The sequence below is a fragment of the Planctomycetota bacterium genome, from assembly GCA_039819165.1.
Classification (GTDB): domain Bacteria; phylum Planctomycetota; class Phycisphaerae; order Phycisphaerales; family UBA1924; genus JAHCJI01.
Genome location: JBCBSM010000001.1, coordinates 1956351 through 2069408 on the forward strand (window position 1 = coordinate 1956351; position 113058 = coordinate 2069408).

The 113058-nt window shown below is 70.9% G+C and carries 114 protein-coding genes (2 of these 114 running past the window's edge); 70 read left to right on the forward strand and 44 right to left on the reverse strand.

The window, feature by feature from the left end; all coding sequences use genetic code 11:
• Positions 1–684, reverse strand: the 5' portion of a protein-coding gene (locus AAFX79_08510) for an alkene reductase (protein ID MEO1008594.1). The gene continues 477 nt to the left of window position 1, outside the view; the window shows 684 of its 1161 coding nt (coding positions 1–684); it begins with the start codon at positions 682–684; its stop codon lies beyond the left edge, outside the window.
• A gap of 35 nt (positions 685–719) precedes the next feature.
• Between AAFX79_08510 and serS the strand changes: the two genes are divergently transcribed.
• From serS to AAFX79_08565, 11 genes are all read left to right on the forward strand, one after another.
• Entirely contained in the window at positions 720–2198 is a 1479-nt protein-coding gene (serS, locus tag AAFX79_08515; protein ID MEO1008595.1) for a serine--tRNA ligase, read from the forward strand.
• Between the two features lies 1 nt (position 2199).
• A complete protein-coding gene (locus AAFX79_08520; protein MEO1008596.1) occupies positions 2200–3480 on the forward strand; it encodes an amino acid permease in 1281 nt (426 codons plus the stop codon).
• Between the two features lie 166 nt (positions 3481–3646).
• On the forward strand, positions 3647–6040 hold the full coding sequence (mbhE, locus tag AAFX79_08525; protein ID MEO1008597.1) for a hydrogen gas-evolving membrane-bound hydrogenase subunit E: 2394 nt from the start codon (positions 3647–3649) through the stop codon (positions 6038–6040).
• Positions 6037–6453, forward strand: coding sequence for a Na+/H+ antiporter subunit B (locus AAFX79_08530; GenBank protein ID MEO1008598.1), 417 nt, complete (start codon positions 6037–6039; stop codon positions 6451–6453). Before mbhE ends, AAFX79_08530 begins: the two co-directional genes overlap by 4 nt.
• Complete coding sequence (locus AAFX79_08535) at positions 6453–6800, forward strand: Na+/H+ antiporter subunit C (GenBank protein MEO1008599.1); 348 nt, start codon at positions 6453–6455, stop codon at positions 6798–6800. Before AAFX79_08530 ends, AAFX79_08535 begins: the two co-directional genes overlap by 1 nt.
• Positions 6797–8479 carry a proton-conducting transporter membrane subunit gene (locus tag AAFX79_08540; protein ID MEO1008600.1) on the forward strand — a complete coding sequence of 561 codons (1683 nt, stop codon included), beginning with the start codon at positions 6797–6799 and terminating at the stop codon, positions 8477–8479. Before AAFX79_08535 ends, AAFX79_08540 begins: the two co-directional genes overlap by 4 nt.
• A 49-nt stretch (positions 8480–8528) precedes the next feature.
• On the forward strand, positions 8529–8975 hold the full coding sequence (locus AAFX79_08545) for a Na+/H+ antiporter subunit E (GenBank protein MEO1008601.1): 447 nt from the start codon (positions 8529–8531) through the stop codon (positions 8973–8975).
• The gene (locus tag AAFX79_08550) at positions 8972–9283 is read left to right on the forward strand and encodes a monovalent cation/H+ antiporter complex subunit F (protein ID MEO1008602.1); all 312 of its coding nucleotides are present in this window, start codon (positions 8972–8974) and stop codon (positions 9281–9283) included. Before AAFX79_08545 ends, AAFX79_08550 begins: the two co-directional genes overlap by 4 nt.
• The gene (mnhG, locus tag AAFX79_08555; protein MEO1008603.1) at positions 9280–9795 is read left to right on the forward strand and encodes a monovalent cation/H(+) antiporter subunit G; all 516 of its coding nucleotides are present in this window, start codon (positions 9280–9282) and stop codon (positions 9793–9795) included. Before AAFX79_08550 ends, mnhG begins: the two co-directional genes overlap by 4 nt.
• Before the next feature lie 17 nt (positions 9796–9812).
• Positions 9813–10343, forward strand: coding sequence for a 5-(carboxyamino)imidazole ribonucleotide mutase (gene purE / locus AAFX79_08560; protein MEO1008604.1), 531 nt, complete (start codon positions 9813–9815; stop codon positions 10341–10343).
• Positions 10340–11452 carry a 5-(carboxyamino)imidazole ribonucleotide synthase gene (locus tag AAFX79_08565; protein ID MEO1008605.1) on the forward strand — a complete coding sequence of 371 codons (1113 nt, stop codon included), beginning with the start codon at positions 10340–10342 and terminating at the stop codon, positions 11450–11452. Before purE ends, AAFX79_08565 begins: the two co-directional genes overlap by 4 nt.
• Positions 11453–11479: 27 nt before the next feature.
• Here AAFX79_08565 and AAFX79_08570 read toward each other — a convergent pair whose 3' ends face one another.
• Positions 11480–11935, reverse strand: a complete 456-nt coding sequence (locus AAFX79_08570; protein MEO1008606.1) for a hypothetical protein — start codon at positions 11933–11935, stop codon at positions 11480–11482.
• On the reverse strand, positions 11935–12450 hold the full coding sequence (gene nrdR, locus AAFX79_08575) for a transcriptional regulator NrdR (protein ID MEO1008607.1): 516 nt from the start codon (positions 12448–12450) through the stop codon (positions 11935–11937). Before nrdR ends, AAFX79_08570 begins: the two co-directional genes overlap by 1 nt.
• Positions 12451–12757: 307 nt before the next feature.
• Between nrdR and thrS the strand changes: the two genes are divergently transcribed.
• Positions 12758–14854, forward strand: coding sequence for a threonine--tRNA ligase (thrS, locus tag AAFX79_08580; protein MEO1008608.1), 2097 nt, complete (start codon positions 12758–12760; stop codon positions 14852–14854).
• A 3-nt stretch (positions 14855–14857) separates the two neighbouring features.
• On the opposite strand, the gene AAFX79_08585 is transcribed toward thrS, so the two are convergent.
• Complete coding sequence (locus AAFX79_08585; protein MEO1008609.1) at positions 14858–15310, reverse strand: hypothetical protein; 453 nt, start codon at positions 15308–15310, stop codon at positions 14858–14860.
• A gap of 202 nt (positions 15311–15512) precedes the next feature.
• Between AAFX79_08585 and ispF the strand changes: the two genes are divergently transcribed.
• Entirely contained in the window at positions 15513–16061 is a 549-nt protein-coding gene (gene ispF / locus AAFX79_08590; protein MEO1008610.1) for a 2-C-methyl-D-erythritol 2,4-cyclodiphosphate synthase, read from the forward strand.
• An 85-nt stretch (positions 16062–16146) separates the two neighbouring features.
• Here ispF and AAFX79_08595 read toward each other — a convergent pair whose 3' ends face one another.
• The gene (locus tag AAFX79_08595; protein ID MEO1008611.1) at positions 16147–16509 is read right to left on the reverse strand and encodes an HU family DNA-binding protein; all 363 of its coding nucleotides are present in this window, start codon (positions 16507–16509) and stop codon (positions 16147–16149) included.
• A gap of 158 nt (positions 16510–16667) precedes the next feature.
• On the opposite strand from AAFX79_08595, the gene AAFX79_08600 reads away from it, so the two are divergent.
• The 3 genes from AAFX79_08600 (at position 16668) to AAFX79_08610 (ending at position 19181) form a co-directional block, all read left to right on the forward strand.
• Positions 16668–17060: an ATP-dependent Clp protease adaptor ClpS gene (locus AAFX79_08600; GenBank protein MEO1008612.1), complete on the forward strand. Its 393-nt coding sequence runs from the start codon at positions 16668–16670 to the stop codon at positions 17058–17060.
• The gene (locus AAFX79_08605) at positions 17035–18033 is read left to right on the forward strand and encodes an NAD(P)-dependent oxidoreductase (GenBank protein MEO1008613.1); all 999 of its coding nucleotides are present in this window, start codon (positions 17035–17037) and stop codon (positions 18031–18033) included. Before AAFX79_08600 ends, AAFX79_08605 begins: the two co-directional genes overlap by 26 nt.
• A 77-nt stretch (positions 18034–18110) precedes the next feature.
• Positions 18111–19181 (forward strand): hypothetical protein, encoded by a 1071-nt coding sequence (locus AAFX79_08610; GenBank protein MEO1008614.1) that lies wholly within the window; start codon positions 18111–18113, stop codon positions 19179–19181.
• A gap of 326 nt (positions 19182–19507) precedes the next feature.
• On the opposite strand, the gene AAFX79_08615 is transcribed toward AAFX79_08610, so the two are convergent.
• Positions 19508–19927, reverse strand: a complete 420-nt coding sequence (locus AAFX79_08615) for a hypothetical protein (protein MEO1008615.1) — start codon at positions 19925–19927, stop codon at positions 19508–19510.
• Positions 19928–20031: 104 nt separating this feature from the next.
• Here AAFX79_08615 and AAFX79_08620 point away from each other — a divergent pair, with 104 nt between their 5' ends.
• A complete protein-coding gene (locus tag AAFX79_08620; GenBank protein ID MEO1008616.1) occupies positions 20032–21084 on the forward strand; it encodes a hypothetical protein in 1053 nt (350 codons plus the stop codon).
• A gap of 46 nt (positions 21085–21130) precedes the next feature.
• Here AAFX79_08620 and AAFX79_08625 read toward each other — a convergent pair whose 3' ends face one another.
• Positions 21131–21400: a hypothetical protein gene (locus AAFX79_08625; GenBank protein ID MEO1008617.1), complete on the reverse strand. Its 270-nt coding sequence runs from the start codon at positions 21398–21400 to the stop codon at positions 21131–21133.
• Between the two features lie 282 nt (positions 21401–21682).
• Between AAFX79_08625 and AAFX79_08630 the strand changes: the two genes are divergently transcribed.
• The 6 genes from AAFX79_08630 (at position 21683) to AAFX79_08655 (ending at position 27417) form a co-directional block, all read left to right on the forward strand.
• Complete coding sequence (locus tag AAFX79_08630; GenBank protein MEO1008618.1) at positions 21683–21892, forward strand: hypothetical protein; 210 nt, start codon at positions 21683–21685, stop codon at positions 21890–21892.
• A gap of 55 nt (positions 21893–21947) precedes the next feature.
• On the forward strand, positions 21948–22406 hold the full coding sequence (locus tag AAFX79_08635) for a hypothetical protein (GenBank protein MEO1008619.1): 459 nt from the start codon (positions 21948–21950) through the stop codon (positions 22404–22406).
• A gap of 6 nt (positions 22407–22412) precedes the next feature.
• The gene (locus AAFX79_08640; protein MEO1008620.1) at positions 22413–22874 is read left to right on the forward strand and encodes a hypothetical protein; all 462 of its coding nucleotides are present in this window, start codon (positions 22413–22415) and stop codon (positions 22872–22874) included.
• A 118-nt stretch (positions 22875–22992) separates the two neighbouring features.
• A complete protein-coding gene (locus tag AAFX79_08645) occupies positions 22993–25701 on the forward strand; it encodes an AAA family ATPase (protein ID MEO1008621.1) in 2709 nt (902 codons plus the stop codon).
• 88 nt (positions 25702–25789) lie between these two features.
• Positions 25790–26191, forward strand: coding sequence for a hypothetical protein (locus AAFX79_08650; protein ID MEO1008622.1), 402 nt, complete (start codon positions 25790–25792; stop codon positions 26189–26191).
• Between the two features lie 74 nt (positions 26192–26265).
• Positions 26266–27417, forward strand: coding sequence for a pyridoxal phosphate-dependent aminotransferase (locus AAFX79_08655; protein ID MEO1008623.1), 1152 nt, complete (start codon positions 26266–26268; stop codon positions 27415–27417).
• On the opposite strand, the gene AAFX79_08660 is transcribed toward AAFX79_08655, so the two are convergent.
• Both AAFX79_08660 and AAFX79_08665 read right to left on the reverse strand, forming a co-directional pair.
• Positions 27414–28259 (reverse strand): alpha/beta fold hydrolase, encoded by an 846-nt coding sequence (locus AAFX79_08660; GenBank protein ID MEO1008624.1) that lies wholly within the window; start codon positions 28257–28259, stop codon positions 27414–27416. The genes AAFX79_08655 and AAFX79_08660 overlap by 4 nt on opposite strands.
• Positions 28260–28332: 73 nt before the next feature.
• The gene (locus AAFX79_08665) at positions 28333–30225 is read right to left on the reverse strand and encodes a hypothetical protein (protein MEO1008625.1); all 1893 of its coding nucleotides are present in this window, start codon (positions 30223–30225) and stop codon (positions 28333–28335) included.
• Between the two features lie 147 nt (positions 30226–30372).
• Between AAFX79_08665 and AAFX79_08670 the strand changes: the two genes are divergently transcribed.
• Entirely contained in the window at positions 30373–31485 is a 1113-nt protein-coding gene (locus AAFX79_08670) for an endonuclease/exonuclease/phosphatase family protein (GenBank protein MEO1008626.1), read from the forward strand.
• On the opposite strand, the gene AAFX79_08675 is transcribed toward AAFX79_08670, so the two are convergent.
• Positions 31436–31681, reverse strand: coding sequence for a hypothetical protein (locus tag AAFX79_08675; protein MEO1008627.1), 246 nt, complete (start codon positions 31679–31681; stop codon positions 31436–31438). The two genes, AAFX79_08670 and AAFX79_08675, sit on opposite strands and share 50 nt — an antisense overlap.
• A gap of 111 nt (positions 31682–31792) precedes the next feature.
• Entirely contained in the window at positions 31793–32494 is a 702-nt protein-coding gene (plsY, locus tag AAFX79_08680) for a glycerol-3-phosphate 1-O-acyltransferase PlsY (protein MEO1008628.1), read from the reverse strand.
• A gap of 182 nt (positions 32495–32676) precedes the next feature.
• On the opposite strand from plsY, the gene AAFX79_08685 reads away from it, so the two are divergent.
• On the forward strand, positions 32677–33384 hold the full coding sequence (locus AAFX79_08685) for a GC-type dockerin domain-anchored protein (GenBank protein MEO1008629.1): 708 nt from the start codon (positions 32677–32679) through the stop codon (positions 33382–33384).
• Between the two features lie 15 nt (positions 33385–33399).
• Positions 33400–33996, forward strand: a complete 597-nt coding sequence (locus AAFX79_08690; protein ID MEO1008630.1) for a NeuD/PglB/VioB family sugar acetyltransferase — start codon at positions 33400–33402, stop codon at positions 33994–33996.
• On the opposite strand, the gene AAFX79_08695 is transcribed toward AAFX79_08690, so the two are convergent.
• From AAFX79_08695 to AAFX79_08710, 4 genes are read right to left on the reverse strand one after another with little or no spacing between them, the layout of a single operon-like run.
• Positions 33993–34409: a PEGA domain-containing protein gene (locus AAFX79_08695; protein MEO1008631.1), complete on the reverse strand. Its 417-nt coding sequence runs from the start codon at positions 34407–34409 to the stop codon at positions 33993–33995. The genes AAFX79_08690 and AAFX79_08695 overlap by 4 nt on opposite strands.
• A complete protein-coding gene (lptB, locus tag AAFX79_08700) occupies positions 34406–35206 on the reverse strand; it encodes an LPS export ABC transporter ATP-binding protein (GenBank protein MEO1008632.1) in 801 nt (266 codons plus the stop codon). The genes AAFX79_08695 and lptB overlap by 4 nt, the downstream gene beginning before the upstream one ends.
• Positions 35207–35224: 18 nt before the next feature.
• Positions 35225–36154 carry a sulfotransferase gene (locus tag AAFX79_08705; GenBank protein ID MEO1008633.1) on the reverse strand — a complete coding sequence of 310 codons (930 nt, stop codon included), beginning with the start codon at positions 36152–36154 and terminating at the stop codon, positions 35225–35227.
• A 48-nt stretch (positions 36155–36202) separates the two neighbouring features.
• Positions 36203–36613: a DUF4870 domain-containing protein gene (locus tag AAFX79_08710; GenBank protein ID MEO1008634.1), complete on the reverse strand. Its 411-nt coding sequence runs from the start codon at positions 36611–36613 to the stop codon at positions 36203–36205.
• A gap of 235 nt (positions 36614–36848) precedes the next feature.
• Here AAFX79_08710 and AAFX79_08715 point away from each other — a divergent pair, with 235 nt between their 5' ends.
• Positions 36849–37202, forward strand: coding sequence for a PilZ domain-containing protein (locus tag AAFX79_08715; GenBank protein MEO1008635.1), 354 nt, complete (start codon positions 36849–36851; stop codon positions 37200–37202).
• 68 nt (positions 37203–37270) lie between these two features.
• On the opposite strand, the gene sucD is transcribed toward AAFX79_08715, so the two are convergent.
• A complete protein-coding gene (gene sucD / locus AAFX79_08720; protein MEO1008636.1) occupies positions 37271–38278 on the reverse strand; it encodes a succinate--CoA ligase subunit alpha in 1008 nt (335 codons plus the stop codon).
• A gap of 148 nt (positions 38279–38426) precedes the next feature.
• On the opposite strand from sucD, the gene AAFX79_08725 reads away from it, so the two are divergent.
• Positions 38427–39719: a hypothetical protein gene (locus AAFX79_08725; GenBank protein ID MEO1008637.1), complete on the forward strand. Its 1293-nt coding sequence runs from the start codon at positions 38427–38429 to the stop codon at positions 39717–39719.
• An 18-nt stretch (positions 39720–39737) separates the two neighbouring features.
• On the opposite strand, the gene AAFX79_08730 is transcribed toward AAFX79_08725, so the two are convergent.
• Together AAFX79_08730 and AAFX79_08735 are read right to left on the reverse strand one after the other, a co-directional pair.
• Positions 39738–40691, reverse strand: a complete 954-nt coding sequence (locus tag AAFX79_08730; GenBank protein MEO1008638.1) for a fatty acid desaturase — start codon at positions 40689–40691, stop codon at positions 39738–39740.
• Between the two features lie 54 nt (positions 40692–40745).
• Positions 40746–41126: an RNA-binding protein gene (locus tag AAFX79_08735; protein ID MEO1008639.1), complete on the reverse strand. Its 381-nt coding sequence runs from the start codon at positions 41124–41126 to the stop codon at positions 40746–40748.
• Between the two features lie 217 nt (positions 41127–41343).
• On the opposite strand from AAFX79_08735, the gene AAFX79_08740 reads away from it, so the two are divergent.
• The 4 genes from AAFX79_08740 (at position 41344) to AAFX79_08755 (ending at position 43947) form a co-directional block, all read left to right on the forward strand.
• Positions 41344–42465 (forward strand): AAA family ATPase, encoded by a 1122-nt coding sequence (locus AAFX79_08740; protein MEO1008640.1) that lies wholly within the window; start codon positions 41344–41346, stop codon positions 42463–42465.
• 15 nt (positions 42466–42480) lie between these two features.
• On the forward strand, positions 42481–42867 hold the full coding sequence (locus tag AAFX79_08745; GenBank protein MEO1008641.1) for a hypothetical protein: 387 nt from the start codon (positions 42481–42483) through the stop codon (positions 42865–42867).
• A complete protein-coding gene (locus AAFX79_08750) occupies positions 42864–43298 on the forward strand; it encodes a globin (GenBank protein MEO1008642.1) in 435 nt (144 codons plus the stop codon). The genes AAFX79_08745 and AAFX79_08750 overlap by 4 nt, the downstream gene beginning before the upstream one ends.
• 61 nt (positions 43299–43359) lie before the next feature.
• Positions 43360–43947 carry a flavodoxin family protein gene (locus AAFX79_08755; protein MEO1008643.1) on the forward strand — a complete coding sequence of 196 codons (588 nt, stop codon included), beginning with the start codon at positions 43360–43362 and terminating at the stop codon, positions 43945–43947.
• Here AAFX79_08755 and rsmA read toward each other — a convergent pair.
• The 5 genes from rsmA to AAFX79_08780 all read right to left on the reverse strand — a co-directional run bounded on the left by rsmA (position 43899) and on the right by AAFX79_08780 (position 48768).
• Entirely contained in the window at positions 43899–44774 is an 876-nt protein-coding gene (gene rsmA, locus AAFX79_08760) for a 16S rRNA (adenine(1518)-N(6)/adenine(1519)-N(6))-dimethyltransferase RsmA (GenBank protein ID MEO1008644.1), read from the reverse strand. The genes AAFX79_08755 and rsmA overlap by 49 nt on opposite strands.
• The gene (locus AAFX79_08765) at positions 44768–45652 is read right to left on the reverse strand and encodes an HAD hydrolase family protein (protein MEO1008645.1); all 885 of its coding nucleotides are present in this window, start codon (positions 45650–45652) and stop codon (positions 44768–44770) included. Before AAFX79_08765 ends, rsmA begins: the two co-directional genes overlap by 7 nt.
• A gap of 28 nt (positions 45653–45680) precedes the next feature.
• The gene (locus AAFX79_08770; protein ID MEO1008646.1) at positions 45681–46316 is read right to left on the reverse strand and encodes a GC-type dockerin domain-anchored protein; all 636 of its coding nucleotides are present in this window, start codon (positions 46314–46316) and stop codon (positions 45681–45683) included.
• Positions 46317–46473: 157 nt separating this feature from the next.
• Positions 46474–47154, reverse strand: coding sequence for a GC-type dockerin domain-anchored protein (locus AAFX79_08775; protein ID MEO1008647.1), 681 nt, complete (start codon positions 47152–47154; stop codon positions 46474–46476).
• Between the two features lie 147 nt (positions 47155–47301).
• Positions 47302–48768 (reverse strand): hypothetical protein, encoded by a 1467-nt coding sequence (locus AAFX79_08780; protein MEO1008648.1) that lies wholly within the window; start codon positions 48766–48768, stop codon positions 47302–47304.
• Between the two features lie 64 nt (positions 48769–48832).
• Here AAFX79_08780 and AAFX79_08785 point away from each other — a divergent pair, with 64 nt between their 5' ends.
• The 3 genes from AAFX79_08785 (at position 48833) to AAFX79_08795 (ending at position 50468) form a co-directional block, all read left to right on the forward strand.
• Positions 48833–49261 carry a hypothetical protein gene (locus AAFX79_08785; protein ID MEO1008649.1) on the forward strand — a complete coding sequence of 143 codons (429 nt, stop codon included), beginning with the start codon at positions 48833–48835 and terminating at the stop codon, positions 49259–49261.
• A 110-nt stretch (positions 49262–49371) separates the two neighbouring features.
• On the forward strand, positions 49372–49704 hold the full coding sequence (locus tag AAFX79_08790; GenBank protein MEO1008650.1) for a hypothetical protein: 333 nt from the start codon (positions 49372–49374) through the stop codon (positions 49702–49704).
• Positions 49701–50468, forward strand: coding sequence for a hypothetical protein (locus tag AAFX79_08795; GenBank protein MEO1008651.1), 768 nt, complete (start codon positions 49701–49703; stop codon positions 50466–50468). The genes AAFX79_08790 and AAFX79_08795 overlap by 4 nt, the downstream gene beginning before the upstream one ends.
• A gap of 17 nt (positions 50469–50485) precedes the next feature.
• Here the strand turns inward: AAFX79_08795 and AAFX79_08800 are convergent, their stop codons facing one another.
• On the reverse strand, positions 50486–51877 hold the full coding sequence (locus AAFX79_08800) for an excinuclease ABC subunit UvrC (GenBank protein ID MEO1008652.1): 1392 nt from the start codon (positions 51875–51877) through the stop codon (positions 50486–50488).
• 24 nt (positions 51878–51901) lie between these two features.
• Positions 51902–52399, reverse strand: a complete 498-nt coding sequence (locus tag AAFX79_08805; protein MEO1008653.1) for a hypothetical protein — start codon at positions 52397–52399, stop codon at positions 51902–51904.
• 107 nt (positions 52400–52506) lie between these two features.
• Between AAFX79_08805 and AAFX79_08810 the strand changes: the two genes are divergently transcribed.
• On the forward strand, positions 52507–53277 hold the full coding sequence (locus AAFX79_08810) for a hypothetical protein (protein ID MEO1008654.1): 771 nt from the start codon (positions 52507–52509) through the stop codon (positions 53275–53277).
• A 19-nt stretch (positions 53278–53296) separates the two neighbouring features.
• Here the strand turns inward: AAFX79_08810 and AAFX79_08815 are convergent, their stop codons facing one another.
• Both AAFX79_08815 and AAFX79_08820 read right to left on the reverse strand, forming a co-directional pair.
• Complete coding sequence (locus tag AAFX79_08815; GenBank protein MEO1008655.1) at positions 53297–54265, reverse strand: type II secretion system protein; 969 nt, start codon at positions 54263–54265, stop codon at positions 53297–53299.
• Between the two features lie 122 nt (positions 54266–54387).
• Positions 54388–55281, reverse strand: a complete 894-nt coding sequence (locus AAFX79_08820; GenBank protein ID MEO1008656.1) for a S24 family peptidase — start codon at positions 55279–55281, stop codon at positions 54388–54390.
• A gap of 217 nt (positions 55282–55498) precedes the next feature.
• Between AAFX79_08820 and AAFX79_08825 the strand changes: the two genes are divergently transcribed.
• The 4 genes from AAFX79_08825 to AAFX79_08840 are packed head-to-tail and all read left to right on the forward strand — an operon-like array spanning position 55499 to position 58807.
• Positions 55499–55927: a sigma factor-like helix-turn-helix DNA-binding protein gene (locus tag AAFX79_08825; GenBank protein ID MEO1008657.1), complete on the forward strand. Its 429-nt coding sequence runs from the start codon at positions 55499–55501 to the stop codon at positions 55925–55927.
• Positions 55924–56661: a hypothetical protein gene (locus AAFX79_08830; GenBank protein ID MEO1008658.1), complete on the forward strand. Its 738-nt coding sequence runs from the start codon at positions 55924–55926 to the stop codon at positions 56659–56661. Before AAFX79_08825 ends, AAFX79_08830 begins: the two co-directional genes overlap by 4 nt.
• Positions 56592–57302 carry a GNAT family N-acetyltransferase gene (locus AAFX79_08835; protein MEO1008659.1) on the forward strand — a complete coding sequence of 237 codons (711 nt, stop codon included), beginning with the start codon at positions 56592–56594 and terminating at the stop codon, positions 57300–57302. The genes AAFX79_08830 and AAFX79_08835 overlap by 70 nt, the downstream gene beginning before the upstream one ends.
• Complete coding sequence (locus tag AAFX79_08840; protein ID MEO1008660.1) at positions 57299–58807, forward strand: hypothetical protein; 1509 nt, start codon at positions 57299–57301, stop codon at positions 58805–58807. Before AAFX79_08835 ends, AAFX79_08840 begins: the two co-directional genes overlap by 4 nt.
• A 224-nt stretch (positions 58808–59031) precedes the next feature.
• On the opposite strand, the gene AAFX79_08845 is transcribed toward AAFX79_08840, so the two are convergent.
• A complete protein-coding gene (locus tag AAFX79_08845; protein MEO1008661.1) occupies positions 59032–60312 on the reverse strand; it encodes a GC-type dockerin domain-anchored protein in 1281 nt (426 codons plus the stop codon).
• Positions 60313–60660: 348 nt separating this feature from the next.
• Between AAFX79_08845 and AAFX79_08850 the strand changes: the two genes are divergently transcribed.
• Both AAFX79_08850 and AAFX79_08855 read left to right on the forward strand, forming a co-directional pair.
• Complete coding sequence (locus tag AAFX79_08850) at positions 60661–61530, forward strand: prepilin-type N-terminal cleavage/methylation domain-containing protein (GenBank protein ID MEO1008662.1); 870 nt, start codon at positions 60661–60663, stop codon at positions 61528–61530.
• A gap of 111 nt (positions 61531–61641) precedes the next feature.
• A complete protein-coding gene (locus tag AAFX79_08855; protein MEO1008663.1) occupies positions 61642–62511 on the forward strand; it encodes a prepilin-type N-terminal cleavage/methylation domain-containing protein in 870 nt (289 codons plus the stop codon).
• A 31-nt stretch (positions 62512–62542) separates the two neighbouring features.
• Here AAFX79_08855 and AAFX79_08860 read toward each other — a convergent pair whose 3' ends face one another.
• The gene (locus AAFX79_08860) at positions 62543–63106 is read right to left on the reverse strand and encodes a DUF899 family protein (protein MEO1008664.1); all 564 of its coding nucleotides are present in this window, start codon (positions 63104–63106) and stop codon (positions 62543–62545) included.
• A gap of 99 nt (positions 63107–63205) precedes the next feature.
• Here AAFX79_08860 and AAFX79_08865 point away from each other — a divergent pair, with 99 nt between their 5' ends.
• The 13 genes from AAFX79_08865 (at position 63206) to egtD (ending at position 79474) form a co-directional block, all read left to right on the forward strand.
• Entirely contained in the window at positions 63206–64246 is a 1041-nt protein-coding gene (locus AAFX79_08865) for a DUF58 domain-containing protein (protein ID MEO1008665.1), read from the forward strand.
• 196 nt (positions 64247–64442) lie between these two features.
• Positions 64443–66752 carry a BatA domain-containing protein gene (locus AAFX79_08870; GenBank protein MEO1008666.1) on the forward strand — a complete coding sequence of 770 codons (2310 nt, stop codon included), beginning with the start codon at positions 64443–64445 and terminating at the stop codon, positions 66750–66752.
• Entirely contained in the window at positions 66749–69160 is a 2412-nt protein-coding gene (locus tag AAFX79_08875; GenBank protein MEO1008667.1) for a hypothetical protein, read from the forward strand. Before AAFX79_08870 ends, AAFX79_08875 begins: the two co-directional genes overlap by 4 nt.
• 12 nt (positions 69161–69172) lie before the next feature.
• A complete protein-coding gene (locus AAFX79_08880; protein ID MEO1008668.1) occupies positions 69173–70411 on the forward strand; it encodes a prenyltransferase/squalene oxidase repeat-containing protein in 1239 nt (412 codons plus the stop codon).
• 207 nt (positions 70412–70618) lie between these two features.
• Positions 70619–71449, forward strand: coding sequence for a prepilin-type N-terminal cleavage/methylation domain-containing protein (locus AAFX79_08885; GenBank protein ID MEO1008669.1), 831 nt, complete (start codon positions 70619–70621; stop codon positions 71447–71449).
• A gap of 25 nt (positions 71450–71474) precedes the next feature.
• Entirely contained in the window at positions 71475–72251 is a 777-nt protein-coding gene (locus tag AAFX79_08890) for a GC-type dockerin domain-anchored protein (GenBank protein ID MEO1008670.1), read from the forward strand.
• Between the two features lie 81 nt (positions 72252–72332).
• Positions 72333–73106, forward strand: coding sequence for a GC-type dockerin domain-anchored protein (locus tag AAFX79_08895; GenBank protein MEO1008671.1), 774 nt, complete (start codon positions 72333–72335; stop codon positions 73104–73106).
• A gap of 123 nt (positions 73107–73229) precedes the next feature.
• Entirely contained in the window at positions 73230–73892 is a 663-nt protein-coding gene (locus AAFX79_08900; protein MEO1008672.1) for a PEP-CTERM sorting domain-containing protein, read from the forward strand.
• A 60-nt stretch (positions 73893–73952) separates the two neighbouring features.
• Positions 73953–74690, forward strand: coding sequence for an amino acid racemase (locus tag AAFX79_08905; GenBank protein ID MEO1008673.1), 738 nt, complete (start codon positions 73953–73955; stop codon positions 74688–74690).
• A gap of 31 nt (positions 74691–74721) precedes the next feature.
• The gene (locus AAFX79_08910; protein MEO1008674.1) at positions 74722–75465 is read left to right on the forward strand and encodes an ATP-binding cassette domain-containing protein; all 744 of its coding nucleotides are present in this window, start codon (positions 74722–74724) and stop codon (positions 75463–75465) included.
• Positions 75465–77000, forward strand: a complete 1536-nt coding sequence (locus tag AAFX79_08915; GenBank protein ID MEO1008675.1) for a glycine betaine ABC transporter substrate-binding protein — start codon at positions 75465–75467, stop codon at positions 76998–77000. The genes AAFX79_08910 and AAFX79_08915 overlap by 1 nt, the downstream gene beginning before the upstream one ends.
• A gap of 123 nt (positions 77001–77123) precedes the next feature.
• On the forward strand, positions 77124–78425 hold the full coding sequence (egtB, locus tag AAFX79_08920; protein MEO1008676.1) for an ergothioneine biosynthesis protein EgtB: 1302 nt from the start codon (positions 77124–77126) through the stop codon (positions 78423–78425).
• Positions 78422–79474 (forward strand): L-histidine N(alpha)-methyltransferase, encoded by a 1053-nt coding sequence (gene egtD, locus AAFX79_08925; protein ID MEO1008677.1) that lies wholly within the window; start codon positions 78422–78424, stop codon positions 79472–79474. The genes egtB and egtD overlap by 4 nt, the downstream gene beginning before the upstream one ends.
• A 119-nt stretch (positions 79475–79593) precedes the next feature.
• Here the strand turns inward: egtD and AAFX79_08930 are convergent, their stop codons facing one another.
• Together AAFX79_08930 and AAFX79_08935 are read right to left on the reverse strand one after the other, a co-directional pair.
• Positions 79594–80226 carry an ATP-dependent Clp protease proteolytic subunit gene (locus tag AAFX79_08930; protein MEO1008678.1) on the reverse strand — a complete coding sequence of 211 codons (633 nt, stop codon included), beginning with the start codon at positions 80224–80226 and terminating at the stop codon, positions 79594–79596.
• Between the two features lie 73 nt (positions 80227–80299).
• Positions 80300–80887 (reverse strand): ATP-dependent Clp protease proteolytic subunit, encoded by a 588-nt coding sequence (locus tag AAFX79_08935; GenBank protein ID MEO1008679.1) that lies wholly within the window; start codon positions 80885–80887, stop codon positions 80300–80302.
• A 466-nt stretch (positions 80888–81353) separates the two neighbouring features.
• Between AAFX79_08935 and AAFX79_08940 the strand changes: the two genes are divergently transcribed.
• The 9 genes from AAFX79_08940 (at position 81354) to AAFX79_08980 (ending at position 91800) form a co-directional block, all read left to right on the forward strand.
• The gene (locus AAFX79_08940) at positions 81354–82130 is read left to right on the forward strand and encodes a metallophosphoesterase family protein (GenBank protein MEO1008680.1); all 777 of its coding nucleotides are present in this window, start codon (positions 81354–81356) and stop codon (positions 82128–82130) included.
• Between the two features lie 24 nt (positions 82131–82154).
• Positions 82155–84458: a membrane protein insertase YidC gene (gene yidC / locus AAFX79_08945; protein MEO1008681.1), complete on the forward strand. Its 2304-nt coding sequence runs from the start codon at positions 82155–82157 to the stop codon at positions 84456–84458.
• 12 nt (positions 84459–84470) lie between these two features.
• The gene (locus AAFX79_08950; GenBank protein ID MEO1008682.1) at positions 84471–85802 is read left to right on the forward strand and encodes a GTPase; all 1332 of its coding nucleotides are present in this window, start codon (positions 84471–84473) and stop codon (positions 85800–85802) included.
• A gap of 115 nt (positions 85803–85917) precedes the next feature.
• Positions 85918–86328: an ATP-dependent Clp protease adaptor ClpS gene (locus AAFX79_08955; GenBank protein ID MEO1008683.1), complete on the forward strand. Its 411-nt coding sequence runs from the start codon at positions 85918–85920 to the stop codon at positions 86326–86328.
• 249 nt (positions 86329–86577) lie between these two features.
• Positions 86578–87063 (forward strand): hypothetical protein, encoded by a 486-nt coding sequence (locus AAFX79_08960; GenBank protein ID MEO1008684.1) that lies wholly within the window; start codon positions 86578–86580, stop codon positions 87061–87063.
• 185 nt (positions 87064–87248) lie between these two features.
• Positions 87249–88592 (forward strand): FtsW/RodA/SpoVE family cell cycle protein, encoded by a 1344-nt coding sequence (locus tag AAFX79_08965; protein ID MEO1008685.1) that lies wholly within the window; start codon positions 87249–87251, stop codon positions 88590–88592.
• Entirely contained in the window at positions 88589–89722 is a 1134-nt protein-coding gene (locus tag AAFX79_08970; protein MEO1008686.1) for a UDP-N-acetylglucosamine--N-acetylmuramyl-(pentapeptide) pyrophosphoryl-undecaprenol N-acetylglucosamine transferase, read from the forward strand. The genes AAFX79_08965 and AAFX79_08970 overlap by 4 nt, the downstream gene beginning before the upstream one ends.
• A gap of 41 nt (positions 89723–89763) precedes the next feature.
• The gene (locus tag AAFX79_08975; GenBank protein MEO1008687.1) at positions 89764–90438 is read left to right on the forward strand and encodes a hypothetical protein; all 675 of its coding nucleotides are present in this window, start codon (positions 89764–89766) and stop codon (positions 90436–90438) included.
• A gap of 6 nt (positions 90439–90444) precedes the next feature.
• The gene (locus tag AAFX79_08980; GenBank protein ID MEO1008688.1) at positions 90445–91800 is read left to right on the forward strand and encodes a GGDEF domain-containing protein; all 1356 of its coding nucleotides are present in this window, start codon (positions 90445–90447) and stop codon (positions 91798–91800) included.
• 98 nt (positions 91801–91898) lie between these two features.
• Here AAFX79_08980 and AAFX79_08985 read toward each other — a convergent pair whose 3' ends face one another.
• Positions 91899–92879, reverse strand: coding sequence for a GC-type dockerin domain-anchored protein (locus tag AAFX79_08985; GenBank protein ID MEO1008689.1), 981 nt, complete (start codon positions 92877–92879; stop codon positions 91899–91901).
• Between the two features lie 212 nt (positions 92880–93091).
• On the opposite strand from AAFX79_08985, the gene lpdA reads away from it, so the two are divergent.
• From lpdA to AAFX79_09005, 4 genes are all read left to right on the forward strand, one after another.
• Complete coding sequence (gene lpdA, locus AAFX79_08990) at positions 93092–94636, forward strand: dihydrolipoyl dehydrogenase (GenBank protein ID MEO1008690.1); 1545 nt, start codon at positions 93092–93094, stop codon at positions 94634–94636.
• Positions 94637–94747: 111 nt separating this feature from the next.
• Positions 94748–95872 (forward strand): GC-type dockerin domain-anchored protein, encoded by a 1125-nt coding sequence (locus tag AAFX79_08995; GenBank protein MEO1008691.1) that lies wholly within the window; start codon positions 94748–94750, stop codon positions 95870–95872.
• 78 nt (positions 95873–95950) lie between these two features.
• Positions 95951–96754, forward strand: coding sequence for a GC-type dockerin domain-anchored protein (locus tag AAFX79_09000; GenBank protein ID MEO1008692.1), 804 nt, complete (start codon positions 95951–95953; stop codon positions 96752–96754).
• Between the two features lie 177 nt (positions 96755–96931).
• Entirely contained in the window at positions 96932–98203 is a 1272-nt protein-coding gene (locus AAFX79_09005) for a GC-type dockerin domain-anchored protein (protein ID MEO1008693.1), read from the forward strand.
• A 91-nt stretch (positions 98204–98294) separates the two neighbouring features.
• Here AAFX79_09005 and AAFX79_09010 read toward each other — a convergent pair whose 3' ends face one another.
• Together AAFX79_09010 and AAFX79_09015 are read right to left on the reverse strand one after the other, a co-directional pair.
• Positions 98295–99872: a glycine--tRNA ligase gene (locus AAFX79_09010; protein MEO1008694.1), complete on the reverse strand. Its 1578-nt coding sequence runs from the start codon at positions 99870–99872 to the stop codon at positions 98295–98297.
• Positions 99873–100017: 145 nt separating this feature from the next.
• The gene (locus AAFX79_09015; GenBank protein ID MEO1008695.1) at positions 100018–100644 is read right to left on the reverse strand and encodes a hypothetical protein; all 627 of its coding nucleotides are present in this window, start codon (positions 100642–100644) and stop codon (positions 100018–100020) included.
• A 445-nt stretch (positions 100645–101089) separates the two neighbouring features.
• On the opposite strand from AAFX79_09015, the gene AAFX79_09020 reads away from it, so the two are divergent.
• The gene (locus AAFX79_09020; protein ID MEO1008696.1) at positions 101090–103102 is read left to right on the forward strand and encodes a GC-type dockerin domain-anchored protein; all 2013 of its coding nucleotides are present in this window, start codon (positions 101090–101092) and stop codon (positions 103100–103102) included.
• Positions 103103–103228: 126 nt separating this feature from the next.
• On the opposite strand, the gene AAFX79_09025 is transcribed toward AAFX79_09020, so the two are convergent.
• The 10 genes from AAFX79_09025 to AAFX79_09070 all read right to left on the reverse strand — a co-directional run bounded on the left by AAFX79_09025 (position 103229) and on the right by AAFX79_09070 (position 111647).
• On the reverse strand, positions 103229–104578 hold the full coding sequence (locus tag AAFX79_09025) for a beta-ketoacyl-[acyl-carrier-protein] synthase family protein (GenBank protein MEO1008697.1): 1350 nt from the start codon (positions 104576–104578) through the stop codon (positions 103229–103231).
• A 34-nt stretch (positions 104579–104612) separates the two neighbouring features.
• Positions 104613–104933: a hypothetical protein gene (locus AAFX79_09030; GenBank protein ID MEO1008698.1), complete on the reverse strand. Its 321-nt coding sequence runs from the start codon at positions 104931–104933 to the stop codon at positions 104613–104615.
• Between the two features lie 3 nt (positions 104934–104936).
• Complete coding sequence (locus tag AAFX79_09035) at positions 104937–105320, reverse strand: hypothetical protein (protein ID MEO1008699.1); 384 nt, start codon at positions 105318–105320, stop codon at positions 104937–104939.
• Positions 105321–105332: 12 nt separating this feature from the next.
• On the reverse strand, positions 105333–105758 hold the full coding sequence (locus tag AAFX79_09040; GenBank protein ID MEO1008700.1) for a hypothetical protein: 426 nt from the start codon (positions 105756–105758) through the stop codon (positions 105333–105335).
• Positions 105759–105789: 31 nt separating this feature from the next.
• Positions 105790–106425 carry a hypothetical protein gene (locus tag AAFX79_09045; protein MEO1008701.1) on the reverse strand — a complete coding sequence of 212 codons (636 nt, stop codon included), beginning with the start codon at positions 106423–106425 and terminating at the stop codon, positions 105790–105792.
• Positions 106426–106574: 149 nt separating this feature from the next.
• On the reverse strand, positions 106575–107753 hold the full coding sequence (locus AAFX79_09050; GenBank protein ID MEO1008702.1) for a DUF5309 family protein: 1179 nt from the start codon (positions 107751–107753) through the stop codon (positions 106575–106577).
• A gap of 74 nt (positions 107754–107827) precedes the next feature.
• The gene (locus AAFX79_09055) at positions 107828–108334 is read right to left on the reverse strand and encodes a hypothetical protein (protein MEO1008703.1); all 507 of its coding nucleotides are present in this window, start codon (positions 108332–108334) and stop codon (positions 107828–107830) included.
• Positions 108335–108462: 128 nt separating this feature from the next.
• Entirely contained in the window at positions 108463–109908 is a 1446-nt protein-coding gene (locus AAFX79_09060; protein ID MEO1008704.1) for a phage portal protein, read from the reverse strand.
• Positions 109909–110256: 348 nt separating this feature from the next.
• Entirely contained in the window at positions 110257–111228 is a 972-nt protein-coding gene (locus AAFX79_09065) for a cation diffusion facilitator family transporter (GenBank protein ID MEO1008705.1), read from the reverse strand.
• Between the two features lie 155 nt (positions 111229–111383).
• Complete coding sequence (locus AAFX79_09070; protein ID MEO1008706.1) at positions 111384–111647, reverse strand: hypothetical protein; 264 nt, start codon at positions 111645–111647, stop codon at positions 111384–111386.
• Between the two features lie 107 nt (positions 111648–111754).
• Between AAFX79_09070 and der the strand changes: the two genes are divergently transcribed.
• Positions 111755–113058, forward strand: partial view of a ribosome biogenesis GTPase Der gene (der, locus tag AAFX79_09075; GenBank protein ID MEO1008707.1) — the 5' portion only. Its footprint extends 331 nt past the window's final position; the window shows 1304 of its 1635 coding nt (coding positions 1–1304); its start codon is at positions 111755–111757; its stop codon lies off the right edge, out of view.

Genomic DNA, 113058 nt, shown 5'->3' on the forward strand with positions numbered 1-113058 from the left:
GAATCGCGCGCGGCGCTCGAGGTCGCCGCCGTAGCGATCGGTCCGGGTGTTGGTCGCGGCGCGGATGAACTGGTCGAGCAGGTAGCCATTAGCGCCGTGGATCTCGACGCCGTCGAAGCCGGCGTCCTTGGCCCGCTGGGCGCCGTCGCGGAACTGGTCGACCACGCCCGGGACCTCGTCGGTGGCCAGGGCGCGGGGCTCGGAGACGTCCACCATGCCGCTTTCGCTATCGATGTAGGTCTTGCTCTGGGCGCGGATGGCCGACGGCGCGACCGGCTGCCCCCCGCCGGGCTGCAGCGCCGTGTGGCTGATGCGGCCGACGTGCCAGAGCTGGAGCACGATCAGCCCGCCCTCGGCGTGGACGGCGTCCGTAACCCGCCGCCAGCCCTCGACCTGCTCGTCGCTGTGGATGCCGGGGGTGAAGGCATAGCCCTTGCCCTGCGGGCTGACCTGCGTGGCCTCGCTGACGATCAGGCCCGCCCCGGTCCCGGGGTTGGCCCGCTGGCGGTAGTACTCGGCGTTGAGCTCCCAGGGCACGTCGCCCGGCTGCTTGCTGCGGCTGCGAGTCAGCGGCGCCATCCAGACGCGGTGCGCGGTGCGCAGCTCGCCGGCCTGGATGGGCTCGAACAGGGGTGCAAGGTCCTGGGTGGAGGTCGCGGACGCGTCGGTGGGTGCAGTAGCCATAAGGCTGGATTGTTGCCGCGTACGATGCCCAACCCATGATCGACCTGAAGCAGCTACGGGAAACGCCAGATCTCTACCGCGACGGCGCCCGCCGCAAGGGCTCGCCGGTGGACGTCGACCGCGTGCTCGAACTCGACGAAAAGAAGCGGCAGCTGCAGACCCAGCAGGAGCAGCTCCAGGCCGAGCAGAACAAGCTCGCGAAGGAGATGGGCCCGCAGATGGGCAAGCTGGGCAAGCGGATCAAGGCCGCCGTGGGCGCCGAGCAGGCCCGCCTCCAGGAGGAGATGGACAACCTCAAGGCCGGCCCGGCGAAGCTCAAGGCCGACATCGAGCGGCTGGACGCCGAGATCGAGGAGATCGAGCCCGAGCTGCGGGCGCTGCTGCTGGCCATCCCCCAGCCACCCGACCCCGACGTCCCCAACGGCGCCAGCAGCGACGACAACATCGAGAAGAACCGCTGGAGCCCGAGCTGGTTCGATCCCGCCAAGCCCTTCGCCCAGCAGCGGGGCTTTTCGCCCAAGAGCCACATCGAGCTCGGCGAGCTGCACGACCTCTTCGACGTCGAGCGGGGCGTCAAGATCGCCGGCTCGAGGAGCTACGTGCTCACCGGCGACGGCATGCGGCTGCACCAGGCCGTGCTCCGCTACGCCTTCGACCAGATCACACGGCAGGGGTTCCGCCCCATGTCGGTGCCCGTCGTCGTCCGCGAGGAGGCCATGGTCGGCACCGGGTTCTTCCCGGGCGGCATCGACCAGACCTACGAGGTCGGCATCCACGAGCGCGGCGACGGCGGCGCGGCCTGGGAGGGCGACGGCTACCTCGCCGGCACGGGCGAAGTGGGCCTCATGGGCCTGCACATGAACGAGATCCTCGACGAGGACGACCTGCCGCTGCGGTACTGCACGCTCTCACCGTGCTTCCGCCGCGAGGCCGGCGCCGCCGGCAAGGACACCGCCGGCCTCTACCGCGTGCACTACTTCGAGAAGGTCGAGCAGGTGGTCATCTGCAAGGCCGACGAGAAGGAGAGCCGCGACTGGCACCGCAAGATGATCACCTACGTCGCCAACATCCTGCAAGCCCTCGAGCTGCCCTACCGCCTGCTGCAGTGCTGCGCGGGCGACCTGGGCCAGAAGAACGCCGACATGATCGACGTGGAGTGCTGGATGCCCAGCCGCGGCGACGCCGGGGCGGACGGCTCGCCGCTGGGCGCGTGGGGCGAGACGCACAGCGCCAGCCGGCTCTACGACTTCCAGTGCCGCCGGCTCAACCTCCGCTACCGACCTGGCGGCGCCAACGGCAAGGGGCCCACGACCTTCTGCCACTCGCTGAACAACACGGTGCTCGCCAGCCCCCGCTTCCTCATCCCGCTGCTAGAAATGCACCAGCAGGCCGACGGCAGCATCAAGATCCCCGAACCCCTCCGCCCCTACATGAACGGCCAGGAATTCATCGGCCAGCGGGCCGCCGACAGGGCCCCCGAGGACGCGGCCCAGCCCGTCGGCAGCGGCGGCTAGCGTGACGCAAGCACCCCTGCGCCGGGAGCTCTCGCTGCCCGGCGCGATGGGCGTGGGCCTCGGATCGATCCTGGGGACCGGCGCGTTCGTCGCGCTGGGACTCGCCGCCGGGCTGGCCGGGCCCTGGGTGCTGCTGGCGATCGTGCTCGCCGGCGCACTCGCGATGTGCAACGGACTGAGCAGCGCCCAGCTCGCCGCCGTGCATCCGGTTAGCGGCGGCACCTACACGTACGGCTACCGCTTCCTGTCGCCGCTCGCGGGCTTCGCCGCGGGCTGGCTGTTCCTGATCGCCAAGGCCGCCTCGTGCGCGGCGGCGGCGCTGGCCTTCGGCGGGCTGATCGCGTGGGTCGCCGGCATCCCGGGCGAGGGCGAGGCCATCGTGCTCGCGGGGCTCGGATCGCTCGTGCTCATCACCGCCGCCGCGCTGGCGGGCCTGAGGCGGTCCTCGGCCATCAACATCGCGCTCGTGGCCGTCACCGTGGCCTCGCTGCTGCTGCTCGTGGCTGCGAGCAGTCCCGCCATCGTCCGCAACGGCGCGTCGCTGCCCTGGGCGGACTTCGACGCGCCGGGCGTGCTCGAGGCCGCCGCGCTGTGCTTCGTGGCCTTCACGGGCTACGGCCGCATCGCGACGATGGGCGAGGAGGTCCGCAAGCCGCGGCGGACCATCCCGGTCGCGATCGTCGGGACGCTGGCGTGCGCGCTGGCGTTGTACATGCTGGTCGCGCTCGCCGGCGTGAGCGTGCTGGGATCCGCAGCCTTCGCCAGCCGCGCGGAGAACGACGCGGCCCCGCTCCTGGGCGTCGCCGACGCGCTGGGGAGCCCCCCGATCTCGGGTGTGCTGGTCGCCGGCGGCGCCACCGCGCTGCTGGCGGTGCAGCTCAACCTCGTGCTCGGACTCTCCCGCGTGGTGCTCGCCGCGGGCCGGGAGGGCGACCTGCCGGGGCCGCTCGCCGGCGTGCGGCGCGGGGTTCCCGTCGCGGCCGTGCTCGTGGTCGCGGGCGCGGTGGCCATCGCGATCGTGCCCGGCCGCCTCGCGATGGCCTGGTCGCTCAGCGCCGTGGCCGTGCTGCTCTATTACGCGCTCACCAACGCCGCCGCGCTGCGGGTGGTCGAGGGCAGGTTCGTGCCGCGGTGGATCTCTGCACTGGGCCTGCTGGCGTGTATCGGCCTGGCGGCCTTCGTCGATCCGCTCAGCTGGCTCTGGGCCGGCGGCCTGCTCGCGGCGGGCCTCGCGGTGCGCCTCGCGTGCCGGGCGTGGCCTCGGGCCCGCGGCACACCGTGACGGAATCCGCACGCGGCGCCGGCGGGGCTCAAGCGGGCGATCCCGCCGCCCGATGCCGATCGTGCGGGCTGGAACGATCGTTCGGATACCATCCCGCGCGTTATCGACCCCGCCCCTGGGCACGGGCGCTACGCCCGATGCGCGGGCGGCCCGCGGGAGCCTGCACGTGGTACTCGGCTCGGTCATCGCGATTTTCACGCTGGCGGTGCTCGCGCCGTCGCTGCATCGCGTGCTGGGGCGGGCCACCGGCTACCTGCTCGCCCTCGCGCCCGCCACGGCGTGCGTCTACTTCCTGACGCAGCTCGCTTCGGCCGGGGATGGCGAGATCGCCCGCACCGCCTGGACGTGGGCGGCCGACCTGGGCATCGAGCTGTCCTTCCGCGTCGACGCCCTCAGCACGCTCTTCGCGCTGCTCGTCACGGGCGTGGGCACCTGCATCGTGCTCTACGCCAACAGCTACCTGGAGGGGGACGAGCGGCGCGGCCGCTTCTTCGCCTTCCTGATGGGCTTCATGGGCGCGATGCTGGGGCTGGTGCTCGCCGACGACCTCATCCTGCTGTTCGTCTTCTGGGAGCTGACGAGCGTCACCAGCTACCTGCTCATCGGCTTCGACCACCACCGGGCCAGCGCCCGCAAGAGCGCGCTCCAGGCGCTGATCGTGACCGGGCTGGGCGGGCTGGCGATGCTCGCGGGCCTCGTGCTGCTGGGCCAGATCGCCGGCACGATGTCGGTCTCGGGCGTGATCGAGAACGCCGAGGCGATCGGCGGCAGCCCGCTGTCGCTGGCGGCGATGATCCTGGTCCTGGCCGGCGCCTTCACCAAGAGCGCGCAGTTCCCCTTCCACTTCTGGCTGCCCAACGCCATGGAGGCACCCTCGCCCGTGAGTGCGTACCTGCACTCCTCGACGATGGTCAAGGCGGGCGTCTACCTCGTCGCCAGGCTCAACCCCGCCTTCGCCGACCAGCCCGCATGGCAGTGGGCGCTGGCGGGCTTCGGCGGCGCGACGATGCTGCTGGGGGCCTACCTGGCCACCCGCAACACCGGCTACAAGAAGGTCCTGGCGTACACCACCGTCAGCTCGCTGGGCATCATGATCATGCTGGTGGGCCTGGGCCAGCCACAGGCGGCGGCGGCGTACATCCTGGCGCACGCGCTGTTCAAGGGCACCCTCTTCCTCGTCGCGGGTATCGTGACCCACGAGACCGGCGAGAAGGACACCGAGAAGACCGGCGGGCTGTTCCGCCTCATGCCCGTGACGGCAATCGCCGCGATCGTCGCCGGACTATCGATGGCCGGCCTCCCGCCGCTGCTGGGCTTCGTGGGCAAGGAACTGCTGCTCAAGGGCAGCCTGCACGCTCACGGCGGTCCGCACGACGTCCCCTGGCTCTGGCCGACGATCGCGACCATCGCCGGCGCCTTCATGGGCGTCGCCGGGCTGCAGACGGGCCTGCGGCCGTTCTTCCTGAAGAAGACCGCCGAGGACGACTACCCCAAGCCCCCGCACGAGGCGCCCCCGCCGATGCTCATCGGCCCGGTGCTACTGGCGGGGCTGACGCTCGTCGGCGGGCTCGTGCCGGCCTTGTTCGCGGTGCCGCTCATCAACGGCAGCGCAGGCGTGATCGCCGACGCGCACCACGAGCCCGAGCTCGCGAGCCTGAGCGCCATCGAGCTGGCCACCAAGCCGAGCCTCGCGCTGCTGCTCAGCGGCGTCGCGCTCGCCGCGGGCGTGGCCCTCTTCGCGGCGCGGCGCATCTGGCGGCGGGCCACCGCCCCGGCGCACGTCGTGCTGGACCACGTCTCGGGCGATCGCATCTACGACCTGCTCTTCGGCGGCACCCTGAAGCTCTCCGAGGTGCAGACACGCGTGCTGCAGAACGGCAAGCTGCGGCGGTACGTGCAGGTCACGCTGGCCACGGCGCTGGCGCTCGCGGGCGGCATGCTGGTCGCCTTCGTCGATCTGGGCGCCACGCTGGAGCAAGCCCTGCCGACCATCCGCGAGCTGACGCTCACCGAGTTCATCCTCGAGAGCGTGCTGGTGTCCTTGATCATCGTGGCGGCCATCGCGGCCACGCGGTTCCGCAGCCGGCTGGCGACGATCGCCACCCTGGGCGTCGTGGGCTACAGCGTGGCGCTCATCTTCGTGCTGTTCGGCGCGCCCGACGTCGCGATGACCCAGTTCGCCATCGAGACGCTCACGGTCATCATCTTCGTGCTGGTGGTCTACCACCTGCCCAGATTCGCGGTGTACACCAAGAAGCCCGGCAAGATCGTCGACGCGACGCTCGCCTCGCTCTTCGGCCTGCTGATGGCGACCTTCGTGGTCGTGGCCCACCAGATCGAGGCGCCCGACGGCGTCTCGTGGTACTTCAACGCCAACGCCATGCCGGGCGAGGACGGCGGCCACGCCGCCTACGGCCGCAACCTGGTCAACGTCATCCTCGTGGACTTCCGCGCCCTGGACACGCTGGGCGAGATCGCGGTGCTGGGCCTCGCCGCCGTCGGCGTCTACACGCTGCTGCGGCTGCGGCCGCCCGACCTGGCGAAGGGAGGCCGATCGTGAACTCGGTCATCCTCCGCACCGCGACGCGCTTCATGCTGCCGCTGCTGGTGCTCTTCTCGATCGTCGTGCTCCTCCGGGGGCACAACCTGCCCGGCGGCGGCTTCGTCGGCGGCCTGCTCGCGACGTCGGCATTCGTGCTCTACGGCATGGCCTTCGGCGTGGACTCGGTCTATCGCCTGCTGCGGATCCCGCTGACGGGCTACATCGCCGCAGGCCTGGGCCTGGCGATCGCCAGCGGCCTGCCGGGCCTGCTCGGCGGCGAGCCCTTCCTCTACGGCCAGTGGACCAGCGTCACCCTCGGGGGCATCGGAGAGCTGAAGATCGGCACGCCGCTGTTCTTCGACATCGGCGTCTATCTCACGGTGCTCGGCGTGTGCCTCATGATGCTTCTAACCCTGGCGGAGGAGAGCTGATGGAGCTGCTGCTGGCCATCGCGGTGGGCGTCTGCTACGCCACGGGCATCTACATGATCCTGCGGCGGAGCTTCGTGAAGCTGATCATCGGCCTCTCGCTGATCGGCCACGGCGCCAACCTGCTCATCTTCGCCTCGGGCGGCCTCGTGCGGGGCAAGCCGCCGATCATCCCGGGCGACCAGGACGAGCTGCCCCCGGGCTTCAGCGATCCGCTGCCGCCCGCGCTGATCCTGACCGCCATCGTCATCAGCTTCGCCATCCTCGCGTTCACCATCGTGCTGGTGAAGCGCACGTACCAGGCCATCGGCACCGACGACCTCGATGCCATGCGGACGACCGACCGATGAACTTCGCCGTCATTGCGCCCATCCTGGTGCCGCTGACCACGACGGTGCTCTGCATCGCCGCGTGGAAGGACCGCGCCCTGCAGCGCTGGGTCAGCCTCTCGGGCGCCCTGAGCCTGCTGGCGTCCTCCATCGGGCTGATGGTCGCCACCAGCGACGGCGAGATCCTGACCACCTACGCCGCCGGCTGGGCCGCCCCCTTCGGCATCACCCTGGTCGCCGACACCTTCAGCGGGCTCATGGTGCTGCTCAACGGCGTGATCGCCGTCGCCATCATCCTCTTCAGCATGGGCGCCATCGATCGCCAGCGGGAGAGCTTCGGCTACCACCCGCTCGTGCACGCCGTGCTCGCCGCCGTCTCGGGCGCCTTCCTGACCGGCGACATCTTCAACATGTACGTCTGGTTCGAGATCATGCTGCTGGCCTCCTTCGTGCTGCTGACGCTCGGCGGCGAGCGGGGGCAGCTCGAGGGCGCCATCAAGTATGTCACCCTCAACCTGCTCTCCAGCGGCATCTTCCTGGCGGCCATCGGCTTGCTCTACGGCATGACCGGTACGCTCAACATGGCCCACCTGTCCATCGCGCTCGACGCCGTCGATCGCCCGGGCATCACCACCGCCCTGTCGATGCTCTTCCTGGTCGCGTTCGGCATCAAGGCGGCGGTCTTCCCGCTGTTCTTCTGGCTGCCCGCGTCGTACCACACGCCGCCGGTGGCGATCACCGCGCTCTTCGCGGGCCTGCTGACCAAGGTGGGCGTGTATTCCATCACGCGGACCTTCACGCTCATGTTCGACCAGCACCTGGACGCCACCGCAACCGTGCTGCTGTGGATCAGCGGGCTGACGATGGTCACCGGCGTCTTCGGCGCAACGTGCCAGTTCGAGATCCGCCGCATCCTGGCCTTCCACAGCGTCAGCCAGATCGGCTACATGCTGATGGGCGTCGCGGTCGCGCTGCTGGCGATCGCCAACGCCGAGCCCGACGCCCAGGCCGCCACCGCCGTCGCCGCCATGGCGCTCGCGGGCACCACCATGTTCCTGCTGCACCACGGCATCGTCAAGGGCAACCTCTTCCTCGTCAGCGGGCTCATCCAGCGGCTGGCGGGCACAACCGAGCTCAAGCAGCTCGGCGGGCTGGTCAAGACCCGGCCCTGGACCGGCGTGCTCTTCCTGGTGCCCGCGCTCTCGCTGGCGGGCATCCCCGTCTCGACGGGCTTCTGGGGCAAGTTCGTGCTCGTCAAGAGCGGCCTCGGCGCCGGAGCCTTCGCCCTCGTCGGCGCGTCGCTGTTCGTCGGCGTGCTCACGCTGTACTCGATGACCAAGATCTGGGCCGAGGCGTTCTGGAAGGACGCCCCCGAGGACATGCCCGAGCCGCCCGGCATCCGCGGGCGGGGTGACCGGGCCCGCATCGCCCTGATCGTGGCGCCCATCGCCGTGCTCGCCGTCGCCACGGTCGCGCTCGGCGTGTTCGTGCAGCCGCTGTACCGCGTGGCCGAGCAGGCCGGCCGCCAGCTGCTCGATCGCGAAGGCTACCAGCGGGCCGTGCTGGGCGAGTACTACGAGCCCGCGATCAACGGCGCGCTCGGCACGCTCGAAGTGCGGCAGGCGTCCACGAATTCCGGAGCGAGCGATCTCGACGCCGACGAGATCGACGAGCAGCACGCAGGCCAGTCCGACGAATAAGCACCCCTCGGGAGATCATGCCATAGGCCTCTTCGTCACCAATCTGATCCTGGCGCTCATCTGGGCGATGGCCATCGGGCCCTTCACCCCCGAGAACTTCCTCATCGGGTTCGTGCTGGCCTTCGTGACGCTGCGGCTGTGCACCCTCCGCGACGGCCGCAGCCCCTACTTCGGAAAGGTCTTCCGCACCATCTCGTTCTGCTTCTACGTGCTCGTCGAGCTGGTGATCGCCAACCTCAAGATGGCGTACTACACCGTGCAACCGCTGCGGAACCTCCGCCCCGGCATCCTGGCCATCCCGCTCGAGGAGATGAGCGAGACCGAGGTGACCATCCTGGCCAACCTCATCACGCTCACCCCCGGCACGCTGAGCCTGGACGTCTCGGCCGACAATCGCACGCTCTTCGTACACTTCATGCACGTCGAGGATCCCGACGAGATGCGGCGCGACATCAAGCAGGGCTTCGAGCGCCGCCTGCTGGAGGTCACCCGATGACGCCCCCCGCGATCACCACCGCCGTCCAGGACGGCCCGGACATCATCGAGACCGTGCTCGTCGCGGTGCTGGTGATGCTCGCGATCGCGATGATCGGCTGCCTCGCGCGGCTGCTGCGCGGGCCGACGCTACCTGATCGCGTCGTCGCCCTGGACCTCATGGGCATGTTCGCCGTCGGCGTCATCGCCATCTTCTCGATGCTCATCGGCCAGCCCATGCTGCTGGGGGTGTGCCTCATCATGGGGCTGATCCTCTTCCTGGGCACCGCCGCCTTCGCGCTGTACCTCGAGCGGAGGGCCAGGCCATGACGGCATGGGAGACCCTCACCGCCGTCGCCACCTGGCTCAACCATGCGCTCACCGCGGGCCTGGTGATCGTCGGCGGCCTGTTCAGCCTGCTCGCCGCCGTCGGCCTGCTCCGCATGCCCGACGTCTACACCCGCATGCAGGCGGCCACCAAGGCCGGCACGCTGGGCGTGGGCTGCATCATCCTGGCCGTCGCGACCCACTTCCTGACGCTGGGCGTGGTGCTCGAGTCCATCCTCGTCATCGGCATGCTCTTCATCACCGCGCCCGTCGCCAGCCACCTCATCGCACGGGCCGCCTACTTCGTCGACGACGAGATGTGGGACGGCACCGCCTACGACGAGATGCGCGGCTGCTACGACGCCACCACCCACGTGCTGCACTCGACCAACCGAGAAGAACGGGACGCCGGCCAGGACGCAGCCGACACGCCCGGTGACCCCACGGTCCGCATGCCCGAGGCGGCCCGCGAGCCCGGGCGCGACACCCCTCCACCGTCGCAGGCCGCCGGATAGCGGGCTATTCTCGCGGCATGGCCCGCCCCGCGCGCCAGCCCGATGCACGCACGCCGCTCGTCGGCGTCATCATGGGCTCCACCAGCGACTGGGAGACCATGCGGCACGCCGTCGACGTGCTGCGGTCCCTCGGCGTGCCCCACGAGGCCCGCGTCGTGTCGGCCCACCGCACGCCCGACCTGCTCTTCGAGTACGCGAGCACCGCCCGCGAGCGCGGCATCCGCGTCATCGTCGCCGGCGCGGGCGGGGCGGCCCACCTGCCGGGCATGTGCGCCAGCAAGACGGCGCTGCCCGTGCTCGGCGTGCCCGTGCAGAGCCGCGCACTCAACGGCATCGATTCGCTGCTGTCCATCGCCCAGATGCCCGCGGGCGTGCCCGTGGGCACGCTGGCGATCGGCGTCGCGGGCGCCAAGAACGCCGGCCTGCTCGCCGCCCAGATCCTGGCGATCGGCGACGAGGCAATCGCCCGCGCCATCAACGACCATCGTGCCGCGCAGGCCGAGGCCGTCCTCGACGCCGAGCTGCCCGAGCCGGACGCCGGCGCATGACCCGAGTGCATCGCCTGGGCGTGCTGGGCGGCGGCCAGCTGGCCCGCATGCTCGCCCTCGCCGCCGCTCCGCTGGGCATCCGCGTCCGCGCCCTGGACCCCGACCCCGACGCCTGCGCGGGCGACGCCTGCGAGCTGGCATGCGGCGGCTTCGACGACGAGGATGCCCTCCTCCGCTTCGCGAGCGGCCTGGATGCCGCGACCTACGAATTCGAGAACGTGCCCGCCAGCGCCGTCGAGTTCCTCGCCGATCGCCTGTCAATCCGCCCCGGCGCCGCCAGCCTCCACGCCTCGCAGGATCGCGCCCGCGAGAAGGCGGTGCTCGCCGACGCCGGGTTCGACGTCGCGCCGTGGGCCTGCGTCGACGACCAGGCCTCGCTGCACGACGCCGTGCGGGACATCGGCGCGCCGGCCATCCTCAAGACCCGCACCGGCGGCTACGACGGCAAGGGCCAGGCCCGCATCGCCCACGCTGGTGACGCTTCCGACGCCTGGGCGTCCATCGGCCGCCGCCCGGCGATCGCCGAGGCCCGCATCAACTTCGAGCGCGAGCTATCGCTCGTGGCCGTCCGCAGCGAATCCCAGTTCGCAGCCTACCCGCTCGTGGAGAACGCACACCGCGGCGGCATCCTCCGCGTCACCCGCGCACCCGCGTGCGACGCCGACCATCTGCAGCGCGGCGCCAAGGCCCAGGCCCGCGCGCTCATGGATGCGCTGGGCCACGTCGGCGTGCTGGCGATCGAGTTCTTCGAGGTCGGCGGCCGGTTGGTTGCCAACGAGTTTGCGCCCCGCGTGCACAACAGCGGCCACTGGACCATCGACGCCGCCGCCACCAGCCAGTTCGAGAACCACGTGCGCGCCGTCGCGGGCCTCCCGCTCGGGCCGACCACGCCGCTCGGGCCCGCCGTCATGCTCAATTGTATCGGCCGCATGCCCGACGCCGCCGCCGTGCTCACCCATCCGGATGCGGCGCTGCACGACTACCGCAAGCGGCCCCGGCCCGGCCGCAAGGTCGGGCACGTCACGGTGCGGGGCGAGCACGACCCAGCCGAACTCGTGCGAGCATTCGGCATCGATCTCACCGGCAATGACGAGCGCGTTGGCGGGTAGCAAGCCCGATCGGCTTGCCGGGGCGAGTCAGCCGTCGCGGCCGAGCAGCACGTAGAAGGTCCAGCCGCCCTCGCCATCGGCGACGGCGCGGTGCGCCCGCACGGTGCCGCCGGGCATCGCCGCCGCGGCCTCGCGCATCGCCGCCGCCCGGGCGGCGCGGACGTCACCCGCACGGCCCCGAAACGCCCGGAAATCCACGCCGTCGCGCGTGAACGGACCGCTCGTCCACCAGCTCGGAGCCGCCTCCTCGTCGCCCGCCGCAGCCCGCGGGCCGTCCTGCGGCACCGAGTCGGGTGCGGCCGCACCCCGGGACGCGGGCTGCGTCGGCGGCGCGAGCTCCGCCACGGGATCCGGAGCCGGCCCGCCGGGCGCGAGCGCGGTCCCCCCTGCGCCGCCAGTTCCGCCGCAGCCCGCGAGCCACGCCGGCCCCGTGCACGCCATGGCGGCCGCGGCAATCCCGATCGTGGTGATGCGCGTGCGCATCAGGATCCGCTCCGTTGCTCCGCCGCTCCGTCGAAGAGCGGCTGCTGGTCCTTCACCGCTCGCGGCCGCGTTCGGAGCTGATCCAGCTCGCGCTGCAGCTCGTCGACGTTGGCGAATCGGTGATACTCGCTCGCGAAGCGTATGTACGCCACCTCGTCGACCTCGCGGAGCTTGGCCATCACCCGCTGGCCGATCGCCTCGGATTCGACCTCCCGCTCGAACTCGGTCTGCAGCTCTTCCTCGACCTCGCCGGCGATCCGCAGCTTGACCTGCTCGGGTACGGGCCGCTTGCCGCAGGCCGCCTGGATGCCCCGCAGCACGTTCTCGGGGTCGAACGGCGCCCGCGTGCCGTCCCGCTTGACGACCACCAGCCGCTGCTGCTCGACCCGCTCGTAGGTCGTGAACCGCTTGTCGCAGCGATCGCACACCCGGCGGCGACGGATCACCCGGCCGCCCTCGGCGGGCCTCGAATCGATGACTCGGTCGTCGTTGCCGCCGCAGTAGGGGCAGATCACGGGGCTGGGGCTCCATGGGCCACTAGATCTTGGGGATGCTAGCACCGGTCCCGATCGCCCGTGTGGATCGCGATCGAGGATCGCGGCGCCGCCGGCCGATATACTGCACCGATGCCCGCCCGAACCACGACGACGACCATCGCGACGACTACGACGGAGAACCGCCCGAGCGGCTAGGTCGGCGTGCATCGCGAGGATGTGCTTACCGTGCCCGGCCGCTCAGGCCGGGCTTTTGTTTGCCCCGATTTGTCTGCCAGAGAAACCCGGACTCGCCCGCCGAGCCCACGCCCCACACGGACCCCACGCCATGGCCGACCCCATCAAGATCACCCTGCCCGACGGCTCCGTGCGCGAGTTCGAGGCCCCCACCACCCCGCTCGCGGTGGCCGAGTCCATCGGCTCGCGCCTCGCCAAGGCCGCCGTGGGCGCCCGGATCGACGGCGAACTCGCGGACGTGACCGCGACCATCAACTCCGACTGCGAGCTGGCCATCCTCACCGAGAAGACCCGCGAGGGCGAGCCCGACGCCGACGCGCTCTACCTGCTGCGGCACAGCACCGCGCACGTGATGGCCGAGGCGATCCAGCGCATCGTGCCCGAGGCCCAGCTCGTCTACGGCCCACCGCTCGACAACGGCTTCTACTACGACATCGCCTTCCCCGAGGACCGCCCGCTCCGCGAGGGCGACTTCGAGGCCATCGAGGCGGAGATGGCCAAGATCGTCAAGGAGGACCGGCCGTTCACCCGCTACGAGCTGGAGTACAGCGAGGGGCTCACAAAGCTCCAAAGCGAGGGCAGCAAGTACAAGATCGACAACGCCCACCGCGCACACGAAGCCGGGTCGCTGCAGCTCTCGTTCTACGCCACCGGCGAGCCGGGGAAGAACTGGGAAGACCTCTGCCGCGGCCCGCACGTGCCCAGCACCGGGCGCATCGGCGCGTTCAAGGTCATGTCTCTCGCCAGCAGCTACTGGCACGGCGACGAGAACAGCGACCGCCTGACCCGCGTCTACGGCACCAGCTTCTTCAGCAAGAAGGACCTCGCCGACTACCTCAACCGCCTCGAGGAAGCCAAGAAGCGCGACCACCGCGTGCTGGGCAAGCAGCTCGATCTGTTCCACATCGACGACGCGGTCGGCCAGGGCCTCGTGCTCTGGACCCCACGGGGTTCGATCTTGCGGAAGGAGCTCCAGGACTTCATCTCGGGCGAACTCACCAAGCAGGGTTACGCCGAGGTCTTCACGCCGCACATCGGTAAGCTGGACCTGTACAAGACCAGCGGCCACTTCCCGTACTACCAGGACAGCCAGTTCCCTCCCATCATCAGCCGTGATCACATGGCCTCGCTGGTCGGCGACAACAAGTCGTGTGAGGACCTGTCGAGCCTGTTGAAGGTTGGCAACGTCGACGGATTCATGCTTAGCCCCATGAACTGCCCGCATCACGTCAAGATCTACGCAGCCAAGCCTCGGAGCTATCGGGAACTGCCGTACCGCATCGCCGAGTTTGGCACGGTCTACCGCTGGGAACAGTCGGGCGAACTCAATGGCATGACCCGCGTGCGCGGCTTCACCCAGGACGACGCGCACCTGTTCTGCACCCCCGAGCAGGTCGACGAGGAGGTCAGAGGCTGCCTCGAGTTGGTCAAGATCATCTTCGGGGCGCTCGACATGCACGACTACCGCGTGCGCGTCGGCCTTCGAGATCCCGACAGCGGCAAGTACACCGGCGACCCCGAAAACTGGGACAAGGCCGAGGAGGCCTGCCGCCAGGCCGCGCAATCACTCGGCGTGCCCTTCACCGAGGAGCCGGGCGAGGCCGCGTTCTACGGGCCCAAGATCGACTTCGTCGTGCGCGACGTCATCGGCCGCGAGTGGCAGCTGGGCACCGTGCAGGTCGACTACAGCCTGCCCGAGCGATTCGACCTGACCTATATCGGGGCGGACAACCAGCCCCATCGGCCCATCATGATCCACCGAGCGCCCTTTGGCAGCCTCGAGCGATTCGTCGGCGTGCTCATCGAGCACTTCGGCGGCGCCTTCCCGCTCTGGCTCAGCCCCGAGCAGGTCCGCGTGCTGCCCATCAGCGAGAAGAGCAACGACTACGCGACCCGGATGCTCGATGCGCTGCGCGCAGCCAAGATCCGCGCCACCATGGACGACTCGGGCGACCGCGTGCAGGCCAAGATCAAGCACGCCGCCGACGAGCGCATCCCCTACATGGCCGTCGTCGGACCGCGGGATGCGGAGAACGGCGTCGTGTCCATCCGGGCCCGCGGCGTGCAGAAGGACCTGGGCGCGCTGCCGCTGGCGGAGTTCGTCGAGGCGCTCGTCGCCGAGCGCGAGAGCAAGGGCGAGAGCTCGGTGAGGGATCGCTTCGAGGTCGCGGAGCCAGCGGGTGTCTAGGCCTCAGCCACCGTCGCTCGAACCACCCTCATCGACCGCCGGCTCGTCCTGAGCCTCCGGCTCGGGCAGCGGCTGCAGGTCGCCCCGCGGCGCCCGCTCGCGTGGGTACTCGGGGGCCTCGCGGAGGGTCATGTCGAGCCGGGCGGTGCCGTTGGGCGGCGTGGCCATCGAGCCGCGCTCGGTGTCGCCGCCGGGGTAGCGGACCTTCCACTCCATCTCCATGGGGTAGGTCAGGTTGTCGCTGTCGCCGCTGTTGAAGTCGATGGTGATGGTGCTGCCCACCGGCAGGTCGAAGGCCCACAGCTCCGAGCCGTCCCGCGTATCGACTAGCGAGAAGGACTTGGGGCTCCACGTCGTGCTCTCGTAGGTCTCGCGGTTGTACGAGGCGCAGCCGGCAACGCCGAGCATCAACGCGGCGCACAGGCCGAGCAGGATCGTGTTCGTGCGGATCGTCATCGTCGTGGCCTCCCAGGGGCATCTCTCGGCGTGGGGGCGTCGCGGCTCCCCGGCGTCGCTTCCGACCTACGCCCGGGCGGCCGCGGGGTTCTGGCAGGCGAACGCATTCGCCCATCGCCCAAACCCGCGCCCAGCCCCCTTATCGTCCGCTGCGCCCACGCGGCTGACCCCAGACCGCCCGCGACACTTCCGGCGAGCACGCATGACCCAAACAACACCCGGATTTATGGCCGACGACCCGCCCTTCCGCGTGGGCCACGGCTACGACCTGCACCGCCTGGAGCCGCGACCGCCCGAGGGCCGGGGCAAGCCGCTCGTCGTCGCGGGCGTGCCCATCCCCCTGGATGCCGGCCGGGAGATCGGCCCAGTCGCCCACTCCGACGGCGACGCCCTGCTCCACGCCGCCACCGACGCCCTGCTGTCCGCCGCCGGCCTGCCCGACATCGGCCAGCTCTTCCCCAACGACGACCCGGCCAATCGGGACCGCGCGTCGGCCGACTTCCTCGACGAGGCGGTCCGGCTCGTCGGGTCGGCGGGCTGGCGGATCGCCAACCTAGACGCGACGGTGCTGCTCCAATCCCCCAAATTGGGTGTGCACAAGCCGGCGCTGCGGGCCGCCCTTGCCGATCGGCTGGGCCTGCCGCACGCCCGCGTCAACATCAAGGGCAAGAGCGGCGAGCACATCGGGCCGGTGGGCGAGGGCCGCGCCATCGAGGTGCACTGCGTCGTGCTGCTCTACCGCGAGACCTAGGAATCAACGCGCGGAACGAATACGCCAATTCGTCCGCGATACCGAACAATCAGCGGCGTTGCGACAGCCAGGATCCGCGGCTCGATCAGCCCGCCGCCGAATTCTCGGCGTGCTCGGGGGCGGCGGCCGACTTGGGCTCGACGATGCCCTCCAGCCGGCCGCTCTCCTTCATCGCCTCGAGCAGGTGGTCCCGCAGCGCAGGAGCGGGACGGAACACGCAGGTGGCCGACGGCGGGATGACCATCGGCTCGCGGGTCGAGGGGTTAATGCCGTGGCGGGCCTGCCGCTCGCGCCGCAGGAAGGTGCCGAACCCCGAGAGGGTGACGCGGCCCTCGCTGCGGACGCCCTCGACCAGCGAGGCGAGCACCGCATCAATCATGCGCGCGGATTCGATCTTGCTGACGCCGAGCTTGGAAGCCACCCGGTCCACCAGGATGCTCTTGTTCATGGCAGGCTCCGACCTTGCTCTGCCCCGGACAACACACACGGCATTGCTAGTAGGTACTCGTTCGTCGTCTATCGGCGCGACCGCCCGCCCTCGCTATAGAAGACGCGCCCAGCGACGCGCGAGAACGGCGATCGCCGCCCCGCGCGTACCATCTATGGATGACCGAGACCCCCACGATCACCCGCGAACCAGTCCGCAACCCGGCCCGGCCCGGCACCCGCAACAGCGAGACCGACCGCCAGCCGCTGACGCCCTGGAACGTGGTCCTGCTCGACGACCAGGACCACACCTACGACTACGTCATCGACATGCTCGGGCGTATCTTCGGATACGACATACCCACCGGCTTTCGCCTCGCGACGCAGGTCGATACCCGCGGCCGCGCCGTCGTCGCCACGCTCCACCGCGAGCTGGCCGAGCTCCGCGTGCAGCAGATCCGCGGCTTCGGCGCCGACCCGCACCTCGCGCGGAGCAACGGCCCGATGTACGCGGTGATCGAGCCCGGCGAGGGCGGCTCGGCCGACGATGGGCCCGACGACCACGATTACTAGCCGATCCGAGGCCCGCACCATGCCCGGCCCGCTGGTCATCCAGACCGAGGAACTCGAGCCCGAGGCCCAGGCCTGGCTCCGCCGCCACGCCACCCTTGAGATCTGCCCGCACGACGACCCCCGCCTGCCCACCCTGCTGGCCGACGCGCAGGGCCTCGTCGTGCGGACCTACACCCAGGTCGGCCCCCGCTTGCTCGACTCGGCACCCGCCTTGCGAGTCGTGGGCCGCGCGGGGGTCGCGCTCGAGAACATCGACGTCCCCGCCTGCCGCGCGCGGGGCGTCGAGGTCGTGCACACGCCCGAGGCCAACACGCAGGCCGTCGTCGAGTTCACGCTCGCGATGCTCCTCGACGCCCGACGCCCACGCGTCTTCCTCGACGAGCCGCTGGTCGGCGACGCCTGGCACAGGGCCCGCCGCGACCTGCAGGCCGACGACCACGTCGCCGACCTGCCCGTGGGCATCCTGGGCTTCGGCCGCATCGGCCGCCGCGTCGGCCGAGCACTGGCCGCGCTCGGCTGCAGCGTGCTGTACCACGACCTCGCCGACGTCCCCGAGTCCGACCGCTACGGCTGCGCGCCCGCCACGCTCGACGACCTCGTCGACCACGCCCGCGTGCTGAGCATCCACGTGGACTTCCGCGAGAGCAACCGGCACATGATCGACGCCGGCTTCCTCGCGCGGCTCCGCGAAGACGCGATCCTGATCAACACCGCGCGGGGGCTCGTCGTCGAGCCCTTCGCGCTCGCCGCCTGGCTCCGCGCCCACCCCGGGGCCCAGGCCCTGCTCGACGTGCACGACCCCCACGAGCCCATCGGGCCCGACTACCCGCTGCTGGGCGTGCCCAACGCCCACCTCGCCCCGCATATCGCCGCGGCCACCAAGCCCGCGCGGCTCAACATGAGCTGGGTGGTCCGCGACGTGGTGGCGGTGCTGGAGGGACGCGAGCCGGCGCACCGGGCGCCGGAGTACTAGCACAGATCAGGCTCGTCGTGCGTGCATTGCGGCAGTGATTCGACGAGCTTATATCCACGTTTCAGAGGAGGCCGGCGGTGACGGCACCCTTTTGGTTGATCGCACTCGTCGCCACCGCAGGGCTTGCTGGCAGCCCCTCCGCCGTGCGTCCGACCGGCGCGGGGCTCACCGAACACCTCGACGGGATGCCGCACGTCGTGCTGCAACTCCGCGGCGCCGTCGACGACGATGTAACGGCGCTCGGCGTGCGAGCAGTCCTGACGCACGCACGCGGATCAGATGTCGAGCACGTCATCCTCGTGATGGACTCACCCGGCGGGCTGCTGGCATCCGGCAAGGCGATTGGCGAGCAACTCCGTGAGTTCGAATCCAGCTTCACGTACCACGCCGTCGTCGAGGAAACGCTCGGCGACTGCACATGGATCGTCGCCGAATGTGATCACATCTGGACGCCGCGAGATGGCCGCATCGGCGCCGCCCTCCCATACAGGCGGGATGCGCTAAGCGGTGATGCGGCCGAGGATGCCAAGCTGAACGCAGTCACCGCGGCACAACTCGCCACGGCGGCCGATCGGAAGGGACACCCTGGCCCGGTCTTTCGCGCCATGATGCAATTGGAAGCCGAACTCTGGACCTGGACGCGGCCCGATGGGATCCGTGCGTTCTCCGGCCGGCGGCCGACGCCGGACGAACCAGCAAAGAACACACGGCAGATCGATACGAAGGAGACAATCGTCTCGTTCTCGGGTGACGTGCTGGTCAATCTCGGCCTCGCTGGCGAGACCACCAAGAACGAGATCTCCGGCCTCCTTCGGTCCGAGGCATTCCGCTCGACGGGCTCGTTGCGCGCCGGAAGCGGCCGAGGAGCAAACCGTCGCATGGACGACGCGCGTCCGCAGGCACGCGTCCAAGGCTCGCCAGACGCGAGAGGCGGCCGAGCAGTCCGACCCGAGGGGGCTCAATCTGGTGCATGTCCAGGGGTCGATGCGCTTGACGTCCGAGAGCCAGCGTGCCTGGCGAGAGCGCACCGACGAGGCCATCCGCCACTGGCGTGCATATCTGTCGCTCCCCAAGGAAGTCGACAAGGCAGAGCAGCGGTATCTCCTCGCAGTCGCTTCGTACAACGGGCGCATCGAGGGTCTTTATGAATCACTACTCTGGACCGCATCGCCTCGGATGCTCACTGCCGAAGACCTCGTCCGCAAGAGCACTATGGACGCCGATTGGAAGACCGCACAGGACGCAATAGCCCGCCTCCAGAAGCGTCGACATCGGCACTGGCTCATTGATCCAGGCTAACGCTACCGGTCGGCCGCACGACGCCGATCCCATTGTGACTCCACTCTCGCTCCACGCCGTTGGAGCGAGAACTCGAGCGCTCTGCCGGTGGCGACCCGCCACCACCGCGCGACAGCCTTTGGTGTGCTGAACCCCGCGGCTTCAGTGACACGCTCGGCCGGGTAGTCGGAGCCAGCTACTCCGCGCTCCACACCACCTTGCCCTCCGCGTCGTAGAACCGCGCCACGGGGTTGCCCGAGCGCATCACGCCAAAGAAGGCGCGGCTGTTGCCCTTGTCGTCGGCGAACCCGATCCGCAGCGCCTCATTGCTAAAGCCCAGCCAGGCTCGGGTGTGGCCGTCCTCGTCCGACAGGGTCAGGCCCGGCCCCGCCGACCCGAGGGCCAGACGCATCCGGACCGTGCCGACGGTGTCGTGCAGCACGATGGTCGGCCCGTCCTTGTCGGCCTCGAGCACCGCGCGGGCCTCGCCGTCGGCATCGACGAGCCGCACGCGGCGGGTCGACACGCCCTCGGCCATGGCGGCCTTGAGGTCCTCGATCTCGCTCTCCAGCCGCTCGATGCGTTCCGCGGCGCTGCGATCCTGCGATGCGGTCATGGCCCTGCCCTCCGGTGCGTTCGTGGCTCTACGCTCAACCATAGAGGACACTCGGCCGCACGCGCCAGGCCTAGCGACCGACGCAGAAAGAAGGAGACTCAGTGATGCCGCCGGCGAGAACCGCACAACTCCAGAGAAGGGCCCTGGCCCGCACCGACGCCGTCGCCGCGCTCGCGCTCGTCCTTCTCGCGGGGGCGCTGTTGCTGCCCGCCGGCGCGGGTGCGCGGGATCACGCCGCCCGCACCGCGACGGCGGGCAACATCGCCGGCGTGGCCCGCGCGATCACGCAGATGGCCACCGACGAGGGGCTCTATCCGCTCGCCTACGCCTACGGCGGCGATGCATCCTCGGCCGCGTGGGATCCGGGCGAGCAGCGGGGCGGGCACCCAACCCCGGCGTATGGCTACGTGCACTTCTCGGGCATGCTGCTCGATCGGGGCTACGCGGCCGACGAGTCGCTCTTCGCGTCGCCCGGTGCTCTTCGGGGCGGCGCACCCCGCGCCAACCCGGGCGGCGACCCCGCAGACTGGGAGCCGGGCCAGGTCGACGAGCTGGGGCGGACCATGCCGGGCGGCGGGCCGACGGACCGCCAGGCCCGCCGGCTGGCGTTCACGGCCAACGGCGCGATCATGCCGCAACCCAGGCTCGCGCCGTCGGGCACCGAGCGGCACTTCGAGCAAGTGGCGCTACCCCGGCGCGGCGGGGGATCGAACGCCTTCACCACGCGCGTGCCGACCGAGGTCGTCCGCGACCCCGCCCGCACCGCATTGCTCACCGAGTGGCTGGCGACGGCCGACGACGGCTGGTTCACGCTGTCGCGCGGCCTAACCATCAAGAGCCACCGCCCCATCGAGCCGTTCCAGGGGATGACCGCCGGCCGCTCGCCCGAACGCGAGCCGGTGGCGGGCTCGGGTGCGCGCTTCGTCTATCCGCGGACGGACGAGATCTTCGGAGACGGGGGCTCGTTCCGCGGCGTGCTCACCGGCACCGGCAGCACCGACCTCAACGCCATGGGACGGCAACACGCCGGCGGCCGCACCCACCTGGCGATGGCCGACGGCTCGGTGCTGCTCCGAACGCCGCTCGAGAGCGTCGCGCAGCGGCTGTGGGGCGAGGAGTTCTACAGCATCACGGGCAACGACCGCGTACGGCCGTAGCTCTGGGAAACGCTGGTTATCAATATCATCGTGGGAACGACGCGGCCTACCGCGGGATGGGCTCGCGGGTCAGGCGGCTGGGCCGATCGAGGTAGAAGAATCGGTTGAAGTCCTGGGCCAGCATCCGCCAGTTCTCGTTGTTGGCGAGGGCCGACTGGTTGCGGACGTCCGTGGGCCGCTGGTAGAGCGTTGCCAGCTCGGGCGTCAGGTTGCTGCGATACGTGTTCGCCTTGGTGCACCCAGTCAGGACGGCGGCCGTGGAGGCCAGCAGGGCGACCGGGACGACGAGACGGCGGGCGGTACGGCTGCGGTGCATCGCGACTTCCTCTGGCTGGCGGGCCCTGCCGACGCACGCAACGCCGGGCTGCTGTTGTACGGAGGCGGCGACGCCCGGTCAAGCCCTAGGGCCGCCCCTCCGGTGGGCATCGGTTCGCGGACCGGGCCGCATCGGTTGCCAGCCGGCCCGGTGCGCAATCCCCGCCCATAACCAGAGATCGTCCGGGCCGATAGGACGCTGTCTGGTACATCGGCGGCCGCGGGGGTGATCCGCGACGCCGCGGAGGTCAATCGCTCCGCGGCATCGGCCGATGTTCCAACCATGACGACCCCAGGACTCGGCAGCGTGGATACGTCCAGCTCGATCGGCATCGCGGTGGCGAGCAAGCAACTCGACGCCACCCGCGAGCAGGGACAGGCCATCAACAACCTGCTCGAGGACGCCGCCCGGGTCGCCGACGCAAGCCGCGGCGCCGTGACGGCCACGCCCGGCCCGACCGAGAGCGGCCAGACGCTCGACGTCCTGGCCTAGGGGCCACCGGCCTCCACACCCGACACGCCGGCCCACGCCCTCCCAAGATGGGGGCATGGATGCTGCGCCCCCCGTGCCCGACGAGCTGCTCGTGGGCTACGTCCGCGCGCGGGACGTGCCGTGCCCGACCTGCGGCTACAACCTCCGCGATCTCGCCACGCCCACGTGCCCCGAGTGCGGCGAGGGCCTCGTGCTCCGCCTGGGCGCCACCACGCCGCGGACGGCCCTGCTCGTGGCCGGCCTCGCGCCCATCCTCATGAGCGCCGGCTTCTGCGGCATCCTGCTGCTGTACCTGGGCTTCCTGGCGGCCTTCCGCGGCGGGCCGGGGCTGGGCCCCGCCGAGGTGGTGCCGCTGGTGCTCGGGCTCGTGGCGTTGCTGCCCGTCGCCCGCGTATGGGCCCGCCGCTGGCACGGCCTGAGGCGGGCGCCGCTCGTCCGCCGCTGGGGGCTGCTGGCGATGATCTGGGCGTGGTCGATCGCACCGCCGCTGGTGTTCCTCTCGATCGTAAACTGAGGCGGCATGACCGACGACGACGGACCGGGCGAGTTGCTGCGCACCTACCTGCGCGACCGCGACCTGCCGTGCCCGACCTGCCGCTACAACCTGCGGGACCTCCGCGGGTCCACCTGCCCCGAGTGCGGCGACGAACTGGAGCTGCGGCTGTCGAGCGCACGGCCGAGGCTGGGCTTCTTCATCGGCGTGCTGCTGCCCCTCGCCATGGGCTTGGGCTTCTATGGGCTCGTCGGGACGATCGTGGTCTTCTTCCTGCTCGTCGAGGGGTTCGGTGAACCCGGGCTGGCCGCCGCAATGCTCGGTGGATTCGCGCTGGTCTTCGGCATGCTCGTGCTCGTGTGGTGCCGGCGATGGCACCGCGCACGGCTCTGGACTGCCGGTCGACGTGCCGGCCTGCTCGCGTGGGCCTGGCTCGGCCTTGCGCTCTCGCTGCTGCTTTTCTACCTCCTCGCGGCGTGGCTGGGCTAGCCCTGCCACTCCGGCAGCACCCCCCGCCCATCTGGCGGACTCGCTCCTCGCAAGGCCCTCCCAGGCCCCGCCAGGGCGGCTTTCTCGTTCGGCGCGCGGCTTGCCTTCCCTTCCCGCAATGACTCCCGACAAGCTCACCACCACCGCCCAGCAGACCCTCGCCGCCGCCCAGGGTGCCGCCATGGCCGCGGGCCATCCGGAGGTCGGCGGCCTGCACGTGCTCGCCGCCCTGCTGGAGGACCAGAACGGCCCGGCCGCCTCCGTGCTGGCCCGGGCCGGCGTCCGGGCCGACCGCGTGCTCCAGGTCGCCCAGGCCGAACTCAAGAGCCTGCCGTCGACCTCGTCGGCTGCGGGGCAGAGCGGCCGCGAGATCATGGCGCTGCTCCAGAAGGCCGACGCCGCCGCCAAGGCCATGGGCGATAGCTACATCGCCAGCGAGCACCTGCTGCTGGCCTGCGCGCAGGAGGGCAAGTCGAAGGACGTGCTCTCGACGCTCGGCGTCACCGAGAAGGCCGTCACCGAGGCCATCGGCGAGATCCGCACCGCCAGCGGCGTGACCAACGTCACCGACCAGAACGCCGAGACCACCTACGAGGCGCTCAAGAAGTACGCCATCGACCTCACCGAGAAGGCCCAGCAGGGCAAGCTCGATCCGGTCATCGGCCGCGACGAGGAGATCCGCCGCACCATGCAGGTGCTCAGCCGGCGGACCAAGAACAACCCCGTGCTCATCGGCGAGCCGGGCGTGGGCAAGACCGCCATCGCCGAGGGGTTGGCGCTGCGGATCATCAACGGCGATTGCCCCGAGGGCATGCGCGACAAGAGGATCATGGCCCTCGACGTCGGCCAGCTGCTCGCCGGAGCCAAGTACCGCGGCGAATTCGAGGAGCGCCTCAAGGCCGTGCTGCGCGAGGTGACCGCCAGCGAGGGCGCCGTCATCCTCTTCATCGACGAGCTGCACACCATCATCGGCGCCGGCGCCGCCGAGGGCGCCGTGAGCGCCGGCAACCTCCTCAAGCCCGCGCTCGCCCGCGGCGAGCTGCGGTGCATCGGCGCGACGACCCTGGACGAGTACCGCAAGCACGTCGAGAAGGACCCCGCCTTCGAGCGCCGCTTCCAGCCCATCTACGTCGGCGAGCCCAGCGTCGAGGAGACCGTCGCCATCCTCCGCGGCCTGAAGGAGCGCTACGAGGCGCACCACGGCGTCCGCATCCAGGACGGCGCGATCCTCGCGGCGGCCCAGCTCGGCCACCGCTACATCGCCGATCGCTTCCTGCCCGACAAGGCCATCGACCTCATCGACGAGGCCGCCAGCCGCCTGCGGATCGAGAACGACAGCATGCCGCTCGAGCTCGACGAGCTGCGACGCCGCCTCATGCAGCTGGAGATCGAACGCGAGGCCCTCAAGCTCGAGGAGTCGACCGACGCCTCCAACAAGGAACTCGGCCGCATCGAACAGGAGCTGGCGGAGCTCCAGGAGAAGAACCGCCACCTCACCAGCGAGTGGGAGGCCGAGAAGGCCGAGCTCGACCAGGTGAAGTCGATCAAGGAGCAGATCGACGCCAAGCGGGTCGAGCTGGAGCAGGCGCAGCGCCGCGGCGACTTCGAGACCGCCGCCCGGCTGCAGCACGCCGACATCCGCGAGCTGGAGTCCGAACTCGAGCGCGCCGATGCCGCCCTCCGCGCCAAGGCCAAGCAGGGCGAGCTGCTGGTCAAGGAGGAAGTCGACGCCGAGCAGGTCGCCGAGATCGTCGGCCGCTGGACGGGCATCCCCGTCGCCCGCCTGGTCGAGAGCGAGCGGGACAAGCTGACCCGGATGGAGGAGCACCTCCGCGAGCGGGTGATCGGCCAGGACGACGCGCTGCGGCTGGTCGCCGACGCCGTCCGCCGCAGCCGCGCGGGCCTGGGCGACCCCGATCGGCCCATCGGCAGCTTCCTGTTCCTGGGCCCCACGGGCGTGGGCAAGACCGAGACGTGCAAGGCGCTCGCCCGGTTCCTCTTCGACACCGAAGAAGCGCTCGTCCGCGTGGACATGAGCGAGTACATGGAGAAGCACGCCGTCAGCCGGCTGATCGGCGCGCCCCCCGGCTACGTGGGCTACGACGAGGGCGGCGCGCTCACCGAGGCCGTCCGCCGCCGGCCGTACTGCGTCATCCTGATGGACGAGGTCGAGAAGGCCCACCCCGACGTATTCAACGTGCTGCTGCAGCTGCTCGACGACGGCCGCCTGACCGACGGCCAGGGCCGCACCGTCGACTTCCGCAACACGCTGGTCGTGATGACGAGCAACCTGGGCAGCCAGAAGATCCAGCAGATGACCGAGGACGGCGCCGAGGACTGGGAGATCGAGGCCGCCGTCCGCGACCTGATCCGCCACGGCCCGGGCGTCGACGTCGCGGGCAAGGGCCTCAAGCCCGACGGCGAGAGCGGCGAGCTGAAGGCCCGCTTCGACCTCGACATGCGCGGGCCGTTCTTCCGCCCCGAGCTGCTCAACCGCATCGACGAGGTCGCCGTCTTCCACCAGCTCAAGAAGGACCAGCTCGGCGCGATCGCCGAGATCCAGCTCCAGCGGCTCCGCGGGCGGCTGGCCGACCGCGGCATGACCCTGGAGCTGACGCCCGCCGCCGCCGCCCAGCTCGCCGCCGAGGGCTGGGACCCCGCCTACGGCGCCCGCCCGCTGAAGCGGACCATCCAGCAACGCATCGAGAACCCATTGGCCAGCCGCATCCTGGCGGGCGAGTTCGGCGCGGGCGACGCGATCCACGTCGACGTGCAGGGGACGACGTTCGTGTTTGAGCGCGTGGGACAGGTGGCCCACGCGACATAGCTTCTTGCCATGCGCAGCAGCGGTGGGAGCTCAGTAGGATCTCCGAAGCACGCCACCATGTGGCAACAGCAACCAGGAGATCCACGCTGTGACCAACAAGCCAAGTCCGACTGCAACGTGCATCGCAGGGCTCGTGGCAGGAGTCCTGCTGGCGAGAATGCCCTCTGCTTGGTCTGATCAAGAGCAGCTCCCGGCGGAGCAGCCAGAAACGTCACCCGTGAGGCTTGAAGGGCACATCGATCGCGCTAACGGCGAGCAGGTGCTGCGCACGCTGCACACGAATCTGCCGGGTACGTTCCGCGACGGAATGACCTTCTCGCTGCCACGCAACATGCCAACACCCCACGGTTGGCAAGTTCGGCAAGCGGTGGTACTCGACGTCGTTGGCGAGTGGGTCATCATCCAGGCAAGCAGTGGTAGTGGCGGAGCAAGCCTCAAGCCGATGTGGTTCCGCCCCGCCTCGCATCCCTATCTCTACGAAGCAAAGTAACGATCAGCCAGTCCGGTCCCTCGCCACCCCTGTGGCGCTGCATCTGTTCATCGCTGCGCGTTCTACCATCCCCCATGGCCACCCTGACCCCGCCCCGCTTCGAGCGCAACGGCATCGTTGAGCTCATGGAGATCGACCGGCCGTTCAACCTGTCGGAGTCGACGTCGCAGGACTTGGACCTGGGTGACGTGCTCACGCCCGAGGAGATCGCCGGCCTTGCGGGCGTCACGCTGGGCTACGGCACGCTCGAGGGCCTGCCCGAGCTGCGGGCCGAGCTCGCGGGCGAGCGGGGCATCGACCCCGACTGCGTGCTGACCACGCAGGGGGCGGTGCTCGCGCTCTTCCTGTCGGCCATGGAGCTGTGCCGCGGCGGCGACAACGTCGTGGTGCTGCGGCCGACCTTCCCGGCCACCATGGACACGCTGCGGGCCGCGGGCGGCGCCATCCGCGAGGTGCCGCTGCGCTTCGCCGACGGCTATCGGCTCGGCGTCGAGCGCGTGCTGGATGCGGTGGACGGGCGCACGCGGCTGGTCACGCTGGCGTCGCCGCAGAACCCCAGCGGCGTGGCGTTTTCTCGCGACGAACTCGAAGCGCTCGCCACCGCGCTGCACCGGGCCGCACCCGATGCGTGGCTGCTGGTCGACGAGACCTACCGCGAGGCGAGCGTGTCGGGCGCCATCGAGCCCAGCGTGGCGGACCTCGCGACGCGGGGACTGCCGGTGATGACCTGTGGATCGATCTCCAAGGCCTACGGCACACCCGGGCTGCGGCTTGGGTGGATGACCGTGCCCGACGCCGACCTCTACGAGCGGCTCCGCATCGCCAAGATGAATACCGTGATCACCGAATCGGTGCTGTGCGAGACGCTCGCCCTCCGCGTGCTGGAGCGGCGCGAGCCCATCCTCGCCCGCCAGCGCGACGTCCTGTCGGCCGGCCTCGCGACAATCGAACGGTGGCTGCCGACGGTCGAGGGCCTGCTCTCGTGGGTGAGGCCCGACGCCGGCGCACTCTGCTGCATGCGACTCGATCCCGACGCCATCAACGACGACGCGGTGCGGCGCTTCTACGACCGCCAGGCCGAGTTCGACCTGCAGGTCTCCCGCGGCGCCTGGTTCGGCGACGAGTCCCGGGTCCTCCGCGTCGGCTTCGGCCACCCAAAGCCCGAGGTGCTGCGGCCGGCCCTCGACGCGCTCGCGTCCCTGGCGCGCAGCGTCGCGAGTTCTTAATCGCCGGCCAGCTCGATCGCCCGCTCGATAGCACTTCGGACCACCGCCGGCTGCGTCCACAGGATGAAGTGGTCGCCCTTCTCGATCGTCATGGTCTCGACGGCGGCCGCATTCGTGAACGCCCGCTGCATGTACGCCACGTTGGCGTAGGGCACCAGGCCGTCCTTGGTGCCGTGCACGATGACGACCGGGCAGCGGACGCGATCCAGCACGCCGGCGAGCAGTTCGGTCTGCTCGCGGGCGTCGAAGATCTCGGCGTTGCTGTTCCGCAGCGAGCGCGGCAGCAGCGGGCGGACCATCGCGCCGGCGTAGTTGAACCAGCGCGGATCCTCCAATTCGGGGTCGAGCGAGCCGGCGATGATCACGATGGCAGCGACGCGATCGGGATAGTCCGCCGCGGCGCGGGCCACGATCGGCCCGCCGAGCGAATGGCCCACCAGCACCGGCCAGCGACCGTCGCGCTGCACCAGCAGCGGCTCGATCGCCGCGGCCTGCCGCTCGAAGGAGCACAGCGCGGGCCCGCCGGTCTGGCCAAAGCCCGGACGATCGATGCTGATGGCCTCGGCGCCGTCGATGGGGTAGCGCACGTAGTCCGCGAAGGCGCCGGCGTCGCCCGGCGTGCCGTGCACGTACACGATCCGCCGCGATGCCTCGTCACCGCCGCGGACGTAGGACACGTCCAGATCGTCGCCGGTCCGCAGCGTGGCCCGCGGCAGGTCGGTCGTGCGGACGTTGGCGTCGCCGAAGGGCGAGCACGCCTGCAGCGGCGCGAGCAGCACGAAACCAGCGACGCCGTAGCGGCGGTGCCTCGGGGCCCGCGGATGCTGCATTGGGCTGCTCATGCGGCGACAGAACTCCAGGTTCGGGCGGACTATTCCGCCGGGCTACGTGCGCATCGCAGCCCCGTGCGCCGTGCTACCGCGGCTCGAGGATCCTCTCCAGCAGGTCGGGCCTCGACCCATCCCGCACCATCGTGAGGAAGCGCGGTCCGCCGTCGTACTCGATGGCGATCGATTCGTATCGGTCGTCGCGCTGGATCATGACCTCCAGCGTGCCAGTCACGATCGCCGCATCGAGCGCGTCCGCCAGCCGCTGGCGGCCGAAGACGTAGCCGCCCACGCCCAGCACCCGCACGCCCGGCGCGAGCCCCGCGTTGTCGGCCGGCGACCCCAGCACCACCGATCGCACCGTGCCGTTGGCGGTAAACGATGCGCCCAGCGACTCGCGCGCGTCCAGCGGATCGGTCCGGCCGAAGCCGCTCCGCGGCGGCTTGGTCGCGTATCCAACCTTGTAGCCGAGCGCCCGGGCCAGCGTCAGCGGTCCGCGGCCCCCCGCGTTGTCGATGCGTTCCGCGAAGAACCCCGCCCAGTCGTGCGCGAAGACGTGGCCGAGGGCGGCAACAACGTTGGCGCGGCCGAATGGATGAGGATCGTCGGTGGGCTCGTCGGCGTGGAAGAACGCCCGCACGAAGTCGTCCAGCGACCGCTCGCCATGCGTCCCTGCTCGGATGATCGCGTCGGCTTCCATCCAGACGGCGGCGCCCTCGTAGTAGTAATCCTGGCTGCGGCGGAGCTCGCCCCAGTTGGCGCTGGCGGCGCGGAGCGTCCACGACGCGGAGCAGGTATCGACCAGAGGCCGCCAGTCCCGGCCCTCCCGCAGCTTGAAGTCCCGCAGTCGATCCTGGATGACCCATCGGTACTCGTCGGGCGTTGCCATGCCGCTGCGGTACTCGAGCACCTCGCCGAGGTACTGCGTCAGGCCCTCGTAGACCCACAGCAGCTCGGTGCCCTTGGGCGTGTGCAGGTCGCCCGTCGCCATGCCCGTCGGCCGGCGGTACTTGCCGCACCACGCGTGCACGTACTCGTGCGGGATGAGCATGCGGTCCCAGCCGGCCAGGTCCCGCGGGCTCTCGAGGGCGCCCAGCGGGATGACGTTCATCGTCGACCGCAGGTGCTCCAGGCCGTTGCGGCCCAGCTGGTTGGTCGTCGCGACCAAGATGTCCATGGACGGGAACGGAAAGCCGCCGAACAAGCGGGCGGCTTGCGTCACCATGCGGCGGTAGTTATCCAGCACGCGCTCGTCGATGTCGATCGCGCCGGGGCTCTCGCTGAACACGTGCAGCCGGTGCGGAGGCGCATCGACGCCGTCCTCGTTCAGGTCGTACACCCGGTGGTGCCGGCCGACCATGATGGGCGTGTCCACGAGCCGCCGCAGCGAGACGGTGTCGTAGGTGGTGCCGGGCGCATCGGAGGGCACGGGCTCGAGCGCACAGCCGGCGCTCCAGCCCGCGGGCAGCGTGAGCCTCAACCGGACGTCGAACTCGTCGGACCGTGCGCCGCCCGGATACAGCAGCACGGTGTTGGGGCTGATAAGCCCGATGTCGGCGGCGCCGTAGCTGTCGAGACCCCGCGAATTGGCGTTGGGCTGGTTGGTGATGTAGCGGAACCGCGCCCGCACCATCGCCACGTCGGCGCCCGCCGCCACGTGGAACTGGTAGACGTCGCCCGGCTCGCGACGCCAGCGCAGCGGATTGCCCCGGCCGTCCTCGAACCACAGGCCCGCCAGGTTCTGGATGGGCCCGCCCGGAGCGTGCGATCCCGGCACCCACTTCGGATACCGCAGGTGGATCTCGCCGCGGTCGTTCCGCAGCGCAGCAGCATCGAAGGTCTGCTCGGCGTGCAGCAGCCGCCTCGGCAGGTCGGTCGCGTCGATGTGCAGCCGGCTGTCGGCCTGGGCGAACGCGACCGGCGTGCAGCATAGCACGGCCACGATCCAGAGCAGCCGGCCGATTGGGCGCATCCAACGCATCGCTCGCTCCTTCGGCGTCGGCCGGTCGGGCCGCACCGCCGGCCAACGCTATCCGGTGTCGACGCTCCCGAGCCATCGGCCCGATAAGGATCGCAATCCAGCGCCGCCGGCCGAACCCCGTTCCCGGGCACGCTGTAGGAGCTGGCCATGCCCCACGAGCACCCCGCCAAGCAGCGCCCCGGCAGCATCGCGGCCACGCTGGGCGTGCTGGCGTGGTGGGCGGTCCTGGCCGCAGCACTCTGGACGTTGCTCGGCTGGGTCGTCCGTACAGATCCGACGGACGCCGATGGGATCGAGTCGACGATCGTCTTCGCGGCCCTGCTCTCGGAGACCTTCGCCTTCCACCTGGGCCTGGGCGTGACCGGCGTAGCCGCCGTCGCGCTCGCGCTGGGGCGGTGCCGCACGGCGACCGCGGCGGTGGTGCTGGCAGCCACGCACCTGGCGCCCGCGGCGTGGCTCTGGGTGCGGCCCACGCCCGCGCCCGCGGGCGGCCCGACGCTCACCGTGCTCAGCGCCAACATCCAGGCCGGCAACGCCGACGCCGAACGCCTGCTCGAGTTCGTCGACCGGACGAGCCCCGACGTCGTCGTCGTGCAGGAGATCGACCCCGCCATCCATCGAGGCCTGCTCGATGGCCTCGCCAGCCGATTCGAGACCGGCCACGCGGCGCTCATCGCGAGTCCCTACTTCAGCCAGGCGACCTACACCAACCTGCCGATGCGCGCGCCCCCGAGCGAACTTATGATCGGCTCACGATTCCCCGTGCCGCAGATCGATCTTGAAATCGAATTCGAGGGCCGGCTCATCCGCGTGCTGAACGTCCACGCGTATCCACCGCGGCGGCTGCGGCTGGTGGCCGACCAGCGACGATCCATCCCCGAATTCGCGGCCTGGGCTCGGAGCGCGATGGCGGACGCCGACGCGACCATCCTCGCGGGCGACTTCAACGCGCCCTTCAACACCGGCCACCTCCGCGAGCTCCGCGCCGCGGGCTTCCGCGAAGCACACGACGAGGCCGGCCGGGGCCGCGGCTCGACGTGGCCGCACCGCGGAGTGCTCCGGTATACGCCGGGCATCCGCCTCGACAACATCATGTTCGCGGGTGCGCTGCGATGCGTGGAATCGCGGGTGCTCGGCGACGTCGGCTCGGACCACCGGCCGATCCTGGCAACCTTCGAGATCGTGCCGGACGACGCGTCCTCGCCCTCGCTCAGGCCGCTCGCGGACCGTCGTCGTCGTCGTCGAGGTCGAAGCGGCTGAGCAAATCCTTGAGGTTCGCCAGCCGGCGCTCGGCGTGGTCGAGCGCCGCGGTCGCGGCCTGCACCGCATCGACTGGCGGCTCCCCATCGACCGCCAGCCTCAACGCGGGCGGCGCGTCGGCCGGCGGAGCCGGCGGAATCGGCGACCCCTGGGGTGCGTTCGGACCAGCTTCATTAGTTCCCACCAGCGAGAGCATGGTGTTTCAATCGACGTTCTAAACCCCGAACATCGCCGCCGCGGGGAGAATCTCGATGCCGCGGCGGGCCGGATCGCCCCTACAACCCGGCAGCGGAACCCGGTCCAACGCTTATTCGGCCGAACCCTCGGCGGGCGTTGGTCCGCCCGCGGGCGGCGGATCCCCGACCCGGGGCTCGACGCCGGCGGCGATCCGGACCAGGTTGCCCCGGTGCCGCGCGACGACGAAGGCGGCCAGCACCGACGTCACCGCGAGGTAGGGCGCCCAGCCCGTCGACGGCTCATCGGTCGCAATCGCGAGCATGAGCAGCGTGCATATCGGAACGCTGACCGCCGCCAGCACCGACGCCAGCCCGACGTAGCGCGACAGCCTCAGCGTGACCAGCCACACCACCAGGGCGCCGGCGACCGCAGCAGACAGCAGCCAGAAGATGCCAAGCAGCCCGCCCAGGCCCGTTGCGACGCCCTTGCCCCCGCGGAAGCCCAGCCAGGGCGAGGCGCAATGCCCCAGCACGCAGGCCACCGGCGTCGCCAGCCAGAGCCAGGCCGCGATGGCGGGCGCATCGGGGCGGCCCAGCGTGCCCAGCGCCACGCCCGTCCCCAGCGTGGGCAGCAGGCCCTTGGCGACATCGAGCGCGAAGCACAGCGTTCCCGGACCTCGGCCGACGACGCGGCGGACGTTGGTCGCCCCGATGTTGCCCGAGCCGGTCCGCAGGATGTCCACGCCGTTGGCCCGCGCAATCAGGTAGCCGAAGGGGATCGAGCCCACGCCGTAGCCCGCAACGGCCCCCGCGATGCCCCATGCCGCGTCCACGGGCCAGCGTAGTAGAGGCACGCCCCCGCCGGAGCCGAACAGGCCGCGACTGGGGGCCAGGGACCCGCCCGATCGCGGCACCGGCCTGCCCATCGGGCTTGGAGATCGACGCGGCCTGGTGTAGCCTTTCCATCGGGAGCGGCGGTCCCGCCGGATCCCCAATCGCACGAGGAGCACGAGAGATGGACACCCCACGCCGCCGCATCGCCGCCGCCCTGCTCGCCGCCGCTCCGCTTGGCGCAGCGGCGGTGGCGTCGGCCGACGACGAGATCACGATCGACCTAGCGGGCATCGTCATCGAGGACGGCGCCACCGTCACCCGCGACAGCGCCCCGATGATGATCGACGCCGCGATCCGCTACGGATATGAGATCGACGCGCTGGTCCGCGGCCGGGGGCTGGGGCTGGGCTCGCTCTACCCCGACCCCACGCCGCTGGGCGACGTGCTGGACGACTTCCAGCCCGGCGCCTCGGACCTGCTGGTCGGCGAGGTCGACAACCCCGCCGGCACGCTGCCCTTCGACGTCATCGACGAAGAGTTCATGGGCGAGGGCGACATCATCGGCATTACGGCGCGGTTCGAGGCCCGCATCGTGGCGGGCATCCGGGCCGACGGCGTGGGATTCTTCAGCTTCGAGGACATCGTGATCTCGCCGGCGATCCTCATCGGCTCGCTCGAGGTCGTCTCGGGCACCGCCACCATCCGCGTGGTCGATGTCCCCTGCCGCGCCGACTTCGACGGCGACGGTGAGCTGACCATCTTCGACTTCCTGGCGTTCCAGAACGCCTTCGCCATGGGCGATCCGGCGGCCGACTTCGACGGCGATGGCTCGCTGACGATCTTCGACTTCCTCGCCTTCCAGAACGAATTCGCCATCGGCTGCCCGTGAGCCGATAGCACCTGCATGCAGCACGGCCTGCTGCTCATCGGAGGCGGAGGCCACGCCCGCGTGGTCGCCGACGCCGCGCGCGCCGCGGGCGTCGAACTGCGGGGCTTCGCCGACGACGATCTCGAGGCCCGCGTGCCCGGGCTCGCCCACCTCGGCCCCCTCGCGGCGCATCACGATGCCGCCGGCCCCTGGATCCTCTGCATCGGCGACGTGGCGACCCGGGCCCGCGTGCTCGACCGGCTGGGCGCTGGAGCACGGGCGGTCGTCCACCCGTCGGCGGTCGTGAGCCCGAGCGCCGACATCGAGGCCGGCGCCTTCGTCGGGCCCGGCGCGATCGTCAACGCCGACGCCCGCGTGGGCCCGCACGCCATAGTCAACACCGCCGCGGTCATCGAGCACGACGCCGTGGTTGCCGCCAACGCCCACGTCGGGCCCCGAGCCGTGCTGTGCGGCGGGATCCGCGTCGGCCGCGACACCCTCATCGGCGCCGGAGCGGTCCTGCCGCCCGGCGTGCAGGTGGGCGATGGCGCCGTGGTCGCGGCGGGCGCGGTCGCCATCCGCGACGTGCCGCCGTCGGCCCGCGTCGCGGGCGTGCCGGCGCGGCCGATCTAGCCGCCCGACTCCGTCCGCTCGCGCAGCTCGCCCGCCCGCTCGATGAGCGCATCGCGGGCCTCGGGCGCATCGCCGGTGGACGCCGCGGGCTCGAGCTCGAAATGCCAGTCGATCCGCGTCTCGATGGGAAAGGGCAGCAGCACGACGTCAATGGGCGGGTACTCGTACCACGGGGCCGCCGCCCACGGGTTGGCCGCCAGCGGCTCGTAGCCCTCACGCCGCAGCCGCACGTCGTACTGCCCGTAGTAGCGGAAGCCCACCTCCAGAGGCGTGCGGCCGACCTCGTCGCCGTTGAGCGACACCAGCGCACCGCTCGGCTCGCTCGTGATCGACAGCGTTCGGCTGCCGCACCCCGCGAGCGAGACACCCGCGATGCCTACAGCGACGAAGGCACGGCCCCGCGCCGGCCTCACCGTGTGCGCTCCGCCACGGACGTCGTCCGCGGTCGCTTCGTCTTCGTGGGCTTCGGGTCGGTCCGCTGGAATTCGTCGCCACGGAACAGCGTGCCCAGGTACACGCGGCGGACCAGCTCGTTGTTGACCAGCGCGTGCGGCGTGCCCTCGGCGAAGACCTTGCCCTCGTCGAGGATGTACGCGCGATCGCACACCTGCAGCGTCTGCTGCACGTTGTGGTCGGTGATGAGGCACGCGATGCCCGTCTCGCGCAGCCGCAGGATCTCCTTCTGCAGGTCGCCCACGGCGATGGGGTCGACGCCGCTGAAGGGCTCGTCGAGCAGGATGAGCCTGGGGTTGGTCACCATCGCGCGGGCGATCTCGAGCTTCCGCCGCTCGCCGCCCGAGCACGTCCGCGCCTTCTCCTTGGCCTTCTTGGTCAGGTCGAAGCGATCGAGCAGCTCGGCGGCCCGCTTGCGACGCTCGGGCCGGGGCATCTTGAGCGTCTCGAGGATGGCCAGCAGGTTCTCCTCGCAGGTCAGCCGCTGGAAGACGCTGGGCTCCTGGCTCAGGTAGCCCATGCCCAGCCGCGCGCGGCGGAACATCGGCAGCGGCGTGACGTCCTGCCCGTCGAAGGCCACCGTGCCCTCGTCGGCCGCGATCATCCCGATGGTCATCCGGAAGCTGGTGGTCTTGCCCGCGCCGTTCCGCCCCAGCAATCCCACGATCTCGGCCTTGTCCACCGAGAACGACACGCCGCGGACGACCTCCCGGCCGTTATAGGTCTTGTGCAGGTTGGTGGTCTCGAGCAGCGCCACGCCCGGGAGTCTATCAGATCATCGCGCCGGGTGCGATGGGTCGCCTCCGGTGTTCCGCCGCAATTCGTCGGCCGTCGCCCGAAGGTCCCACCGCGGCGCTCCGCCGCCGAGCAGCCCCGCCAGCCGATCCTGCTCGGGCTCGTAGGCCTCGATCATCCGGGAGAGCGTCGCCGGAGAGGGCGGCGCAGGCCGCGGCGGCGGAGCGGGGCTCGACCCGCGGCGGAGCAGCCGCCGGACCCCCTCGGGCACCAGCGGACGCACCAGCCGGCGGTACGCCGCCGACCGCGCCACCACCCCGCCCAATCCCGACGCCACGCGGAGCTCGGCCGTGCGATGGTGCACCTTCGCCCCGCGAGCCCCCTCTGCGGCATCCGCCGCCGCCGCACCCGGCGCCCCGGCACCCATGCCGAGGAACGCCAGCACCCGATCCAGGTGCTCGGCCCGCGCCGCCACGAAGTCCTCGAAGCGCAGCACGAGCACCCGATCGGGACCGAAGGCCGCCAGCCAGGGCTCGAGCTGGTACGCGTACCGGCCGCCGTCGAGGAAGTACGCGTTGCGCCGAAACTCGCGATCGAAGTCGCCCGAGCAGTCCCCCATCGCCAGGTCGTAGTGATGGTGGCTGATGGCCCGGTGGATCGGATTGCGTACCAGGTACAGCACTCGCGCGTGCGAAGGGCACACGGCCAGCGCCCGCGTCGGCACGTCGCCGAAGTGCGGACGCATCGCGTAGCTCACCGTGGCATCGCCGATGCGGACGCCGTCGCGCACCCGCCCGATCCGATCGTGCATCGCACGGCGGCCCGAGTCGGTCCCGACATCCTCGCGGAGCAGGTGGCCCGGCTCCTTGCCGTTGGGAAAGGCGATGTTCGGGTGCGCCCGCAGGTCCTCGTAGAGCGAGGTCGTGCCCGCCTTCATCGCCCCGATGAGCAGCACGTCCGGCGCACGCATGCACCCAGCATACCCGCCGAACCCCGCGGCGCTGCGTGCATCGGCCGGCTAGTCGTGCTCGGGCTCGTTGAAGAAGCGGATGCACATGGGGTAGCGGTAGTACCGCCCCTTGCCCGCCGCGACCGCCGCCAGGATGGTGCACACCAGCCCGAAGATCATCAACGCAGGGAGGAACACGACTAGGCCGACGAGGAACGTGAGGGCGCCGACGATGATCGATCCCACAACCGCATAGATCAGGTAGGAGATCGAGAAGTTCAGCATCTCGCGGGCGTGGTCCGCGACGAATGGCGAGTCCTTCTTCGACGTGTTGAGCACGATGGCCGACCAGACGATGCCGATCACCGGGCCGGCCTGCGTGATGGCGGCCCCGATCAGCGGCACCAGGTGCACCCACATCGCCCACTGGCGATCGGACTCATCCCCGGACAGATCCGTCGCCGCGTCTTCGCGTCCCACGTACATCGCTCCCACGGCCACCGCCATCGTGCACCCCCAACGCGGGCCTCGCCCTCCTCCGCGGAGCCGCACCCGTCTCTGCATCCTTCCGTTTCCACGCCGTGGCGTTTCGTGCGCCCGCAGAATCCAAACGCATTACGAACGCCCTTCCGGGCCGTCGCCGCATCGGACGTTTGGGTCGACATTCACGGCCGAGGCTCGATTGCACCGCCCCAGCGGCCGAATCAAGGGTGTCATGGCCGCCTCCCGCACGCAGAACACCCGGGGCCGCCCACGGTTCCCGCTAGACATGGCCGTCAGCCTCGTCGAGTTCGACGAGCGGGGCATGTACGCGCGGACGTTCAACGGCCGCATCAAGGACCTCAGCCAGGGCGGGCTGGGCATCTGCGTGGCGGGCATGGTCCACGTCGGCCGCTTCCTGCTCGTCGAAGGCGAGCTCAAGGGCACGCGCAACCAGTTCTTCGGCCGCGTGGTCCGCAACGACTATGTCGCGTCGGCGGGCCACATCGTCGGCATCGCGATGGAGCCGCTGCCTAAGGACGGTCCGGTCCACCTCTGGCTCTCGCAGCGCGAAGAGTCGGCGGCGTAGGCCGTCCCGCGGCCGCCAGTCGACTTCCATGGAAGAAACGCCCCGCGTCGAGCCGCGAGGAACGCTCGCTACACCGCCGCCAGCTCCAATCCCAGCGCGCGGGCCATCGCGCGGCCCATGTCGGCCGGGCTCTCGGCCACCTCGACGCCGGCGTCGCGGAGCGCCGCGATCTTGCTGTCGGCCGTGCCCTCGCCGCCGCTGATGATCGCGCCGGCGTGGCCCATCCGCTTGCCGGGAGGAGCCGTGCGGCCCGCGATGAACCCGGCGACGGGCTTGGTGACGTGCTCGCGGATGAAGCGGGCGGCGTCCTCCTCGTCGGTGCCGCCGATCTCGCCGATCAGCAGGATGCCGTGGGTGTCCGGGTCATCCTGGAACAGCCGCAGCGCCTCGACGTGCCCCAGCCCGCGGACCGGATCGCCGCCGATGCCGATGCAGGTGCTCTGCGCCATGCCGTTCTGGCTGCACTGCCAGACGGCCTCGTAGGTGAGCGTGCCGCTGCGGCTGACGATGCCGACGGCCTTGCCGGTGGTGCACTGCTCGTCGCTGATGTGGGTGTGGATGTAGCCGGGCATGATGCCGATCTTGCAGCCCGCGTTGGTGTAGGCGTCGCTGGCGCTCTCGCCGCCGCCGGTCTTCGGGCCCGGCGTGATGATGCCCGGGCAGTTGGGCCCGATGAGCGTGAACAGATCCTCGCAGGGGTTCACGTCGGCCCCCCGGGCGGCGAGATTCCGCTCGTCGAGCACCGACCGCACGCGGACCATGTCGTGCACGGGCACGCCCTCGGTGATGCAGCAGATGAGCCGCAGACCCGCGTCGGCGGCCTCGAGGATCGCATCGCCCGCGAAGGCCGGCGGCACGAAGATCATCGTCGCCTCGGCCCCGGTGGCCTGCGCCGCCTGCTCGACGGTGTCGAAGATGGGCAGCCCATTGGCGTCCTTGGTGCCGCCCTTGCCGGGCGTGACCCCACCCACGAGCTTGGTGCCGTAGTGCAGGCAGCCCTTGGTGTGGATGGCCCCGAACGAGCCGGTGATGCCCTGGCAGATGACCCTGGTTTCGGCGTTGACGAGGACGGCCATGGGGTTGCCTCCGTGCTGGCGTGGTTGCCCGGAGCGTAGGTTCGGGCGCCGACGGGAGCCGGCCGGGCGGGTGCAGGCCCGGACGGCTTCGGAACGGCCCGGCGACCGGCCGTGTACTCCCCGTAGGCCCGATGGCCAGGAGACAAGCATGAATGACCCCAAGGTCCGGGCCGCCCTCGCGTTGGTCGTGGCGCTCGGCGTTGCCGGCCCGATGCGTGCCGGGACCGCCAACCCCGCCGCGCCACCGGCCGCCCAGGAGTCCACGGCGGACGAGGACATCACACGGAAGATGATGGCGCTCGCCATCAGCGGGGAGACGGCGGCCCTCTTCGAACGGCTGATGCACTTCGATGATCCGCAGCGGGAAGCCGGCAGGGCGTTATACCGGGACTACATGGACGAGTACCGCACTTCGGTTCGGCGGGCGATGGAAGCCCTTCAAGCGATGAACCTGGACCTCGCAGGCGGCGGCGATCGGGACCCCGCCGCCTTCCGCACGGGCATCCAGACGCTCACGGACTTCGTGGACGCCACCGCGGCTCTGGGTGATCGATACGTGGCCGACCTGGGCGACCTGGCGATGGACGCGCGCCAAGAGGCGGCCCACGCGCGGGTCGTGCGGGCACGAACGCGGACCTACGCCCTCGCGCTCGCCCGCACCGACGGCCACGGCACGTTCGTCGATCTCGTTGCGCTGGCCGCCGGACTCGAGCCGCCGCTCGATCTGGACTCGACCACCGATCCGGCCGCCGAGACGCTCCGCGAGTACGAGCTGCGGCTGGCCCCCGACGCCGAGCGCATGCGAGCGATCATGCTCGCCATCATCCGCTTGCAGCTCGCCTCGCTCGCCGAGATGGGCGTCGACATGAACCCGGAGGGCGAGGCCATTCAGGAGCTCGAAGAGCGTGCCGACGCTCTCCTGGAGCGGCTCACCGACATCGGCACCGGCATGGAGGCGACCACGGAGCGCTTCCGGCGGCGGGTGGAGGGCACGCTGCGCCCCGAACGCCGCCGGGCGTGGAACCTCGCGTACAACCGCACGCTCTGGCCCGAGATCTACGGCCCCGGCGAATTCGAGGCCGTCTACGAAGCGGCGCTCGCGCTGCCCGATCTGGCCGCCGATCAGCGCGAGGCAATCGACACGATCCGCGACAAGCACGAGCGCGAGGCCGCCCCCATCAACGACCGCTGGTCGGCCGGGCAACGCGAACTGGACGAGCTCGATTGGGCCGCCTTCGAGGATCCAAACGAGTTCGTGGCCCATCGCACCAAGGCCGTCGAGCGGATTACGGGGGCGCGCGGCGATCGACGCGCGCTCGACGCGCGGCTCGCCGAGCGCATCCGCGAGCTGCTCACGCCCGAGCAGCGCGAGGCGATGCCCGAAGCCGACGCTGGTTTCGACGAAGAAGCGGTGCTGCGGGCGCTCGGGGGAGGGGGCTAAGCCGGCCCCGTGCGGCGGCTAGGCCGCCTTCGCCCGCATCCGCTCGGGGCTGGGCACCTTCACGTCCCAGACCAGGCCCACGCGTTCGAGCACACGGATGACGATCCAGCTGCTATCGAACTGCCACCACTTCAGCCCGTGGCGGGCGCTCGTGGGGAACGCGTGGTGGTTGTTGTGCCAGCCCTCGCCCAGGGCCAGCACGCCGACGATGGCGTTGTTGCGGCTCTCGTCGTGGCTCTCGAAGGGCCGGTTGCCCCAGAGGTGGCAGATGGAGTTCACGCTCCAGGTGATGTGGTGCACCATCGCCACGCGGATCAGCCCGCCCCACACGAAGCCCATCAGGGCGCCCCACCAGCTCATGGTGAACAGGCCGACCGCCAGCGCGGGCAGCGCGAGCGAGAGCAGCGCCCACACCGGGAACAGGCGGCTGATCCAGCGCACCAGCGGGTCCTTCTCCAGATCGACCACGTAGCGGCCGAGGTCCTTGCGGCGGGGCGAGAGCACCCAGCCACAGTGGGCCATCCAGAACCCCTTGATGGTGCCCCAGACGCCCGACCCGTGCCCGTGGGGCGAGTGCGGGTCGTGCTCGTGGTCGCTGTGCTGGTGGTGGCAGCGGTGGAAGGCAACCCAGTTGAGGATCGGCCCCTCGGTCGCCATCGAGCCCAGGATCCCGAGGATCGCCGTCATCACCCGGCCCGTGCGGAACGACTTGTGCGTCAGCAGCCGGTGGTAGCCGATGGTGACGCCGAAGCCCGTTGCTAGATAGAACACGAAGCCCACCGCCAGCTCGACCCAGCCGATGCCCGCGCCCCAGGCGTAGGCCACCGCCCACACGAAGGCGCACAGCGGCGCGAGGATCAGCACGAGGTTGAGGATCCGAAGACCCAGCGGCAGCGGGCCGTAGTGCACGGGCTTCTCGGCCGCGACGCGAGCGCGCGGTGCGGGCGTGCGGTGGCCGATCTGGTCGGCCATCGGCGAAGGGACTGTGGTCATGCTGTTCCTTTGGTGGGAATCCGGTCCTGGATCTTAATCGCGGCCCCAGCCGCCACCGCCGCCGCCACGGCCACCGCCGCGTCCGCCGCCGAAGCCGCCACCACCGCCGCCGCCGCGACCGCCGCCGAAGCCGCCGCGGCCACCACCGCCACCGCCACCGCCGCCGCCGTGGGCGGGCGGACGGGCCTCGTTCACGTTGAGCGGCCGGCCGCCGTAGTCCTTGCCGTTGAGCGCCTCGATGGCGGCGTTGGCGGCCTGATCATCGGACATCTCCACGAAGCCGAAGCCGCGGGGGCGGCCGGTCTCGCGGTCCATGATGATGGCGACGCTGGCCACGTCGCCGAAGGGCGCGAACAGGTCGCGCAGATCGTCTTCCGTCGTCGAGTACGGAAAGTTTCCTACGTAAATCTTCACCAACCAGACTCCTGCCCTGAATCGCGAATCCGAGAGTGACTTACAGGGCGAGTCGCGGTCGGACCGACGGTGGGCTGCACCGAGGGCGCGTTCGGCCCTGAGAGAGCCCAAAAACAGTAGCCCGGGGCCGGGGGCGATCAACCGCCCGCGGGCCGGCCCGCCGACCGGTATACTCGCGCGTCGACCGGGCATGCAGCGGGCCCGGGAAGGGAGCCCCGTGCGAGCCATCGTCACCGGCCAGATCGGCCTGGACAAGAAGGCCTACCTCGCCGACGTCGCCCGATTCGCCGGCGAACAGGGCGAACCCATCTCGCTCTACAACGTCGGCGACTCGATGTACGCCGAGGCCCCCGACGTCCGGCCCGGCCGCATCCTGGATCTGCCCCTGAGCAGGCTGCATTCGCTCCGCCGGGCGGCCTTCAAGGACGTCATCGCCGACAGCCAGGGGCAGGCCAACATCCTGGTAAACACCCACGCCACCTTCCGCTGGCGGCACGGGCTGTTCAGCGCCTTCGACTTCGACCAGATCACCAAGCTCAAGCCCGACCTGTTCGTCTGCCTGGTGGACAACATCGAGATGGTGCACCACCGGCTGCACCGCGAGCACGAGATCGACGCCACCATGAAGGACTGCATGGTCTGGCGCGAAGAAGAGCTGCTGGCCACCGAGCTGATGAGCCAGGCCGTCCCCGGCAGCGACTTCTGCATCGTCAGCCGGGGCCGGCACGCCAGCACCGTCCGCACGATGTTCCGCCTGGCCTGCCGCCCCGAGATGCGGAAGGTCTACCCCAGCTTCCCGATGAGCCACGTCGTGGACATGCCCGACGTGCTGGCCGAGATCGACCACTTCCGCGCGCAGCTGGCCGAGCAGTTCATCACCTTCGACCCCGGCGACGTCGACGAGAAGCTGCTGCTCGAGCGGGCCCTCGAGGCCGCCCGCGACGGCCACGAGTTCTTCGACCACGCCCCCCACTCCTTCGGCGGGGGCGCCGACGCCGAGCCCCTCCGATGCCGCACCCGCGAGGTGCTCGACATCGCCGGCGACATCGACGGCCAGATCTACATGCGGGACTTCAAGCTCATCGACCAGAGCGACATGATCGTCAGCTACATCCCCGAGCTGGCCGGCGGCATCCCGGGCCTGTCCAGCGGCGTCGAGCGCGAGCTGCACCACGCCTTCGAGCACACCAAGGAGGTCTACGTGGTCTGGCGGCCGTCGCGCACCCCCAGCCCCTTCATCACCGAGACCGCCACCAAGATCTTCTCCACGGTGGACGAGGCGCTGCGGCACTTCGAGGAAGCCGGCATGTTCGCGCAGACCAACCTCTTCGGCCACTAGATCGGCCGCGACGCAATGCCCACGCCCACCGCCCGGGAGATCATCGCGATGCGCTGGCGGGTCCGCGTCGCGCTGCGCGGCGTTGCGGTGCTGCTGCTCGTCGCGGCGATGGTCATCGCGGCCCTGCGGATCCCCACGTACAACAAGGAGGCCGCCTGGGCCGCCGCCGGCTACGCCCGCCCGCCGGAGCTCACCAGTTGGACCTGGTTCGGCGTGCCCCTCGCCGCGGCAGCCATGGCCGTCGCACTCCTGCTCCTCGCCCGCTTCGCCATCGCGGTGCTCGTGCCCGTACCGAAGCCCGGCTGCCCGGGCTGCGGCTACGACCTCAGCAACCCGACCAGCGAGCGGTGCCCCGAGTGCGGGCTGGTGATCGGCGCACTCCCGCCCAACGATTCCGCGTGAGCGACAACGACCAGCCGCAGACCCTCTACCAGATCCTCGGCGCCGGCGGCTTCGACCGGCTCACGCGCGGCTTCTACGAGGCCGTCCCGACCGACGACATCCTCGGGCCCATGTACCGCGGCTACCTCGCCCGCATGCACGACGTGGACGAGGATAACGACCAGGCCATGACGCTCCACTTCGAGGAGGCACGCCTCCGCTTGCGCGACTTCCTGATCCAGCGCTTCGGCGGACCAGCGACGTACAGCGACCAGCGCGGCCACCCCCGCCTCCGCATGCGGCACATGCCGTTCCGGATCGATCACGCCGCCGCCGAGCGCTGGCTCGAGCTGATGTTCGCCTCGCTCGACGACATGGGCCTGGAACCCAACCCCTACCGCGAGCTGCGGGTGTACTTCACGCAGACGGCGCTGTTCATGGTCAATCGCTAGACGCCGACCGCCGGGCAATCGTGCGGCTATGTTTGTGCCCCACCCGCACCGGAGGCCCGGCATGACCCTCGTCGCCATCGTGTACCACAGCGGCTTCGGCCACACCAGGAAGCAGGCCGAGGCCGTTGCCGAGGGCGTGTGGTCCGCCGGCGCCGACGCCGCGATGCACGCCGTCGAGGAGTTCCCCGCGCCCGAGAACAACCAGTACGCAGGGCCGTGGGACGTGCTCGCAAGGGCCGACGCGATCGTCTTCGGGTGCCCAACCTACATGGGCACGATCAGCGCGGGCCTCAAGCGATTCATGGACGACAGCAGCGTCGTGTGGTTCCAGCAGGGCTGGAAGGACAAACTGGCCGGCGGCTTCACCAACAGCAGCGGCCTGAGCGGCGACAAGCTCAACACGCTCGTCAGCCTTGTCGTCTTCGCCGCCCAGCACGGCATGAACTGGGTCACCCTCGGCATGATGCCGCCGTCCGACGACGCGGGCCAGACCCCCGACACGCCCAACCGGATGGGCGGCTTCCTGGGCGCCTTCGCGCAGTCGGGAAACGTCTCGCCCGAGGAGGCCCCGCCGCCGGGCGACCTCGAGACCGCCCGCCACTACGGCTCGCGCATCGCGTCGCTGGCCGCCCGCATGGCCGACAGCTGACGCGCCAGCGCCGCAAGAGCGTCGACGGCGATCTCCTCGGCCCGCATGCCCGGCGCGACGCCCTCCGGCGGGTCCGCATCGCCCAGCAACTCGCGCAGTGGTGCGGCGATCCGCTTGCGGCGCTGCCGGAACAGCGCACCGCACGCCTCGCTCAGCACCGCGAGATCGCACGGCGGCTCGGGCCGCCGCCGCAGCAGCACCATGGCGCTATCCACCCCGGGGCGGGGCCAGAAGCACGCCGGCGGCAGGTGCGCGATGCGTTCGGCCTCGCACGCCGCCTGCGCGATCACGGATAAGGGGCCAAAGTCCCGCGTGCCGGGCGAGGCCAGCAACCGATCGACGACCTCCTTCTGCACCGTCACCGCCATCGCGCCGCACGCCGGCCGATGCAGCAGCAGCGTCGAGAGCAGCGGCGTTGCGCAGCCGTAGGGCAGGTTTGCGACGAGCGCGAACGGTCGATCGCCGAGTCGTTCCGCGACCTCCGTGTTGAGCGCCCGCTTGCCCCGGAGCGCATCGCCGTGCACCAGCGCGAATCCCTCGCGATCCGCGAAGCGCTCCCGCAGCAGCACGGCGAGGCCGTCGTCCAGCTCGCAGGCGAGCACGCTCGCCCCCGCATCGAGCAGCGCCTCGGTCAGCGTGCCCGTACCGGGGCCGACCTCGAGCACGAGCGTCCCCGGCGTCACGCCCGCGGCCCGCACGAGCTTGGCGATCAGGTTGTGGTCCACCAGGAAGTTCTGGCCCAGCGATCGCTTGGGCGCCAGCCCGCGCTCGGCCAGCAGGCCCTTGATCTCGGCGAGCGTCTGCGGCACGCGGAGCCCCGCTACCACGCGCCCGCGAGTATGCGCTCGATGGCTCGTGCCACGCCGTGATCGGCGCAGGATTCGGTCACGCGGTCGGCCGCGGCGCGGACCTCGGCCGGCGCCTCGCCCATCGCTACGCCCAGGGCCGCCCCTTGCAGCATCGGGATGTCGTTGACCTGGTCGCCGATGGCGGCGATGCGCGCTGGCTCGACGCCGACGCGGACGCCCAGCCGCTGCAGCGCCGACCACTTGTCGGCCTCGACCGGGAAGACCTCGAGCACGTGCGGCGGCTCGTCGTCCTCGGGCACGTGCGTGCTCAGCGGAAAGGCGTGCACCATCGCGAGCCCCGCCAGCTCGTCGGCCAGCCGCTCGGTCAGCCGCGCGACCTCGCGCGCCGTCCCGGAGGCCACCGCGCGGACGCTCGGCAGGTCGTGCCGGGGCCCCTCGCGGCTGATGATGTACTCGACGTCGGAGGCCTTCTTGTCCATCCAGAGTTGCAGGACCGGGTGCAATTCGGCGTCCCCGTCGAGCACCACGACGTAGTCGTAGCCCGCGTGGTCGCGGTCCTTCTGGATGAGCAGCGCGAGGTCGTGGCCGCGGGCGATGTCCGCCACGCGATCGATGAGCGTCGCATCGAGCCCGGCGGCGTCGAGCGTCCGGCGATCCCGGCCGCAGGCGATCTGCGCCCCGCCCGAGACCACCACGGGCTCGGTCTGCTCGATGGCGTCGAGCACGGCGTAGCACTCGCTCAGCACGCGGCCGGTGCAGATGGTCACGCCCAGGCCCGCCTCGCGAGCGGCGCGGATGGCTTCGACGTTCTCGGCCGATACCGCCCCCGCGCGGCCCACGAGCGTGCCGTCGAGGTCGATGGCGATCAGGTCGTATCGGTGCGATGGATCGGGCACGCCGGATTGTTGGCGCGGCGACCCCCGCCTACGGGCAGCCGGAGTCGAACGCGGTCTGGAAGGCGAGAAAGTCGAAGATCGTCAGCTCGCCATCGAAGTCGAGGTCCGCCACAAGGTTGCCGGCGTCGAACAGCGTCTGGAATTCCAGGAAGTCGAACAGGTCCAGCGAGCCATCGAGATCCAGGTCGGCCACGCAGTCCACGGGGTCGACGCGCACCGAGACGCCGCCGATGTTGTCGCTGCACAGGCTGTCGCCGATGCCAATGAGCAGATCCACCCCCGCGTACTTGCGGAAGAGGATGATCCGCGGCCGGAGCAGAGCCAGCGCGGGCGTCATAGCGACCTCGCCGCGCGCCACGAACCGGCCGGTCCCGCGGCCATCGGCGGTCGTCACCGCGTGGTTGGTGGCCCAGCCGGTGGAACACCCGTAGCCCCCGGCGTCGCAGCCGCTCACGCTTCCACCCCACGGGTTCCAGGCCTGGAACACGTCGTCGATGGGCAGCGTGCGGTAGAGCCCCTGCGGCAGATCGATCACCCGGACGGGCCGCGCCGGGGGCACGAAGCAGTCCGATCGCGCATCGAGGTGGTACACGTCCTGCGCGCACGCCAGGGCGCACGGGGCGATCGAGACGGACAGCGCAACGCGTGCGGATCGAGCGAGCATCTGGTTCTCCCTGTGCTGGGCGACCCGCGCGCAATGGGCGCACCGCAACCGCGGGGAACGCGCCTTCCTCCCAGGAGCGAGAGAAACGCGGACGACTCACGCGCCGGCCCGCGAACGCACGCCAACGCGAACCCGATCTCGAATACCCCGATCCCCGCTAACGCAGGCCGACCGTCGCGAACTCCGCGTCGCCCTGCTCGGCCGCGACCGGCGGCGAGCAGCCCTGCGCGAACAGGGCCTGGAAGGCGTTGAAGTCGGTCACGGTGAACTCGCCATCGCAGTCGAGATCGGCGATGGCGTTGGATTCCTCGAAGAGGTTCTGGAACTCGAGGAAATCGAAGAAGTTCAGCTCGCCATCGAGGTTGAAGTCGGGCGGGCACGCCGCCAGCTCGATCCGCACGGCAACCGTGCCGACGTTATCGGCGCAGTGGCTGTCGCCCACGCCCAGGAAGAGCGTCTCGGAATCGCAGCGACGGAAGAGCACCCTGCGCGGCTCCTGCAGCGCGAGCGCGGGCGTGGCCGCGATGGCGCCGAAGTCGACGCGTGTGGCCACCGGGTTGCCGCTCTCGGCCGACACGGCGTGGCCGGTCAGCCAGCCCATGGTGCAATTCAGTCCGTCGCCGTCGCAGCCGTCGACCGAGCCGCCCCAGGCGTTCCACGCATCGAAGGCATCGCCAACCGCCACGGTCTGGTAGAGCCCCGGCGGCAGGTCGAGCTCGATGCTGGGCACCTCGGGCGGGACGAAGCACTGCTGCAAGGAATCCAGCACGAAGACGCCCTGGGCCGACGCCGAGCAGGCGAGCGACCCCAGAGCTACGAGCGGTACGCGAGCGTTCATGCCATCGCCTCCCCGTCCTCCGCATTGCTCCGCCGACGTACTCTACACGAGCACCATGGGCGGATGCAACGCGAAAGCGCCGCGGGTGGGCGCCGCATCGGGCAAGATGGGCAGGCTTATGAAGCGGGGTTGGCGAACGGGGCCGCTCTAGAAGGGCAGCTGCACGCCGGCCTGGATCTTGTGGGCCTCGTAGTTGTCCCCGAAGTCGCCCTCGTAGGCCAGGCGGAAGTTGAACCCGTTGGCGGTCCGCAGCCCGATGCCGGTGCTCGGGCTCAGGTAGTTGTCGACGGCGGCGTCATCGATGAAATCCGAGTAGCTCAGGCCGGCAAAGACGTAGGCGTTGTCGCCGATGCCGTACGTCGCCTTGCCGCCCACGCGGACGAAGTCCTGCGACAGGTCGGGATCGAACTCGAACTCGTCGATCTGCAGCGTGATGGACTCGAAGTGGGTGAAGCTGCCCGAACCGCTGAAGATCCAGTCGCCGACCTCGTAGCTCGCCAGCGCGGTGCCGCCCACGCCCCAGAACAGGCCGCCCGAGATCAGCTCGAACGACCCCGAGCCGACGATCAGCGCGCCCGGCGTGATCTGGAAGGTGAAGCCCTTGCCGTCGTGCTGCTGGATCAGCCGGATCGGGATGTCGAGGTGCGCGCCGGCGAGGAAGACGTCGGCGTCCTCGACGTTGTAGTACGACAGCGGGAAGGACGCGGCCACGCCCCAGAAGCGGTTGAAGCGGTACTCGTAGCTCGAGGCGACCTGGATGAACTCGCTGTCGATGCCGTCGGCATCCGCGATGCCACCGATGGCGTCCAGCCGCACGCGCAGCCCGCGGTCCGAGCCCGGCTGGAACCACTGGACCTGCGCGGTGCCGGTCTGGGCGGCGTCGAGTTCCTGGTCGCCCTGCGCACCGCTCTGGCCGCCGCCCTGCGCCCCGTCCTGGCGGGTGCCGGCCTCGTTGAGCCCGAAGCCGCTGGCCGACCCGGTGGATCGCATCCCGCCACCCTGCTGCTCGGCCTGGCCGGCCTGCCGGCTCCATCCCGACGCGCGAAACGCGCCGGGCATCACGGGCTCGACGACCTCGCCCCGCATAATCCGCCGCTCGAGCCGCGTCAGGTCCTGGTGCTGGCCGAAGCGGCGGAACTTGTACGAGCCCATCTGCGCCGTGGTCGACTGCGGGTTGCCGTCGGTCACCGCCACGAGCGACAGCTCGTTGATCTCGTTGAGGAAGTCCGACACGACGTCCCCGCCGTTCTGCTCCAGGAAGTCGATGATCTGGTCCTCGACGTCCTGGTCGGCCGTCGCGGTGAACACAAGCGGCGGCTCGTCGCGGCCGACGAAGTCGAGCGTTGCGGTGTTGCCGTCGGAGCTGAGCGTGAACGTGATCGCATCGTCCACGCCGGCGTACCGCAGCGACGCGGAGAAGGCCTCGCCCTCGAAGCTCGCGAAGGCGCCCTCGGTATCGAGCAGGCCCTGGACCAGGTCGGGCACGCTCGATCCACCAACGACCATGTCGGCCACGCTCGGATCAACGGCATCGACCGAGACCTCGAAGAGGCTCTGCGCCGAGGCCGCCCCGCAGACGCCCAGGATCGCCAGTATTCCCGCTTCTCGCCGCATCTTTGGACTCTCCAGCGTGGCCGGGCTTTTGAATAAGCGTTCGCCCCGCTGGCTTTATCTCGGCATGAACACCACCACGCTGCACAAGTTCGCCGTCCTCTCCTCGCTCGCACTCCTCTTCGCCGCCGCCGCACCGGCCCGGGCCAACGACGGGGTCGTCCAGGCCACGTCCGGAAAGGTCGTCACCGTCGACCACGGCAAGAAGGTCCTCATCCTGCCGGGCCACAAGAAGGACGTGAAGTTCGGCCACAAGGGATTCGTCGGCAACCGGGGCTTCTTCAACCGGGGCTTCCGCAGCCGCAGCTTCAACCGCGGATTCCGCAGCCGCAGCTTCAATCGGGGCTTCCGTTCGAACCGAGGCTTCCGCAGCCGCAGCTTCAACCGGGGCTTCCGCAGCCGCGGGTTCCGCTCGAGCCGGGGCTTCCGCTCCAGCCGCGGCTTCCGGGGTGGCTTCCGCCGCGGCTTCGCCGGCCGGCGTGGCTTCCGCCGGTAGCCGACCCGCCGGGGCCCAACCCTCCCCAGGCCCCGCCGATCACGGCCAACCACCTCCCCTCCTCCCCAAAACTCGCCCCTCCCCGCTCGGTCCGGACGTACCTTCACGGCATGTCGGACCGAGCGGACATGTCTCGCACGCCGGAAATGGTCGAGGCGCTGCACCCCGAGGGAAAGTCGCCCACCCGCGTCAACAAGGCCAGCTACGACGCCTACCGCGGCGCCATCCTCGATTGCCTGAAGCCCCACCCCGACGGCCGCACGCTGGCCGACCTCGAGATCGACCTGCTCGACGCCGTCCCCGAACAGTTCCACAGCCCCAGCGGTGGTTGCATGTGGTGGCTGATGACCGTGAAGCTGGACCTGGAGGCACGGGGCCTGGTCGAGCGGGTGCCCGGGGCTAAGCCCCAGCGGCTGCGGCTGCGGCTGCGGCGGGACGCATGACACGCCGACGCGCGGCCCGGCGGCTGCGGGGGATGGCACCGATCATCCTGATCTGGATCGCCGGCGGCGTGCTGTGCACCATTGCGTCGTCCTGGGCGCTGCAGTGGGTGCAGTTCCACCAGAATCAGGACGATCGGCGGACGCGCCGGACGCAGACCTTCTTTGAATCCATGGAAGCCGGCACCCGCGTCTACGAACGCTACCGCACGCCGGCGCCCGATCCGGACAGCGGCGATCTCGTCCCGGCGGGCCTGCTCGATTGGCTCACCCTCGAGCGCTACCCGGGGTGGCAAGAGTCGTTCCTGGAGAGCTACCTCATCGAGCCGCACGCCCGGTACGTCGTCAAGGAATCGCTGCTTATCCACGAGTCGGGATGGCCGACGCACGCGATGGCGGTGGCCCAGCAGCGCACGGCCTTCCACGAGAATCTCATCAGGCGCCGCCTCCCGGTCCCCCTCGGCGGCGTGCGGACGAGTCCGAGGCACTCCATCTCGACGGGCATCGAGATCCACGCCGGCTCATCCCGCGCCCTAGATCTCGTTGCCTTCGACCGCTTCGCCCTCCCCCTCATGCCGATCTGGCCCGGCTTCGCGATCAACACCGCCTTCTACGCCGCCGTGCTCGCCACGATGTGGTACGGCCAGCGGCCGATCCGAATCCTCCGCTGGAATCTCCGCGGCCGCTGCCTCGGCTGCGGCTACGACGTGCGGAATCTAGCGACGTGCCCCGAGTGCGGGCGCCCTCCGTCCGAGCCGCGTGCATGAGCACGCGGCTCGCTTGATCACTCCCCCACCACCTTCTTCCGCCGCAGCACGTGGTGGTAGTGCTGCGCGAAGCGGTGGGCCTCGTCGCGGATCTGCTGGCACAGCCTCAGCCCGAGATTCTCGCGGCCGAGACGGATCGGCTCGCTCCTCTCCTGCACATAGATCAGCTCCTCCTTCTTCGCGAGGCTTATCACCATCGGCGGCCGCACGTCCATGTCCCGCAGCGCCTCCATGGCGGCGTGCAGCTGGCCCAGGCCGCCGTCGATCAGGATGACGTCGGGATACAGCTCCTGGCCGCTGCCGGCCTCGCGGTAGCGACGGCTGACCACCTCGCGGATGCTCGAGTAGTCGTCGTTGTCGGCGGTCTGGATCTTGTAGCGGCGGTACTCGCTCTTGAACGGCTTGCCGTCGACGAAGCAGACCTTGCTGCCGACGGTCTCGCTGCCGCCGAGGTGGGCGATGTCGATGCCCTCGATCACGCGGGGCGGCTCGCCGAGGCCGAGCGTGCGCTGCAGGCTCCGCAGGCCCTTCTCGGGGTCGATGTAGCCGATCTCGGTCTCGGGCTGCCAGCCGTCCTTGCGGGTGCTGCGCTCCTCGAGCTTCTCGATGGAGACGATCTGGTCGCGCAGCTCGGCGGCCCGCTCGTACTGGAGGTTCGCGCTCGCGTCCTCCATCTCGGTGCGCAGCTCGCGGAGCATCTGGCTCCGCTTGCTGGTCATGAAGCGCACGAAGCGATCGATCTGGCCCGCGTACGCCTCCTTCTGCACCTTGTCGGCGCACGGCGCCGTGCACTGGCCGATGCTGTACAGGAGGCACGGGCGGAAGTAGCGGTTCTTCGGATCGCCCTCGACGATGTCCAGCTTGCAGTCGCGGAACTTGAACACCCGCTGGGCTACCTGCACGGCCTCCCGCAGCGCGCCCGCGTTGACGAACGGCCCGAAGACCCTGGCACCCTTGGCATACTCGGCCGTCGTGCCGTCGGGCCGCATGCCACCCGGGTTGCGCGTGACGAACACCCGCGGGAAGTCCTCGCGCTGGGTGACGACCAGGTACGGGAACGTCTTGTCGTCGGTGAGCCGGACGTTGAAGCGCGGCCGCGTGTCCTTGATGAGCCGGTTCTCGGCGAGCAGCGCCTCGAACTCGGTCTCGCACTCGAGGATCTCGAAGTCGTCGACGACGTCGAGCATCGGCGCCTTGGCGGGGCCGAGGTCCGCACTAGGCACGAAGTAGCTCGACACCCGGTCGGGTAGCACGCGGGCCTTGCCAACATAAATGACGATGCCCCGGGCGTCCTTCATCAGGTAGACGCCGGGCACCTTGGGCAGCCCGCGGGCCCGCGCGAGCAGCCGCGCGAGGCGGTCCTCTCTGGACTCGGTTCCGGATTCGGGCGTCGAAGCGGGGTCGCTCACGGGAGGAGCCTAGAGAACGCCGCCCTACCGCGGCCCGCCCCGGGGGGAAGCGCCGCCGGTGCCGGCTGGGCTCGATCCGGATTGGTCGCGGGCGAGCCCGGCCTGCTGCTGCTGGATCATCAGCGCGGGCGAGGTCGTGCCCCGCTCCATGGCCTCGGCCTTCTGCGCGGCGGCGCGCAGCTCGGCATCGCGGGCGAACTCCGACGCGCTCGCCCCGCCGCCGCCCAGCCCGAAGGCCCACACCACCGCGACGGCCGCCACGAGCACGAGCGCCGCCCCCGCACCGAATGCGTAGAGGGCAAACCTCGGGTTGCCGGCTTGTTCCTCCAGCCGCTCGCGGGCCTCGCTGACGCGCTCGCTGAGTCGGGGGCGATCGGGGTCGCGCTCGGGCAGCAGCCGGAAGCTCCGCGTGGCGATGCGGTCCTTCAGGCGGCCGGACGCCTCCTTGGCGGCATCGAGCGTGCCGTCGATCTTCCGGCCCATGCCGGCGAGGCTGTCCTCGAAGCCCGAGTTTCCGGACATGCCTGCACGCCCTCCTGGACCATTCTATCGGCCCGCACGCCGATCACAAAGGGATTCGTGCCAGGGGTTTGCTGGTTGCGGCGAGGCGGGCACGCTTGGATTGGGGGATGGCCGAGCCACCCGAGATCGCCGATCCCGCGCCGCCGGGGTTGCAGTGCGTGGGGTGCCGCTACGACGTCGGCGGCCTGCCCATGCGCGGGCGGTGCCCCGAGTGCGGAAGGCCGGTGGCGGGATCGCTCGCGACGGCCTCGCTCACCGATGCCCACCCGTTTTACGCCCGCAAGTTCCGCGAGTACGGCAACCTCGTGCTCGCGGGCGACCTCATCCTGCTGGCGTCCTTCGGGCTCTTCGGCGTGCTCATCGCCGCGTACCCAGACCCATTACGATCGCCCGGCATCGCCGACGTGGGCTTCTTCGTGGCGCCCGGGCTGCTCGTGCCCGCCGCGGTGCTGTTCTGCATCGCGGGCTTCAAGCCGCGGGAGGGCCGCTGGCAGGAGCACGACCTACCCGGCTACGAGCGCAGGCTCTCGGTCACCGCGGCCACCTGGCTGTGCATCATCGGCCTGCCTGCGGCGGTCTTCGCCGCATTGTTCTCGCCGTTTCTCGGTCTTGCGATCCTGCTCGCCGCGGGGGCCTTCTTCTACGCCTCGACGCTCCGCATGTGCCACTCCATCACGGCTCGCTGCGGTCGACCGGCACGGCTTGGTCCATCCGCAAAGCGGACCCTCGTCGGCGCGGTGATCGGCGGCTCCGTGCTGCTGATTTTCGCGGCGACGACATCGAACGCAGCTGCCATCCTCGCCGCCGCGGGGGCGCTCCTGGTATCCGCGCACGCCGCGTCGGCAGCCCGAGCGGCGCACGCTATCAAATCGGTCTGAGCCGGGCGGCCGAGACCCCCTACGGCAGCAGATCCCGCCCCCGCGCGCCCCCCGCCGTCGCCCAGAAGAACAGCGGGTTGACGCCGTCGGCGCCGGTCTCGCCGCCCATGAACGCATCGTCGATGCGCGGCCGGTGCGGCGCGAACAGCGGCATGAGGTCGCTCGGGCCGATGCGGCCGCCGGGCAGGTACTCGCCGCCCTCGGCCGCCTCGTCGTGCAGCCGATCCATGTCCACGCGGCGGACGCTGCCGTCGGCGGTAGCGGCGTGCGGCTTGGCGCGCGGGTTCACCCAGCTGGGCGCGATCTGCTCCCGCCGCGCCGTGCCCGCCGAGATCACCGTCCGCTGCTTCTGCGCAAAGTCGGCCCGCTCCCACGCCATCACCTTGGCCTCGGGCGACGCCACGCTGTCGATGCCGATGGTCGCCAGCCCGCTCGGCGTCATCGGCTCGCGGGCGCCGCGGCGGAAGCGGTCCGGCCGGGTCCACAGCGTGGGCGAGAGGTAGAAGCTCGTGGGCCACAGCACCTGGCCGTCGCGGCTGGACGGCCTCGTCCGCAGCTGGTTGAGCTGGTCCAGCGCCGCGCGGTCGGCGGGCGAATACTGCACCTCATCGAAGCGCGTGCCGCCCCGCCAGTCGGCCAGCCACGAGTACCAGTAGCACGCGAAGAACTCGGTGTTCCACTGCGGCGGGGTGTACGGCCCGAATCGCCAGTACGGCTCGTCCTGCGTGGGGTGCAGCGCGTCGTACCACTCGCTGCCCCGCACGCGGCGCTCCCGCGGATCCTCCCGCGGGTCGAAGGGGTTGGGGAAGGACCGCTGCTCGTTGTCGTAGAGGAACAGCATCTGCGTCATCGACCGCAGGTTGGCCACCCCCACCGTCGACCGGGCCGTCAGCCGCGCGCCGGCCAGCGCCGGGATCAGGATGCCCATCAGGATTGCGATGATCGAGATGACCACGAGCAGCTCGATGAGCGTGAATCCGCGTCGCATGGCTCCCCCGGATGCGGGGCCGCGCTCGCGTGCACGCGGCGCCGCCCGACCATCCAGCATACAGGCACGGCCGCCGCCGTGTTGCGGGCATGGGCCGCATCGCGGGCCTCGCGGTTAGTCCATCAGCCGATCCCCCGCGTCAGGCTCACCGCCGGGTACAGCCCCGCGACCCGCTCCCGGGGCTCGACCCGTGGGGCGTAGCGGCTGTTGAGCGGCTGCAGCCGGATGAGCTCCTCGCCGCCGCCACCCCGCTCGAAGTAGACCCGCTTGAAGGTCGTCTCGTGGTCCGGTTCGAGCCTCGCGAAGCAGTCCATGCCGTCCTTGACGTCGCGGGCCGGGCTGAAGATGACCACGTCGCCCTCCACATACTGCGGCTCCATGCTGTCGCCGGTGATGCGGGCCGCAAAGGCGTCGGGGTCGGCCAGGTCGGGCGACTGCACGTACGCGTCCGCCACGCGGGCGGGGTAGCCTAGATCGGTGAACTCGCTGGCCTCCCCCGCGGGCACGAGGTTGATCAGCGGCACCACGCCGGGCAGCAATGCACGAACGGGTGCGCCGCCCTCGGCGTCGGCCGCGGCCCCTCCGCCGGCCGGCCCGAGCCGCTCGACCAGCCGCTGCAAGGCGCCGCTCTGGTAGGCATCGTCGAGCCCGCCGGGGCCCGCAGACTGCAGCAGCGAGGCGAGCTGGCGGGCGGCCTCGGCCTGGCGACGCCGCTCGGCCAGCTCCTCGCGCAGCTCGATGGGCGTCGCCTCCATCGCCGCCACCGCCGACAGCGTGCCCGCCGCCAGCTCGAGCGCCGCCTCCAGCCGCGCCATGAGCTTGGGGCCCGGCGCCCCGCGCATGCCCCGCTCGAGCAGCGAGAGGTAGCCCTTGGTGCAGCGGGCCCGCTCGGCGGTCTCGCGCAAACTCAGCCCCATCCGTAAACGGCGATCGCGGACGATCGTGCCGAACGCCGGCGGCTGCCGATCGATCCTGGTTGCGATCTCGTCGTCCTGCCGGGCCTGCCGTGCGGTCATGCGTAGGCACCTATCCCACGAAGAGGGGAGCCAATCGAGGCCGAGCACCATGCCCCGCGCACGACGACCCCCGCGGTGCGCCATTGGGTGGCTATACCATACATTAGCCTTGCAATTGTTTTCAAGCTAGTCGACAATATGGCCGCCAATCGAGCATGTCAGTAAACGATGGGCCCCTCGTAGGGTCCGCCACCCGACATCGAACAGGAGTACGTCCGTGGCCACGAGGACCGAAGATCCCACCCTCGACCTGCGGCGGAAGCGCCGCCGCGCACTGGTCGCCCAGATCGTCGATGCCAGCGAGCATCTGCCCGAGCAGGAACGCCAGCTGCTCCTGGCCGTCTACGGCCGGGGCATGCGGGTCAGCGAGGTCGCGGTCATGCTGGGCGTGCCCGAGCGACGCCTCCGCCGCCGCGTGCGGGCGCTGCTCAAGCGGGTGACCGATCCGGCCTTCGCCGCCGTCGTCCGCCACGGATCGAGCTGGCCTCGGCAGCTCCACGCCGTCGCGCGGCTGGCGGTCATCGAGGGCCTGCCCATGCGGGTCATCGCCAGCCGGCTGGGCCTGAGCTACCACCAGGTCCGCCAGCACTGCGCGACGATGCACACGCTGGTCGCGGCCCTGCCGGGCCGGGAGACGGCGGCGTGATCGACCGCGCGACCAGGGCGGCCGCCCTCTTCGGCCTGCCGATGCACCACCAGCACGATCCCGTGCGGTGGTCGGCGCTCCGCATGGCCTGCGCCGCCGCCCGCGCCCTGCACGCCGACGCGGCGCCCGGGCGGATCCTCATGCTCGCCGGCCCCAGCGGCGGCGGCAAGTCGACCGCGCTCGCGCTGCTCGGCCGTCGGCTGGCGCGGCAGCGGCGCGCCGTCGTCCGGCCGCCCGCGCACCTGCCCCGCCGCCGACCGGCCATCGACGCCGTCGGCGACAGCTTCGAGCGGGCGCTGGGCGTGCTCGCCGCCGCGGGCCTCGCCGAGGCGGCGCTTCTGGCGCGGCCCGCGGGCGCGCTCAGCGACGGCCAGCGGGCGCGGCTGCGGATCGCCGCCGGCATGGACCGCTGCACGCCCGGCGCCGCCCTGCTCATCGACGAGTTCGCCGCCGAGCTCGATCGCGCCACCGCCTGCTCGCTGGCCTGCGCCCTGGCACGGTGGGCCCGACGCGAGGTGATCACGCTCGTGGTGGCCACGACGCGGGACGACCTGCTCGAGTCGCTCGGGCCCGACGTGCTGGCCATCCTGCCGCTGCCCGGCGAGACGTCCGAGCCCCCCGCGATCCTCCGACGCGCCCGGCTTCGCCCCCGCGGAGCACCGCCGTGGCATGCGACGCGCTGCAACGACGATTCGCCGCCCTCGACGACCACCGACCACGCGATCACGCGATAGCGATCGAAACCGGCGACGCCGCCGACCTGCGGGCCCTCGCGCGCTTCCACTACGCCGCCCGCAGGCCCGGGCCGATCGCCCGCGTGCTGCGCGCCGCCGACGCCGATGGCGAGCTCGCCGGCGTGCTGGTCGCGAGCATGCCGACGCTCAACGACCGCTGGCGGTCGATCGCCTGGCCCGGCGAGTACGACCACGCCGACCAGCGCACGCGGGCGGAGGCGATCAACGCCGATCTGCGGCTGATCTCCCGCGTCATCGTCGACCCGCGGTACCGCGGGCGGGGCGTCGCGGTGCGGCTCGTGCGGGCGTACCTGGCCGACCCCTGCACGCGGCGGACCGAGGCAATCGCCGCCATGGCGCACGCGTGCCCCTTCTTCGCGCGCGCGGGCATGCGTCCGATCCCACTCGAACCAAGCCAAGCGGATCGGCGGCTCGCGCGGGTACTCGGACGCCGGGGCGTCGACGCCGAATCGCTCGCGGTCGGCGGCATTGACGATCCGCGTCTGCACGTCGCACTCGGGGCGTGGGCCCGGGCTCGGCGTCTCGCGGAGCGCTCGCCCGAGCGGCTGGCGATGCGCGCGTACGCGGCGCTGGCGTACCCGCCCATCGCCTTCGTGCACGATGCGGGAGCCCGCCCGTGACGCCGCTGCCGCCCCGGCCCGAGACCGTGGAGCAACTGGCGGGGGTCGTGCGCGACCTGCTGGGCGTGCGGCCCGCGTCGGTCCCGCTGATCAAGGGGCACTCTGCGCCGATGGACTACCTCGCGCACGCGTTCTTCGCCGACCATGCGCCGCACGCGATTGGCCTCGCACCGGACGACGCGGTCGACGGCGTGGTGTGGGCCAATCGCGGCGGGGGCAAGACCTTCCTGGGCGCGGCCGCCACGCTGCTGGACATGCTCTACAAGCCCGGCATCGAGATCCGCATCCTGGGCGGCTCGCTCGAGCAGGCGCAGCGGATGCACGCGCACCTGCGCGGCTTCCTGGCGATCCCCCAGCTCGCCGCACTGGTCGATGGCCGGGTCACCGATCGCCGCGTCGCGCTCGCCAACGGCTCGAGGCTCGAACTGCTCGCACAGTCGCAGGCGTCGGTCCGCGGCACCCGCGTGCAGAAGCTCCGCTGCGACGAGGTCGAGCTGTTCGATCCGGCGGTGTGGGAGGCTGCGCAGCTCACGACGCGGTCGCGGACGGTCGAGACCGACGACGGCCCGCTGCACGTCCGCGGCACGATCGAGGCGCTCAGCACGATGCACCGCGCCCACGGACTCATGCGCGACCTGATCGATCAGGCATCCAACGGCTCGCGGCGGCTGTTCAAGTGGGGGGTGGTCGACGTGCTCGACGCCTGCGGACCCGAGCACGCGTGCCGGCGGGACGACGGCTCGACCTGCCCGCTGTGGAACGAGTGCGGCGGCCTTGCAAAGACGCGCGACGCCCGGGGCGAGCCGGCGGGGCACCTGAGCGTGGCCGACGCGATCGCGCTCAAGGGCCGCGTGTCGCTCTCGACATGGTCGGCCGAGATGGCGTGCAACCGCCCCAAGCTCGACGACCTGGTGCTGCCCGAGTTCGACGCGAGCGAGCACGTGCGTCCGCTGCCGGCCGACGCCACCGACGAGGACGCGGGCTGGACGTGGGTGCTGGGGATGGACTTTGGCTATCGCTCGCCCACGGTGGTGCTGTGGGCTGCGGTGTCGCCCGAGGACACCGTGCACGTGGCGGACGAGCGGATCGCCAGCCGGCGGCTGCTGGGCGAGCACGTCGACGCCATCCTCGACGCGCCATGGCCCGCGGCGGCGTGGATCGGCATCGACCCCGCGGGCTGGCAGGGCAACGCCCAGACCGGGCTGAGCGACGCCCAGCAGCTCGGCCGAGCGGGGCTGACGGTGCGCTCGCGGCGGATGCCCGTGCGGCGGGGGCTCGATCTGCTCCGCACCCGGCTGCGGCCCGCGGACGGCCCGCCCACGCTGTTCATCGATCCCGCATGCACGCAGCTGATCGAGTCGCTCGAGCGGTACCACTACGACGAGCAGCGGCCGCTGAGCGAGGAGCCGGCCAAGGACGGCCCGGACCACGCCGTGGATGCACTGCGGTACCTGGTGACCAACCTCGATCGGCCGGGCACGCTGAACGCGGGGAGCTATCTATAGAGCTCGACCCGCCCGGATTCGGGAGTGCAGCCCGGCCTCGACCGTCGGCCTTGCGAGACCGGCGAGACTGGCGAGGCCGGGACGATCGATCTTCCGGAGTGGGGCGCAAGAAAAGAAGCGGCGTGCGCTTCCGCGCACGCCGCCGTCGTTACGTGTCGGCATGTCGGCTCGCGGTGCGCCGCCGGGTCCTCCCCCCGCCGCCGGCGCGAGCCCGGGATGGCCGGTTACGGGCAGCCGGCGTCGAAGAGGTTCTGGAACTCGAGGAAGTCGAAGATCGTCAGCTCGCCGTCGCCGTCGAAGTCGGCGGCCAGGTCGCCGGCGTCGAAGAGGTTCTGGAAGCCCAGGAAGTCGAAGATGGTCAGCTCGCCGTCGCCGTCGATGTCCGGCAGGCAGACCACCGCGTCGACGTCGACGAAGAAGATGCCGTCGAGATCCTCGAAGGCCTGGTCGCGGACGAAGAAGATGCGGCTGCCGTCGGGCGACCAGCGGATGTCGCGGTAGCCACCGTCGACGTCGACGAAGAAGGGCAGGTCGGGGGTCAGATCCCGCAGGCCCGTGCCGTCGATGTTGACCACGAAGAGCGAGTCGATGCTCTCGGTGACCAGGTCGCCGCCGAAGGCCACCATGGTGCCATCGGGGGAAATGGCGAACGAATCGATGTCCTGGCCGGGCGAGGTCAGGGGCACGATGTTGGTGGGCGCTCCGCCGTCGACGATGTCGAAGGTCATCAGGTTCTCGGGGCCGTCGAAGTCGAACTCGGCGGTGAAGACCACGGTGCGGTCATCGGGGGCCAGCTCGAGGTCGACGATCTGGAAGAAATCGGGCACGTCGGTGGGGGTGACGAGCGTGGGGTCGAAGGTCGAGCCGTCGGTCGGCAGGATGCCGAACTCCATGGGCTGGGGGCCACCGTCCTGCTGGCTGCCGTAGATGAGCGTGAGGCCATCGGAGGTGACGTCGAACTGGAACTGGTCGACGTCGACGTCGATGGGGGTGAGCTGGAAGAAGTCCAGGCTGCCGTCGGTCAGGGCGTTCCAGACGCCGTCGATGGCCTCGTCGTTGGTGTAGATCAGCTCGGTGCCGCCGAGGATCAGCTCGCCGTCGCCGGCGATGCCGGTGTTGTCGGTGATCTGGGTCTGGGCGCCGCCGCCGACGGGCACGCGGAACCAGTCGTTGCTGGGGTTGCCCAGGGTCTGGTCGCCGCGGAAGAAGACGACGCCGTCGCCGACGATGGGCGCGTCATCGACGTCGTTGTGCAGCAGCGGGTCGCTCAGCAGGGTGACGGCGCCGCCGGTGACCGGCACGCTGTAGAGCATGTCGAAGGTCTCGGGGCCCAGGCCGTCGTCGACCTCGCCGACGAAGAAGATGGTCAGGCCGTCGGCCGACAGCTCGAAGGAGTCGACGCCGCCGCCCGAGATGGGCGGATCGAACACGATCTCGGTGCCCTCCTGGGCGAGGGCGGTGCCGGCGGCCAGGGCCAGCGTCAGGGCTGCGCTACGGATCATCATGGTCATCTCCTCGTGTGGGTGCTCGGGGATGGCGTACCGATTACGCGAGACGCGGACGCCTGCCATCGACGTTCGCGCAACCCGCCGCCGCTGGCGGATTTGCTCGACCTACGCGGGATATCTCTGCTCTCGCACTCGCGAGGACAACATTAGACGGCGGGCCCTGCGCATCGGCTTTGGACGATGCAAAGAGATGTTTAAGATTGCGCGAAGGGCTGCGTGGTTGCCCGCATCGGCGGTAGACGATCGACGCTTCCCAACTATGCTTGCGTCACGACGCTGTAGAGCCAGCCCCGCCGGTGGCAAGGGGCCGACCGTACACCAACCATGAGACACGCAGGAGGCGACATGCAGAGCCGCGGGGAACGTGCATTCACGCTCATCGAATTGCTCGTGGTCATCGCGATCATCGCGCTGCTCCTCGGCATCCTGCTGCCGTCGCTGGGCGGTGCGCGCGAGGCCGCCAAGAAGGTGCAGTGCCAGAGCCAGATGAAGCAGATCTACACCGCTTGGTTCGGCTACGCCACCGACAACGACGAGTACCACCACGGAAGCCGCCAGAACTTCTCCTCACGCATGGTGCAGCTCGACTCGGATCGAAACTATCTGCTGCCCTACTACGAGGACTGGGATGCCTCGCTGCCGCTCGGCCGGGGGAGCTACTGGGGCGCCCTGTACGACAGCTACCTCGGCGTCGACATCAAGCGCGAGTTCTTCGAGCGCGAGGTGGGCATCGGCAATCGCACGCTGCTGCCCGGCTGGGAAGTCTGGGCGTGCCCCGCCGCCCGTGAGATCGATCAGTACACCCCGGCGGGCCGGGACCAGCCGGGCCAGTTCGAGTTCGCCACCATGTGCTTCAACGGCGTGTTCCTGGATCGTGCGCAGCCCCGCAGCGGCAGCGCCTTCTTCAAGCCGGGCAACGACTACAACGCCGGGCGGCCCAAGCGCATCACCACCGTGCAGTACCCCAGCAACACCATCGTCTTCCAGGACGGCTACGAGCAGATGCTCGACGGCAACGGCGACACGCTCAACGACCTGCGGCAGCACGGCGACCGGGAGAACGCCGAGTACTTCCGCCACGGCGGGGGCTGCAACACCTGCTGGCTCGACGGCAGCATCCGAGAGATCGCCCAGGCCGAGATGGACGACACCCTCCCTTGGTACCGCGGCCAGTACGAGCCCGAGGACACCCGGGGCGGCGGCCGACCCCGGTAAGCCCCGGCCCGCGGCTCCGCCAGCTCGATCGCACCAATCGCACGGTTTCACGCAACATCTGCCCGCCCGCTCGATGCGTCGGGCGGGTCCTGCATCAGAACGGGAGCACGCATGCCGAGCCGCAAGACTGCAACGAGCCGCGCGTTCACGCTCATCGAGCTCCTGGTCGTCATCGCGATCATCGCGCTGCTGATTGGCATCCTGCTGCCGTCCCTTGGTGGCGCGCGCGAAGCCGCCAAGAAGGTGCAGTGCCAGAGCCAGATGAAGCAGATCTACACCGCTTGGTTCGGCTACGCCACCGACAACGACGAGTACCACCACGGAAGCCGCCAGAACTTCTCCTCACGCATGATCGAGCGTGGCCGGCCCAGCCGCAACGTGCTGCTGCCCTACTACGAGGACTGGGACCCCACCCTGCCGGGCGGCGAGGGGACCTACTGGGGGGCGCTCTACGACGATTACCTCGGCGTCCAGACTAACGAGCGGTTCTTCGACCCCGAGGTGGGCATCGGCGCCCGCACGCAGCTCTCGGGCTGGGACGTCTGGGCCTGCCCATCCGCCGACTTGATCGACCGCTACACCCGTGCGGGGCGCGGCTCGGAGGGCAACTTCGACTTCGCGACCTTCTGCTTTAATGGCGTCTTCCGCGACACGCTGGGCGCCAGCGATAGCGCGTTCTTCAAGACCGGCGGATACAACAATCCACGGCCCAAGCGGATCACGACGGTCCAGTACCCGAGCACGACCATCGTCTTCCAGGACGGCTACGAGCAGATGCTCGACGGCAACGGCGACACGCTCAACGATCTCTTCCAGCACGGCGACAAGGAGAACGCCGAGTACTTCCGCCACGGCGGGGGCTGCAACACCTGCTGGCTCGACGGCAGCATCCGAGAGATCGTGCAGGCCGAGATCGACGACACGCTGCCGTGGTACCGCGGCGAGTTCGAGCCCGAGCGCCGCGGCGGCCGGCCCCGCTAATGGCGCCGAGCGCCGCGCCGCGGCACTCGCCCTAGCGGGGCTCCCAGCCCTTCGCGCCACCCTCGAGTAGGTCGAACAGCGGCCATATGGCGCAGAAGTCGTCACCCGGGCCGAAGTAGGCCGACCCGCTCCGCGTGATCGAGCCGTCCTCGTTCTTGTGGAAGGCCGACACACCCGGCAGGTAGCCACGCTCGCTCTTGAAGCCCATGTCCTCGGCGAAGGTGTTGCCCGCGACCGAGACCATGCGGTAGGGCCAGCCCCGCCGCTGGGCGACCTCGGCCTGCACGTCGGGCGCGTCGGGACTGGAGAGGGCGATCGATGCTCGCTCGGTGATCTTGGGGTGCAGGCTCGCGAGGCCGTCGGCCCACAGGCTGCAGTAGCTGCACGAGCGGCCCATGTTGTGGATGACCAGCAGGTCGTCGTGCCCGCCGAAGAGCTCGGAGAGCGTCACCTCGCCCTCGCCGGTCCCGAACGCGTAGTCCCGGGGCACGTCGGAGCCGTGGGCCTGGTGGACGGCGGCCTGGAGTTCGGCCCTCGCATCGGCGACCTTCTGGAACAGGCCCTGGATCGTGTCGATCGATTGCTGCTCGGCCATGGCACGCCTCCTGTGGGGATGTTCCCAATCGTTTGCCGGTAGTCGCGCCGGGACCACAACGGCGGATCCGCTGGGCCGCCGCATCGGTAGGATGCCCCCGTGGCGGACGCCCAGCCCACCCCGACCGAGGCCCAAGCGGCCGCCGATCGATCGACGGATCGGGCGGCGGACCGCGCCGTCGACGCCACGCTCTACCTGCACCCCTCGACGCTGTCCCGCCTGGGCACGCTGGAGCTGCGGGCCAAGATGATCGTCGAGGGCGTCATGAGTGGCGCCCACCGCAGCCCCTACCAGGGCATCAGCGTCGAATTCGCCCAGCACCGCCAGTACGTCGCCGGCGACGACCTCCGCCACCTCGATTGGAAGGTCTACGGCCGCAGCGACAAGCTCTACCTCAAGCAGTACCAGCAGGAGACCAACCTCGACCTGGTGGTGCTGGTCGATGCCTCGGGCTCGATGGCCTACGGCTCGCGGCTGTTCTCCGACGCGGCGGCGTCGGGCGAGTCCACGGGCCCGACCGGCAGCACCATCTGGCGGAAGTACGACCACGCCACGGCGCTGGCGGCGGCGTTGTCGTACATCACGCTGCAGCAGGGCGACCGCGTGGGGCTGTTCACCTTCGCGGATTCGGTGCTGACCGCCGTCGCACGATCGAGCAGCCAGGGCAGCTGGCGGCGGATCGTGCAGGCGCTGTCACAGACGCCCGTCGACCGGCCGACCGAGCTGGGCCGCGTGGTCGACCAGGTGCTGGGCAAGCTCAACAACCGCTGCCTCCTGGTGGTCATCAGCGACTTCTTCGCCGACCTCGAGACGCTCCGGGCGGCGTGCGCCCGGGTGAAGCACCGCGGACACGACCTGATCGCCTTCCAGGTGCTCGACCGCGAGGAGACCGAGTTCGACTTCAAGGACGCCGCGCCCTTCGACGGCCTGGAGGGCGAGGAGCGGCTGCGGATCGATCCGCGGGCGATCCGCAGCGCCTACCTCGAGGCGCTCGGCCAGCACAACGCCGCCGTCGAGAAGGGCGTCCGCCGCGTGGGCTTCGACTATCACAGCCTGGGCACGCACGACTGGCTCGGTCCTCCGCTGGCCCACTTCGTGGCCCGCCGGCAGGCGCTGCTGAAGCGGAGCAAGCTCGGGTGAGGGGGGCCATGGGCAAGGGGGAACGGGCAATGGGGGGGAGGATGCCGGCGGCATCTGTGCGATTCTCATTGCCTGGTCCCGCGGCACCCATGGGCGTGCGTTGGCCGCGTGCTCACGCCCGCGGCTCGTATGGACCGTGCCCCTCCGCCCTATTGCCCGTTCCCCCTTGCCCATGGCCCTGCCGCGGAGCGGCGGCATGACCATCCTCAACCCGCTCATCCTGGGCTTCGGGCTCGCGGCCGTTGCGATCCCGATCCTGATCCACCTGCTGATGCGGCGGCGGCGCAAGCCCGTGCAGTGGGCCGCGATGCGCTTCTTGCTCGAGGCGATCCGCAAGCGACGCCGGCGGCTCCAGCTGGAACGCTGGCTGCTGCTGGCCACGCGCTGCCTCGCGCTGGCGCTGCTCGCCTTCGCCCTCGGGCGGCCGCTGCTGGGCGCGGCGGGGCTGCTGGGCGGGGGGCCGGTGACGCTCTACTTGCTGGTGGACAACTCGATCGCCGGCGACGCGCGGGACGCCGCCGGCACCGCCGCCCTGGAGCGGCACAAGGCGGCCGCCCTCGACCTGCTGCGGTCGCTGCGGAGCGGCCGGGGCGATCGCGTGGCGATCATCCCCTTGGCCGGCCCGCTCGGCGCCGACGCCACTGCCGCCGAGCGGGGCTCGGGCCTGCCCGCATCGGCGGACTTCGGCGCGGTGCAGTCGCTGGTGGAGGCGGTGCCACAGACCGAGGCCGCCGCCGACGCCGAGGGCGCGCTGCGGCTGGTGGCCGCCGACATCGCCCGCGAGGAGGCCGAGGGGCTGCCGCGGGGCCGGCGGGTCGTCGCGCTGCTGGCCGACGCGGCGGCCGGCGTGTACGACGTGTCGACCGCGACCGAGCCCATCGATGCTGGCGGGATCGCGCTGCTCGCCAGCTGGCGTCCGTCCGCCGACGCCGCACCGGGCAACACCGGCATCGCGGCCATCGAGCCCATCCGCCCGGTCGTCGTCGTGGGCGAGGGCGACGCCGTCGCGCAGGCCGCGCCCGTCCGCGTCACCGTCGAGCGCTCGGGCGACCTGGTCGACCTCGAGCGGACCGCGACCGTGCGGGTCCGCTTCGTGGATGAGCGTGGGCCGGCGGTGTGGGTCGACGGCGCCGTGCGGCTGCGGCCGGGCGAGCGGCGGGGCGCGGTGGTGCTCGACGCACCGCTGTCGGGGCGGCCCCGCGGCCTGGCCTACGTCGAGGCCATCCTGGCCGAGCGCGACGCGCTGCCCGCCGACGACCGCGCGACCACGCCCGTGGAGGTCCGCCGGCAGCTGACGGTGGCGCTCATCGCACCCGCGTCGGTCGACGACGGCGGCTTCGACCCCTCCGAACCAATCGACTGGCTGCGCGTCGTGCTCGCGCCCGAAGCCACCGGCGAGGGCGACGCGCTCGCCGACGTCGCCTTCCGCGTCATCGATCCCGCGCTCATCGACGCGGCGCGGCTGCTCCGCGTCGATGCCGCCTTCGTGCTGCGGCCCTCGGCGGTGCGGCCCCGCGGGTGGCGGACGCTGGCCGAGTGGGCGGCCGCCGGCGGGCTGGTCGCCCTGTTCCCCGATCCCGATGCCACGGCGGCGGCGTGGCAGCGCGAGGCGATGCGCGCCCTCGGGCTGCCCTGGAGCATGGGCCCCGACGCCGCCGAGCACGAGGCGCCACGCACCCTCGCCGTGCCGGCCACCGACGATCCCGCGGGCCTGCTGCGGCTGGTCGAGGGCGAACTGCCCGACCTGCTGCGGCCGGTCTCGGTCTTCCGCTCGATGCCGCTGTCGGCGGGCGGCGGCGACGGCGGAGCCATGCTCGTCTTCGAAGACGGCCAGCCCGCGGCGCTCGCCGGCCGCCCGGGGGCAAGCAGCACCACAACCGGCGCCGCCACGGGCCGTGCGGGCCGCGGCGTGGTGGTGGCCTTCGCCGTGCCGCTGTCGGCCGACTGGACCGATCTGCCCGCGCGGCCCGTCGTCGTGCCGCTGGTGCAGGAGCTCGTCCGCGCGGGCGTCGGCGTGGCGCGCGGGGCCCGCGTCGCGGTCGCGGGAGACCGCCCCGCCGCGCCGCCGGCCGCCGCCCTCCTGCGCGCCACCCGAGACGATGCCAGACCGCCCCAGCCCGACGTCGCCGTGCAGGACGGCGCGGGCGTGCGGCCCATCCGCCGCGCGGGCACCTGGACGGCCCTCGACGCCTCGCTGCGGCCGCTCGGGCTGGTCTCGGTCACCCCCGACGTCGCCGGCGCCAACCGCGACGCCGTGGCGCGGGCCCAGGTCGGCGGGTGGCTGGGCGACCTCGCGGGCGGCGAGCCCATGTGGCTCGGCGAGGACGGCGGGCTCGACCCCGCCGACGCGCTGGCCGAGAGCGAGCCGCGGACGCCCATCAGCTTCGCGCTGCTCGTGGCGGCGCTCGCGCTGCTGGCGATCGAGACGATCCTCGCGCGGCTGTTCAGCCACGCCGACGCCCTGGAGCAACGGCCCGCCGCACCGGGGCTGGGGGTGGCGGCATGAACGCGTGGACGCCGCTCGTGGGCGCGCTCTCGCGGGTGTTCGGCCTGCGGGAGCTTGGCTTCGGCGACGAGGGCGTGGCGCTCGCGTTCGAGCGTCCGCTGCCCGGTTGGGGCTGGACGCTCGCCATCGCCGGCTGCATCGCGCTGGCGGCCTGGAGCTACCGCCGGCTGGATGCACCGAGACCCGCCCGATACGCACTGGCGGCGCTGCGGCTGCTGACGCTCGCGCTCGTGGTGCTGCTGGTCACCGGCCCCAAGCTCGAACGCCCCAACGAGCGCGTCGAGCGCGACTGGGTGGTCGTGCTCGTCGACCGATCCGTGTCGATGCGGGTGGCCGACGCGCCCATGGTCGGCGGCGCGGGGCCGCGGGCGACCCGCGAAGAGCAGCTGCGGGCCGCCATCGAGCGGCACTGGCCAACCTTTGCGGGCATCGCGGAGGATCGCGAGCTGGTGTGGCTCGGCTTCGATGCGGCGGCGTTCCAGCTGCCGCTGGATCCGGCCGCCGGCGAAGACCCGGGCGCGCTGGCCCCGCCCGACGGGCGGCGCACGGCGCTCGGCGCGGCGCTCACCGCCGCCGTCGGGCGTGCCGCGGCGCGGCCGCTATCGGCGATCGTCGTGCTCAGCGACGGCCGCTCGGTCGACCGCCCGCGGACCGCGACGCTCCGCCGCCTCGCCGGCGAGCGCGTGCCGGTGCACGTGGTGCCGCTGGGCAGCCCGAGCGAGGCCACCGACGTCGCGGTGGTCCAGGCCGTCGGCCCCGAGGCCGCCTTCGCCCGCGACCAGATCCCCGTTGCCGTCACGCTCGAACGCCGCGGGCCTGCGGCGGCCTCGGGCGGCGTGCTGCGGCTGCTCGACGCGCGCACAGGGCAGGTCATCGACGAGCAGCGGATCGACCCCACCGACCCCCGGTGGGACGCCGACGCCATCGAGGCCACGCTCACCGGCGCCTGGCCCGCCGACGGCGAGGTCCGCTGGGCGGCCCGCTTCGTGCCCGACACGCCCGACCTGCTGCAGGAGAACGACGCAGCCACGCTCGACATCCGCATCGTCGATCGCCCGTTGCGGGTGCTCTATATCGACGGCACGCCGCGGTGGGAGCGCCGCTTCCTGACGCAGATGCTGCTCCGCGAGAGCAGCATCGAATCCAGCTCGATGCTGCTCGCCTCGCGGCGGTCGTTCATCGAAGAGGGCAACGTCACCATCGGCTTCCCGCCCAGCCGCGACGAGGACTGGGCCGAGTACGACGTCATCGTGCTCGGCGACGTCCGCTCCACGCTCTTCAGCACCGAGCAGCTCGACCAGATCCGCGAGCACGTCGCCGCCCGCGGCGCGGGACTCTTGTGGATCGGCGGCGAGGCATCGACGCCGGCGAGCTGGCGGGGGACGCCGCTCGAGGACCTGCTGCCGTTCCGCCTCGACGAGGGGCGCGGCGTCGGCCGCGTTCCCGGCGATGTCGTGCTCGCTCGCACCGACGCGGGCGAGCGCCTGGGCGTGCTGCGGCTCGACGAGCAGCTCGCCGGCTGGCCGGACTACCTGAGCGATCCGGCGACGGGCTGGTCGCGGCTGCGGTGGGCCCAGCGCATCGCCGAGGGGGCGCTCAAGCCCACGACCGAGATCCTCGCCACGCTGCGCGACGCCCGCGGCCCGGCGCCGGCGTCGGCCGACGCCACCACGCCCGGCGTGCTCACCATGCCCTACGGCGCGGGCCGCGTGGTCTACGTCGCCACCGACGAGATCTGGCGGTATCGCTACGGCCGGGGCGAGCCGCTCTTCGAGCGCTTCTATCTGCCGCTGATCCGGCTGCAGGCCCGGGGCCGGCTGGCGCGCTCGGGCGTGGACGCCGCGCTCGCCGTCGCGCCGAGGCCCGCCATCGTCGATCGGCCCACCCGCATCGAGGTCCGCCTGCTCGAGCAATCGCTCGTCGATCTGCGGCTGCCCGCGGTGAGCGCCCGGGTGCGACGGATCGATGCGCCGGAGGGCATGGGACCGGCCGACGGCCGCTCCATTGCCCTTGCCATCGAGGACACCGGCGCACGACGAACGCTCGCCCAGGGCTACGCCGCCAGCTGGCTGCCGACCGAGCCGGGCCGCTACGAGGTCACCGTCGACGAGCCGGTACTCGCGCCCCTCGCGCTCCGCGCGGAGGTCGAGGTGCTGCTCGAAGGCGACGAGCTGCGCGACCCCGCGGCCGACCACGCGCTGCTCGAAGAGCTCCGGGCCGAGACCGGCGGCCGCGCCTTCACGATCGACGACCTCGACCAGCTCCCGGACGCGCTGCCGCGGCGGGAGGTCATCATCGCCGGCACGCCCGACACCGAGCCGCTGTGGGATCGGCCCATCGTGCTGCTCACGCTGCTGGTGCTGCTGGCGGCCGAGTGGATCGGGCGGCGGATGGTCCGGCTGATATAGGAGGCAATGGCAATGGGCATCGGGCAATGGGTTGGTATTGCGGCATCGCTGGTCGCCGTCGCGCTGCCGGAGACAGCGAACGCGCAGGACTCTGCGGTCACCCAGACCGGCGGCCAGCTCTCGCCGGCGCACTACGAGCGGGCCCTGCTCGTCCGCGAGCGCGCGATCGAGTACCTCCTGAGCCAGCAGGACGACGCCACCGGCGGCTGGCGGGTGCCCGAGCGCGGGCCGGCCTTCCCGGCCATCACCGGCCTGGTGCTCATCGGCCTGACCGGCGACCCTGCGGGCCCCATCGAGCCCATGAGCACCCGCGAGGGCCCGGCCAAGCGCGGCTTCGACTTCGTGCTGAGCAACATCCAGCCCGACGGCGGCATCTACGACGCCATCTTGGCCAACTACAACACCGCCATCTCGCTCGCCGCCCTGCCCCGCAGCGACGACCCCGCCGCCCGCGCCGCCATCCCCGCCGCGCAGGCCTTCCTCAAGAGGCTGCAGTACCACGAGGATGCCGCCGACAACCTGCCCGGTGAGGTTCGACGAGTCGATGCGAGCCATCCCTTCTACGGCGGCGTGGGCTACGGCGGCAGCGGCCGCCCCGACGGCAGCAACATGCACATGTTCATGTGGGGCCTCGAGGCCAGCGGCGTCGACCACACCGATCCGGCCGTGCAGCGCGCCATCGCCTTCCTCGAGCGCATCCAGATGGACGACCGCGTCAACGACATGGACTACGCCGAGGGCTCTCGCCAGGGCGGCTTCATCTATGCCACGGGCCCCACGGGCGACCAGGCCGGCGTCGGCGAGAGCAAGGCGGGCACCATCGAGGAGACGCTCAGCGACGGCTCCACCGCAAGCCGCCTGCGCGCCTACGGCTCGATGACCTACGCCGGCTTCAAGAGCTACGCCTACGCCAAGCTGCCCGCCGACGACGTCCGAGTCGCCGCCGCGTGGGACTGGATCCGCCGCAACTACACGCTGGCCGAGAACCCCGGCATCGGCACCGACGGCTTCTATTACTACATGCTCACGTTCGCCCGCGCCCTGGACGCCACGGGCGAGCCCACCATCGACACCGTTGCTCCCGACGGCTCGACCGAGCGGGTGAACTGGGCCAACGACCTCGTCGACCGCCTGGCCGACCTGCAGCGCGGCGATGGCAGCTTCCGCGTGCTGGACGACCGCTGGATGGAGAACGACCCGGTGCTCATCACGGCGTACTGCCTGGTGGCGCTGGGGGAGGTGCTGGACTAGAGCACCGGGGCATCGACCGCCCCCAGCCCAGTCCTGGCCCCGTCCACCGCTTCCCGGACCACGCCCCGCCCCCGCCTCCTGATTTCCCCTTTCTTCGAGAAACGGAGCATCGACTCCGCCCGCTATCTCGTAATACCCTTGAGAGTTCATTCTCTTTATTGAGAAGCTTCTGAGAAGCTGAGAGCCAATCGAGAAAACGAGAAGGCAATGAGAACCGACCGTGTCGGCTTCGCCATCCCGGCCCCCCGCTATCGCGGCTTCACGCTCATCGAGCTGCTGGTCGTCATCGCCATCATCGCGTTGCTCATCGGCATCCTGATTCCCGCTCTGGGCAGCGCCCGCGGGGCGGCCCGGGCGGCGGTGTGCCTCTCGAATGTTCGACAGCTAGGCATCGCCCACACGCTGTACACCGGCGACCACGACGGAGCGTTCATCGACGCCGGCCTGGCCCACGGCGGCAGCATCGCCGACCTGCCAAACGCCTGGCCCGTGACGCTGGCCGAGTACGCCGAGGACGGCATCGCGCTCCGCTCGCCGGGCGATCGCAGCCGCTTCTGGGCGATCGAGGAGGGCGGCGACTTCGAGGGCCTGACGCTGGCCGAGGGGCTGCGGCGGGTGCGGGCGGGCGAGACCAGCCTGGGCGCCCCCATCGCCCGCTGGACGAGCTACGGGCTGAACAACTACACCACCCGGGGTGTCGCGCCCTCCTTCGACGAGACCTACGACGCCGACCACAAGATCGACCGGCCCTACGCCACCGTGCACTTCCTCATGATGACCGAGGGCGACGTGCGGGGCAGCGAGGACTTCGCCCGATCCGACCACATCCACGCCGAGGACTGGGGCTCGGCGCCGGGTGGCCGGGTGCCGCAGCGGGCGGCGCTGGAGGCCGAGATCCACGCGCACGGCGGCGAGCCGACGCAGTGGAACGCGAAGGCCAACTACGGCTTCCTCGACGGGCACGCGGGCACGCTGTCCATCGAGGAGGTCTACCTCGATTACGACCGCAACAAGTTCGACCCGGCCGTCGCGCAGTAGGCCGGATACGCAAGGGGACACTTCCATGCATCGCACAGCCTTTATTGCCGCGTGCTCGACGCTCCTGGTTGCCGGCGCCGCGCACGCCCAGCTGCACGACACCGACATCGCCATCCGCGAGGCCGGCGGCATCATCGAGACCGGCCGCGTCGACGCGGCCACGGGCGCGCCGATCTTCGGCGACCGCGTCTTCGCCGGCGAGTTCGGCGAGCTGCCCGATTGGACCAACGACCCGGGCTTCGATTCGGAGTCGGGCGCCTTCGCGCCGGACCTGCAGATCGGCTTCACCATCCAGGGCCCGCTGCTGGAGTGGGACGGCGACGCCTTTACCGATGTCGCCGACGAGCGGATCCTGATCAGCAAGGGCCGCACCGAGATCGAGACGCCGCTGTCCGGCTCGGCGGTGGGCTTCACCTTCGGCGACACCGGCACGACCGGCCGCTTCCACCACCACGTGGGCTACGAGCTGCTGGCGCCGGCCGCCAATGGGCTGTACCTGCTCGAGCTGACGCTGTGGATCGGCGATGCCGGCGTGAGCGAGAGCGAGCCGTTCTTCATCGTTTTCGACCAGAACGCCGACCCGAGCGAGCTGGCCGAGGCCCGCCAGTGGGTCGAGGACACGCTGCTGGGCGGCACCTGCGCCGCCGACATGGACGGCGATGGCAGCCTGTCGATCTTCGACTTCCTGGCCTTCCAGAACGCCTTCGACGCCGGCGATCCGATCGCCGACTTCGACGGCGATGGCAGCCTGACCCTGTTCGACTTCCTGGCGTTCCAGAACGCCTTCGATGCGGGCTGCTAGCCACAGGTTGCCCGCCCGCAGTTGACGTATCGCCCCAAGAACCCCCCGCATCAGAGCAAACACGCCCAAGGAACCCACGCCATGAAGACCCGCACCACCACCTGCATCATCCTCGCCGCCGCCGCAACCGCCGCAACCGCCCACGAGGGTGACGTCGGCCTGGCCATCATCGATGGCGTTATCGTCACCGGCATCGTGGAGGACGGCCCCGGCGGCGAATTCGTCGTGCCGGGCGAGCGCGTTTTTGCCGCCGAGTTCGACCTGCTGGGCACCGACGTCTACGCCGACGAGCCCGGCCTCTTCGCCGAGGCGGGCACCTTCCCCGACAGCCAGCTCAGCTTCGAGTTCGCCGGACCGGTCCGCCGCTGGAACGGCACGTCGTTCGACGATGTGCCCGCACCTGAGACCATGACCCTCGAGTTCGGCCCGCTGAGCGCCACCAGCCCGCTGTCGGGCAGCGCCCCGGGCTTCGGCATCAACGTCGGCCCCGCCGGCTTCGACGAGCACTACGACTTCTTCCTCGACGCGCCGGCTAACGACGGCATCTTCCTGGTGGGCATCAACCTGTCGAGCGATGATCCCGGCATCGGCGCCGCCGAGACCACCTACCTGGTGTTCAACTGGAACCTGCCCGAGTCCGAGCACGACGCCGCCGTCGAGTACGTCGAGGACACGCTGCTGGGCAGCACCTGCGCCGCCGACATGGACGGCGACGGCGTGCTCACGCTGTTCGACTTCCTGGCCTTCCAGAACGCCTTCGACGCCGGCGATCCGATCGCCGACTTCGACGGCGATGGCAGCCTGACCCTGTTCGACTTCCTGGCGTTCCAGAACGCCTTCGGCGCCGGCTGCTAGCGCCGTATCTCGCAGGAGCCCCCCGACCATGCGGCGAGGTCCGCCGCATCGCACACGCCACGGACACGGGCACGCATCGAGACCCATCCAATCGAGAAGAGAGAGCGAACAGAGGGACCCACCATGCAGAAGCGCACCATCAGCATCATCGCCGCCGCCGCTACGGCCACCGCCGCCTCCGCCCACGAGGGTGACGTCGGCCTGGTCATCATCGACGGCGCCATCGTCACCGGCATCGTCTCGGACGGCCCGGGCGGCGAGTTCGTCATCCCCGGCCAGCGTGTCTTCGCCGCCGAGTTCGGCCTGCTGGGCACCGACGTCTACGCCGACGAGCCCGGCCTCTTCGCCGAGGCGGGCGTCTTCCCGGACAGCCAGCTGAACTTCGAGTTCGATGGCCCGGTCCGCCGCTGGAACGGCACGTCGTTCGACGACGGCCCCGCGCCCGAGACCATGACCCTCGAGTTCGGCCCGCTGAGCGCCACCAGCCCGCTGTCGGGCAGCGCCCCGGGCTTCGGCATCAACGTCGGCCCTGCCGGCTTCGACGAGCACTACGACTTCTTCCTCGATGCGCCGGCCGACGACGGCATCTTCCTGCTGGGCATCAACCTGTCGAGCGATGATCCCGGCATCGGCGATGCCGCCACCACCTACCTGGTGTTCAACTGGAACCTGGACGAGTCCGAGCACGACGCCGCCATCACCTACGTCGAGGATGTCATCATCCCCGCGCCGGGCACGCTGGCGCTGCTGGGCCTGGGCGGCCTGGCCCTCCGCCGCCGCCGCTAGCACCGCGGACCCACATCCACGTCTTCCATGGGGCTCCGGCGGGAGCCCTATTTTGTGCGCATGAAGACGATCGGCATCGCGGCGCACAGCGCCGAAGGCGGCGCGCTGTGCTTCCGGGCCGCCTGCCGTGCGGGCGCGGACGCCCTCGGCGAGCACATGCATCCCGGCATCGTGCTCAGCGCGATCCCGATGGGCCTGAGCATGCCGGCCTGGAACGCCGGCGATCACGCCGCGGTCGCGGATCACCTGTCCCGGGGCGTTCGCCAGGTGGCCGACGCGGGCGCGGACTTCTTCGTCTGCCCGGACAACACCGCGCACATCGTGCTGGAGGCCATCGCCGGCGATCTTCCGCTGCCGGGCCTGCACATCGCCCACGTCGTCTGCCACGAGATCGCCCTCCGGGGCTGGACGCGCGTCGGCCTGCTGGGCACCAAGTGGACCATGACCGGACCGGTGTACGAGCGAACGCTCGCGGACCGCGGCATGGAGCGACTCATCCCCGACGACGCGGCGCGGCTCGCGCTGGACGCCGCGATCTTCGACGAGCTGTGCAACGGCGTGTTCCGCGAAAAGACCACCACCCGCTTCCGCGGCGCCATCGACGACCTCCGCGAGCGGGGGGCCGAGTGCGTCATCCTCGGATGCACCGAGATCCCGCTCATCATCAACGAGGCCAACGCGTCGCTGCCGGTGCTCGACTCGACACGGCTGCTGGCCGCGTACGCCATCGACGTGGCGCTGGATCCCGAGCCGCTCGCGGCGACGCGGGGCTGGCTGCCGATTCCGCCGGCCCGCTAGCCCAACGGCGGCCGCAGCCGTACGCTGCGGCGTGTTCGCGCTGCGGGGCGTCAGCAAGGGCTTCGGGGGCACGCCCGTGCTCGACGCGATCTCTCTGGACATCGAGCCGGCGTCCACCGTCGCGCTCATCGGGCCCAGCGGCTGCGGCAAGTCGACGCTGCTCAAGCTCCTCAACGGCCTCCTCACGCCGGACTCGGGCGGGGTGCTCTTCGACGGGGCCCCCATCGCCGACGACCCGCGCGCCGCCCGCCGCCGCATCGGCTACGTGGTGCAGGAGGGCGGCCTGTTCGCGCACATGACCGCCGCCCAGAACGCGACGCTGCTGCTGCGACGCACCGGCACGAGCGGCCGCCGCGCCCGCGCGCGGGCCGAGGCCCTCGCCGAGATCGCCCGCTTCGACGCCGACCTGCTCGACCGCTACCCGCAGGAGCTCAGCGGCGGGCAGCGGCAGCGCGTGGCGCTCATGCGGGCGCTCGCGATGGACCCCGAGGCGCTGCTGCTCGACGAGCCCCTCGGCGCCCTCGACCCGATGATCCGGGCCGACCTGCAGGACGAGCTCCGCGACCTGTTCGCCCGCCTGAACAAGACGGTGGTGCTCGTCACGCACGACCTGGCCGAGGCGCACTACCTCGCCCGCAGGGTGGTGCTGCTGCACGAGGGCCGCATCGTGCAGGACGGCCGCCACGCCGAACTGCTCGGCTCGCCCGCGACGCCCTTCGTCCGCGCCTTCGTGACGGCGCAGCGGAAGATCCACGAGCTAGCGAGGCCGGGCTGATGCGTCGATGGGCGGCCTGGATCGTGCTGGCCTTCGTGGTAGTCACCGCCGGGGTGCTCGCCGCCGTTGGGCTGCGTGCGGCGCTGGTGCGTCCGGATGTCGTGGTGGGCTCCAAGAGCTTCACCGAGAGCGTGATCCTGGGCGAGATCGCCGCCGAACGGGCCCGCCGCGCCGGGCTCACCACCGAGCACAAGGCATCCATCCGCGGCACGCGGCTGGTGTACGAGGCCGTCCGCAGCGGCGCCGTCGACGTCTACGCCGAGTACACCGGCACGCTGGCGCAGGAGATCTTCGCCGATCGCGACATCGAGTCCATGGACGACCTCCGCGCCGCGCTCGCCGAGGCCAGCCTGGCGATGACCGAGCCCATCGGCTTCAACAACACCTACGCCATCGGCGTCATGCCCGAGACCGCCCGGCGGCTGGGCCTGCGCACCACCAGCGACCTGCGCAACCACCCGGACCTCACCCTCGGCTTCACCAACGAGTTCATCGAGCGAGAAGATGGGTGGGGCGCGCTCCGCGGGGCCTACGGCCTCCCGCAGGCCGACGTGAAGGGCCTGGACCACGACCTGGCGTACCGCGCGCTGGCATCGGGCGCCATCGACGCCAAGGAGCTATACACCACCGACGCCAAGATCGCGGCGCTGGGCCTGGTCGTGCTCGAGGACGACCGGGGCCACTTCCCCCGCTACGACGCGGTCTGGCTCTACAACGCCGACCTGGAACGCCGAAGGCCCGAGATGGTGGCGGCGTTGCACGCCATGACCGGCATCCTGGACGAGGCGGCGATGGTGCGGCTGAACGCCCGCACCGAGATCGACGGCGTCGAGGAGTCCGTCGTCGCCCGCGGCTTCCTCGCGGAACTGCTGGACGAGACCCGCGACCCGGCGGGCGCGCCGGCCGAGTCGCGCACCGCACGGCTGCTCGAGACCACCCGCGAGCACGCGGTCATGGTGGCCGCGTCGATGCTCGCCGCCATCGCGCTCGCCGTGCCGCTGGGCGTGCTCGCCGCGCGCAGCCGGCTGGTCGGCCAGATCGTGCTCGGCGCCAGCGGGCTGCTGCAGACGATCCCGAGCATCGCCATCCTCGCGCTGCTCGTCAGCCTGCTGGCGATGGCCAACCAGTTCCCTGCGATCGTCGCGCTGTTCCTCTACAGCTTGCTGCCCATCGTGCGCAACACGCACGCCGGACTCGTGCAGATCCCCCGCGCGGTGCGCGATAGCGCGCAGTCGCTCGGGCTGCCGCGGCCCTGGACGCTGCTCGACGTCGAGCTGCCGCTCGCGCTGCCGTCGATCCTCGCGGGCATCAAGACGGCGATCGTCATCAACGTCGGCACGGCGACGCTCGGGGGGTTCGTCGCCGCGGGCGGCTACGGCGAGCCGATCTTCGCGGGGATTCGCCGCGACGACGCCGGCCTGATCCTCGAGGGCCTCGTGCCCGCGGCGCTCATGGCCATCGTGCTCACGCTGCTCCTCGATGCGCTCGAGTTCGTGCTCGTGCCACGGGGATTGCGCGCAACGCGTGCTGGCTAGCGCACGCGCCCGGTATTCTCGGAACACGCCGCGGCCCCGCTTTTCCATGGGCGCACGCGACTTGGGGCATGCCGCCCCCTAGGCTGCGGCGAAGGCCCACGCCGGAAGGGAGCAGTCGTGGCCATGACCATCGCGACGCAGCCGCTCGCCGGCGCGTCGCTCGCCGACCGCTACCTCGCGGTCCGGCGGACCACCGACGCACTGCGTGCCCCGCTCACGCCCGAGGACTGTGTCGTCCAGTCCATGACCGATGCCTCCCCGGTCAAGTGGCACCTGGGGCACACCACTTGGTTCTTCGAGCAGTTCGTGCTGCGCCGCTTCACGCGGCAGGCCGAGTCCTTCGACGCGTGCTTCCCCTACATCTTCAACAGCTACTACACCCGCGTGGGCGACCGCCAGCCCCGCGCCGAGCGGGGCATGATCACCCGGCCCTCGCTCGACCGCGTGCTCGAGTACCGCCGCGTCGTCGACGAGCGCATGCTCGAGTTGCTCTCGCGCGATGCGCTGCCCGAGGAAGCCGCGCGCATCACGCGCATCGGCCTGAACCACGAGCAGCAGCACCAGGAATTGCTGCTGACAGACGTGCGGCACGCGCTGTGGTGCGGCCCGCTGCAGGCGCCCTACGACGCCGACCCCTGCCCGCCGACGACCCTCGCCGCGCCGCTGGAGTGGGACGAGTTCGAGGCCGGCCTGCTGTGGGTGGGCTACGACGGCACGGGCTTCTGCTACGACAACGAGCAGCCCGCGCACAAGGTGTTCCTGCGGCCCTTCGCGCTGGCGTCCCGCCATGTCACCTGCGGCGAGTACCTCGCCTTCATGGCCGACGGCGGCTACGCCCGCGAGGACCTCTGGCTCGACGAGGGCGCCGCCGCCGTCCGCGCGCACGGCTGGGAGGCGCCCATGTACTGGCGCCGCGACGGCGACCAGTGGCTCGTGTCCACGCTGCACGGCGAGCGGCCCGTGGACGCCGACGAGCCCGTGACCAACGTGGGCTTCTTCGAGGCCGAGGCCTTCGCGCGCTGGGCGGGCGCGCGGCTGCCCACCGAGTCCGAATGGGAGGCCGCCTGCCTCCGCGCCGCGGAACGGACCAGCGCCGACTGGCGCCACATGGTCGCGCAGGGCCAGATGCTCGAGTCCGGCTGGCTGCACCCCAGGGCCGCAACGCCCGCCGACGCCGCGCTGCACGGGCTCTTCGGCACCGTCTGGGAGTGGACCCGCAGCGGGTACGACCCCTACCCCGGCTACGCGCCTGAGGCGGGCGCGCTGGGCGAGTACAACGGCAAGTTCATGAGCTCGCAGTACGTGCTGCGGGGCGGATCGTGCGCCACGCCCGCGAGCCACATCCGCCCCACGTACCGCAACTTCTTCCATCCCACCAAGCGGTGGCAGTTCTCGGGCATCCGACTCGCGAAGGACACGCATTGACCACCAAGCCCGCCGACAACGCGGCGGACCTGGCCCCGCGCCAGGCCGTCGTTCTCGACATTGCGCCCGAGGCCGACGAGCCCGCCGGCAAGGAAGCCGGGGGCCGCGAGGCCGAACTGGAGGCCTTCCGCGTCGACGTGCTCGCCGGCCTCGCCAGGCCGCAGAAGGCCATCCCCAGCAAGTACCTCTACGACGCCCGCGGAGCGGAGCTCTTCGAGCGGATCACGCGGCAGCCCGAGTACTACCCCACCTCTACCGAGATGGACCTGCTGGAGCGGCACGGCGCGGACATCGCGCGGCGCATCGGCCCGGGCGCCACCATCGTGGAGCCCGGCAGCGGCGCGGGAGACAAGGTTCGCCTGCTGCTGGGGGCGCTCGAGAAACCCGCCGCCTACGTCCCGGTCGACATCGCCAAGGACCAGCTCCGCGCCGTCGCGCATCGGCTCAACGAGCACTTCGCGGGCATCCGCGTCATCCCGCTGTGGGCCGACTTCACCCACCATATCGAGGTGCCCGACGCCGTCGCGTGCCTCCGGCCCCGGCTGGTCTTCTTCCCCGGCTCGACGATCGGCAACTTCCTCCCCCTCGCGCAGCAGGAGCTGCTGGCGGTGCTGGCCGAGCTCGCGGGCGGCGACGGCGCCCTGCTCGTGGGCTTCGACCGCATCAAGGACCTGTCGGTGCTCGTGCCCGCCTACGACGACGCCGCGGGCGTCACCGCCGAGTTCGAGCTCAACCTGCTCGATCGCATCAACCGTGAGCTGGGGGGCGACTTCGACCGCGAGCTGTTCGCCTACCGCGCGTCGTGGAACGAGCGGGAGCGATGCATCGAGATGCACCTCGTCGCCAAGACCGCTCACCAGGTCGAGGTCGCGGGCCGCACCTTCCGCTTCGAGCAGGACGAGACCATCTGGAACGAGAGCTCGTACAAGTACGACGACACCCGGATCGCCGACCTTGCGGCGACCGCCGGCCTCCGCGTCGCCGATGCGTGGACCGATCGCCGGGGCTACTTCACCCTGGCACTACTCGAGCCCGACGCGTCGAAGTAGAGCCGATTCCAGCCAGACGCAGTGCGGGCGTCCGCCCAGGCCCGCCGGATTGACTCCGGCGCGGCCGTACGAGAGCGAGTGAGCGGCCGGACGGTCGCTACGGAGCGATCAAGGATGCGCTAGCTGTCGGTGCTCTCGTGCGCGTGCTGGGGCATGTCCTCGAGGATGGAGTCGACCAGCCCGTAGTCGAGCATCTCCTTGTCGTCCAGCCACAGGTTGCGGTCGCAGTCGCGCTCGATCTTGGCGGCGTCCTGCCCGGTGGCCGCGGCGTAGATCTCGTAGAGCCGCTCCCGCAGCCGGATGATCTCCTTGGCCTCGATCTCCAGGTCGGTGGCCTGGCCCTCCATGACGCCGCCGATGAGGGGCTGGTGCATCAGGTTGCGGCTGTTGCGCAGGGCGTAGCGTTTGCCCTTGGTGCCGCTGGCGGCGATGATCGAGCCCATGCTGGCGGCCTGCCCGATGATGTAGGTGCACACGTCGCAGCCGATGAAGTTCATCGTGTCGATGATGCCAAGCCCGCTGGTGACGCTGCCACCCGGCGAGTTGACGTAGACGTGCACGTCCTGGTCGGGGTCCTCGTTGGCCAGGAACAGCAGCTGGGCGATGATCAGGTTGGCCATCTCGTCGCCCACGGGTCCACCAAGGAAGATGATGCGGTCCTTCAGCAGGCGGCTGTAGATGTCGTACGACCGCTCGCCGCGGCCGGTCTTCTCGATGACGATCGGGACGAGGTAGTTCGATTCGGCGCTCATGCGGTCCTCTCCAGTCTGCGTCGCGCTCGGCGGTCTGCGTGTGTGCGGGATCGGCGTACGTACGCGGCGCGGCTCAGCCGGCGGCCTTCTTCTTGTCGGATTGCAGCACCTCGTCCACCAGGCCGTAGGCCTTGGCCTCTTGCGCGTCGAAGTACTTGTCCCGCTCGCTGTCCTGCTGCACCTGGTCGGCACTCTGCCCGGTGTGCCGCGCCAGGATGTCGATGAGCGCCCGCTTGCTCTTGATGATCTGCTCGGCCTGCAGGCGGATGTCCTCGGCCTGGCCCGTCACCCCGCCGTAGGGCTGGTGGATCATCACCTTGGCGTGCGGCAGGATGTACCGCTTGCCCTCGGCGCCGGCGGTCAGCAGCACCGCGCCGCCCGAGTAGGCCCGCCCTATGCAGTACGTCGCCACCGGGCTGGAGAGGAACTGCATCGTGTCGTAGATCGCCAGCGTGTCGTCGACGGCCCCGCCCGGGCTGTTGATGTAGAAGTTGATCTGCTGGCCCCGCTTCTGGTCCTCCAGGTAGAGCATCTGCATCATCACCCGGGCGGCCGAGGCGAAGTTGATCTCCCCGATCAGGAAGACCACCCGATTCTCGAGCAGCAGCTCGTCGATCGTCATCTCGCGCGTGCGCTGGTAGGAAACGGCTGACGCGGGCATGGGCGTTCCTTCTATCTCTGGTCCACGCCGCCCGCTGGGGGACGCCGCGGCACGCATCCGGCCTGCCAAGCGACCGGTCCGGCCGGCACGCCCGTGCAAACACCAATCATCACGGGACCGCCGGCGGCCACCGGCGGACCCTCGCTCGCGAAACCGGGCATGCAACCACTGGGCCGGACGCCGCGGCACCGACACCGGCGGCGCACGCCGCGAGCGCAGGCTGGCCCAGATATCGGCTGCAAGCCCGGGCCGCCTGTGCCCAATCACCCGCCGTTCTGGCAGGATCGCGCGGCGGGCCGCGGCCCCCGGGAGAGCGGGCGGGCGACCCCGCGCCACGCATGGCCCGCGGCTGCTCAGATCGGTACACTCTCCGCCTGCGTCGCCCGGGTCGCGGCAGGTGCGTGCGGCCTCGCCTGTTCTTCGGCTCGTCTGTGCTTCGGGGATCTTGCCCCGCCGGGAGCGTTCGTTGCCCACCGCCGTCATCAGCGACATGCACGCCAACGCGACCGCGCTGCACGCCGTCCTCGCGGACATCGACAAGCGGGGCATCGACCGGATCGTCTGCCTGGGCGATATCGTCGGCTACGGGCCCGATCCGCTCGAGTGCGTCGACCTGGTCCGCGAGAAGTGCGCCTGGTCGCTCATGGGCAACCACGACTTCGCGGTGCTCTACGAGCCCACGAGCTTCAACCCCATCGCCGCCGCCGCCGCCTACTGGACCCGCGAGCAGTTCGACGCCGAGCCCGACGAGGCCAAGCGGGCCGAACGCTACGACTACCTGGGCCGCCTCCGCGTCCGCGTGGTCGACACCGACACGGGCCTGCGGGTGCCCCTGCTGGCCGTCCACGGCTCGCCCAGGCGGCCCATCAACGAGTACATCTTCGATAAGGACACCCGCGAGTCGCCCGAGAAGCTCGAGGCCATCTTCGAGCGGATCGAGGCCGCCTGCATCGTCGGCCACACCCACGTGCCGGGGGTCTTTACCGATGAGCCCGACTTCTACCCACCCAGCGAGCTGGGCACCGACGGCTTCAAGCTCCGCGAGGGCGAGAAGATCATCGTGAACGTCGGCTCGGTCGGCCAGCCCCGCGACAAGGATCCCCGTGCCAGCTATGCCGTCCTGCACGAGGACCGCGTCGAGTTCTTCCGCGTGGAGTACGACGTCGCCCAGGCCGCCAACCGCATCAAGGCCATCGCCGAGCTCGATGACTACCTGGGAGATCGCCTCTTCGCGGGTGACTAGGTCGCCCCACCCCTATCTTCCTGTATGGCCGACGCCCCAAGCCGAGCGCCCCGGATCCTGCTGCCCGTCGTCCTGCTGCTGCTGGGCGGGCTGATCATCGCGTGGCCCCTGATCACGGGCCAGGGCCAGACCCAGCCGCAGCAGCCGGACGGACAGGCTGCCGATCCCCCGGCCGAAACGCCGACCGGAGCACCCGCGGACGCCGCCGAGTCGATCGACGACGAGCCGGGGCCGCAGCCCGCCGACGACCAATCCGACATTGCGGCCGACGAGCCGGTTGACGGCCCGGCCGATGCGGGTGCGGACGCACCAACGGATGCCGCGGGCGACCAACCACCCGCGCGCACGCTCCGCGTCCGCCCCGTCGAGGGCGACCCCAGCACGTGGACCTACACCCCGCTGGGCGGCCTCGACCCCAGCGCCGACCAGATGGAGGTCACCTTCTCGCTCCGCGGCGCGGGCGTCGAGCGGATCCGCCTGGCCGGCTACCGCATCGAGATCGGCGGCACCGAACGCGTCATCGTCCAGGAGGAGGCCGTCCAGCCCCTGGCCAGCGGCGGCGCGCGGCGGCTCGTGCCCTTCGCCGCCGTCGAGGTCGCCGTCGGCGGCGCCCGCGTGCCGGTCTTCACCGCGGGCGACCGCCCCGCCTGGCGAGAGCGCGCGCCGGGCGACTTCGAGGCAATCATCGAGGACGCCGACGCAAACGCCGTCGTCCGCCTCACCCGCACCTACGCGCTCGACGGCTACGTCCTCACCCTCACGCAGGCCGCCGAGAACCTGACCGACGAGCCCCTCGACGTGCGGTGGACCACCTTCGGCCCCGTCGAGCTGGCGCCCTACGGCGGCGCGACGAACTACGGCGGCGACATCCGCCGCTTCCGCTTCGGCTACGCCGCGCCCAACGCGCCGGGCTTCGTCGCGGGCCAGGAGTACATCGCCAGCCGCGATAGGGCCGCCGGCTCCCGCGACAAGGTCGCCCTGCGCTACGCGCCCGTCGCGAGGCTGTGGCCCAACGACGCCGCCACCAAGCAGGGCTACGAGCTGGTCTGGACCGGCGTCAAGAACCGCTACTTCGGCGTCGCGGTCTTCGGCCTCGCCAACGGCTCGGCGCCCGCGCCGGTGCTCGACGGCGTCGATCGCGTCAACCGCGTGATGCTCGATCCCGGTGCAGTTCTCAAGGCCAACACGATGGGCATCCAGCTCGTCTCGAGTGCGCAGGCCATCCCGCCCGGGCGGACCGCGACCACGGAATCGGGCATCTACGCCGGCCCGCTCTCCCGCGAGATCATCAGCGACCAGCCCGCCGCCGCCGCCGCCCAGCTCTCGAGCCTCGTGCAGTACAGCTTCGGCGGGCCGTGCGCCGTCTGCACCTTCCAGTGGCTGGCGCACGCCCTCATCGGGCTGCTCGACGTGCTGCACGACTACATCGCCCACGACTGGGCGCTGGCGATCATCCTGCTGGTATTCATCGTCCGCGGCATCCTGCACCCGGTGACGCGGTGGAGCCAGATCCGCGTGCAGCGGTTCAGCCACCAGATGCAGCAGATGGCCCCCAAGCAGAAGAAGATCCAGGAGAAGTACAAGGGCGACCCCAAGCGGATGCAGGCCGAGATGGCCAAGCTCTGGCGCGAGGAGGGCGTCAACCCCGCGGGCCTGCTGGGCTGCCTGCCCATGTTCATGCAGACGCCCGTGTGGATCGCCCTGTACGCCAGCCTCTTCTTCGCCATCGAGTTGCGGCACGAGGCCGCCTTCTTCGGCGTCTTCCAGATGCTCGGCAACTGGCAGTTCCTGGCCGACCTGGCCCGCCCCGACGCCGCCATCCCGCTGCCCGCATCGTGGCACTTCACGCCGCCGCTCATCGGCGGGCTCTACGGCACGATCACCGCCATCAACGTGCTGCCCCTGCTGCTGGGCGTCGTGTTCTTCATCCAGCAGAAGTACATGATGCCGCCGCAGACCGCGACGCTCTCGCCCGAGCAGCAGGCCCAGCAGAAGATGATCAAGTTCATGATGGTGGTCATGTTCCCCATCTTCATGTACACCGCGCCCAGCGGGCTGACGATCTACTTCATCTCCAACTCGGTGCTCGGCATCGTCGAGAGTCGCTGGATCCGAGCCCACATCAACAAGAACGACCTGCTCGAGACGCCGAAGCGCGATCCCGGCAAGCCCGGCATGCTCCAGAGGCTCATCTCCCGGGCCGAGGAACGCCAGCGGATGATCCAGGAGGCCCGGGGCGTCGCCGATGCCAAGGGGCCCACCTCGGGCGCACTCGGCGCACGACGCAAGCACAACCAGCAGCGCCGCCGGGGACGCGGACGCCCATAGGCGTCGACGCGCGTGGACACCTCGGCCACCATCGCCGCCTGCGCCACGTCCATGGCCGCGAGCGAGCGTGCACTCCTCCGCGTCTCGGGCGCGCACGCGTTCGATGCCATCGACGCCATCGCCGCCGCGCCCATCGAGCGGACCCGCGGCGTCGGGCCAATCCGCCTGCGGCTGCGCGCGGGCGAGCTGCCGACCCTGGCCGTCCGGCTGCCGGGCCCGCGGTCCTACACCGGCGAGGACACCGTCGAGCTGCTGCCGCCGGGCTCGCCCACGCTCGTCGAGATGGTCCTGGCGGCGCTGCTCGCGCACGACTCGGTGCGGCTGGCCGAACCCGGCGAGTTCACCGCGCGGGCCTACCTCCACGGCCGCCTCACGCTGCAGCAGGCCGAGGGCGTCGCCGCCCGCATCGCCGCCGATTCGCGCGCCGAACTGGACGCTTCCGAGCGGCTGCTCTCGGGCGCCGCCGGCGGGCTCTACGCGCGGCTCACCGACGAACTCGCGTCGGCCCTCGCCCTGGTCGAGGTCGCCGCCGACTTCGCCGACGAGGAACACGTCGAGCCCATCGCCGCGGCCGACCTCCGCGATCGCCTGCGGTCGATCCGCGACACGCTGGCCACGCAGCGGCCCGCGAAGGCGACCCGCGCCACCAGCTCGGGCAGGCCGCTGGTCGTGCTCGCCGGCCCGCCCAACGCCGGCAAGACCAGCCTGTTCAACGCGCTGCTCGGCCGCCGCCGGGGCATGGACTCCCCGCGTCCGCACGCCACACGCGACGCCATCATCGAACCGCTCGAGCTGCCGACGCCAGCCGGAGCCACGATGGCCGTCGATCTGTGCGACCTGCCCGGCACCGCCGACGATGGGGAGCTCCTGGACGCCGGCGAGGCGGACACCCTCCGCCGCGTGATCGAGGACGCCCTGGGCCGGGCCGACCTCGTGCTCACCTGCGATCCCAAGGCCCCGCCGCCGGGCGCCACCGGCATGATCCCGGTGCGCACCAAGGCGGATCTCGACCTCGCCGAGGCGACGGGGAGCGGTGCCCTATCCGTCAGCGCCGCGACAGGGCTGAACCTCGATCGGCTGCGATCCGCCATCGCCGAGACCATCGCCGACGCCCGCAGCGCCCGGGACGCCGGCCTGCTGCCCCGGCACGCCGCCCTCGTTGGCCGCGCAATGGCCGCGTTGGATGACGCCCTGGGCCTGATCGCGGGCGAGGGGCCGATCGAGACCGAGCTGGCGGCCGCCGGCATGCGGGCCGCCCTCGACGCCCTGGGCGAGCTGGGCGGGGCGGTGTCGGCCGATGATGTTATAGGACGCATATTCGCGAGCTTCTGCATCGGCAAGTAGGCGTCACCAAGGCCGCTTCGACCCCCCTCTTACGCTCTCAGATCCGATTTCTGGCATCGAGGACGGGTTCTCGATGATCGGAACTAGAAGCCGCCGGCCATCGATACGCTACTCTATGGTGATGTCCGAATCGGCCCTCCCTCCCGATGCCAGCACCCAGGCCGAAGACGCGCCGGAGTCGCCCCCGCAGTCCGACGGCGAGGGAGCCGCGACCGCGACCGAGGCCCCGCCCGAGCGGGAACGCAGGGCCCCCGCACGGCCGAAGCCGGCCGACCCGAAGACCGACAGGCTGCCGCCCTACCAGGTGCTGCTGCACGACGACGACAACATCGACATGCTCTACGTCGTCGAGAGCCTGGTGGAGGCGACGCCGCTGCCCCGCCGGCGGGCGACCCGCATCATGCTCGAGGCCCACATGCGGGGCATGGCCCAGGTCATGGTGACCCACCAGGAGCGGGCCGAGCTCTACCGCGACCGCATCCGGGCCCGGGGCCTGACGGCGACCATCGAGCCGATGCCGGCCTGATCGCCCTCGACCTCGCCCGACCCCTGCCGATCCCGCTCCCATCCGAGAACCCGCCGACGCGGGCCGGCCGATCCACACCGCTCGCCCAGGCCGCACGGCCCGCGCGGGCGGCCCGCGGCCTCGTCCAGCGGGCCACCCGCGCGGCCGATGCCCAGCTGGAAGCAGCCGGGAGCGGCGTCCGAGCGGATGCCGCCCGGGCCGAGCCGCCGGAAGGTCCGCCGAAGGGGGCGGGAGCGAGGGAGGAGCCGCGTGTCCAAGCCGATGGGCCAGATCCTCGTCGATCGCGGCGTGCTGACCGAGCGGCAGCGCGACCACGTCCTCCAGGCCCAGCGGGGCACGAGCCGGCCCTTCGGCGAACTGGCCGAGTCGATGCTCGGCGTCTCGCAGGCCGAGATCGAGGACGTCTGGGCCGAGCAATACGGCGAGCTGGCCGAGTGGGTCGACCCCGCCGCCATGGACATCCCCGAGCACGTGCTGTGCGTGCTGTCGGGCCGCCAGGCCGCGCAGTTCCGCGTGGTGCCCATCCGCTACGCCGGCCGCAACCTCGTGCTGTGCACCACCCGGCAGGAGCTGCCGCGGGCGCTGCGGTTCGCGTCGGCCACCTTCGGGGCCGAGTGCACGCTGGCGCTGTGCGACGAGGACCAGCTCGCCGCGGGGCTGCGGCGGCACTACGACATCGACGCCGCCGCCTGGGACGCCTGCATCCGCCAGCTCGACCAGGACGAGGCCGCCTAGCGCAACCTCGATCGCTCCGTAGCGGCCTCCGGCCGCACAGCTCGCTCGCCGACCCCGCGCAGGAGTAAATCCTGCGGGGTTGGGCCTGCCCGGATGCACCCCGAGGTGCTACGAGATCATTCGGCTTGCTATAGGGCGCATCGCTTCTGCACGCCGGGCCGCCCGCCTTCCGATAGCACGCTGCGGTGCGCCCGGGCTGGACCATCCTGCTGTGCGTGCTCTCGCTGCTGGGCGTGGGCCTGGTCATGGTGCAGTCGGCGGGCATGAACGTCGACCCCATCCCCAGGCCCGAGCCGCTGGACTTCAGCGTGGGCGCGGCCGACCTCGTGGTCCCCGAGACGCCCGCGCCCGATGACCCCGCGCTGGCCGACGCGCTGCTGGATGTTGCGACCTCCCGGCCGGCGATCTACGCGGCGCTCGCGCTCCTGGCGACGGCGATCGCGGCGTCGACGCCCGCGGGGCTGCTCCGGCGGCTGGACCAGCTGGCCGACGTCCGGCGGCCCGCGCTCGTGCTCGCGGGCGTGACGCTCGCGCTGCTGGCGGTGCTGGCGCTCGTGTACGTGCCCGGGCTGCAGCGGGAGGCCAAGGGCGCGGCCCGCTGGATCGAGGTGCCCGCGCCGGTGCTGGGAACGGCCTCGTTCCAGCCCAGCGAGCTGACCAAGTGGGTGCTGCCCGCCGCCATCGCCGCGTACGCCGCCGCCTGCGGGACGCGGCTTCGGGACCTGGGCCGCGGGCTGCTGCCGGCGGGCGTCGCCATCGGGACGGCCTGCGGGCTCATCGTGCTCGAGGATCTGGGCACCGCGGTGCTCATCGCCGCCGCCTGCGGCCTGGTGCTCTTTGCCGGCGGCATGCGCTGGTGGCACCTGGGCGCACTCGCGACGCTCGCGGTCGCCGGCGCGTGGCAGGCGGTCCGCACCAGCCCCTACCGCATGGAGCGGATCACCAGCTTCCTCGATCCGTGGGCCAGCCCCCGCGACGGCGGCTACCACATGATCCAGTCGCTGGCGGCCATCGCCGGCGGCGAGGGCACGGGCCGCGGCCTGGGCAACGGCCTGCACAAGCTGGGCTACCTGCCCGAGGACACTACCGACTTCCTTTTCGCCATCATCTGCGAGGAACTCGGCATCGTCGGTGCCGCCATGGTGCTGGGGCTCTTCGGCCTGCTGATCTGGGCCTGCGTCGGCGTCGTGCGGGGCGAGCAGGGCCCCGTCGCGCGGCTCGTCGCCCTGGGCATCGCCGGCACCGTCGCGATGCAGGCGCTCATGAACCTCAGCGTCGTCGCGGGGCTCGGACCGACCAAGGGCATCGCCCTGCCGCTGGTCAGCGCGGGCGGCACGGGCTGGGTGCTCACGGGCGCATCCCTCGGGCTGCTGGTCGCGATGGACCGCCGCCAGGCGCGCGCGGCCGCGGGCGAAGAAGCCCCACGAAGAGCCTCGCACGCCCCGACGCCGCGCGCCATCGTCGAGCCCCGGCCACCACGCCGACCGCGATCCCGACGCCGGACCCATCCCGCCGAGGTCGTCGCGTGACCGGACGCGTGCGGCTGGGCGTCGCCTTCCTGGGTGGGGGCAGCGGCGGCCACATCCATCCCGCGCTCGCCGTTGCCGGCGCGCTCGAACACATCGAGCCCGCGGCGCGGGCCGTCTTCCTGACCGGGGACCGCGACGCCGACCGCGACGCGCTCGACCGCGTCGAGGTCTTCGGCCGGCCCGCCGACCGCCGGCCGCTGCGGGCCCGCCCGCCGGCGCTGCAGCCGTTGAGGCTCGCGCGCTTCGTCGGCGGGTGGGGCGTCTCGGTCCGCGAGAGCCGCCGCGCGCTCCGCGAGCTGAAGGACGGCTGCGAGCGGGTGGTGGCGCTGTCCACCGGCGGCTACGTCTCGCCGCCCGCGGCGCAGGCGGCCCGCGTCGAGCGGGTGCCGCTGGTGCTGGTGAGCCTGGACGCCGCCATCGGCCGCGCCAACCGCTACGTGGCCCGCCGCGCGGAGCGCCGCCTGGTCGCGCAGGCCGACGCACCGCCGGGCTGGCAGGCCGTCGGCCCGATCGTCGGCGCCGCCGCAATCGCGCCCGCCGACACCCGAGGCTGCCGCGAACTGCTCGGCCTCGATCCCGATCCGCCCACGCTGCTGGTCGTCGGCGGCAGCCAGGGGGCCCGCACCATCAACGATGTGCTCGTCCGCCTGTGCGACGAGCAGCCCGAACTGCTCTCGGGCTGGCAGGTGGTGCACCTGGCGGGCTCGGCCGACGCCGCCAATCGGCTCGCCGACGCGTACGAGCGGGCGAGCGTTCCGGCGCTGGTCCGCGATCGGCTGGCGCCCATCGGGCCGGCGTGGGGCGCGGCGAGCCTGGCGATCAGCCGCGCGGGCGCGGGCGGCGTCGCCGAAGCCCGCGCCAACGCCGTACCCGCCATCTTCCTGCCCTACCCCCACCACGCCGACCGCCACCAGGCCCGCAACGCGCAGCCCCTGATCGACGCCAGCGGCGCGCTGCTCCAGGCCGACCACATCGATCCCGCGGCCAACCTCGCAGCCCTTGCCCCGGTGCTCGCCGATCTGGCGCGGGACCCCGCCCGGCGGGAGGCCATGGCGGCGGCGCTGCGGGCCATGCCCCGGGCCGATGGCGCGCACGCCTGCGCCCGGGCCCTCGCCGACGCCGCCCGCTGAATCGCGTCGGCGGCCCCGGGATTGTTCGTTATACTTCGCGGATGCCGTCCGCACACGCAAGCCAACCGCGGCCCGGATCGCCGGCGCCGCCGAGGGATGCGTCCGCCCGCGCCCGATGCGTGCTGTGGACGCCCGCGGGGGCGCCGCCGCCCACGCCGCTGGTCGCCTCGCTGGAGCGTCGGGGCATGGCCTGGGCCGGCGTGCAGGACGGCTACGCGGCCCTGGCCGAGCTGCTCGGGCACCACGACGACGCCCAGTTTGCCGCACTCGTGCTCGTCGACCCCACCCGGCTGGACGTGGCGGGCCTGGTGATGGACGCCCTGGCGCGTTACCGGCCCCACGCCGCGGTCTGGCGGTACGACGAGCGGGCCGATCCCGCCCTCGATCACGCCAACCGGCGCGAACTGGCGACCGTCTTCGTCCGAACCGAAGCACAGGGGCAGCCCCCCGGACGCAACCTCCGCGATCTCGCCGGCGCCATCCCGCCGCCGCACGAGTCGAGCAACGGCGCCGACACCGAGAACGGCGCCGCCCACGCCGCGGAGGGGCACGCTCCGGGAGCCGCCACCGGCACGCCCGACGGCCACGCAGCGGCCGCCGAGCAACCGCCGCTCGGGGACACCCGGGAGAACGGGGAGGACGACGACCGGCCGGCGTCGGCCCTGCTCAGCGCCGAGGAGCTCTCGCTCCTGCTCGCCGACCGGCCCGGGAGATAGCCCGACGTGGCCGACGCGCCCGCACCAGACCGATCGAACGACGCCGCCCACGCCAACGGCAACGCCGCGGGCGGCGACGACGCCCGCCGCATCGTGCTCGTCGGCAAGACCGGGCTGGAGGCCGCCCTCCGCGGCGAGCGGGTCGTGGCGGTCCGCAGCGGCGTCGACGCCCTGGGCGAGATCGCGCGCACCCAGGCCCACGCCGGCGGCCGCGTCGTGGTCATCGGCGAGGCCATCGACGTCGACCCGCTCGTGCCCCGCGCCGGGCGCCTCGTCGAGGCCCTCCGCCGGCTCGACCGCGGCGTCAGCGTGTTCGCCGTCGGCCGCCCGCTGACCGACAAGGGCGCCCTGGCCGATGCCTACGACGGCTGGCTGGACGCCGACGATCCCGAGCACGCCGCTCGCATGGTCCGCCGCCCCCGCAGCGGCCGTCCAACGCGCACGCCGCCGGCGCCGCCCCATCGACCAGCAACGCACGCCGCACCGACGCAGCAATCGCCGGCGCTGCAGCAGCAGCCCCCGCAGCCCGCGGCCCCGCGGGACGACGCCGCGCTGGTCGGCCGCCTGCTCGCCGGCCAGCCGCTGCTGGAGGCCGCCCTGGCGATCGCCGCCCGCCGCCTGGGCGGCGCGAAGCTAGAGCTGCTCGAGGCGCCCCGGCCGGGCGTCGCGACCGCGCAGGTGCGCGCGCCCGACGACGGCGAACGCTTCGGCGTCCTCGCGGCGCCGCCCGCCGCCGCCGACGGCCTGCCCGACATCGCCGGCTGGCTTGGGCTGTGGCTCTCGCTCGAGCGCCGCCAGCGCGCGCTGCAGCACGAGGCGACCACCGATCCGCTGACGGGCGCGCTCAACCGCCGCGCCTTCGAGCGCGTCCTCGGCGACGCCCTCGACCGCGCCCGCGACGAACGCCGCGACGTTAGCGTGCTGCTCTTCGACATCGACAACTTCAAGCGTTACAACGACGAGCACGGGCACGCCGCGGGCGACGAGATCCTCGTCGAGGCCGTGCGGCTCATCGCCAGCGTCATCCGCCCCAGCGATACCGTCTGCCGCATCGGCGGCGACGAGTTCGCCGTCATCTTCGACGACCCCGAGGGCCCCCGAGAACCCAGCAGCCACCACCCCACCTCGGTGCTCGACCTGGCGCACCGCTTCCAGGCGCAGATCGCCGCCCAGCGCTTCCCCAAGCTCGGCGACGACGCGCCCGGCTCGCTGACGATCTCCGGCGGCCTGGCGACCTTCCCGTGGGACGGCCTCGACGCCGACGACCTCGTCCGCGTCGCCGACGCCCGCGCCATGGACAGCAAGCGGCAGGGCAAGAACGCCATCACCGTCGGCCCCGCGGCCGAGCCCGAACGCGACTAGAGCGCCCCCCAGCTCCAATTGGAGCACGTGCGTCCGCACAGGTCCGCCGGATTCGCTCCGGCGCGGCCGGAAGCCGCTACGGAGCGCTCAAGATCAAGTTAGCAACCGGCCTCGATCGCGTCGAGGAACGCCACGAAGTCGAACAGGTCGATCGACCCGTCGCCCGTCACGTCCGCCAGCGGATCGCGGAGCTCGAACAGCTCCATGTACCGCAGCACGTCGAAGAACGTCGCGCGACCGTCGCCGTCGAGGTCCACCCGGCACGGCGGAGGCGGCGCGATCGCGAGACCGGTGATCGCCGCCACGCCGTCGAGCGTCGCGATGAACCGCTGGTCGCCCGTGAACGGGTCGAAGCTCCACAGCTCGGCGCGTGCACCAAGGCCGTCGCCGGCCACCGTGAAGTAGCCCACGCCGCCCAGCAACGTCATCCCTCCGACGCTCGCAAGCGGACCATCCGCGGCGATCACCGCCAGCGTCTCGGTCGCGCCCGTGTCGGCGTTGATCTCGATGATCTCCGCGGGCCCGGGGTCCTGCCGGAGATCGAGCCCGATGATCGCGCCATCCGAGCGCGTCAGCAGCCCCGAGATGTCCGCCGGCCGATCGAGCGTGGCCGCGGCGCGGGCCCGGCCCGTCGCGGCGTCCATCGTGAATAGCCGCGGCGGCGAGCCCGTGCTGGCGCCGATGATGGTCCCGTCCTCTCGCTGCGTCAGCCCGCCCTCCCGCGCACCGAGGCGCAGGGGGCCCAGCCGAACGGCGGCGCCGGTCTCCACGTCGATGCGGTAGGCCGAGTTGTCGGTGCTGGGCGTGAAGCCCACGAGTTTGCCCGAGGCCAGCCGCACCAACCCGGACAGCGGCGTGGGCCCCAGCGCCCCGGTGCCGGTGAGCGGCTCCTGGCTGAGGACCTCGCCGGTGCGCGGGTCGATGCGGTAGACCTGGGGCGATCCAAATGCCGAGTCCGTTGCCACCAGCACGGCCCCACCACCGCCCTGAGCAAGGGCGCCGGAGGGTGCGGATGTGAGGGCGGCAAGGAACGACCCGGCGAGCGCGGCCGTCTCGCGGCCGCCTGCGCTGCGATTCATCGTTCACCTCCACCTATAAGCCTGCATTGCGACCGGGCCGCACGCCAGCGGCGGCGCACTTTTCTGCGGCACGCCCTCGGCGCTCCCGCTGTCGCCCCGCGAGCGTCCCCAACACCGCGACCCCCCGCCGAACCCACTTCCTACACTGCCGCTCGCCGTGTTCGGAACGCGGCAGCATGCGTACGGACAGCGAACACAGAAAGGCTCAACGCGTGGCGGACAAGCACTTCGATGTCGTGGTGATCGGGTCGGGTCCGGGCGGCTACGTCGGCGCCATCCGCGCCGCCCAGCTCGGCTACAAGGTCGCGTGCGTCGAGCGCGCCAAGCTCGGCGGCGTGTGCCTCAACTGGGGCTGCATCCCCTCCAAGGCGCTGCTCTCCAACGCCGAGCTCATGGAGAAGCTCCACGAGAAGGAAGACTGGGGCCTGAAGATCAACGGCAAGATCGACTTCGACTGGTCGAAGGTCATCGGCCGCAGCCGCGATGTCGCCAAGAAGCTCAACCAGGGCGTGGGCTTCCTGCTCAAGAAGAACAAGATCGAGCACATCGAGGCCAGCGCCAAGATCGTCGCGCCCCGCAAGGGCAAGGACCCCGCGAAGATCGAGATCTACGACTGCGAGGTCCTCGAGGAGCGCACCGATGCGCCCGCCACGCCCGCCGACAAGCCCCGCGAGACCATCACCGCCGACAAGGTGATCATCGCCACCGGCTCGATCGCCCGCGAGCTGCCCTTCGCCAAGTTCGCCGACAGCGACAAGATCTGGGGCGCCCGCGAAGCGATGTACAACCAGGAGTTTCCCAAGAAGCTCGTCGTCATCGGCTCGGGCGCCATCGGCATGGAGTTCGGCTACTTCTACCACACCTACGGCACCGAGGTCACCGTCGTCGAGATGATGGACCGCATCCTGCCCGTCGAGGACGACGAGGTCTGCCAGGCGATGCTCCGCTTCTACAAGAAGGCGGGCATCAACTTCAAGCTCGGCATGGCCGCCACCGCCGTCGATCACAAGGGCAAGGGCGTCAAGGTCACCGTCGCACCCTTCAAGAACGGCAAAGCGGACGACAGCAAGGCAGAGACCCTCGAGGCCGACCGCCTGCTGCTGGCCGTCGGCGTCAAGGGCCGCTTCGATGGCCTGTTCGACGACACGCTCGGCCTCGAGACCGTCAAGGACCACATCAAGACCGACTACGACCCCAACGCCATCGGCGAGCAGCGCATCGACTACAAGACCAACCTCGACGGCGTCTACGCCATCGGCGACGTCATCGGCCCGCCCTGGCTCGCCCACGTCGCCAGCGAAGAAGCCATCCTCTGCGTCGAGCGCTTCGCCTGGAAGGAGGGCAAGCTCGACCACGAGCCCATCCCCATGGACTACTCGGTCATCCCCGGCTGCACCTACTGCCACCCGCAGGTCGCCAGCGTGGGCTACTCCGAGCGGGCCCTCAAGGAGAAGGGCCTCAAGGCCGGCGAGGACTACCAGGTCGGCAAGTTCCCCTTCAGCGCGCTGGGCAAGGCCATCGCCACCACGCACACCGACGGCTTCTGCAAGATCATCCGAGGCCTGCCCCGCGGCGAGATCCTCGGTGCCCACATCATGGGCGATCAGGCCACCGAGCTCATCGCCGAACTAAGCCTCGCCCGCCGCCTCGAGGCCACCAGCGAGGAACTCATCGTCACCGTCCACGCCCATCCCACCATGCACGAGAGCGTGCACGAGGCGGCCCTGGCGAGCGAGGGACGGGTGATCAACGCGTAGCGAGGAATCCGGCCGAACCGCTACCCAGAAAGCAGGAGAACGTGCATGCGGATCATGGTTGCAGTCTTGTGCGGTAGTGCATCTACAGCCGTATGCCAACCCATCGGAGCGATGTACGAGATCGAAGTGCTGGGTGATGATCCCAACTGGGATACTGGCTCGATCTCGTTTGATATCAATGACGCTGGTGCCGTTGTTGGACGCGGCTCGACGGGTGGCTGCGGCGTGGCATGGATATGGACGCCGAGCGGCGGGTTTCAGCCGTTTGGAGTGTGCAGCTGGACCGAAGGACTAGACGCTACCGGGGTCGCAGCCGGCGCCTTTGGCCGACCAGGCCTGGCTGCGGTGCTGGCGCCGGGTTCGAGCGATTTTGTGCGACTTCCGGTGCCCATAGGCCTGAGGCTTAGCAATGGGCATGACATCAACGATGCCGGCACGGTTGTGGCCAATGGCCGGACGTCGGGCGGAGGAATCGACATCGGATACGCGTGGACACGTGGTCCTTCGGGCTACAACCCCCCCGTTCAGTTGCCCCGCACCGGCGTCATCCCGTGGAAGATCAACAATGAGGGCACGATCATCGGTTGGACCACGGCCATCCCCCAGACGGGACTCGTCTGGCGTCAAACTGGCCCCGGGGTGTACGCGGACCAGCCCGAGGTGCTCCCCGATATCCCCGGCGGCACCGGCCGGCGAGAGCCTCGCGGGATCACCGATGGCGGCCTGATCGGTGGCTTTGCGGTCGAAGGAGCCACACTTCGCGCGGTGATCTGGGACGTCGATGGCCCGCACCTTCTGGATCAGGGGCCATTCTTAGCCAGCACGGTGAACGGCGTTGGAACGACCGAAGTCCTGGTCGGAGGCGTGCAGCACGCCGACGACGGCAACTACTGGGCAGCGCTCTGGGTCGATCGGCAACTTATCTCGCTGCGTGAGCGCATCATGGATGCCGAGGCGTGGCCGGGCGGGATCAGCGCTACCGCCGCCAATGCGGACGGGTGGGTCGCCGCATATGGCACCAACGCCGATGGCCGGGTGCTGCCCATGGTGCTTCGCCCCCTGGGCTGCTCCATCGCCGACCTCGATCTCGATGGCGACCTCACCCTCTTCGACTTCCTCGCCTTCCAGAACCTCTTCGCCACGGGCGACCCCCTCGCCGATTTCGACGGCGACGGCGACCTCACCCTCTTCGATTTCCTCGCCTTCCAGAACGCCTTCGACGCCGGCTGCCCCTGAGCCGCAACACGGATCCACCAACCCACGTAGGGAGCCTCGGACACCCCGGCGGATCTGCCGCCTGCCAGGAGAGAGAGCATGCCAACGACACGCAGCCCTTGGCGCACGCTCGCCTGCGTGCTCGTCGCCGCCGCCGCGGCCGCCGCCCAGGACACGCTCCTGCTCGACGACTTCGACGACGACAACACCGACGAGCTGCTGGGCGACCAGGGGCTGCTGGCCATCTTCTTCGAGACGCAGCCGCTGCTCACGCAAGATGAGGACTTCGCGTCGACCGGCGACGTGGGGGCCGTGCTCTACGACGATCCCGACGCCGCCGACACGCTCGTCGCCGGCCAGTATCCCAACGACGCCGGCGCCGTGGGCGCGAGCCTCGGCCTCAGCTTCACGGACCTCGGCATCATCGGCTTCGAGTTCGAGCTCCGCAACGCGAGCGCGTCCTTCGTCTTCGGCCTCGGGCTCGAGGACGACGGCCCGTCGGGCACCGTCGAGCGCCGCGTCGCCGCCGCCGACATCGTCGTGCCCGCCGGCGACTCGGTGACCCGCACGCTGTTCACCGACGACGACTGGTTCCTCGAGCCCGGATTCGACTTCACCGAGATCCGCGCGATCTTCTACGGCCTCAACAACGAGCCGAGGCGGCCCGGCCGCCCGCGGCCCATCGACGCGCTCTCGGTGGAGTTCGTCGAGTTCCGCGCCATCCTCGCGGACCCATGCCCCGCCGACCTCGACGGCGACGGCGAACTCACCCTCTTCGACTTCCTCGCATTCCAGAACCTCTTCGACGCCGGCGACCCCATCGCCGACTTCGACGGCGACGGCAGCCTCACGCTCTTCGACTTCCTCGCCTTCCAGAACGCCTTCGCCGCCGGCTGCCCGTAGGCGGCCGCGGGGCGGACATCCGAGAATCCGTGGCCGCGGGGCCCCCGGCTCCCCCACAGCGCCCAGGTTCCGTTCGACTGCGGGCAATCCGCGCCGGCCGCGTGAGTACGCCCTGCCGGCGTCGCTCCTTATCGAAGGCCCCTACGTCGGGGGGCACGCCAGACAAGGAGCTCCACCGTGCGACACTCTCCCGCCATCGCGTTCGCCCTCGCCGCCGGTCTCGCCTCGGCCGCCGCCGCCCAGGTCGTCAACATCCCGCCCGACTCGCTGCCGGCCGAGTCGTGGTTCGCCGCCAATCCCGGGGCCACCGTCAACGTGCTCAGCGGCGGAAGCATGTTCCCCGATGCCGGCGGCGGCGCCTTCACCTTCAACGGCGCCACCGTCAACATCGAGGCCGGCGGCGGCGCCGGCTTCCCGACCATCGACCACTTCGTCGAGGACGTCACCTACAACCTCGACGGCGGCGAGCTCGTCCGCGTGAAGTTCGTCGGCGGCACGGGCACCACCACGCTGAACATCATCGACGGCCAGACCCGCCGCGGCGTCTGGCTGCAGGGCAACACCACCTGCACCATGTCGGGCGGCGATGCCGGCCTCGTCGCCGGCGGCCAGGCCGCGATCATCATCGAGGACGACGCCAGCTTCACCATGACCGGCGGCACCATCGATACCTTCATCCTCGCGATCGATGACGCCACCGTCAGCATCATCGACGGCACGATCGAGGGTGCCCTCCAGCTCGACGATCGCGCGACCGCCACCATCTCGGGCGGCTCGGTCGGCCGCAACGGCTTCATGAAGACCATCGACAACCGCCTGACCATCACCGGCGGCACCATCGGCCGCGACTTCGTCGTCGAGAAGGGCGTCGTCGACATGTCGGGAGGCGCCATGGACCGCAACTGCGCCATCCTCAACGGCGGCGGCGGCGTCGACCCCATCTTCAACATGACCGGCGGCGCCCTCGGCAGCGAGTTCCGCGCCTACGACGGCACCATCAACGTCTCGGGCGGACTCATCGGCGACGCCTTCCGCCTCGGCCGCCCCACCGGCGACGGCTCGGGCGTCACCATGAACCTGCTGGTCAAATCCGCCACGCTCGACGGCGTCGCCCTCGACCTCACCGAGACGCCCGCCACCATCGCCACCCGCGGCGGCGCCTTCCTCTCCTGCATCCTGCTCGACGACTCGCTCGTCGGCTTCCACCTCAACGAGGACCTCGTCTTCGGCGAGGACCGCTTCCGCGCCGCCGCCACCCTCACCATCGCCCTGGGCACCACCGCCTGCACGCCCGACCTCGACGGCGACGGCGAGCTCACCATCTTCGACTTCCTCGAGTTCCAGAGCCTCTTCGCCACGGGCGATCTGGCCGCCGACCTCGACGGCGATGGCGTTCTAACCATCTTCGACTTCCTGGCCTTCCAGAGCGCCTTCGCCCTGGGCTGCTAGCAGCAACGCCGCCCGAGCCGCGTGCGCAAGCACGCGGACCATCGTTCGCAAGCAAACAACCTCACCCACTGCGAAGCACCCGCGGGCCGCCCTACGCCCCGATCTTCGCCGCCAGCCAGTCCCCGACCTTGTCGATCGCGATCCGGTCCTGCGCCAGCGTGTCGCGGTCGCGATACGTCACGGTCTGGTCGGCCAGCGTGTCGCCGTCGATGGTGAAGCACACCGGGCAGCCCGCCTCGTCCATCCGGGCGTACCGCTTGCCGATGCTCTGCTTGGGGTCGTACTCGATCAGCCCAAGGTGGCCGAAGCGGCCGCGCAGCTCGCGGGCCAGCCTCTCGGCCACCTCGGGCATGCCGTCCTTGTTGACCAGCGGGTACACCGCCGCCTTGATGGGCGCGAGCGCCGGATCGAACTTCATGACCACCTTGCTCGCGCGGTCGGCGTCGGGCGTGAAGGCCTCGCACAGCAGCGCCAGCACGCCCCGCGTCAGCCCCGCCGCCGGCTCGATCACGTCGGGCAGGTACCGCTCGTTGCGCTCCTGGTCGAAGTAGGCGATCTTCTTGCCGGAGTGCTCGGCATGCTGCGCGAGGTCGTAGTTCGCGCGGTGGCTGATGCCCTCCAGCTCGCCGAAGCCCGGATGCGTGAACGGCCAGCGATACTCGATGTCGTAGGTGCCAGCGCCCTCCTTGGCGTAGTGCGCCAGCTCGTCGCGATCGTGCTCGCGGATGATCATGTTGTCGTCGCTCAGCCCGACGCTCCGCCACCACGAAAGCCGCTGCTGCACCCAGTAGTCCAGCCACGGCTTGGCCTCGTCGGTGTGGCAGAAGAACTCCATCTCCATCTGCTCGAACTCGCGGCTGCGGAACACGAAATTCCGCGGCGTCACCTCGTTGCGGAAGGCCTTGCCGATCTGCGCGATGCCGAAGGGGATGCGCACCCGCGTGGTATCGACGACATTCGCGAAGTTCACGAAGATGCCCTGGGCCGTCTCGGGGCGGAGATAGGCCTTGTCCTCCTCGCTCGCCGTCGCGCCGACGTAGGTCTGGAACATCAGGTTGAACTCGCGCGGCTCGGTCAGCGTGCCGGGCTCAGCAGCGTCTGGTCCAACGACCATGTGCATTGCCTGCTGAATCTCCTGATTGGTGAACAGAGCAGCCGTTGGAGTCTCTGTAACGGGTAGGCCACGCTTCTTCGCGTACTTGTGAAGCTTCTTCAATGCTCGCTCTTGAGAGGCTTCATCGTCAGCGATGAACGCAAACAGTCGATCGGCCTGGGTTTCATCACCGGAATCGATGTAGACATCCCAGTGGCAGTAGACCATCAGGTGGTCGGCCCGGTAGCGGAACTTGCTCTCGGTGCAGTCCACCATCGGATCACTAAACCCGCCCACATGCCCGCTCGCCTCCCACACCCGCGGGTTCTGGATGATGCTCGAATCCAGCCCCACGATCGACACGGGCTTGCCGTCGCGTTCCGGCGGCGCCAGCGTCATGTCCCGCCACCAGCGGTCGGCCAGGTTCTTCTTGAGCTGCGCGCCCAGCGGCCCGTAGTCCCAGAAGCCGTTCAGCCCGCCGTAGATCTCGCTGGCCGGGTACACGAAGCCCCGACGCTTGCACAGGCTGACGAGCTCGTCCATGGACTTCGCGGGCGCAACGGCGACATCGGGCATCGGCGTCTCCTCGGGCAAGCGGGAACGGTAGGGGAAGGCACCGGTGCGCGGGCAATGGGCAATGGGTAATGGAGATCAGGCAATGGCGTGAGGCACCGGACGAGGGACGGCCACCGCATCCGCCCCATTCCCCATTCCCCATTGCCTACTGCCCATTGCCCCCAAAGAGATGCCGCCACAGATCCCCGAAGGTGATCCGCGCCTGCTCCTCGCGGGCCTCGGCCTCGATGGTCTCGAAGCTGGCGACCTCGGGGGCCTCCTGCAGCGGCGGCCGCTCGTCCTCGTCGACCCGCACCAGCCCCAGCGCCCCCTGCCCCGTCACGCTGATCTGCCAGACGCCCTCGCCCAGCGAGCGGTACACCGCCTTGCCGACCTGCGCCCCCTCGCCGTCCCAGTCCACCTCGGCCAGCTCGGGATCGATCACCACGCCGTCCAGCGGCGGCGTGCGGTCGTCGAAGACCCGCCGGATCCACAGCCGCCCGTCCAGCACGGCGTAGTCCACGTAGATCTCCCGCGAGGGGTCGAACGGTGTCGGGATCTCGCGATCAACACCAACGCCGTCCCGCACCCGCACCGAGATCTCGCCGCCCTCCACGACCAGCTCGGTGACGGCGGTCTGGGCGACGGCGGCGTTGTACTGGTCCCGGAGGGCGGCCAGGTCCTGGCTCATCGCGAGCAGCTTGTCGCGGTAGATGCCGGCCCGGATATCCGCCTTGGCTCGCTGCAGGCTCTGGAAACCCCCCAGGGTCACACCCAGCACCACCACGAACACCAAGATCAGGGTAAAAAGCGATCGACGGATGGATGTAGGGGTTGACTTCCCGGCCATTTCGGGTGATGGTACGCAGGAGCCCTAGGGCTCTACCCGGGGCGCCGCCAGCGCCCGAGATCCGCGATCCCGACGGGCAATCCCGAACGGTTCGCGAGCAGAGAGAGATGATGTTCGCCCCGGCGGTGCCCGGGGACGCGCGACAGAAGCCCCAGGGACGGGGTGGCCCGATGCGGAGGGGGAGATCCGCCCGGGCCAGAGAGAGATGAAGGGGGATGCGTTCGGTGTGCCATCGCCGCCCGCATACACCAGACCCGACTTGCTGACCCGCGGCCATCTCGGAGATGGCGCGCGGTTGTTCGTATTTGGGCCTCCGGGACGTTCCGGTCGCCTTCCATCACAGTTCCTGATCATTGGGGGCTCGTAAGAGATGAACACTCAGAAGACCTTGGGCGCAGCCGCCCTGCTCGCCATGGCGGGCACCGCTCTCGGACAGACCGTTCTGTTCGATTCCTCGTCGGCGACCTCCGGCCGCCTGGTTGCCCAGAACGCCGCCGCCGCTGCCGGCATCACGGTGGACACCGAGATCCTGGACGACTTCATTGCCCTCGACGCCGCCGCGGCCGATGCGGGCAACAACTTCTTCATCATCAACAACAGCTGCTGCTTCTTCGGTGCCGGCTACGCGGCCAGCATTGACGCCCGCGTCTCCGACGGCGCCATCGTCCACCAGACCTTCTGGAACATGGACGCCGAGCCCGGCCTGCAGGGCACCTTCGGCATCAGCGGCACGGTCGACTTCTTCGACCCCCGCGAGATCCACAACAACGCCGGCCACCCCTCGTGGGGCGGCATCCCGGGCCCCATCCTCCCGGATGGCTCGATCTTCTGGGCCGACAACGGCGATGAGCTGTCGACCACCACCGGCGAGGTCATCGCCACCCACGACAGCCCCGCCGGCCCCGGCGCCTCGGTGTTCAACGGCACCACGATCCACAACGGCTTCGACTACGACAGCTTCTTCGAGGTCGACATCACCGACCTCATCACCGAGCAGCTCGGCTTCCTCGCCGGCGGCATCCCCAACACGATCGCCCTGAGCACCGACTCGACCTTCGGCGCGTCCACCGACGCCGCCAACAACCTGGGCCTCAGCTTCGATACGTTCGACTTCTCGACGATCGGCGCCGCCCTGGGCACCGGCCAGTACAGCTTCGCCATCATCGACAACCCGGCCAGCACCTTCTCGGCCGCCGACGAGCTGGCCATCGACACCTTCATCGAAGACGGCAACCGCGCCCACTTCAGCTACTGGAACCTCGACGCCAGCCCGGCCCTCCAGGCCACCTTCGACGTCGACAGCACCGTCGAGTTCACGCTGCCGCGTGACGTCTTCGACAACGCCGGCCACCCGTCGTGGGCCGGCGCCACCAGCCCGGTGACCACCACCGGCGTGGACGAGTGGGCCGACAACGGCGACGAGCTCACCAGCACCGCCGGCGAGGTCGTCTCGACCTTCGATAGCGCCGCCGGCGCCGGCGCCACCGTGGCCGGCAACGACAACCGCACCCTGGCCAACGGCTTCGAGTACGACAGCCTCGGCCTGGCCGGCGTCACCGATCTGCTCGAGTCGCAGATCGACTGGGTCCGCACCGCCGCGCCCCCGCCGCCGCCTCCGGGCTCGGCCGTCGTCCTGTTCGATTCGTCGTCGGCCACCTCGGGCCGCTTCATCGTCCAGAACGCCGCCGCCGCCGCCGGCGTCACCGTCGACCTCGAGATCCTCGACGACTTCATCGCCCTCGATGCCGCCGCGGCCGATCCCAGCAACGGCGTCTTCATCATCAACAACAGCTGCTGCTTCTTCGGCGGCGGCTACGCGGCCAGCATCGCCGACCGCGTCGCCGCGGGCGCCCGCGTCCACCAGACCTTCTGGAACATGGACGCCGAGCCCGGCCTGCAGGCCACCTTCGGCATCAGCGGCGCGGTCGACTTCTTCGACCCCCGCGAGGTCCACAACAACATCAGCCACCCGTCGTGGGGCAGCGTTGCCGGTCCGATCCTGCCGGATGGCTCGATCTTCTGGGCCGACAACGGTGACGAGCTCACGCCCGCCGCCGGCGGCACCGTGGTCTCGACGCACGACAGCACCGCCGGCCCGGGTGCCACGGTCGTCGCCAACGGCGATACCGAGACCACCCTGCACAACGGCTTCGACTACGACAGCTTCTTCGAGACCGACATGACCGATCTCATCACCGCCCAGCTCGAGTGGCTGCTCGACGGTGACACGGTCTGCCTGCCCGACATCGACATGGACGGCGAGCTGACCATCTTCGACTTCCTCGCCTTCCAGAACCTCTTCGACATGGGCGACCTCGCCGCCGACTTCGACGGCGACGGCTTCCTCACCATCTTCGACTTCCTCGAGTTCCAGAACCTCTTCGACATGGGCTGCCCGTAATCCGGCACCCAGCCGAAGTCGTTCGTAGCTTCTGAGTAGTTCGCAGGGCCCCGGAGCAATCCGGGGCCCTGTTTTTCTCCGTGCACGGGTGGGGTGCCTCGCTCGTGCGTCCGGGCCGCCGCCGACCTACGCCGGCCGCCGCACCACGAGCGTGTCGTTCTGCCCGCCGAAGCCGAAGCTGTTCGACAGGCACGCCGCCACGCCGCCGACGCCACCCAGGTCCCGAGCCTCCAGCGGCACGTGGTCCAGGTCGCAGTCGGCATCGGGCTCCCGCAGGTTGATCGTCGGCGGCACCACGCCCGTGCGGATCGCCTGCACGCACGTGATCAGCTCCACCGCGCCCGCCGCCTGGATCAGGTGCCCCAGCATGCTCTTCACGCTGCTGAACGGCACCCGGTCGGCCTGCGGGCCGAACACCCGCTTCACCGCGCGGGTCTCGATGCCGTCGTTCTCCGGCGTGCCCGTGCCGTGCGCCGAGAGGTAGTGCACGCCGGGCCGCCCGTCCCCGCCGACGGCCCGCGGATCGATGCCCGCCTGCCGCAACGCCGCCTCCATCGCCAGCGCCGCCCCGTTGCCCTCGGGGTCGATGTCCGTAATGCGGTAGGCGTCGGCCGACGAGCCATACCCGGCGATCTCCGCCAGAGGCGTCGCCCCCCGCGCCTCGGCGTGCTCCCGCGACTCGAGCACCAGCACGCCCGCGCCCTCGCCCATCACGAAGCCGTCCCGCGTGCGATCGAACGGCCGCGAGGCGTGCCCCGGATCATCCCGCCGGGTGCTCATCGCCGTGAGCCGGATGAAGCCCGTCATCCCCAGCGGGTGGATCATCGAGTGCGACCCACCGGTCAGCATCACGTCGGCGCCCCCGCGGCGGACGATCTCCGCCGCCTCGCCGATCGCCTGCGTGCTCGCGGCACATGCCGTCATGCAGTTCATCGATGGGCCGCGGCACCCGAACTCGGCCGCCACGTGCGACACCGTGATCTGCGGCTCCTGCGCCAGCTCCCGTTCTAGCACAAGACGCTCCAGCCCCGCCGCCAGTGCGCCGTCGTCCAGCCGCCGCTCGTCGGCGTTCCACGCACCGATGTGCGCCCGGCTGAAGCCCGCGACGTCCATCGAGCCCTCGCCCGCGCCGAGGTACAACCCCAGCCGCTCGGACCGCACCACCGACGACCGTCCCGAGCCATCCCGCTCGCCCAAGCCCGCCTGCCGCCAGGCCCGTTCCGCGGCCGCCAGCGCAAAGCCCGTGCTCCGTCCCGCGCTCGAGTGCCTCGCGGCGGCGTCGCCCAGGTGGTCCCCGAGCGAGAAGTTGGCGACCTCCGCCGCAAAGTTCGTCGCAAAGGTCGCCGCATCGAACTGCTCGACGCGCCGCACGGCGCTCTCGCCGGCGATTAGCCGGGCCCACACGCCGTCCACGTCGCACCCAAGCGGCGTCACCCACCCCATGCCCGTGATCACGACTCGCCGGTCGTCCGCCATGCAAGCCTCCCGCGACCCACGCCGCGGGCACAGCCTAGACGCGCTCGGCCTCGAGCGGCTCGTCCGCCGACCCCCGCGCCTGCTCCCGCGCTGGTCCCCGCGAGGGCACCAGCGCCCGCAGCAGCCCCGCGATCTCCCGCTGGCTGGCCTCCAGCAGCGTCAGCGCCCGCGTGTTGGCCTCCACCAGCGCGAACAACGCCGCCGCCGACTCCCGCTCCGCAGACAGCCGCCGGTGCGCATCCTCGATCTGCCGCTCCCGCGCCGTCGCCGCCCGCCGCTCGGTCAGCCACATCCACGCGATCATCCCCGCCATGCCGAACTGCGCCACGATCGTCGCAACCTCGATCTGCTGCATGCCTCACCCCGCGCGGAACACCGCCTCGTACCCGATCGTCCACCGCCGCCCGCGGTCCACCGGCCCCAGCTCGCGGTAGCCCACCAGCTCCATGTCCGCCCACTGCTGCCCACCGTGATCCTCCAGCGTGCCGCTCGTCGGCGAGGCCGTTAGCAAACCCGTGATCGCATCCCGCAGCAACCACAACGCCGACTCGCTCGCCGCCACCAGCCGCCCGCGCACCGCGATCGACAGCGGCATCAAACCAAGCTGGATCCACTGCGGGACCGGCTGGCCCTGCTGCCCCAGCACCGTGCCCGGCGGCAGCTCCGCCTGCCCCTGCTCGAGCACCACGAAGCGGTGCGGGCCCGAACCGAACAAGTCCGTCGATGCAAATGCGCTCGCCATCCGCCGCCCCCTTTACGCCCCGCGGTCGCCGTCTTCGCCGCTGGTTACCTCGATCGGATCGGCCGCGCCCCCATCCGACAGCGCCACCATCCGCCACCGCCGCTGCGCCCGAGACCCCGGCTCCACGTCGTACCGCGCCTCGAGCACCACCACCGAGGCCTCCACCCGCCTCCGCCCGCCGCTGCCCGCCACCGGCGCCGTGAAGAACCGCAGCGTGCCCTCGTCCCCGGGCGCGGCACCCTCCAGCGAATCCCGCGCGATGTCGGCCACCACCTCGATCTCCACCCGCTGCTCGGGCACGTCCGCGAAGATCGGGAACGCACCCTCGTCGCCCCACTCGACCAGCGATCGCGCGGCCGACCGCTGCACCACCACCCGCCGCACGCCCTCGATCGTCGTGCCCAGCAGCGATACCCATTCGGGGTTCAGCACCAGCATGACACCAACCTCCTCCGCCAGCGCATCACAACTAGCCCCGCACCAGCTGCACGACCCCCGGCCGCCGCGTCGCGTCGGCGATGCCGTCGCCGTCCACGTCCAGCCGCACCGCCAGCACCCGCTGCGCCCGCGAGAACATCTCCCGGTACATCACCGCACGAGCGCCGATCGCCGAACTCGGGCCGGCCAGCGCCGATGCCGAGGCGTACACCAGGTGCAACGCACCGAGCGCCTCGACGTTGGCGAGCGCACCGGCCGACTCGGCCACCACCGCTGCCTCGCCCGGGCCCTCCGGGTCGTCCAGCCCCAGCATCGCCATGATCTGGGCGTGCACCAACGCGATCTGCGGCGCGAACGACACCAGCGTGAACGATGCATTCGATGCCGGCGCGGGCGGCAGCGACGCGTCGTCGACGCTCGCGCGAAGCCGCGAGAGCCCCAGCTCCGTCGCTGACGCCACCGCCGTGATCTCGTATGGCACGCCGTTAAACACGATCACGCCGCCCGCCGCCGCGCCCGCGACATCGAAGCCCGCGTCCACACTCGATGCGACCAGCGTCGTGCCCGAGACCGTCGCGATCCCGCTGGCCAGCCGCCGACCCGCCCACAACGCGTCGGTGAACGCGTGCGGCTCCAGATACAGAACATCCCGGTCCTGCGCAAACATGCAGCCTCCAATCCGGCCCCGCTCGGTCTCGCATCCACTCGATCCGACGCTCCCGCGTCCAAACCCGCGGACGGGCTCTCACCCGTCCGCGAGCCGACGACCCCGCCCCCACACGAAGGGCCGCCGTGCCCGCCGCAACACCCAGCGACTCAGCTCGTCGCCAGCGCCGTGATCATCCCGTGCGCGTTCTCGTTGCGCAGCTCCAGCGTGTACTCGCCGATCACCTGGCCCATCGCCGCGTCGCCCGTCGATGCCAACGGCTTGAACTGGAACTGCCGGCCCTCCAGCGGCATCACCTCGATCCGCGACGAATCCAGCAGCAGGATCGAGTCCGAAGGCATCCACCGCGACAGCACCACGCGGCACACGCCGAAGTCGCTCTCGTACACGCTCACCAAGTCGCTGAACCGATCGTCATCCGGCCCGTATCGCCGCGACGAGCTCACGAAGCCGTTGATCCGTCGCTTCTGCACGCCGTTGCACACGATGGTGTCGATCGGGCCCGACGCCTGCTCCCACACCTCGCGCAGCGCGGCGTTCAGCACCGCCTCGTTCAGCTCGTCGGAGCCCACCCCGCCACCGCCCGGAATGGGACCAGCCCCCGGCTCGAAGATGTTCGTCTCCAGCCCGTGGATGATGCCGTTCATCGATCGGCGGACACTGCTGCCGCCCTCGGGCGAGCTCGCCGGCGCCACGCCATTGATGACGCAGTTCTCCAGATCCCGCAGCAGCTCACGCATCCGCTCCTGCTTCTGGTAGTCCAGCTCGTCCTCGATGCCGTGCGCCCGCGCCGCCTGCATCGAGCCGCTCACCTCCACCGTCGAGGTGAAGATCTGCGTGTAGTTCTGGCGTCGTACGCGATTGGTGAAGCGAGCCTCGGGCGCGTCGGCGCCCTCGAGCGCCGCGTTGCCCAGGATCGTCAGCACCATGCCCGCCGCCAGCGTCACCGACGACGTCCCGCCGTACGCACGCACCACCGACAGCGTCTCGGTCATCGGATCGATCGAGGTCACCAGCAGCACCTCGGGGCCATCGCCGGGCCGAAGCAGATCGCCGATGCGAAACCGGCTGCTGTCGTCCACCTGCACCGTGTCGTCGGTCTCGGGCGACGGCGAGAACGACTGCGACGCCAGCGTCCCCGTATTGGGCAGCAGCTCGTCCTCCACCCACTCGTGCACCGTGCTCGCCGCCGTCCGCCGCGGATCACCCAGGTGGTCCAGCAGCGGCGTCTCGTAGGGACTCACGATCCCGATGATGTCCGACACGTCCTCGACCAGCTCGGGCAATGCCGAGCCCGCCGAAAAGGTCGCCTTCCCCGTAAACGTCATGCGCTACTCCTTTGCGGCTTCCCGCCGCGCTTCCATCCCTCGCACCGCCGCGGGGGCCGCTCCGATCCTCGTGCTCAGCCGCCCCGTCGCAGCCGCAGGTACCGCATCAACGCCCGTCGATCGCCCGTCGACCGCGCCTCGCTCCGCGCCCGATCCAGCCGCGCCCCGCCGTGCGAGCCCTGCGAGGGGTGCATCGGGCTCACCGCCGATGCCCGTGCGCCCGACGCCCGGAACAGCGCAGGTCGCTCCCGTCGCAGCACCGCGATCACCCGCTCGGCCCCGATGCTCGCGTTGGCCTCCATCCGCGCCTCGACGAGCATCGCCAGCGATTCGCCGTCGATCGCGCCCGAGGATGCCACCGCCCGGTCGATCGCGCTCCGCCGCTCCAGCTTCTCGAGCTTGCCGCGGTGCTCGTGCAGTTCCGCCTCGCGTTCGGCCAGCTGCTCTGCGAGCTGGTCGGCCAGCCGATCCCGCTGACGCACCGCGTCCTCGTTCCGCGACGCATCGTCGTGCGCCTCCGCGTCGATCTCGATCCGCTCCCGATCCAGGTCCGCCTCGTTCGTGGATCCCTGCTGCGTCATGCCAGCCTCCGTTTCGTGTGCTCCGCGAGCCGACCGCGCGCGCGGTCCCTCCCGCCCCTGCCGCTCGCCATCTCACCTGTGTGTGCCGCAAACCGGCCCACCACGACCATCCCGCCGGTGGCCCGCCGCTAGCCTGCCCGCGGCTCGGGCTCGTAGCCCAGCTCCGCGATCACCCGCTCGCGATCGATGCCCAGCTCGCTCTTGCGGCGGGCCGCCACGAGCTGCTCGTTCTCGTCGAAGCCCACCGGGTCGGGCCACGCCACGTGCAGCCGCCGGTCCTTCGGATCGCTCGCCAGCACGCCCGCGCGATCGAGCGCCTCGAGGATCAGCCCCGACATCCGCTCGATGCCCGCGCCGTACCCCACACGCTTGCGGCGCGTCTTGCTGAGCAAACCCAGCAGCGTGACCCGCAGCGCGTTGCCGCTCGACAGGTTGCCGATCTTCGCCCGCACGACGCCCGCGGCCACCGGCGGCACGCCCGACGCCTTGTCCAGCGCCTCGCGCACGTCCTCGACGTGCCGCGTCTCGCTGGGCGAGTCCGCGTCGCCGCCGAAGGCCTCGACCTCGGCGTCGGGGTTGTCCGTCGACAGGATCCGCCCCGGACCGATGCGGGCCTGATCGAACCCCTCGATGCCCTTGGCCAGGTACATCTTGAAGCTCTGCATGGTCACGCGGGCCGCCCGATCGCTCAGCCGCGTGTTCAGCTCGTCCTGCAGCGGGATCAGCGGCTCGACCTCGCTCAGCCCCGGATAGCACAGCGGCTGCGCCAGGTTCTGGATGTGCACCACCGGCACCCGGCCCGGTGCACAGCGGTTGGGGCCCTGCTCGATCAGCCGCCCGTCGACGTACAGCTGCCGCCACGCGCCGCTGAACACCTCCGTCACCCGCTCCATCGCTAGCTGCTCGGTGCGGCGTTCGTCCTCCAGCCGGCTCGTCCGCCGCGCGAAATCGATCGCGTAGGCATCCAGACGCCGGTAGTCCGAGGGATCCACGATCGGCACGCCGCGCGCCGGATCGATCGCCTCGACCCGGATCGCCTCGGCCAGCACCTCGGCGGGCAGCTCGAGCAACCCATCGAGATCGCTCGCCATCGCCGTCAATCGCTCGACGTCGCACCGCAGCAGCAGATCGACGTGGCCGTAGACGTGCCCGAGCAGCAGGGCGTCGTGCAGCAGGCCCAGCCCGCCCGAGGCCTCCCACACCGCGTCCAGCGCCGCCTCGATCCGCCGCCGCTCACCCACCGTGCCCGCCTGCGACAGCAGCACCAGCGGCTCGGGCAGCATGAAGTCCACCATCGCGTGGATCCGCCAGGCGATGTCGTTCTCGATGACCGCCTCGTTCGCCGCCGCCTCCACCATGCGGTCGTCCGACCACGGATCCCACACGCCCCGCAGCCGCGGCGGCAGCCCGGCCTTCTGCGGCGCATCGCCGCCGGGATGCGCAGGCTCGTTGCGGTAGTAGCCCCACAGCCAGTGCAGCCGGGGGATGACGTCGCGCTCGTGCTCGGCCAGCAGCACCTCCAGTGCTCCGGCCGACAACGAGATGTCCGTGAATGCATCGAGCTGGAACGCCACGGCGGGCCTCCTCCGGTTGCTGCGAGTCCCGTCCCACACGGGCCCTCACCCAACGGGAGGCCGGACACTTCCGCGCGCAACGGCACGCACGCCAGCAATCAAGTCAATCCGGATTCACCACGAATACCCGACCAAGCACGTGATCACGATTTTCGGAGGCACAAGCCCGGCGAGTCCCAGCCGTGCGCAGCCACGCGGCGCTCCGACCGAGCCGCGTGCGTAAGCACGCGGACACACGCTCGGCGTTTCGGTGATGTTGTTCTGGAAGCATGGACGCGCGGGCGTTGCGCGTGGTGCTGGGCGTTGGTCCGCGTGCTTACGCACGCGGCTCGGAGAGAGGAGGCGTACCTAGTGCTTGGGCACCAGCCGCCCCATGTCGGCGTCCTCCGCCGCCTCCCGCTGGGCCGTCTGCACGTGCTCGAACTCCAGCGTCGTGTGACCGATGCCCCACTCGTCCTGCAGCCGCTCGCGGATGGCGTGCTTGATCGGCTCGATGTCCGCCAGCCGCTCCCGTGCGCACACGACGTGGGCCTCGAGCAGGATCGTCTGCTCGTCCAGCCGCCAGACGTGCAGGTGGTGCACGTCCTCGACGCCCACGACGGTGCGCAGGTCGGCGGCGATGGCGTTGATATCCAGCTCGGGCGGCACGCCCTGCATAAGGATGCCCGTGGTCTCGCCGATCATCGCCCGAGCCTGCCAGGCCATGTAGAATGCGATGCCGAAGGCCACCAGCGTGTCGATCCAGTAGACCTCGTAGAGGTACACCAGCAGGCCCGCGAAGATCACGCCCACGCTGCCGGCCGCGTCGGCGATCTTGTGGATCATCGCCACCCGCGTGCCCATGCTCGCCCCCGCCAGCCGCGCGACAAGCCACGCGCTCGCCAGGTCGACCAGCAGCGCCACCCCCGCCACGATCATGATCGGCAGGGCGATGATCTCCTGGGGCATCAGCAGCCGCTGCACGCCCTCGAGCGTCAAGAAGCCCGCCAGCACCACCAGCAGCACCAGGTTGATGAGCGCCCCCACCACGTCGGCCCGCCGGTAGCCGAAGGTCCGACGCTCGTCGGCCGGCTTCTTGCTGATCCGCCGGCCGACCAGCGCCACCACGAGCGAGCCCGCGTCGGCCAGGTTGTGCAGCCCGTCGGCGATGAGCGCCAGGCTGCCCGACAGCACACCCGCCACCAGCTCCACCACCGTCAGCAGCACGTTGATCACCACCGCAATCACCAGCGGCGTGTCGCTCGCGCTCTCCAACTCGGGGTGGTGGTGGCCATGCCCATGGCTGTGCCCATGTCCGTGATGGTGGTGGCCGTGGCCCATGCGTGCGGGAGCGTATCAGAGCAACGCGAGCGCCGCGAAGGGGCTAGAGCGATCCAACCCGAGCCGCCGGCGGCCATGGCCAGCTCCCGTGGAGTCCGGGTCCCAGAGTTCTCGGGCGTTGGCCCGCGTGCTCACGCACGCGGCTCGGATGGAACTCAGACCGACTCCGCTCGTGGCTCGTCCAGCACCTCGACCGCCGAGTGGCGATCGAGGTTGACCACCACCAGCTCGCCGTCGTCCTTGCGGAGCTCGACGCGGTCGATCCACACCTTCTTGTCCTTGGTGTGGGCGAACCACGAGCCGCTCTTCTCCTGGCCCACGCGGGCCACCACGCCCTCCACCGTCGACACCATCGTGCCGCTCAGGCGGGGGAACTGCTGGGTGATCCGCACGCGGCTGCCGGGCTTGAGGTCGATCATGGCGGGGCAACGGTAGGGCCGCCGGCCGCCACCGATCGCTGCCGGCTGCCATCGGCGGGGCTGGCCGGGCCCCGGGGGCGACCCACGCGGCTGATACAATCCGCCCCATGCCCATCCCTCGCGTCGCCATCGTCGGCCGCCCCAACGTGGGCAAGAGCTCGCTGCTGAACATGCTGGCGGGCCACAAGGTCTCCATCGTGGACGACCTGCCGGGCGTCACCCGGGACCGGGTCACCACCATCCTCGACCTGCCCCACTCCGACGGCCGCCCCGAGCGGGCCGTCGAGATCACCGATACCGGCGGCTACGGCGTCTACGTGGCCGAGGGCCAGCGGTACAACGAGGTCGGCGAGGACCTGGCGCGGCTGACCGACGACGTGGAGGCCCAGATCGAGGCCGCCGTCGCCGACGCCGATGTCATCCTCTTCGCCATCGATGTCCAGGCCGGCCTGACCCCGCGGGACGAGGAGATCGCGAGGCTGCTCCGCGAGCAGAAGCTCGGCAGGCGCCGGCGGGCGGAGCACGGCGACCTGGGCTCGGGCCTGGCCGCCCGCGCCCCGGTCCACGTCGTCGCCACCAAGGTCGACGGCCCCAAGTGGGAAACCCACGCCTACGAGTTCAGCGCCCTGGGCTTCGGCGAGCCGCTGATGTGCTCCGCCCGCAACAACTACATGCGCCGCGAGCTGAGCGACCGCCTGTACGACCTGCTGCCCGCCGACGCCGCCGAACCGGCTCCGCCAAGGGCCGACCTCTCCATCGCCGTCATCGGCAAGCGGAACGCCGGCAAGAGCACGCTGACCAACGCCCTCGCGGGCGAGGACCGGGTGATCGTCTCCGAGATCGCCGGCACGACCCGGGACGCCGTCGATGTCGCCATCGAGCGCGACGGGCAGCGGCTGGTCGTCATCGATACCGCGGGCCACCGCCGCAAGAAGAGCCTGCAGGGCCGCGTGGAGTGGTTCGCCTTCGATCGGGTGCAGCGTTCGGTGAAGCGCGCCGACGTCGTCGTGCTCATGCTCGATGCGCTCGAGGACATCAGCCAGGTCGACCAGCAGCTGGCGATGCTCTGCCAGAGCGGCTTCAAGCCCACGATCATCGCCGTCAACAAGTGGGACACGGTCGAGGGCGGCACCGACGACCGGGGCCGCCCGATCACGCCCGAGCGCTACGAGAAGTACGTCCGCGAGGAGCTCAAGGGGCTGCCCTTCGCACCCATCGTGCTGCTGTCGGCCCGCGAGGGCCTCAACATCGACGGCCTGCTCGGCGTCGCGATGGACCTCAAGCGGCAGGCCGAGGAGCGGGTCTCGACCGGCAAGCTCAACCGGCTGGTCCGGGGCATCCTCGAGAAACGCGGCCCCAGCAGCAAGCTGGGCACGCTGGCGCGGGTCTACTACGTCGCCCAGGTGGGCAC

Bases quoted from the DNA above. Each gene is read 5' to 3' on its own strand.
- AAFX79_08815 (MEO1008655.1), bottom strand. From the start codon at position 54,265: ATGCGACGCGGATTCACGCTCATCGAGCTGCTCGTGGTCATCTCGATC.
- AAFX79_08985 (MEO1008689.1), bottom strand. From the start codon at position 92,879: ATGAATCGCAGCGCAGGCGGCCGCGAGACGGCCGCGCTCGCCGGGTCG.
- AAFX79_08595 (MEO1008611.1), bottom strand. From the start codon at position 16,509: ATGAACAAGAGCATCCTGGTGGACCGGGTGGCTTCCAAGCTCGGCGTC.
- AAFX79_08880 (MEO1008668.1), top strand. From the start codon at position 69,173: ATGGGCATCGGGCAATGGGTTGGTATTGCGGCATCGCTGGTCGCCGTC.
- AAFX79_08745 (MEO1008641.1), top strand. From the start codon at position 42,481: ATGCCCACGCCCACCGCCCGGGAGATCATCGCGATGCGCTGGCGGGTC.
- AAFX79_08795 (MEO1008651.1), top strand. From the start codon at position 49,701: ATGACACGCCGACGCGCGGCCCGGCGGCTGCGGGGGATGGCACCGATC.
- AAFX79_08930 (MEO1008678.1), bottom strand. From the start codon at position 80,226: ATGAGCGCCGAATCGAACTACCTCGTCCCGATCGTCATCGAGAAGACC.
- sucD (MEO1008636.1), bottom strand. From the start codon at position 38,278: ATGGCCGTCCTCGTCAACGCCGAAACCAGGGTCATCTGCCAGGGCATC.
- AAFX79_08565 (MEO1008605.1), top strand. From the start codon at position 10,340: ATGACCCGAGTGCATCGCCTGGGCGTGCTGGGCGGCGGCCAGCTGGCC.
- AAFX79_08620 (MEO1008616.1), top strand. From the start codon at position 20,032: ATGCCGCCGGCGAGAACCGCACAACTCCAGAGAAGGGCCCTGGCCCGC.
- serS (MEO1008595.1), top strand. From the start codon at position 720: ATGATCGACCTGAAGCAGCTACGGGAAACGCCAGATCTCTACCGCGAC.
- AAFX79_08660 (MEO1008624.1), bottom strand. From the start codon at position 28,259: ATGAGCAGCCCAATGCAGCATCCGCGGGCCCCGAGGCACCGCCGCTAC.
- ispF (MEO1008610.1), top strand. From the start codon at position 15,513: ATGACCCAAACAACACCCGGATTTATGGCCGACGACCCGCCCTTCCGC.
- AAFX79_08615 (MEO1008615.1), bottom strand. From the start codon at position 19,927: ATGACCGCATCGCAGGATCGCAGCGCCGCGGAACGCATCGAGCGGCTG.
- AAFX79_08780 (MEO1008648.1), bottom strand. From the start codon at position 48,768: ATGCGGCGAGAAGCGGGAATACTGGCGATCCTGGGCGTCTGCGGGGCG.
- AAFX79_08670 (MEO1008626.1), top strand. From the start codon at position 30,373: ATGCCCCACGAGCACCCCGCCAAGCAGCGCCCCGGCAGCATCGCGGCC.
- AAFX79_09025 (MEO1008697.1), bottom strand. From the start codon at position 104,578: ATGGCGGACGACCGGCGAGTCGTGATCACGGGCATGGGGTGGGTGACG.
- AAFX79_09000 (MEO1008692.1), top strand. From the start codon at position 95,951: ATGCCAACGACACGCAGCCCTTGGCGCACGCTCGCCTGCGTGCTCGTC.
- AAFX79_08725 (MEO1008637.1), top strand. From the start codon at position 38,427: ATGAATGACCCCAAGGTCCGGGCCGCCCTCGCGTTGGTCGTGGCGCTC.
- AAFX79_08895 (MEO1008671.1), top strand. From the start codon at position 72,333: ATGAAGACCCGCACCACCACCTGCATCATCCTCGCCGCCGCCGCAACC.
- AAFX79_08975 (MEO1008687.1), top strand. From the start codon at position 89,764: ATGCCGTCCGCACACGCAAGCCAACCGCGGCCCGGATCGCCGGCGCCG.
- AAFX79_09050 (MEO1008702.1), bottom strand. From the start codon at position 107,753: ATGACGTTTACGGGGAAGGCGACCTTTTCGGCGGGCTCGGCATTGCCC.
- AAFX79_08550 (MEO1008602.1), top strand. From the start codon at position 8,972: ATGACGCCCCCCGCGATCACCACCGCCGTCCAGGACGGCCCGGACATC.
- AAFX79_08705 (MEO1008633.1), bottom strand. From the start codon at position 36,154: ATGCGTGCGCCGGACGTGCTGCTCATCGGGGCGATGAAGGCGGGCACG.
- AAFX79_08585 (MEO1008609.1), bottom strand. From the start codon at position 15,310: ATGACGATCCGCACGAACACGATCCTGCTCGGCCTGTGCGCCGCGTTG.
- AAFX79_08600 (MEO1008612.1), top strand. From the start codon at position 16,668: ATGACCGAGACCCCCACGATCACCCGCGAACCAGTCCGCAACCCGGCC.
- AAFX79_08675 (MEO1008627.1), bottom strand. From the start codon at position 31,681: ATGCTCTCGCTGGTGGGAACTAATGAAGCTGGTCCGAACGCACCCCAG.
- egtB (MEO1008676.1), top strand. From the start codon at position 77,124: ATGACCATCGCGACGCAGCCGCTCGCCGGCGCGTCGCTCGCCGACCGC.
- AAFX79_08730 (MEO1008638.1), bottom strand. From the start codon at position 40,691: ATGGCCGACCAGATCGGCCACCGCACGCCCGCACCGCGCGCTCGCGTC.
- AAFX79_08645 (MEO1008621.1), top strand. From the start codon at position 22,993: ATGACTCCCGACAAGCTCACCACCACCGCCCAGCAGACCCTCGCCGCC.
- AAFX79_08890 (MEO1008670.1), top strand. From the start codon at position 71,475: ATGCATCGCACAGCCTTTATTGCCGCGTGCTCGACGCTCCTGGTTGCC.
- AAFX79_09040 (MEO1008700.1), bottom strand. From the start codon at position 105,758: ATGCTGGTGCTGAACCCCGAATGGGTATCGCTGCTGGGCACGACGATC.
- AAFX79_08870 (MEO1008666.1), top strand. From the start codon at position 64,443: ATGACCATCCTCAACCCGCTCATCCTGGGCTTCGGGCTCGCGGCCGTT.
- AAFX79_08785 (MEO1008649.1), top strand. From the start codon at position 48,833: ATGAACACCACCACGCTGCACAAGTTCGCCGTCCTCTCCTCGCTCGCA.
- AAFX79_08755 (MEO1008643.1), top strand. From the start codon at position 43,360: ATGACCCTCGTCGCCATCGTGTACCACAGCGGCTTCGGCCACACCAGG.
- AAFX79_09030 (MEO1008698.1), bottom strand. From the start codon at position 104,933: ATGCAGCAGATCGAGGTTGCGACGATCGTGGCGCAGTTCGGCATGGCG.
- AAFX79_08905 (MEO1008673.1), top strand. From the start codon at position 73,953: ATGAAGACGATCGGCATCGCGGCGCACAGCGCCGAAGGCGGCGCGCTG.
- AAFX79_09010 (MEO1008694.1), bottom strand. From the start codon at position 99,872: ATGCCCGATGTCGCCGTTGCGCCCGCGAAGTCCATGGACGAGCTCGTC.
- AAFX79_08570 (MEO1008606.1), bottom strand. From the start codon at position 11,935: ATGCGCACGCGCATCACCACGATCGGGATTGCCGCGGCCGCCATGGCG.
- AAFX79_08605 (MEO1008613.1), top strand. From the start codon at position 17,035: ATGGGCCCGACGACCACGATTACTAGCCGATCCGAGGCCCGCACCATG.
- AAFX79_08535 (MEO1008599.1), top strand. From the start codon at position 6,453: ATGGAGCTGCTGCTGGCCATCGCGGTGGGCGTCTGCTACGCCACGGGC.
- AAFX79_09065 (MEO1008705.1), bottom strand. From the start codon at position 111,228: ATGGGCCACGGCCACCACCATCACGGACATGGGCACAGCCATGGGCAT.
- AAFX79_08635 (MEO1008619.1), top strand. From the start codon at position 21,948: ATGGATGCTGCGCCCCCCGTGCCCGACGAGCTGCTCGTGGGCTACGTC.
- AAFX79_09070 (MEO1008706.1), bottom strand. From the start codon at position 111,647: ATGATCGACCTCAAGCCCGGCAGCCGCGTGCGGATCACCCAGCAGTTC.
- AAFX79_08900 (MEO1008672.1), top strand. From the start codon at position 73,230: ATGCAGAAGCGCACCATCAGCATCATCGCCGCCGCCGCTACGGCCACC.
- AAFX79_08640 (MEO1008620.1), top strand. From the start codon at position 22,413: ATGACCGACGACGACGGACCGGGCGAGTTGCTGCGCACCTACCTGCGC.
- AAFX79_09055 (MEO1008703.1), bottom strand. From the start codon at position 108,334: ATGACGCAGCAGGGATCCACGAACGAGGCGGACCTGGATCGGGAGCGG.
- AAFX79_08855 (MEO1008663.1), top strand. From the start codon at position 61,642: ATGCCGAGCCGCAAGACTGCAACGAGCCGCGCGTTCACGCTCATCGAG.
- AAFX79_08935 (MEO1008679.1), bottom strand. From the start codon at position 80,887: ATGCCCGCGTCAGCCGTTTCCTACCAGCGCACGCGCGAGATGACGATC.
- thrS (MEO1008608.1), top strand. From the start codon at position 12,758: ATGGCCGACCCCATCAAGATCACCCTGCCCGACGGCTCCGTGCGCGAG.
- AAFX79_08630 (MEO1008618.1), top strand. From the start codon at position 21,683: ATGACGACCCCAGGACTCGGCAGCGTGGATACGTCCAGCTCGATCGGC.
- AAFX79_08805 (MEO1008653.1), bottom strand. From the start codon at position 52,399: ATGTCCGGAAACTCGGGCTTCGAGGACAGCCTCGCCGGCATGGGCCGG.
- AAFX79_08885 (MEO1008669.1), top strand. From the start codon at position 70,619: ATGAGAACCGACCGTGTCGGCTTCGCCATCCCGGCCCCCCGCTATCGC.
- AAFX79_08715 (MEO1008635.1), top strand. From the start codon at position 36,849: ATGGCCGCCTCCCGCACGCAGAACACCCGGGGCCGCCCACGGTTCCCG.
- AAFX79_08685 (MEO1008629.1), top strand. From the start codon at position 32,677: ATGGACACCCCACGCCGCCGCATCGCCGCCGCCCTGCTCGCCGCCGCT.
- purE (MEO1008604.1), top strand. From the start codon at position 9,813: ATGGCCCGCCCCGCGCGCCAGCCCGATGCACGCACGCCGCTCGTCGGC.
- AAFX79_08875 (MEO1008667.1), top strand. From the start codon at position 66,749: ATGAACGCGTGGACGCCGCTCGTGGGCGCGCTCTCGCGGGTGTTCGGC.
- AAFX79_08860 (MEO1008664.1), bottom strand. From the start codon at position 63,106: ATGGCCGAGCAGCAATCGATCGACACGATCCAGGGCCTGTTCCAGAAG.
- AAFX79_08790 (MEO1008650.1), top strand. From the start codon at position 49,372: ATGTCGGACCGAGCGGACATGTCTCGCACGCCGGAAATGGTCGAGGCG.
- AAFX79_08995 (MEO1008691.1), top strand. From the start codon at position 94,748: ATGTACGAGATCGAAGTGCTGGGTGATGATCCCAACTGGGATACTGGC.
- AAFX79_09035 (MEO1008699.1), bottom strand. From the start codon at position 105,320: ATGGCGAGCGCATTTGCATCGACGGACTTGTTCGGTTCGGGCCCGCAC.
- AAFX79_08845 (MEO1008661.1), bottom strand. From the start codon at position 60,312: ATGATGATCCGTAGCGCAGCCCTGACGCTGGCCCTGGCCGCCGGCACC.
- AAFX79_08810 (MEO1008654.1), top strand. From the start codon at position 52,507: ATGGCCGAGCCACCCGAGATCGCCGATCCCGCGCCGCCGGGGTTGCAG.
- AAFX79_08955 (MEO1008683.1), top strand. From the start codon at position 85,918: ATGGTGATGTCCGAATCGGCCCTCCCTCCCGATGCCAGCACCCAGGCC.
- AAFX79_09045 (MEO1008701.1), bottom strand. From the start codon at position 106,425: ATGTTTGCGCAGGACCGGGATGTTCTGTATCTGGAGCCGCACGCGTTC.
- AAFX79_08915 (MEO1008675.1), top strand. From the start codon at position 75,465: ATGCGTCGATGGGCGGCCTGGATCGTGCTGGCCTTCGTGGTAGTCACC.
- AAFX79_08655 (MEO1008623.1), top strand. From the start codon at position 26,266: ATGGCCACCCTGACCCCGCCCCGCTTCGAGCGCAACGGCATCGTTGAG.
- AAFX79_08625 (MEO1008617.1), bottom strand. From the start codon at position 21,400: ATGCACCGCAGCCGTACCGCCCGCCGTCTCGTCGTCCCGGTCGCCCTG.
- yidC (MEO1008681.1), top strand. From the start codon at position 82,155: ATGGCCGACGCCCCAAGCCGAGCGCCCCGGATCCTGCTGCCCGTCGTC.
- AAFX79_08665 (MEO1008625.1), bottom strand. From the start codon at position 30,225: ATGCGTTGGATGCGCCCAATCGGCCGGCTGCTCTGGATCGTGGCCGTG.
- AAFX79_08770 (MEO1008646.1), bottom strand. From the start codon at position 46,316: ATGCTCGCTCGATCCGCACGCGTTGCGCTGTCCGTCTCGATCGCCCCG.
- AAFX79_08820 (MEO1008656.1), bottom strand. From the start codon at position 55,281: ATGACCGCACGGCAGGCCCGGCAGGACGACGAGATCGCAACCAGGATC.
- AAFX79_08540 (MEO1008600.1), top strand. From the start codon at position 6,797: ATGAACTTCGCCGTCATTGCGCCCATCCTGGTGCCGCTGACCACGACG.
- AAFX79_08690 (MEO1008630.1), top strand. From the start codon at position 33,400: ATGCAGCACGGCCTGCTGCTCATCGGAGGCGGAGGCCACGCCCGCGTG.
- AAFX79_08775 (MEO1008647.1), bottom strand. From the start codon at position 47,154: ATGAACGCTCGCGTACCGCTCGTAGCTCTGGGGTCGCTCGCCTGCTCG.
- AAFX79_08850 (MEO1008662.1), top strand. From the start codon at position 60,661: ATGCAGAGCCGCGGGGAACGTGCATTCACGCTCATCGAATTGCTCGTG.
- mnhG (MEO1008603.1), top strand. From the start codon at position 9,280: ATGACGGCATGGGAGACCCTCACCGCCGTCGCCACCTGGCTCAACCAT.